This is a genomic window from Mobilibacterium timonense (assembly GCF_900155555.1).
GTDB lineage: Bacteria > Bacillota > Clostridia > Peptostreptococcales > Anaerovoracaceae > Allobaileyella > Allobaileyella timonense.
The window spans coordinates 181,362-296,704 of the sequence record NZ_FUHN01000007.1; the positions used below are offsets into that span (position 1 = coordinate 181,362).

103 protein-coding genes, 1 pseudogene and 1 riboswitch (1 of these 105 only partly in view) are annotated in these 115,343 nt (G+C 51.0%); of the genes and pseudogenes, 35 read left to right on the forward strand and 69 right to left on the reverse strand.

The annotated features are described in order from the left end of the window. Positions 1-136 precede the first annotated feature (136 nt). The 15 genes from tnpA to BQ7382_RS03880 all read left to right on the forward strand — a co-directional run bounded on the left by tnpA (position 137) and on the right by BQ7382_RS03880 (position 17,035). A complete protein-coding gene (tnpA, locus tag BQ7382_RS03810; protein WP_077390623.1) occupies positions 137-622 on the forward strand; it encodes an IS200/IS605 family transposase in 486 nt (161 codons plus the stop codon). Positions 623-892: 270 nt separating this feature from the next. Next, positions 893-2,125 carry a pyridoxal phosphate-dependent aminotransferase gene (locus tag BQ7382_RS03815; protein ID WP_077390816.1) on the forward strand — a complete coding sequence of 411 codons (1,233 nt, stop codon included), beginning with the start codon at positions 893-895 and terminating at the stop codon, positions 2,123-2,125. 55 nt (positions 2,126-2,180) lie between these two features. Then, complete coding sequence (gene mutS, locus BQ7382_RS03820) at positions 2,181-4,838, forward strand: DNA mismatch repair protein MutS (RefSeq protein ID WP_205408162.1); 2,658 nt, start codon at positions 2,181-2,183, stop codon at positions 4,836-4,838. Further along, positions 4,835-6,784, forward strand: coding sequence for a DNA mismatch repair endonuclease MutL (mutL, locus tag BQ7382_RS03825; RefSeq protein ID WP_077390817.1), 1,950 nt, complete (start codon positions 4,835-4,837; stop codon positions 6,782-6,784). Before mutS ends, mutL begins: the two co-directional genes overlap by 4 nt. Before the next feature lie 23 nt (positions 6,785-6,807). Next, positions 6,808-7,770, forward strand: coding sequence for a tRNA (adenosine(37)-N6)-dimethylallyltransferase MiaA (gene miaA / locus BQ7382_RS03830; RefSeq protein WP_077391215.1), 963 nt, complete (start codon positions 6,808-6,810; stop codon positions 7,768-7,770). Next, positions 7,771-8,949 carry a tyrosine-type recombinase/integrase gene (locus BQ7382_RS03835; RefSeq protein ID WP_077390818.1) on the forward strand — a complete coding sequence of 393 codons (1,179 nt, stop codon included), beginning with the start codon at positions 7,771-7,773 and terminating at the stop codon, positions 8,947-8,949. It abuts the gene before it with no gap. Then, a complete protein-coding gene (locus BQ7382_RS03840) occupies positions 8,927-10,324 on the forward strand; it encodes a methionine gamma-lyase family protein (RefSeq protein ID WP_077390819.1) in 1,398 nt (465 codons plus the stop codon). Before BQ7382_RS03835 ends, BQ7382_RS03840 begins: the two co-directional genes overlap by 23 nt. Beyond that, positions 10,287-11,177, forward strand: a complete 891-nt coding sequence (locus tag BQ7382_RS03845; protein WP_077390820.1) for a TVP38/TMEM64 family protein — start codon at positions 10,287-10,289, stop codon at positions 11,175-11,177. Before BQ7382_RS03840 ends, BQ7382_RS03845 begins: the two co-directional genes overlap by 38 nt. 13 nt (positions 11,178-11,190) lie before the next feature. Further along, positions 11,191-11,547, forward strand: coding sequence for a DUF1304 domain-containing protein (locus BQ7382_RS03850; protein WP_077390821.1), 357 nt, complete (start codon positions 11,191-11,193; stop codon positions 11,545-11,547). Positions 11,548-11,706: 159 nt separating this feature from the next. Next, positions 11,707-11,928, forward strand: a complete 222-nt coding sequence (locus BQ7382_RS03855; RefSeq protein ID WP_077390822.1) for a YdbC family protein — start codon at positions 11,707-11,709, stop codon at positions 11,926-11,928. Positions 11,929-11,979: 51 nt separating this feature from the next. Next, the gene (locus BQ7382_RS03860) at positions 11,980-12,531 is read left to right on the forward strand and encodes a transcription repressor NadR (RefSeq protein ID WP_077390823.1); all 552 of its coding nucleotides are present in this window, start codon (positions 11,980-11,982) and stop codon (positions 12,529-12,531) included. 16 nt (positions 12,532-12,547) lie between these two features. After that, positions 12,548-12,829, forward strand: a complete 282-nt coding sequence (locus BQ7382_RS03865; protein WP_077390824.1) for a glutaredoxin — start codon at positions 12,548-12,550, stop codon at positions 12,827-12,829. Positions 12,830-12,831: 2 nt separating this feature from the next. Next, positions 12,832-13,320, forward strand: a complete 489-nt coding sequence (gene ybaK / locus BQ7382_RS03870; protein ID WP_077390825.1) for a Cys-tRNA(Pro) deacylase — start codon at positions 12,832-12,834, stop codon at positions 13,318-13,320. 338 nt (positions 13,321-13,658) lie between these two features. After that, a complete protein-coding gene (locus BQ7382_RS03875; RefSeq protein ID WP_159437215.1) occupies positions 13,659-14,918 on the forward strand; it encodes a diguanylate cyclase domain-containing protein in 1,260 nt (419 codons plus the stop codon). Continuing rightward, a complete protein-coding gene (locus tag BQ7382_RS03880) occupies positions 14,915-17,035 on the forward strand; it encodes a CocE/NonD family hydrolase (RefSeq protein ID WP_077390827.1) in 2,121 nt (706 codons plus the stop codon). The genes BQ7382_RS03875 and BQ7382_RS03880 overlap by 4 nt, the downstream gene beginning before the upstream one ends. A 135-nt stretch (positions 17,036-17,170) precedes the next feature. Here BQ7382_RS03880 and BQ7382_RS03885 read toward each other — a convergent pair whose 3' ends face one another. Both BQ7382_RS03885 and BQ7382_RS03890 read right to left on the reverse strand, forming a co-directional pair. Then, positions 17,171-18,745, reverse strand: a complete 1,575-nt coding sequence (locus BQ7382_RS03885; protein ID WP_077390828.1) for a sodium/proline symporter — start codon at positions 18,743-18,745, stop codon at positions 17,171-17,173. Between the two features lie 136 nt (positions 18,746-18,881). Beyond that, positions 18,882-20,060, reverse strand: coding sequence for a PucR family transcriptional regulator (locus BQ7382_RS03890; RefSeq protein WP_077390829.1), 1,179 nt, complete (start codon positions 20,058-20,060; stop codon positions 18,882-18,884). 401 nt (positions 20,061-20,461) lie between these two features. Here BQ7382_RS03890 and BQ7382_RS03895 point away from each other — a divergent pair, with 401 nt between their 5' ends. The 3 genes from BQ7382_RS03895 (at position 20,462) to BQ7382_RS03905 (ending at position 24,311) form a co-directional block, all read left to right on the forward strand. Beyond that, entirely contained in the window at positions 20,462-21,706 is a 1,245-nt protein-coding gene (locus BQ7382_RS03895) for an aspartate aminotransferase family protein (protein WP_077391216.1), read from the forward strand. A gap of 262 nt (positions 21,707-21,968) precedes the next feature. Beyond that, positions 21,969-22,286 carry a cell division suppressor protein YneA gene (gene yneA / locus BQ7382_RS03900; protein ID WP_077390830.1) on the forward strand — a complete coding sequence of 106 codons (318 nt, stop codon included), beginning with the start codon at positions 21,969-21,971 and terminating at the stop codon, positions 22,284-22,286. Between the two features lie 330 nt (positions 22,287-22,616). After that, positions 22,617-24,311: a phosphoenolpyruvate carboxykinase (ATP) gene (locus tag BQ7382_RS03905; RefSeq protein ID WP_077390831.1), complete on the forward strand. Its 1,695-nt coding sequence runs from the start codon at positions 22,617-22,619 to the stop codon at positions 24,309-24,311. Between the two features lie 254 nt (positions 24,312-24,565). Here BQ7382_RS03905 and BQ7382_RS03910 read toward each other — a convergent pair whose 3' ends face one another. The 18 genes from BQ7382_RS03910 to nifJ all read right to left on the reverse strand — a co-directional run bounded on the left by BQ7382_RS03910 (position 24,566) and on the right by nifJ (position 42,854). Then, positions 24,566-25,483 (reverse strand): YitT family protein, encoded by a 918-nt coding sequence (locus BQ7382_RS03910; protein ID WP_235847937.1) that lies wholly within the window; start codon positions 25,481-25,483, stop codon positions 24,566-24,568. Positions 25,484-25,561: 78 nt separating this feature from the next. Next, on the reverse strand, positions 25,562-26,404 hold the full coding sequence (locus tag BQ7382_RS03915; RefSeq protein WP_077390832.1) for an aldo/keto reductase: 843 nt from the start codon (positions 26,402-26,404) through the stop codon (positions 25,562-25,564). Between the two features lie 90 nt (positions 26,405-26,494). Further along, positions 26,495-26,719 (reverse strand): hypothetical protein, encoded by a 225-nt coding sequence (locus BQ7382_RS03920; RefSeq protein WP_077390833.1) that lies wholly within the window; start codon positions 26,717-26,719, stop codon positions 26,495-26,497. Between the two features lie 63 nt (positions 26,720-26,782). Beyond that, positions 26,783-27,136, reverse strand: a complete 354-nt coding sequence (locus BQ7382_RS03925; protein ID WP_077390834.1) for an arsenate reductase family protein — start codon at positions 27,134-27,136, stop codon at positions 26,783-26,785. Between the two features lie 32 nt (positions 27,137-27,168). After that, the gene (locus tag BQ7382_RS03930; protein WP_077390835.1) at positions 27,169-27,723 is read right to left on the reverse strand and encodes a DNA-3-methyladenine glycosylase I; all 555 of its coding nucleotides are present in this window, start codon (positions 27,721-27,723) and stop codon (positions 27,169-27,171) included. Between the two features lie 274 nt (positions 27,724-27,997). Further along, positions 27,998-28,507: a DUF1097 domain-containing protein gene (locus BQ7382_RS03935; protein WP_077390836.1), complete on the reverse strand. Its 510-nt coding sequence runs from the start codon at positions 28,505-28,507 to the stop codon at positions 27,998-28,000. A 7-nt stretch (positions 28,508-28,514) separates the two neighbouring features. Then, positions 28,515-29,387, reverse strand: coding sequence for an acetyl-CoA hydrolase (locus BQ7382_RS03940; RefSeq protein WP_077390837.1), 873 nt, complete (start codon positions 29,385-29,387; stop codon positions 28,515-28,517). Positions 29,388-29,491: 104 nt separating this feature from the next. Then, complete coding sequence (locus tag BQ7382_RS03945; RefSeq protein WP_077390838.1) at positions 29,492-30,469, reverse strand: flavodoxin family protein; 978 nt, start codon at positions 30,467-30,469, stop codon at positions 29,492-29,494. A 56-nt stretch (positions 30,470-30,525) separates the two neighbouring features. Further along, positions 30,526-30,999 (reverse strand): hypothetical protein, encoded by a 474-nt coding sequence (locus BQ7382_RS03950; protein WP_077390839.1) that lies wholly within the window; start codon positions 30,997-30,999, stop codon positions 30,526-30,528. Between the two features lie 120 nt (positions 31,000-31,119). Beyond that, positions 31,120-32,043 (reverse strand): LysR family transcriptional regulator, encoded by a 924-nt coding sequence (locus BQ7382_RS03955; protein ID WP_077390840.1) that lies wholly within the window; start codon positions 32,041-32,043, stop codon positions 31,120-31,122. Positions 32,044-32,114: 71 nt separating this feature from the next. Beyond that, complete coding sequence (locus tag BQ7382_RS03960; protein WP_077390841.1) at positions 32,115-33,302, reverse strand: phosphoribosylaminoimidazolecarboxamide formyltransferase; 1,188 nt, start codon at positions 33,300-33,302, stop codon at positions 32,115-32,117. A 57-nt stretch (positions 33,303-33,359) separates the two neighbouring features. Then, the gene (gene purB, locus BQ7382_RS03965) at positions 33,360-34,832 is read right to left on the reverse strand and encodes an adenylosuccinate lyase (RefSeq protein ID WP_077390842.1); all 1,473 of its coding nucleotides are present in this window, start codon (positions 34,830-34,832) and stop codon (positions 33,360-33,362) included. After that, positions 34,833-35,549 (reverse strand): IMP cyclohydrolase, encoded by a 717-nt coding sequence (locus BQ7382_RS03970; protein ID WP_077390843.1) that lies wholly within the window; start codon positions 35,547-35,549, stop codon positions 34,833-34,835. It lies immediately after the preceding gene. 1 nt (position 35,550) lies between these two features. Then, positions 35,551-35,997, reverse strand: a complete 447-nt coding sequence (gene ruvX, locus BQ7382_RS03975; RefSeq protein ID WP_235847938.1) for a Holliday junction resolvase RuvX — start codon at positions 35,995-35,997, stop codon at positions 35,551-35,553. A gap of 25 nt (positions 35,998-36,022) precedes the next feature. Continuing rightward, positions 36,023-36,286: an IreB family regulatory phosphoprotein gene (locus BQ7382_RS03980; protein WP_205408163.1), complete on the reverse strand. Its 264-nt coding sequence runs from the start codon at positions 36,284-36,286 to the stop codon at positions 36,023-36,025. Between the two features lie 2 nt (positions 36,287-36,288). Further along, positions 36,289-38,907, reverse strand: coding sequence for an alanine--tRNA ligase (gene alaS / locus BQ7382_RS03985; RefSeq protein WP_077390846.1), 2,619 nt, complete (start codon positions 38,905-38,907; stop codon positions 36,289-36,291). A gap of 58 nt (positions 38,908-38,965) precedes the next feature. Further along, positions 38,966-39,229 carry a DUF896 domain-containing protein gene (locus BQ7382_RS03990; protein WP_077390847.1) on the reverse strand — a complete coding sequence of 88 codons (264 nt, stop codon included), beginning with the start codon at positions 39,227-39,229 and terminating at the stop codon, positions 38,966-38,968. 88 nt (positions 39,230-39,317) lie between these two features. Further along, the gene (nifJ, locus tag BQ7382_RS03995) at positions 39,318-42,854 is read right to left on the reverse strand and encodes a pyruvate:ferredoxin (flavodoxin) oxidoreductase (protein ID WP_235847939.1); all 3,537 of its coding nucleotides are present in this window, start codon (positions 42,852-42,854) and stop codon (positions 39,318-39,320) included. Positions 42,855-43,348: 494 nt separating this feature from the next. On the opposite strand from nifJ, the gene BQ7382_RS04000 reads away from it, so the two are divergent. Continuing rightward, the gene (locus BQ7382_RS04000; protein WP_077390848.1) at positions 43,349-43,975 is read left to right on the forward strand and encodes a helix-hairpin-helix domain-containing protein; all 627 of its coding nucleotides are present in this window, start codon (positions 43,349-43,351) and stop codon (positions 43,973-43,975) included. Positions 43,976-44,034: 59 nt separating this feature from the next. Next, entirely contained in the window at positions 44,035-44,535 is a 501-nt protein-coding gene (locus BQ7382_RS04005; RefSeq protein WP_159437216.1) for a sporulation initiation factor Spo0A C-terminal domain-containing protein, read from the forward strand. A gap of 65 nt (positions 44,536-44,600) precedes the next feature. Here BQ7382_RS04005 and obgE read toward each other — a convergent pair whose 3' ends face one another. The 17 genes and pseudogenes from obgE to rpmB all read right to left on the reverse strand — a co-directional run bounded on the left by obgE (position 44,601) and on the right by rpmB (position 61,585). Continuing rightward, positions 44,601-45,887 (reverse strand): GTPase ObgE, encoded by a 1,287-nt coding sequence (gene obgE / locus BQ7382_RS04010; RefSeq protein ID WP_077390850.1) that lies wholly within the window; start codon positions 45,885-45,887, stop codon positions 44,601-44,603. Between the two features lie 72 nt (positions 45,888-45,959). Next, on the reverse strand, positions 45,960-46,220 hold the full coding sequence (gene rpmA / locus BQ7382_RS04015) for a 50S ribosomal protein L27 (RefSeq protein ID WP_077390851.1): 261 nt from the start codon (positions 46,218-46,220) through the stop codon (positions 45,960-45,962). 219 nt (positions 46,221-46,439) lie between these two features. Next, positions 46,440-46,742: pseudogene (gene rplU / locus BQ7382_RS09815) on the reverse strand (50S ribosomal protein L21); the annotation flags it as partial. Between the two features lie 191 nt (positions 46,743-46,933). Further along, entirely contained in the window at positions 46,934-48,016 is a 1,083-nt protein-coding gene (gene recA / locus BQ7382_RS04025) for a recombinase RecA (protein ID WP_077390853.1), read from the reverse strand. A gap of 153 nt (positions 48,017-48,169) precedes the next feature. Further along, positions 48,170-49,447, reverse strand: coding sequence for a competence/damage-inducible protein A (locus tag BQ7382_RS04030; protein ID WP_077390854.1), 1,278 nt, complete (start codon positions 49,445-49,447; stop codon positions 48,170-48,172). Positions 49,448-49,476: 29 nt separating this feature from the next. After that, on the reverse strand, positions 49,477-50,001 hold the full coding sequence (gene pgsA, locus BQ7382_RS04035) for a CDP-diacylglycerol--glycerol-3-phosphate 3-phosphatidyltransferase (protein WP_077390855.1): 525 nt from the start codon (positions 49,999-50,001) through the stop codon (positions 49,477-49,479). Positions 50,002-50,046: 45 nt separating this feature from the next. Beyond that, positions 50,047-51,423 (reverse strand): 30S ribosomal protein S12 methylthiotransferase RimO, encoded by a 1,377-nt coding sequence (gene rimO / locus BQ7382_RS04040; protein ID WP_077390856.1) that lies wholly within the window; start codon positions 51,421-51,423, stop codon positions 50,047-50,049. Beyond that, positions 51,413-54,355, reverse strand: a complete 2,943-nt coding sequence (locus BQ7382_RS04045) for an FtsK/SpoIIIE family DNA translocase (protein WP_235847940.1) — start codon at positions 54,353-54,355, stop codon at positions 51,413-51,415. The genes rimO and BQ7382_RS04045 overlap by 11 nt, the downstream gene beginning before the upstream one ends. A gap of 50 nt (positions 54,356-54,405) precedes the next feature. After that, positions 54,406-55,239: an undecaprenyl-diphosphate phosphatase gene (locus tag BQ7382_RS04050; protein ID WP_077390857.1), complete on the reverse strand. Its 834-nt coding sequence runs from the start codon at positions 55,237-55,239 to the stop codon at positions 54,406-54,408. A gap of 201 nt (positions 55,240-55,440) precedes the next feature. Continuing rightward, positions 55,441-55,620, reverse strand: a complete 180-nt coding sequence (gene rpmF / locus BQ7382_RS04055) for a 50S ribosomal protein L32 (RefSeq protein ID WP_077390858.1) — start codon at positions 55,618-55,620, stop codon at positions 55,441-55,443. 107 nt (positions 55,621-55,727) lie between these two features. Then, positions 55,728-56,948, reverse strand: coding sequence for a tRNA(Met) cytidine acetate ligase (locus BQ7382_RS04060; protein WP_077390859.1), 1,221 nt, complete (start codon positions 56,946-56,948; stop codon positions 55,728-55,730). Between the two features lie 5 nt (positions 56,949-56,953). Then, positions 56,954-57,607, reverse strand: a complete 654-nt coding sequence (locus BQ7382_RS04065) for an SPFH domain-containing protein (protein WP_077390860.1) — start codon at positions 57,605-57,607, stop codon at positions 56,954-56,956. A gap of 72 nt (positions 57,608-57,679) precedes the next feature. Then, positions 57,680-58,180, reverse strand: coding sequence for a pantetheine-phosphate adenylyltransferase (coaD, locus tag BQ7382_RS04070; RefSeq protein ID WP_077390861.1), 501 nt, complete (start codon positions 58,178-58,180; stop codon positions 57,680-57,682). Positions 58,181-58,235: 55 nt separating this feature from the next. Further along, positions 58,236-58,772 (reverse strand): 16S rRNA (guanine(966)-N(2))-methyltransferase RsmD, encoded by a 537-nt coding sequence (gene rsmD / locus BQ7382_RS04075; protein ID WP_077390862.1) that lies wholly within the window; start codon positions 58,770-58,772, stop codon positions 58,236-58,238. A 49-nt stretch (positions 58,773-58,821) separates the two neighbouring features. After that, positions 58,822-60,864, reverse strand: coding sequence for an ATP-dependent DNA helicase RecG (gene recG, locus BQ7382_RS04080; RefSeq protein WP_077390863.1), 2,043 nt, complete (start codon positions 60,862-60,864; stop codon positions 58,822-58,824). Continuing rightward, positions 60,857-61,300: a hypothetical protein gene (locus BQ7382_RS04085; RefSeq protein ID WP_077390864.1), complete on the reverse strand. Its 444-nt coding sequence runs from the start codon at positions 61,298-61,300 to the stop codon at positions 60,857-60,859. Before BQ7382_RS04085 ends, recG begins: the two co-directional genes overlap by 8 nt. A gap of 93 nt (positions 61,301-61,393) precedes the next feature. Beyond that, entirely contained in the window at positions 61,394-61,585 is a 192-nt protein-coding gene (gene rpmB / locus BQ7382_RS04090) for a 50S ribosomal protein L28 (protein WP_077390865.1), read from the reverse strand. Positions 61,586-61,771: 186 nt separating this feature from the next. Between rpmB and BQ7382_RS04095 the strand changes: the two genes are divergently transcribed. The 3 genes from BQ7382_RS04095 to BQ7382_RS04105 all read left to right on the forward strand — a co-directional run bounded on the left by BQ7382_RS04095 (position 61,772) and on the right by BQ7382_RS04105 (position 68,371). Then, positions 61,772-63,223 (forward strand): zinc-binding metallopeptidase family protein, encoded by a 1,452-nt coding sequence (locus tag BQ7382_RS04095; protein WP_077390866.1) that lies wholly within the window; start codon positions 61,772-61,774, stop codon positions 63,221-63,223. A 145-nt stretch (positions 63,224-63,368) separates the two neighbouring features. After that, entirely contained in the window at positions 63,369-66,599 is a 3,231-nt protein-coding gene (locus BQ7382_RS04100; RefSeq protein WP_077390867.1) for a transglycosylase domain-containing protein, read from the forward strand. Between the two features lie 365 nt (positions 66,600-66,964). After that, complete coding sequence (locus tag BQ7382_RS04105) at positions 66,965-68,371, forward strand: sodium-dependent transporter (RefSeq protein ID WP_077390868.1); 1,407 nt, start codon at positions 66,965-66,967, stop codon at positions 68,369-68,371. Between the two features lie 275 nt (positions 68,372-68,646). Here BQ7382_RS04105 and BQ7382_RS04115 read toward each other — a convergent pair whose 3' ends face one another. The 3 genes from BQ7382_RS04115 to BQ7382_RS04125 form a co-directional block, all read right to left on the reverse strand. After that, positions 68,647-69,921, reverse strand: coding sequence for an O-acetylhomoserine aminocarboxypropyltransferase/cysteine synthase family protein (locus BQ7382_RS04115; protein WP_077390870.1), 1,275 nt, complete (start codon positions 69,919-69,921; stop codon positions 68,647-68,649). 187 nt (positions 69,922-70,108) lie between these two features. After that, positions 70,109-70,417 (reverse strand): 4Fe-4S dicluster domain-containing protein, encoded by a 309-nt coding sequence (locus tag BQ7382_RS04120; RefSeq protein ID WP_077390871.1) that lies wholly within the window; start codon positions 70,415-70,417, stop codon positions 70,109-70,111. Further along, a complete protein-coding gene (locus tag BQ7382_RS04125; protein WP_077390872.1) occupies positions 70,417-72,354 on the reverse strand; it encodes an FAD-dependent oxidoreductase in 1,938 nt (645 codons plus the stop codon). The genes BQ7382_RS04120 and BQ7382_RS04125 overlap by 1 nt, the downstream gene beginning before the upstream one ends. Positions 72,355-72,583: 229 nt before the next feature. Between BQ7382_RS04125 and sstT the strand changes: the two genes are divergently transcribed. Beyond that, positions 72,584-73,852 carry a serine/threonine transporter SstT gene (sstT, locus tag BQ7382_RS04130; protein ID WP_077390873.1) on the forward strand — a complete coding sequence of 423 codons (1,269 nt, stop codon included), beginning with the start codon at positions 72,584-72,586 and terminating at the stop codon, positions 73,850-73,852. A gap of 29 nt (positions 73,853-73,881) precedes the next feature. Here sstT and cls read toward each other — a convergent pair whose 3' ends face one another. Beyond that, positions 73,882-75,462, reverse strand: coding sequence for a cardiolipin synthase (gene cls, locus BQ7382_RS04135; protein WP_077390874.1), 1,581 nt, complete (start codon positions 75,460-75,462; stop codon positions 73,882-73,884). A 23-nt stretch (positions 75,463-75,485) separates the two neighbouring features. Further along, positions 75,486-76,310: a PhzF family phenazine biosynthesis protein gene (locus tag BQ7382_RS04140; RefSeq protein WP_159437217.1), complete on the reverse strand. Its 825-nt coding sequence runs from the start codon at positions 76,308-76,310 to the stop codon at positions 75,486-75,488. 283 nt (positions 76,311-76,593) lie between these two features. On the opposite strand from BQ7382_RS04140, the gene BQ7382_RS04145 reads away from it, so the two are divergent. The 3 genes from BQ7382_RS04145 to argF all read left to right on the forward strand — a co-directional run bounded on the left by BQ7382_RS04145 (position 76,594) and on the right by argF (position 80,296). Further along, complete coding sequence (locus BQ7382_RS04145; protein ID WP_077390876.1) at positions 76,594-77,835, forward strand: argininosuccinate synthase; 1,242 nt, start codon at positions 76,594-76,596, stop codon at positions 77,833-77,835. 64 nt (positions 77,836-77,899) lie between these two features. Then, positions 77,900-79,273, forward strand: coding sequence for an argininosuccinate lyase (gene argH / locus BQ7382_RS04150; protein WP_077390877.1), 1,374 nt, complete (start codon positions 77,900-77,902; stop codon positions 79,271-79,273). Between the two features lie 12 nt (positions 79,274-79,285). Then, positions 79,286-80,296: an ornithine carbamoyltransferase gene (gene argF / locus BQ7382_RS04155; RefSeq protein ID WP_330618676.1), complete on the forward strand. Its 1,011-nt coding sequence runs from the start codon at positions 79,286-79,288 to the stop codon at positions 80,294-80,296. 132 nt (positions 80,297-80,428) lie between these two features. Here the strand turns inward: argF and BQ7382_RS04160 are convergent, their stop codons facing one another. Further along, entirely contained in the window at positions 80,429-81,886 is a 1,458-nt protein-coding gene (locus tag BQ7382_RS04160; RefSeq protein ID WP_077390878.1) for a FadR/GntR family transcriptional regulator, read from the reverse strand. Positions 81,887-82,013: 127 nt separating this feature from the next. Here BQ7382_RS04160 and thiT point away from each other — a divergent pair, with 127 nt between their 5' ends. Beyond that, positions 82,014-82,712 carry an energy-coupled thiamine transporter ThiT gene (thiT, locus tag BQ7382_RS04165; RefSeq protein WP_235847941.1) on the forward strand — a complete coding sequence of 233 codons (699 nt, stop codon included), beginning with the start codon at positions 82,014-82,016 and terminating at the stop codon, positions 82,710-82,712. A gap of 84 nt (positions 82,713-82,796) precedes the next feature. Here the strand turns inward: thiT and BQ7382_RS04170 are convergent, their stop codons facing one another. From BQ7382_RS04170 to BQ7382_RS04205, 8 genes are all read right to left on the reverse strand, one after another. Next, positions 82,797-83,258 (reverse strand): threonine/serine exporter family protein, encoded by a 462-nt coding sequence (locus BQ7382_RS04170; RefSeq protein WP_077390880.1) that lies wholly within the window; start codon positions 83,256-83,258, stop codon positions 82,797-82,799. A 10-nt stretch (positions 83,259-83,268) separates the two neighbouring features. Beyond that, entirely contained in the window at positions 83,269-84,054 is a 786-nt protein-coding gene (locus tag BQ7382_RS04175) for a threonine/serine exporter family protein (RefSeq protein WP_077390881.1), read from the reverse strand. Next, positions 84,044-84,799, reverse strand: coding sequence for a 5'-methylthioadenosine/adenosylhomocysteine nucleosidase (locus BQ7382_RS04180; RefSeq protein WP_077390882.1), 756 nt, complete (start codon positions 84,797-84,799; stop codon positions 84,044-84,046). Before BQ7382_RS04180 ends, BQ7382_RS04175 begins: the two co-directional genes overlap by 11 nt. A 13-nt stretch (positions 84,800-84,812) precedes the next feature. Next, positions 84,813-86,492, reverse strand: a complete 1,680-nt coding sequence (locus BQ7382_RS04185) for an AMP-binding protein (RefSeq protein WP_077390883.1) — start codon at positions 86,490-86,492, stop codon at positions 84,813-84,815. A gap of 206 nt (positions 86,493-86,698) precedes the next feature. Then, on the reverse strand, positions 86,699-88,372 hold the full coding sequence (locus tag BQ7382_RS04190) for a sensor histidine kinase (protein ID WP_077390884.1): 1,674 nt from the start codon (positions 88,370-88,372) through the stop codon (positions 86,699-86,701). Between the two features lie 3 nt (positions 88,373-88,375). After that, entirely contained in the window at positions 88,376-89,044 is a 669-nt protein-coding gene (locus BQ7382_RS04195; RefSeq protein WP_077390885.1) for a response regulator, read from the reverse strand. A 25-nt stretch (positions 89,045-89,069) separates the two neighbouring features. Beyond that, on the reverse strand, positions 89,070-90,845 hold the full coding sequence (locus BQ7382_RS04200; RefSeq protein WP_077390886.1) for a Na/Pi cotransporter family protein: 1,776 nt from the start codon (positions 90,843-90,845) through the stop codon (positions 89,070-89,072). Positions 90,846-91,048: 203 nt separating this feature from the next. After that, positions 91,049-91,510, reverse strand: coding sequence for a YbaK/EbsC family protein (locus BQ7382_RS04205; RefSeq protein WP_077390887.1), 462 nt, complete (start codon positions 91,508-91,510; stop codon positions 91,049-91,051). Between the two features lie 163 nt (positions 91,511-91,673). Here BQ7382_RS04205 and BQ7382_RS04210 point away from each other — a divergent pair, with 163 nt between their 5' ends. Continuing rightward, a complete protein-coding gene (locus tag BQ7382_RS04210; protein ID WP_077390888.1) occupies positions 91,674-94,091 on the forward strand; it encodes a bifunctional diguanylate cyclase/phosphodiesterase in 2,418 nt (805 codons plus the stop codon). Between the two features lie 153 nt (positions 94,092-94,244). Here BQ7382_RS04210 and BQ7382_RS04215 read toward each other — a convergent pair whose 3' ends face one another. The 3 genes from BQ7382_RS04215 to BQ7382_RS04225 form a co-directional block, all read right to left on the reverse strand. Continuing rightward, a complete protein-coding gene (locus BQ7382_RS04215; RefSeq protein ID WP_077390889.1) occupies positions 94,245-95,027 on the reverse strand; it encodes a ZIP family metal transporter in 783 nt (260 codons plus the stop codon). Between the two features lie 76 nt (positions 95,028-95,103). Further along, positions 95,104-96,381: a bifunctional folylpolyglutamate synthase/dihydrofolate synthase gene (locus BQ7382_RS04220; protein ID WP_077390890.1), complete on the reverse strand. Its 1,278-nt coding sequence runs from the start codon at positions 96,379-96,381 to the stop codon at positions 95,104-95,106. Between the two features lie 37 nt (positions 96,382-96,418). Beyond that, complete coding sequence (locus BQ7382_RS04225; RefSeq protein WP_159437218.1) at positions 96,419-96,967, reverse strand: folate family ECF transporter S component; 549 nt, start codon at positions 96,965-96,967, stop codon at positions 96,419-96,421. A gap of 102 nt (positions 96,968-97,069) precedes the next feature. Beyond that, positions 97,070-97,165, reverse strand: a riboswitch (THF riboswitch). 64 nt (positions 97,166-97,229) lie between these two features. On the opposite strand from BQ7382_RS04225, the gene BQ7382_RS04230 reads away from it, so the two are divergent. Beyond that, a complete protein-coding gene (locus BQ7382_RS04230) occupies positions 97,230-97,532 on the forward strand; it encodes a GGDEF domain-containing protein (protein WP_077390892.1) in 303 nt (100 codons plus the stop codon). 38 nt (positions 97,533-97,570) lie between these two features. On the opposite strand, the gene BQ7382_RS04235 is transcribed toward BQ7382_RS04230, so the two are convergent. Continuing rightward, positions 97,571-98,254, reverse strand: coding sequence for a TMEM175 family protein (locus BQ7382_RS04235; protein ID WP_077390893.1), 684 nt, complete (start codon positions 98,252-98,254; stop codon positions 97,571-97,573). A gap of 9 nt (positions 98,255-98,263) precedes the next feature. After that, the gene (locus BQ7382_RS04240) at positions 98,264-98,803 is read right to left on the reverse strand and encodes a prolyl-tRNA synthetase associated domain-containing protein (protein ID WP_077390894.1); all 540 of its coding nucleotides are present in this window, start codon (positions 98,801-98,803) and stop codon (positions 98,264-98,266) included. 205 nt (positions 98,804-99,008) lie between these two features. On the opposite strand from BQ7382_RS04240, the gene BQ7382_RS04245 reads away from it, so the two are divergent. The 4 genes from BQ7382_RS04245 (at position 99,009) to BQ7382_RS04260 (ending at position 102,787) form a co-directional block, all read left to right on the forward strand. Then, positions 99,009-99,461 (forward strand): MarR family winged helix-turn-helix transcriptional regulator, encoded by a 453-nt coding sequence (locus BQ7382_RS04245; protein ID WP_159437219.1) that lies wholly within the window; start codon positions 99,009-99,011, stop codon positions 99,459-99,461. Between the two features lies 1 nt (position 99,462). Beyond that, positions 99,463-100,827, forward strand: a complete 1,365-nt coding sequence (locus tag BQ7382_RS04250; protein ID WP_077390896.1) for an MATE family efflux transporter — start codon at positions 99,463-99,465, stop codon at positions 100,825-100,827. A gap of 98 nt (positions 100,828-100,925) precedes the next feature. Further along, the gene (locus BQ7382_RS04255; protein WP_077390897.1) at positions 100,926-101,381 is read left to right on the forward strand and encodes a MarR family winged helix-turn-helix transcriptional regulator; all 456 of its coding nucleotides are present in this window, start codon (positions 100,926-100,928) and stop codon (positions 101,379-101,381) included. 50 nt (positions 101,382-101,431) lie between these two features. Next, complete coding sequence (locus BQ7382_RS04260) at positions 101,432-102,787, forward strand: MATE family efflux transporter (RefSeq protein WP_077390898.1); 1,356 nt, start codon at positions 101,432-101,434, stop codon at positions 102,785-102,787. Positions 102,788-102,989: 202 nt separating this feature from the next. On the opposite strand, the gene BQ7382_RS04270 is transcribed toward BQ7382_RS04260, so the two are convergent. The 3 genes from BQ7382_RS04270 to BQ7382_RS04280 all read right to left on the reverse strand — a co-directional run bounded on the left by BQ7382_RS04270 (position 102,990) and on the right by BQ7382_RS04280 (position 107,837). Next, complete coding sequence (locus tag BQ7382_RS04270) at positions 102,990-104,432, reverse strand: APC family permease (RefSeq protein WP_077390900.1); 1,443 nt, start codon at positions 104,430-104,432, stop codon at positions 102,990-102,992. 68 nt (positions 104,433-104,500) lie between these two features. Continuing rightward, a complete protein-coding gene (locus BQ7382_RS04275; RefSeq protein WP_205408164.1) occupies positions 104,501-106,549 on the reverse strand; it encodes a CocE/NonD family hydrolase in 2,049 nt (682 codons plus the stop codon). After that, a complete protein-coding gene (locus BQ7382_RS04280) occupies positions 106,524-107,837 on the reverse strand; it encodes an MFS transporter (RefSeq protein WP_077390901.1) in 1,314 nt (437 codons plus the stop codon). Before BQ7382_RS04280 ends, BQ7382_RS04275 begins: the two co-directional genes overlap by 26 nt. Before the next feature lie 281 nt (positions 107,838-108,118). Between BQ7382_RS04280 and BQ7382_RS04285 the strand changes: the two genes are divergently transcribed. Beyond that, positions 108,119-108,811 carry a helix-turn-helix domain-containing protein gene (locus BQ7382_RS04285; protein ID WP_077390902.1) on the forward strand — a complete coding sequence of 231 codons (693 nt, stop codon included), beginning with the start codon at positions 108,119-108,121 and terminating at the stop codon, positions 108,809-108,811. A 76-nt stretch (positions 108,812-108,887) separates the two neighbouring features. Here BQ7382_RS04285 and BQ7382_RS04290 read toward each other — a convergent pair whose 3' ends face one another. The 10 genes from BQ7382_RS04290 to BQ7382_RS04335 all read right to left on the reverse strand — a co-directional run. After that, positions 108,888-109,580: an MgtC/SapB family protein gene (locus tag BQ7382_RS04290; RefSeq protein WP_077390903.1), complete on the reverse strand. Its 693-nt coding sequence runs from the start codon at positions 109,578-109,580 to the stop codon at positions 108,888-108,890. A 38-nt stretch (positions 109,581-109,618) separates the two neighbouring features. Beyond that, positions 109,619-110,401 (reverse strand): TVP38/TMEM64 family protein, encoded by a 783-nt coding sequence (locus BQ7382_RS04295; RefSeq protein WP_077390904.1) that lies wholly within the window; start codon positions 110,399-110,401, stop codon positions 109,619-109,621. Between the two features lie 304 nt (positions 110,402-110,705). Further along, positions 110,706-112,466, reverse strand: coding sequence for a sensor domain-containing diguanylate cyclase (locus tag BQ7382_RS04305; RefSeq protein WP_159437220.1), 1,761 nt, complete (start codon positions 112,464-112,466; stop codon positions 110,706-110,708). Between the two features lie 323 nt (positions 112,467-112,789). After that, entirely contained in the window at positions 112,790-112,948 is a 159-nt protein-coding gene (locus tag BQ7382_RS04310) for a YbjQ family protein (RefSeq protein ID WP_077390907.1), read from the reverse strand. A gap of 29 nt (positions 112,949-112,977) precedes the next feature. Continuing rightward, positions 112,978-113,832 (reverse strand): pirin family protein, encoded by an 855-nt coding sequence (locus tag BQ7382_RS04315; protein WP_077390908.1) that lies wholly within the window; start codon positions 113,830-113,832, stop codon positions 112,978-112,980. A 1-nt stretch (position 113,833) separates the two neighbouring features. Then, positions 113,834-114,280 carry a MarR family winged helix-turn-helix transcriptional regulator gene (locus BQ7382_RS04320; RefSeq protein ID WP_077390909.1) on the reverse strand — a complete coding sequence of 149 codons (447 nt, stop codon included), beginning with the start codon at positions 114,278-114,280 and terminating at the stop codon, positions 113,834-113,836. Positions 114,281-114,386: 106 nt separating this feature from the next. Beyond that, the gene (locus BQ7382_RS04325; RefSeq protein WP_077390910.1) at positions 114,387-114,698 is read right to left on the reverse strand and encodes a hypothetical protein; all 312 of its coding nucleotides are present in this window, start codon (positions 114,696-114,698) and stop codon (positions 114,387-114,389) included. 38 nt (positions 114,699-114,736) lie between these two features. After that, positions 114,737-114,985 (reverse strand): MGMT family protein, encoded by a 249-nt coding sequence (locus BQ7382_RS09785; RefSeq protein ID WP_331465913.1) that lies wholly within the window; start codon positions 114,983-114,985, stop codon positions 114,737-114,739. Beyond that, positions 114,982-115,269 (reverse strand): hypothetical protein, encoded by a 288-nt coding sequence (locus BQ7382_RS09790; RefSeq protein WP_235847968.1) that lies wholly within the window; start codon positions 115,267-115,269, stop codon positions 114,982-114,984. Before BQ7382_RS09790 ends, BQ7382_RS09785 begins: the two co-directional genes overlap by 4 nt. A gap of 67 nt (positions 115,270-115,336) precedes the next feature. After that, positions 115,337-115,343 carry the 3' end of an EAL domain-containing protein gene (locus tag BQ7382_RS04335; RefSeq protein ID WP_077390911.1) on the reverse strand. The gene runs 3,416 nt beyond the window's last position, so only the last 7 of its 3,423 coding nucleotides appear in the window; the start codon falls outside the window, past its right edge; the stop codon is at positions 115,337-115,339.

A 115,343-nucleotide genomic window follows, 5' to 3' on the forward strand; every position in this document is an offset into this window, starting at 1 on the left:
TTATTGTGATCTTTAGTGTAAAAAAACCACCGGCTAAGCCGGTGGAGTAAGAAGCTTTAGCTTCAAGAAAAAACCTCCTGTGATATCATGAATGAGGCTTCCAACCGCACTCATGTAACAAAGGAGGAATAAATCGATGGGTAATATTACCAAAACCGACATCAATAGTTTAACACATTCGAAGTGGCGGTGTCAGTATCACGTAGTGTTTGCGCCGAAGTACAGGAGACAAATTATCTACGGAAAAATAAAAGAGGATATTGGCAAGATACTTAGGCAGTTGTGTGATCAGAAAGGCATAGAAATAATAGAAGCGGAGTTGTGCCCTGATCATGTACACATGCTGATATCAATTCCGCCAAAATACAGCGTATCGCAAGTGATGGGATATCTGAAGGGAAAAAGCTCACTGATGATATTCGACAGACATGCGAATATGAAATATCGGTATGGGAACAGGCATTTCTGGTGCCGTGGCTATTATGTCGATACAGTTGGCAGAAACAAAAAGGCAATCGCAGAATACATACGAAACCAACTGCAAGAAGATATCGCAAATGATCAATTAACATTGAAGGAGTACATAGACCCGTTCACGGGTAGCAAGAATACGAAGGCATAATAAAAAGCGCCCTTAGGCGCAGCCGGAAAATAGAGATGCGGTTGGCAGTCTATTTCGGTGCGTCTTAAGACGCCTGCAAGTAACAGGCCCTTTTAGGGCAAGGACAAACCACCAGTTCAACTGGTGGTTATGATTATCCTTTTCACCAATTGCTTTCCTGGTTTTATGTTCTCTACGGCTATAAATTCCGCAAAAGGTTATGTTATAATACTGAACGGTATGGTTTTTTATCACAAGTGATAATATGTATATGGGAGAGTTATAACCGAGATGAAATTAAGTGACGCAATTAATTCCATGCAGTTTTCCCCGATCCGCCGCTTCAATCCCATTGCGGCCGAGGTAGAGGCGCAGGGGACAAAGATTTATAAGCTCAACATCGGGCAGCCGGATATAGAAACACCAGAGTGTTTCATGGATGCTATCAGAGAATATACGAACGGAACGATCGCATATCAGCAGTCCCAGGGTGACAGTCTCCTGGTGGATGCCATCATCGACTACTTCAAGAGAGACTACAACGTAGAATACACGGAAGATCAGATAATCACCACGAACGGTGGATCCGAGGCTCTGACCATGACATTCAGGACCATCCTGAACGAGAATGACGAGGTGATAATTCCGGAGCCTTATTACACAAATTACAACAGCTTTGTGAAGACAGCCGGAGGTCATGTCAACCCGGTGAAGACGAGCTCCGAGGACGGATATCAGTATGCGAGGTCCGGGATGCTCGAGACCGCTCTCACCGCAAAGACAAAGGCGGTAGTCGTGATCAATCCGAACAACCCTACCGGCCAGGTGCTGGCGGACGAGGAGATGGAGTACATCGCCGACTTCGCAGAGGAGCACGACCTGTGGATCATCTGTGATGAGGTCTACAGAGAGTATGTTTTTGACGGACTGGCACCTCAGACCTTCGCCTCTCTCGACAGAGTGGCCGACAGGCTGATCGTTATAGATTCAGTGTCCAAGAGATTTTCTGCTTGTGGAGCCAGGATCGGTTTCGTCGCCTGCAAGAACGAGGAGTTCATGCAGGGGATCATGAAGCTGGCACAGATGAGGCTTTGCGTGTCTACGGTGGACCAGGTGGGAGCCGCGGCGCTGTTCAGACTGCCCAAGACATATTTCGACGAAGTCAGACAGATCTACCAGAGCAGGAGAGACGCCGCATACGAGGAGATCTCAAAGATCCCTGGAGTTACATGTGTGAAGCCAAAGGGCGCTTTTTACATGACTATCGATCTCCCAGTGGATGATGCAGAGGAGTTCCTCATGTTCATGCTAACGGAGTTCAGTGACAACGGCGAGACCACCATGTTCGCACCTGCTGCGGGCTTCTACGCCACTGAGGGACTTGGTAAAAAAGAAATAAGAATAGCGTACGTTCTGAAGGAAGAAGATATGAGAAGGGCCTGCCAGCTCATCCGCCTGGGCGTATCCGCATACAAGAAGAAGTTGGAGCTTCTCAATGCAAGGATCTGGAGGAATCAGCTATAGGGAACGTTATATTTTTTCAGGAAGCGAAGGCTTCCGGCAGCAGAGGAGATAGACTATGGCGCTGTCACCTATGATGCAGCAATACAAGGAAATAAAAGGGACCTATCAGGACTGTCTGCTTATGTTCCGCCTGGGGGACTTCTACGAACTCTTCTTCGAAGATGCCGAGATCGCCTCCAGAGAGCTGGAACTCACTCTGACGGGCAGGGCCTGCGGGTTGAAGGAAAGGGCTCCCATGTGCGGAGTTCCTTTTCATGCTGCGGACAATTACATATCGAGACTTGTAAAAAAGGGCTACAAGGTAGCCATATGCGAGCAGATGGAGGATCCGGCCACGGCGAAGGGGATCGTGAAGAGAGACGTCATCCGGGTGGTGACTCCGGGCACCCTGGACTTCGACCAGGGATCGTCCAGAAATCTTTTCATCGCATCTCTCGAGATATCCGGGGGAAAGGCATATATAGCTTATTCGGATGTGTCAACGGGGGAGCTTTACGCGCTCGAGACCGACTGTGGATCTAAGGACGATTCTCTGGGTTCGGAACTGGCCAAGATCGCCCCGGGAGAGATAATTCTGACCGGGAAGACAAAGGAAAAGCTGAACGAGATCCTGGACAGGGACGGGAGGTCTTATTACTTCAACGTTGTGGACGACTCGTATTACAGGAAGTCGACAGGAGAAAGGGTGATCAAAGAGCATTTTTCCGTGGGCTCTCTCCTGCCGCTCGGCATCGAGGGGAGGAACGGCCTGATATCGGCTATTGGAGCCCTTCTGATGTATCTCACGGACACACAGAAGCAGGATCCGTCGCAGATCACTGAGCTGGTGCTCAACGACCCGAAGGGGCACATGATACTGGACCGTGCTACGGTCCGCAACCTCGAGCTCCTCGAGACGCTGTACGACAAGAACGTCAACGGGTCGCTATTAGGCGTCCTGGACAGGACGAAGACCGCCATGGGAGGAAGGCTGCTCAGGAGATACGTTCTGGAGCCGCTGACAGACCCGGATGAGATCGATCGCAGGCTGGACGGAGTCCAGGACCTCGTTGATGACGAGGACGTCCTCGATGTGGTCATCAGCAGCCTGAGAAAGATCTATGATTTTGAGAGACTCAGCGCGAGGGTCAGCAGCGGCCGTGCCAATGCAAAGGATCTCATCGCCCTTAAGGTGACCCTGCAGGCCCTTCCAGACCTCCACCAGTCCCTTGCCACATGCAGATCAGAAGTACTGAAGGACATAGACCAGAAGCTTGGCGATTTTTCGGGCCTGGCAGATGCGATCGAGCGGGCCGTGGTGGATGATCCGCCATTCGTGATCACGGACGGCGGCATAATAAAGGACGGCTATGACGAAGAGCTGGACGGCCTAAAGGAGTCCATCGCAGACGCCAAAGCATGGATCGCCGGCCTCGAGACGACAGAGAAGGAAAGAACGGGGATCAAGACCCTCAAGGTGGGCTACAACAAGGTCTTCGGATACTACATAGACGTCAGCAAGGCCGCATCGGCTAATGTTCCGGATGACTACATCAGGAAACAGACACTGGTCAACAACGAGCGGTACATAACACCAGAACTCAAAGAAAAAGAGGGACTGGTCCTCTCCGCCGAGGCGAAGATCAACGCACTGGAGTACTCTATTTTTTCCAGGCTGAGAGACGAGATAAAGCCGTATATCCCAGGCCTCCAGAGGGCATCCTCTGCAGTGGGGGCTCTCGATGTACTTGCTTCATTCGCACAGGTGTCCATTTCCGGAGGCTTCGTGAGGCCGGAGGTGAACGCCGGAAAGGCCATAAGGATCACGGAGGGCAGACATCCGGCGGTGGAAAAGATGATCGGCAGGGAGATGTTCGTGGCGAACGACACGGAGATGGATCAGGAGGGTCAGAGCATGCTCATGATCACCGGCCCTAACATGTCTGGTAAGTCCACCTACATGAGACAGACTGCCGTCATCGTGCTCATGGCACAGATGGGCTGCTTCGTCCCGGCAAAAGAAGCGGAGATCGGGGTCGTGGACAGGGTGTTCACGAGGATCGGAGCATCGGACAATCTGGCATACGGGCAGTCCACTTTCTTTGTAGAGATGAGCGAGCTGGCGAACATTCTGAGGAATGCCACCGACAGAAGCCTCATCATACTGGACGAGATAGGAAGGGGCACCAGCACATTCGACGGCCTTTCTATTGCCTGGGCCACCGTGGAGTACCTGTGCCGGGACGACCTGAGGATCAGGACCATGTTCGCCACTCACTACCACGAGCTCACCGTCCTCGACAGGAAGTACCCTTGCATCAGGAACCTTTCGGTGGATGTGAGTGAGAACGGCAGCGACATAGTGTTCCTCCACCGGATAAGGGAAGGGGCGGCCAGTAAGAGCTACGGGATACATGTGGCCAAGATCGCAGGGATACCTTATCAGGTGAGGCGTGGCGCTCAGGCAAAGCTCAGGGAGCTGGAGGCCGGGGAAGCCGCTGGAAAGGGCACTGGCATTTCCAGCGAGCAGATATCGATATTCGATGCCGTCGGGGATCAGGAGCCGGAGATCCGGTATGCTCCAAATCCATATGAGCAGGTGATCGACAGCCTGAGGGCCGTGAACGTGAACGACATCACTCCGATGAAGGCCCTGAATATCATAGACAGCCTGCAGAACCAGGTTAGGGATATCGATACGGAATATGATGAAGACCGGGGAGGAGAACTTTGATCCAGAAGTTAGATCCGTTTGTGGCGGATAAGATCGCGGCAGGAGAGGTCATCGAGCGGCCTCTCTCAGTCGTCAAAGAGCTGGTGGAAAATTCCATCGACGGCCAGGCCACCAGGATCACGGTGGAGATACGCCACGGAGGGAAAGAGTACATCAGAGTGACTGACAACGGCACGGGCATCCCCGCTGACCAGTGCCAGCTCGCCTTCGAGCGGCACGCCACCGGAAAGATCAGCACCCTTCAGGACCTGGAGGCCATCGGCACTCTGGGCTTCAGAGGAGAAGCTCTGGCCAGCATCTGCGCGGTATCCAGGATAACCATGTTCTCAATGACGAGAGATGAGGACGCGGGCGTGAAGCTGGAGATCCACGGAGGGCGTGTGGTTGCTCAGGAGCCTTTCGCCATGAGTCCAGGGACCACTATGGTCGTCGAAGACCTTTTTTACAACACTCCGGCCCGCCGCAAGTTCATGAAGAGCGATTCCGCAGAGGCCAGGCCCATTATCACCCTCATCCAGGAGCTGGCAATAAACTACGGGGAGATAAGCTTCACCCTCATAAACAACGGGACCGAAGTGATGTCCACGGACGGGCGCGGGAACCGCTTTTCCGCGATCAACAGGATATACAAGTCGCAGGATTACAAGAATCTGCTCGAGGTCCACGGAAGATATGTGAACGGATACATCTCCGGCCCCGGAGTTACCAGGAGCACGAGGCGAGGGCAGATCTTCTTCGTGAACGGCAGGATAATAGAGAGCTCAGTGATCGAAAAGGCGGTCATGGACGGTTACGGGGACAGGGTGTTCTCCGGTTATCCCATCGCCATCCTGTTCTTCGACATACCACCGGAGGATCTGGACGTGAACATCCATCCGAGCAAGCGGGAGATCAAGCTCTACGACCAGAAGGCCGTGACGGACGACATCAAGGAGGCCATCAGGAAGGTCATGGACCTTTCGGGCACCATCCCTCAGGCCTCTCAGCCATCGGTGCCTTCCCGGGAAAAAGAGCCAGTGGTCAGGGCGGACGCTGCGGGGGATAGCTCAAATGTCTCTTTTGAGGAGATCCCGGCGGATACGGTGAAGGACCATGCCGTGAAGTACCATTCTGCTGATGATGAAAAGGCCGCTCCCGAGAAAGAGTCTGCTCCCGGTGATAATGCAGCAGTCCTGGATAAGTCATCTGGAAAGATCAAGACGGACCCCATAGATCTCAAGGAATTCCTGGCCATGCAGCCGGAGCCTGAAGAACGGCGGAGAATACACGACCAGAGGGATACTACCACTGTCCAATCACAAAACCGTGATATACTTTTCCAGAAGTCCGAAGAGGGGGAATTTGATATAACGCCTCCCGTGGTGAGACCTTTTCAGTTCGATGATCTCCAGATAAAGGGATATATTTTTGACAGCTACATCATGACTCAGGCGGGAGAGACTATCTACCTGCTGGATCAGCATGCAGCGCACGAGAGGATAAACTACGAGCGACTTGTGAAGGCGTACAGAGGAGCCGAACACCTTCCTCAGGCGATACTGGTGCCTTTTACCATACAGACGTCGGCAGACATCTACACATCGGATAGAGTGTGGATGGAGGACCTTCGACGCATGGGCTTCGACATAGAGGACTTCGGAGCGGATACGTTCGTCGTGCGGGGAATACCGCCGTACATGAGCCAGAGCGAGGCAAGGGTCTTTGCAGAGACTTATATGGAGGAGCTTGGACAGCTCAAGCCGGGAAACAGGGTCGTGATAGACAAGCTGATCATGCGCTCGTGCAAGATGTCGGTAAAGGCTAACGACAGGCTTTCGCCTCAGGAGATGGAAAAGCTCCTGGAGCAGCTGGCAAGGTGCATCAACCCATTCAGCTGCCCTCATGGAAGGCCGACGTTCGTGAGCTTTACGAAATACGACATAGAGCGGTGGTTCAAAAGAAAGTAATTCTGAAAGTGGACATAAATGATATGAACGGAAACAATACAGTGGGAAGAAAAAACAACACAGTTTACATTATCGCCGGCCAGACGTGCACGGGAAAGAGCACAGTGGCCTATTATCTTGCGAAGAGGATAAACGGAGAGATCGTCAACTGCGATTCTGTCCAGATCTACAAGTACATGGACATCGGGAGCGCGAAGCCCGATAAAAAGCAGATGGAGCAGGTGCCGCACCACCTGTACGACTTCGTGGATCCGAGGGACAACTTCACGGTAGCTCAGTACCAGAAGCTGGCGCTGGACACGATCGATGACATTCTGGACAGGGGAAAGACTCCTATTCTGGTAGGAGGTACGGGCCTCTACCTCAACTCTGTATTGTACAAGATGGATTTTGCGGCAAAGCCTGTGGACATGGAACGGAGGAAAGAGCTGGAGGCCATCGGAGAACAGCAGGGCTCACAGTACCTGCACCAGCTCCTTTCGGCGGTGGACCCTGATGCGGCTGCCAGGATACATCCCAACAACATGCGGAAGATCGTGAGGGCGATCGAGGCCTACGAGCTCGGAGACTCCATCGATCCGATGAACAAGCTGCAGCCTAACGATAAGTATGAATTCAGGTTCTTTGCCCTCACCATGGACAGAGAGTGGCTCTATACCAGGATAAACAGAAGAGCCATAAAGCTCATGCGTTCGGGTCTGATAGACGAGGTGAAGAGGCTCAAGGCCATGGGGCTCACGGCGGATGACCAGTCCATGAAGTCCATCGGATACAAGGAGACGCTGAAGTATCTTGACGGTGAGATCGATCTCAAGGAGGCGGTTTACGAGATAATGAGGAACACCAGGCGGTTCGCCAAGAGGCAGATGACCTGGCTGAAGAGATATGACGACGTGAACTGGGTGGAGATCAGGAAAGGAGAGGCCGTCAGTCAGGTGCTTGACCAGATCCTGGCAGGGGTACCGGAAGCGGCGGCGCAGAAATAGATGAGAGATGATCCTGAAAAATTCAGATCTCATAACAAGAGCGACAAGCCGGACAACATCGTAGAGAGAGAGAATGAGATATTTCTCCAGTGCGAGAAGATACAGAAGGAGCTGCCGGGGTTCCTCAGGGATTATTTTGTCTATCTCAAGGGAAACGTCCTGCCGATGACCAGGCTGGCATATCTCAACGACGTGAAGTTCTTTTTCACATATCTCGTAAACGACACGGATCTCACGGATGCGGCGACTCCAAAGGATGTCACCGTTGAAGACATCCGCAGGATCACGGCGAGAGATATCAATTTTTTTCTGGACTATTGCAGGCGTTACGTAGTGGATGACGGCGGCTCTTCCACTGTGTACGAGAACAGCAACAGGACGCTGGCCAGGAAAAAGTCATCTGTCTCGGTGCTATTCAAGGAACTCTACAGGGACGGTCTTGTGGAAAAGAATATCACCGACGGGTTCGACCCGATCCGCGTGCCCAAGGCGGGCGAAAGGCAGATAAAGGCTCTCCAGGACGACGAGGTGATGATCATGCTGGATGCGGTCACCACCGGAGCGTATTTTGGCCCCCACGAGAGGAGTTACTGGGAGAGGACGAAACTGAGGGACAAGGCCATACTCGTTCTTTTCGTGACATATGGCCTGAGGCTTTCCGAGCTCCAGCAGCTCAACGTTTCAAGCTTCAACTTCTCGAGAGGTGAGTTTACCATCTACCGCAAGAGGGACAAGGAGTCCGTGATGCCTCTGAACAGGTCCGTTATCATGACGGTCAGGGATTACCTGAACAATGAGCGCGTCAACATACCTCCGTACAGTCCGGAACACGAGGATGCCCTTTTTCTTTCGCTGCAGGGAAAGCGCATGACGAGCAGGGCTATCAGAGATCTGGTAAAGAAATATACGGCGATCGCTCTCAACACCACCAGGGACAATGGATACAGCCCACACAAGCTCCGCGCCACCGCGGCTACCAGCCTCATCGGAAGGGGAAACTCCATTTATGATGTTCAGGCGCTCCTGGACCATGAGCAGGTGACCACTACGCAGCTATACGCCTCCCATAAGAAAAATGTCAGAAGAGATCTCGTGAACGACATGGAGTGGGAACTCGAGCGCCGTGAAGGCCAGGAAGACTCTCCATCTGGAGAAAATGGAAACAACAGACAGAAATAGAAGGGAAAACGATAAGTTGACAAATAATATTTATAAGAACTATCTTGCTGATAACTTTGATATCGGGAAAAAAGTGCTGGACTTTGTTGAAGGTTGCGAGGAGGAGCTCGGAGAATGGTTCCGCGAGGCGGACGAGATCTGCGGTATCGCTCAGATGAGGGTGCTGAAAGCCTTTCAGGACAATCATGTAAACGATACTCACTTCGGTTGGAACACCGGGTACGGATACGACGACGCCGGCAGAGAGGCCGTGGAGAAGGTCTATGCCAGCGTTTTCCACACAGAGGCGGCTCTCGTAAGGCCCAACATCGTAAACGGCACACACGCCATATCGACGGCCCTTTTCGGACTTCTCAAGCCGGGAGAGCAGCTCCTCTATGTGACCGGGGCTCCTTACGACACACTTGAAACTGTGATCGGTAAGACCTCAGGAAAGAACGGAAGAGAAGATGAGGATCCGGAAGGGTTCAAGGGTACTCTCCTGGATTACGGCATACTCTACGATGAGGTCCCTCTTAACGACAGATTCGATGTGGACATCGAGGCGATCGTTAAGGCTCTTAAGCCCGAGACTAAAGTGGTGGCTCTTCAGAGGTCAACGGGTTATGACTGGCGTCCGGCAATTTCTCTGGCCAGCATCGAAAGAGTATGCAGTGCAGTGAAGGAGGCCCGTCCGGACATCATCATATTTGCGGACAATTGCTACGGCGAGTTCGTGGACGTCAAGGAGCCGACCGAGCTCGGGGTAGACGTGATGGCAGGCTCTCTTATCAAGAATCCGGGCGGTGGCCTCGCCCTCTCCGGCGGATACATCGTGGGACCGGAAAAGCTTATCGAGCGCATTTCCTACAGGCTCACGTGCCCGGGTATCGGCGCCGAGTGCGGACTTACCTTTGGGCAGAACAGGGGGATCCTTCAGGGACTTTTCCTGGCGCCTCAGGTGGTGAACAGCGCCGTCAAGGGGGCGATGCTCTGCGCACTGGTATACAGCAATCTGGGATTTCGGACGTGTCCGAAGCCGTTCACGAAACGCAGTGACATAGTCGAAGCGGTGGAGTTCAGAGACGCGGATAAAATGGTGGCGTTTTGCCAGTCCATACAGTCGGCTTCTCCGATAGACTCCTACGTAACACCTATCCCTTGGGACATGCCGGGTTACGATGACCAGGTGGTCATGGCTGCGGGCAACTTCGTCCAGGGCTCTTCCATCGAGCTGAGCGCTGACGGTCCCATGAGGGAGCCATATATCGGTTATTTCCAGGGAGGCCTTACATATCAGCACTCCAGATTCGGTGTCATCAAGAGTCTGGACACATTAGTAAAGAGAGGTCTTGTAGATGTCACTGAAGGAAGATCTGAAGGAAAAACTGAATAGCGCAAATCTTCCGAAGAGGAAAAAGCGTAAAAAGCGATACGCCGTTTATCAGGCGCCTCCGAAGGACGAGAGACCTTTTTTCGGGAGAGAGAGGAAAAGCGAGCGCAGGGAAGCCTGGAAGCGCTTCCGCCAGGACGTGGGGTACAACCTTGCCAATTCCAGCTTCAAGGAAAAGGTGAAGGCGTTCTCCAAGCTGATCGTACTCCTGCTCATAATGGTTGGCATACCTATCTTCCTGGTCATTGTGGCCAAGGACACGCTGATGAACAAGGAATACCTTTCCGCTCTTCCTCAGCGGCTGGCAGAGCACAGGAACATCGCATTCATCGTCCTGGTGCTGCTCCAGACGGCTCAGATAGTCTGCAGCTTCCTTCCGGGGCAGCCGATCCAGTTCGCCTCCAGCTACCTTTATGGACTGCTCGGGGGATACATCATAACCATACTGGGCGCTATCATAGGGTGCGTTATCACATATCTGCTCGCCGATTTCCTGGGAAGGGATGCGCTACATCTCCTTTTCGGGCAGGAGCGGGTGAACGACTATGTGGAGAAGCTGAACAGCGGCAGAGCTTATACCATAATTCTGCTCATTTATCTCATACCCGGCATACCGAAGGATATGGTGAGCTATGTGGCGGGCATCTCGGACATTAAACTCGGGCCGTTCCTCGTCGTGTCGACCATAGGCCGCACTCCGGGCGTGATAGAGAGCCTTCTCGTAGGCATTTTCCTCGCTGAAAAGAATTATGTGGGTGTCGGCATCGTTGGACTAGTCGCACTGGGGCTCCTGGTAGTATGTGTGAAATACAGAGAAAATATAATGAACTTTATCGATTCAGTTCAGAAAAAATAGAGAGGTTTAACTTATGACGATACTGACGAAGATACTTGGGACGCTGACGGCCCTGGAATTCCTTTACATAATGTACCTGGAAACATTTGCGACCGCATCGGAGAAGACTTCAAAGGTATTCGGCATGGACCGGGAAGAGCTCTCCAGGAAGTCGGTCAACACGCTCTTCAAGAACCAGGGGATCTACAATGGTCTGATCAGCGTGCTCATTCTGCTTGCCCTGTTCGTGTTCACCAGCAAGACCGCAGTCATGGTGCTCATGGGTTATATAATACTGGTGGCACTCTACGGTGGCATCACCAGCAATCCGAAGATAATCCTGATGCAGGGAGGCCTGGCAATACTGACGCTGGTATCGGCGCTGTTCTGAGGTCAACACATGAGAGGTGTATATAAAAGCGGGGACCTTTGAGGTCCCTTTTTTGCTGCCGGTGACTTGCGGGATGCTTCGCGTGTCCGTGTGGCGCAGGCCTGATATTTGTTGTAAAATACTACAGGAAAAGAAGTCAGCAGAAAAATGAGGTAACAGATGGCCAGAGAATTCAGATATGAGATAACGGAGCACATCGGCGTGATAAGCGAAAGCGCGGGGGGCTGGACGAAGGAACTCAACATGGTTTCCTACAACGGGGCGGCGCCAAAGTACGACATCAGGGACTGGGCACCTGAGCACGAGAAGATGAGCAAGGGCATAACCCTGACAGACGAGGAGGCCGAGAACCTGATGAAGCTCCTGGAGGAGAGGTTCTGACGTTTAGCTTTTTCGGAAGGAACTATTCACAGAGAGGAAAGATTTCGTCAAATGGAAGGGATAGACAGGAGAAAAAGAATATGCAAGATACTCGGGCAGCAGAATGAGCCGCTGTCTGCCACCCGCCTCGCCCAGGCATTCGGAGTGAGCAGGCAGGTCATCGTCCAGGATGTTGCTCTCCTCAGGGCAGGCGGTACCCAGATCGTCGGTACCAGCCGGGGGTATGTAATGCCTGAAAAGGATTCAGTTACCCGGGTATTCAAGGTGCGTCACACTGACGAAGAGACGAGGGATGAGCTGAACACCATCGTTGATCAGGGAGGCATCTGCGAGGATGTTTTCATATATCACAGAGTCTACGGAGTGATGGAAGGTAAGCTGAATATCCGTTCCCGCCGTGATGTGGACAATTATATACACGAGATAGAGACAGGAAAATCAGGTCTCCTCAAGAACGCCACATCCGGATATCACTACCACACTGTAAGGGCGGAGAGCGAATCGGATCTTGACCTGATACAGCAGGAGCTCTCTGATAAAGGATACCTGGCTCCTCTCCAGGATTATGAACCCGTCGATTTCTGGGGAGAGAAAGAAAAATAGCAATGGAGGAACAGACATGAAAAAAGTCACAGCATTCGTCATGGACCTGTGCCCTTACTGCGCAGGCAGCAAGCGGGCGGTGAAAGAGCTCATCGCGGAGGACGACCGGTACGCCGCGGTGGATATAGACTGGATCAACGAAAAAGAACATCCCGAAATGACGGAAGAATACGATTATTATTACTGCCCGGCGTTTTTCGTAGACGGAGAGAAGGTCTATGAGGCTCACCCGGGCGAGGAGTACGACAGCATCAGGGAAAACGTGAACCGGGTGCTGGACGCGGCACTGGAGGCGTAAGCATGAGCAAGCACAAGCAGGAGAAGACCAACGCCATGAGGATGCTGGACCAGGCCGGAATTTCCTACGAGACTGGTGAATACGAATACGATGAGTCCGACCTCTCCGGTGACCATGTGGCAGAGTACCTCGGCATATCGAAGGAAGAGATCTTCAAGACGCTGGTGACCAGGGGGAGCGACAAGGAGATATACGTGTTCGTGGTGCCCGTGAGCGGTGAGCTGGACCTCAAGAAGGCCGCCTCGGCGGCAGGAGTCAAGAAGGTGGAGATGATCCACGTGAAGGAGATCATGGGGATCACCGGATACATCAGAGGCGGTTGCTCTCCGGTGGGTATGAAGAAGGCCTATCCGACATTTATCGATGAGACCGCGATCCTGTTCGACAGGATCTACATCTCGGGGGGAAAAAGGGGACTTCAGATCATCATCGATCCGCAGACGCTTGCGGACTTCACGGACGCGCAGCTCGTGGATATAGCAAAAGAGTAACATGACGTCGCTGGCGAAGGCGTGGAGGACCCCTTTGCACAGCGGCTTTTTATTTTTTTACGTAGCTTGAATGATCTACGAACATACAGCCAGGCTATATGAAATCAATATCATCCATTTGATGTCTTTTGCAGTCTAACGGATAAACGTGGTAGACTATCACATATATGATCCAGACAGGAGACAGTTATCGGTGATGCTGTAAAGCATGTGTCCGAAAACAGAGGGTGGCGATAAAAGTGACTATACCGAACTCAGCACGACCAGATCTTTTCAAAGATATACCGGTACCTTACGCGGTTTTTAAGCCGATCTATGACTCTTCTCATATTCGAGTCGTGAATGCACGCTACATTTTTGTAAATGAGGCCTACTGCCAGATGGCCGGGTACAGCAGAGAAGAGCTGACAGGGCATTACTTTCTGGATATCTACCCGGGTGGTGATGTGTGGTTTCCGTATTGTCATGAGTCGCTGGAGCGGAAAGCCACGGTGCATTCGTGCTTTTATTCAGAAGAAACGAAGCACTGGCTCGATTTTACCGTGGGACCCGTTGCAGGAAGTGATGCCGTCGCCTTCGTCTTTACCAATGTGGACGATTCCATCAGGAAGAGGCGGCGCGAGAAGACGACCGACGATATCATAATGCGGATAACGAAGATCCTGAACAATGACGAAGACTTTGAGGACAGCATGGATCACGCGCTTGAGGAATTAAGTCGGTTCATTTACCCGGACCGCCTATACGTCCTGGAGACAGACGGTCACACCGCCAGCAATACATTCGAGTGGTGCGCGCAGGGCGTCACACCTGAGATCCAGACCTTGCAGAACCTGGATTATGACGACTATCTTCGAGGATGGGAAAAGTACCTGAACGAAAATTCCTGCGTCGTCATTGAGGACGTGGAGAAGCTGAGGGATGATGATCCGGTGGATCACGAGAACCTGAAGCGGCAGGGAATCATGTGCCTCGTCGCCGCGCCGTTTTACGACGATGGAAAGCTCATCGGCTACCTTGGCGCTGACAATTACAAGGTGAATGACCTCGTCAACACACAAGCCGTTCTGAATGCGATCTCCTATTTCATAGGGACTAAGATCGTCAACCACAGGCTGATGGAGGACCTGGACCGGCTGAGCCACATGGACATCCTGACGAATGTGCAAAACCGCAATGCGATGATAGAAAAGCTAGATGTCCTAAAAAGAAATAGTGTCACGGCAGGTCTCGTCTACGCTGATGTCAACAATCTGAAGTGCATCAACGACACGAAGGGACACGAAGCCGGAGACAAGGTGCTGTGCCGTTCGGCAGACAGGCTTGCTTTTCACTTCGGAAGGGAAAATATTTACCGTGCCGGTGGCGACGAGTTCGTGGCGATCGTTCCATCGATAGAAGAAGAGGTATTCAAAGCGCAGCTCGAAAAACTTACTGCCGAGCTCATGGTAGATCATCCATATCGATTTTCTTTTGGCGCCTGCTGGTGTCCTGACAGCAGCAGAATAGAAGAGTTCCTGCACACAGCAGACCGGAACATGTACGAGGCGAAGAGCCGTTTTTACAGACAGGAAGGAATAGACAGGAGAAAAAAATGAACGATTTCGACCAGGTACCGGTATTCGAGAACGGTGCGGCACAGCCGGTATTTCCTTTTACCGACGGCAAGACGGGAGAGGCCTATGATCCGGCCAGTTCCGCCATCGTCCGCTGCTGCGTCTATGTGGAGACCGACTATGACATGGATGGGGACGGAAGAAGAGACCTTGTAAAGGCCTTCGTTCAGGTCCCTCGCAGTGCAGCACTGGGAAATTACAAAGCTGCCACTGTCTACGAGGCGCGCCCTTATTGTGCGGGGATCAACGCTGATGGCTACGATCACATGAAGGAAGTCGACTCCACGGAATACCCGCCCTTCGATCTGGTCAATGACCTCGACAACGAAGCACCTGCCAGAGTGCCTGAAGACAGGATCACCACCCTCGAGGCCTCGATGGATGCCGACCCTTCGGACTGGTTTTTCCCGGACAAGGGGAACAGTGGCTCAATGTGCTACGAGAACATAGACAACTTCGATTACTATCTCGTGAGGGGCTTCGCTGTGGTCACCAGCGCCGGCTTCGGCACCCTCGGCTCTGACGGTATGGAATTTGTCGGCTCTCATTACGAGAGGGACGGATTCAAGGCAGTGGTCGAGTGGCTCCATGGAGACAGGACGGCGTACACCGACAGGGAAGGGACCATCGCGGTGGAAGCAGACTGGTCAAATGGAAAAGTTGCCATGACCGGCAGGTCCTACGCGGGCACCATGCCTTTTGCCGTTGCGACGACAGGCGTGCCGGGCCTGGAGACTATCGTTCCGGTCGCCGGTATAGCGGACTGGTATAGCCAGCAGAACCAGCAGGGTGCACAGCGCTACTGGCCTGAGGAAGTCCTGAACAGTTTCCTTTCATATTACTGCACCAGCCGTTACAACGATCCGGAGCTGACCGACGAGATGCGCGGCCGGTTGGACGCATTCCACCACGAGCTCAGCCTGGAACAGCTCAAGACGGGGACAGATTACAGCCCGTTCTGGGAGGACGGTAACTACACACTGGCTGCGGACGGCATTAAGTGCCCGGCGCTCATCGTTCACGGGCTCCACGACGAGAACGTTTCCACTAAGCAGTTTGAGATGATGTTCGACTCATTCAAAAAGGCCGGACAGAACGTCAAGCTCCTGCTCCATCAGGGGCCGCACATAACCCCTGCGATGCAGAACAAGGGATACAGCCTGCGCGTCAACGGAGAGTTTTACGAGGAGATCACTAACCGCTGGTATTCTCACTACCTGTACGGCGCAGAGAATGGAGCTGAAAAAATGCCTGAGGTCCTCGTTCAGAACAACAGGGATCAGCACATCTGGGATACCGCAGATGCATGGCATACGGGAAAAAGCATCTTGCTACGGTCGGATGATAGCGGCGTTGCGACGGTAGACACCGACTGGGAGTCTGCCGGAATAGACCAGGAGAACTTCGACGAGAAGATGAGCACGAGTTCCTCCAACATGAACCGTAGATTCCTCACGGAGCCCCTTCAGGAAGACCTTACTATCCAGGGCACAGTGCGTGTAGATCTGAAGGCGGCTCTTTCCGCAGGCGACCCGGCCGACGGATACCATGCGGTGAATGCCCATGACGCCGATAAACTCACTTTTTCCATAGGGACTTCTTCCGGAAAGCAGGACGACCTCAAGCTTACCTTGTTGCTCTGTGATATAAGCGACAAGGAATTCGAGAGCATCTCGGCAACAGATGCTACCAGGAACGTAATACCCGTCGAAGTGGTCAAGGAAAAAGGGTTCCCTAACGGCGGGGAACTCCCGGCTCTGGATGAGGCGGAATTTGCCGTATTTTCGAAGAAGTACAACGTCATCACCAGGGCGTACATGGACCTCTGCAACCCTGGAGCAGGCTATGATCCATTGACGGCTTCTGAGGGCATCGAGCTGGTGAAAGGGGAGTACCACGACTACCACGTGTTTCTCAACGCCACCAGATACACGCTTGCAAAAGGGCACCGTCTGGCGGTAGTCATCGGAACAGAGGATCCGGTGTTCTGCCTGATACACAAGACGTATTCTGCAGACATCCAGACGGGATCAGTAAACGCAGAGATACCGTATCATGGAGACTTCGGCAGTGAGCTGGGGCTTAAGGCTGACCTCTGATACGTCTGATACTTCAGCGAAAGCCCTGAGAAGCCTGAATATCTGCCATAAATGGCCATAAGAAAAACACCTGCCCGGCACGTGACCAGACAGGTGTTTTTATATCAACATTACTGTGACTTGCGATGACTATCTCTACTTGCTTTCTACGTTTGCAATGTCCTCAGCGATGCTGATGCCGCTCTTTCTTACCTGCTTTACTTCGTCGAACTTCTTTGCAACCTCTTCATCAGGTCCACCTGTAGCCAGGCTGACGATGATGATAACCAGCAGTCCGATGATGAAGGAAGGCAGAAGCTCGTAGATACCGAAGACGCCGCCCATCGGAGCGATCAGGAACTTCCACACGAAGATCATGATGCCTCCGGCCAGAACGCCTGCGATGGCTCCCTTGAGGTTAGTCTTTCTCCAGAAGAGGGAGCAGAGCATCAGAGGTCCGAAGGATGCGCCAAAGCCCGCCCATGCGAAGGAGACGATACGGAAGATGGAGCTGTCCGGATTCCATGCAAAGATGCATCCCAGGATGGTGATGCCGAGAACGGTGATCCTTGCGATGAGGATACCCTTGTCCTGAGGCATGTCCTTATAGAAGAATCTGTGCACCAGGTTCTCGGAAACGCTGGAGGATGCGGCGAGCATCTGACCACTTGCTGTGGACATGGTGGACGCCAGGATACCGGAAAGGATCAGACCTCCGATGATCGCTGCGAGAGGGTTGATCTTGCTGATGGTATCAGCAACGTAAACGATGATCCTCTCAGGGTCGAAGTTAGGCATATCCAGATAGCCTTCGTTCTTAGCTACAGCGTAGCCCAGAACACCGATAAGTACGGCGATGCCCATGGAGATGACTACCCATGTGCTGGCGATACGACGGGACACCTTGATCTTCTTGTCGTCGGCTATAGCCATGAACCTCAGAAGGATGTGTGGCATTCCACAGTATCCAAGTCCCCAGGCGAAGTTGGACACGATGGTCAGCGGTGTGTAGGATCCGTCTGGAGCGTTCAGGTGATAATAACCAGGAACTACCGTGTTCGGAGCGCTGATTGCATTGTGCCAGCCGCCGCCCGTGCTGATGCAGAACCACAGTACCACTGCGAGAGCGATGGTCATGATGATCGACTGAACAAAGTCAGTGAAGGAAGATGCCAGGAATCCGCCAAGTATAGTGTAGATGGCGATCACCAGGGCTCCGATGATCATAACTACGTGGTAGTCGACTCCGAAAAGCGTGTTGAAAAGCTTTCCAACTGATGCGAAACCCGACGCAGTGTACGGAACGAAGAATATAACGATGATGATGGCACTGATGGCCAGCAGTACGCCTTTCTTCTCGCCGAAACGGTTGGAGAAAAAGTCAGGAATGGTATTTGCATCGATATGCTCGGAATAGATACGCAGAGGCTTTGCCACGATGAGCCAGTTCAGGTAAGTACCCACGGCAAGTCCGGCCGCAGTCCAGAAGGCCTCGGCGAAAGTCCCGCCGCTGCCGAGAACACCATAGAGAGCAACTCCAGGGAGTCCCATGAGCAGCCAGCTGCTCATATCAGATGCCTCGGCACTCATAGCTGTTACAAAAGGTCCCAGCTGTCTTCCTCCGAGATAGAACACATCGGTTGATTTGTTCTTCTTCGACACGTTCACTCCGATGGCGATCATTGCCAGCATGTAAGCTACGATGGTGGCAACTACTAAAACGATATTCATAATACTCCTTTCAGTCACCTTGCTTGAGATGGAAACTTAAAGTGACAACGCAAAGTGACAATTCACTTGTTGATTAGTATAGTCACTTTTTATGAAATCGTCAAGGAGTTATCAATGAATTGTGTCGTTTTTGTGTTCACAGCATGTCGCGGACAAGGTAGGCGAGAAGAAGCTCCATACGGTTTTCCAGGCTTCCGAGATCCATTTTCAGGATCTTTGATGCTTGATTGATCTTATAGTTCACGGTATTCCTGTGTACGTAGAGCTTCTCCGCAGTGCGTGATATGCTGCCGTCGTTTTCCAGGTACAGCCGCAGTACATCGACAAGGTCTCCATCCTTTTCCTTGTCATGCATTTCGAGAGGTCCCAGCACCTCTCTGCAGTAATCCTCTTTGATCTCCTCATCGTCGATGCCAAGGAGTAGACGATACGCGCCCATATCCGTAAAAAAGATCTTGTCCTGCGGTACCGAGCCCTTCATCTGCAGCCCCACGATGGCTCTGGCCTGCCGGTAGCTCTTGCTGATGCAGTTGATGCTCTTTGTCAGTTTCCCGATGCCGATGTAGATCTTCTCCTGGTTGAGAGGAAGGAAAAAGCATACGTGGTCCAGCAGGTCTTCGGCGAGTATGCGGACCTGAGCGGTGTGCTCGGTGGATATGACGGCGATGATATCCCTGTCGTTTGTGAAGACTGCGCACTTCGGATAGATCTCCCTGAGATGGTTCCAGAGCCTGGTCCTTATGGATTCCGCCAGAGCATAGGGGTCAGATGACACGTTGTCTATGCGGAACATGCAGATCGCGTACCTGTCATCTGCGTTGAAGTGGTGCCTGGAAAGGGGAACTATATACCTGTCCTCCTGATCGGGAAAGAAAATGGCGTTTTTGAATCCGGTGCTCACTTCCTCCTCAAGGGTGTTGTCCTGTACGATGCATTCGCAGAGCGGCTGTATCACGCTGGTGGACAGCCGGACCTCCCATGGCAGCGTAAAAAGAGGGAAGTCCTCTCTATTGCAGTATTCTGTGACGGCTTCTGGTATATCGTTGATATAGCGGCCAGTGTTCACCACTACGCCTGAAGCATCGTGCTCACAGAGCCCCCGGACGAGTTCGAAAAACGACTGGCAGATATTTCCTTTTTCCAGGCCTATCCCAGTGGTCAGGATGAGTTCCTGTCCGCTGAGATGATCCGCCATGTCCGGAGTTTCCATCATGGTCACCCAGGTAACACGGCGGTGCATTCCGCAAGAGCCGGCGACCAGTTTCAATTCGTTCCCCTGATAATGGTCGATGAGGACCTTCAGATCCATTGACATATCGATACCCCTTTTACTTTCTCTAACCTTTACTGTTTGCTTTTCTCATTTATCATCTAGTCAGATTATACATTTTATATATGTAGATGATAAAAATATGAGTGCACGTTTGTTAAAACGAACAATATGATTCGAGGCATATCTCTGGATCCCAGTCACATTGAGGAAAAATAACACTGCTATCGTTCGGATTTTTCACGAGCACAATAGTCGGGAAGATCGATATTTGTAAATATAGTAGAATTATTAAGTAATATGAGCACATAAAATTGTAATGATGCACAATGAATATTGTATCGCAACACAATTCTCTGCAGATATTCCACCGCTATAATGGCACTATCAAATAGATAGTTCGTAAACAGGGAAACGGACCAGGGATATCAGAAGGGGGCATGGAAATGAGACTGAGAGACACCGGCTATTCGGCCGAAGAGATCAAGGAAATGGTCAGCAAGTACATGATCGAGACTTACGAGAGATTCGGTTTCATAGCCGAGAGAGGCGACGGAATGTATCTCTACGATGAAAAGGATATTCCATATCTCGATTTTTACGCAGGCGTCGCTGTGAACTCTTCAGGGAACTGCAACAAGGCCGTTGTAAAAGCCGTTCAGGAGCAGGCTGCTCAGCTGATGCAGACTTTCAACTATCCATATACGATCCCGCAGGCGCTTCTGGCCAGGAAGATCTGCACCACCATAGGAATGGATAAGATCTTCTACCAGAACACGGGAACAGAGGCAAATGAGGCCATGATCAAGATGGCCAGAAAATACGGCATAGAAAAATACGGCCCGTCCAGGTACCACATCGTCACCGCGGCTCACAGCTTTCACGGCCGGACCTTCGGCTCCATGTCCGCTACGGGACAGCCGGACAACGCCTGTCAGCAGGGCTTCGGACCTATGGAAAAGGGCTTTTCATACGCGAAGTTCAACGATCTCCAGTCATTCAGGGACGCTTGTACCGAGGACACCATAGCCATCATGATCGAACCGGTGCAGGGTGAGGGAGGCGTGTATCCGGCGACAAAGGAATTCATGACCGGGCTCCGCAGATTCTGCGATGAAAAAGGTATACTTCTTATCCTGGATGAAGTTCAGTCGGGGTGGGGCAGGACAGGGGCGGTCATGTCCTACATGAACTACGGGATAAAGCCGGATATAGTTTCGATGGCAAAAGCCCTCGGCGGCGGTATGCCAATAGGAGCTATCTGCGCCACAGAAGAGGTGGCAAAAGCCTTCACCGCCGGTTCACACGGATCCACCTTCGGCGGACATCCGGTATGCTGCGCAGCTGCGCTTGCTGAGATAGACGAGCTTATGAGAAGAGATCTTCCGAGGAACGCCAGAAAGGTAGGGGAATACTTCATGGAAAAGCTCAGGGCCGAGGTGCCGTACGTCAAGGAGGTGCGTGGACAGGGACTGTTCGTAGGAGTTGAGTTCCAGGGTTCTGTCGACGCTCATGAGGTGAAGCACCAGTGCTTCGAAAAGCGCCTGCTGATAACCTCTATAGGCAGCAGTGTGATCAGGATGGTGCCTCCGCTGATCGTGACAAAGGCTCAGTGCGATCAGGCGGTCAAGATAATTAAAGAGGCGGTCGAAGCATGCCATGTAAAGAAGGCAGAAACGGAAGCCGCGTAAACATTCCGACAACAAATGCTTAAATATTTGTTCAAGCATTTCTGTTTCCTCCATATAATTCCGCCGGAACAGTTCCGGCGGTTTTTCGTGTCTCTGCATTCCATTGATAATAGTGGCAATGTCGTATTGAAAATATCAGCCGTTTTTTCGAACAAATGTTTGAAAAAACGTTGACATGGATAACGCCCTCGAATATAATATCACCATAAAAGAACAAACGTTCTGAACATACATTCTGAAAACACGCTGTGAGGTGATACTGATGAAGAGGTCAAACAGGGTAAATTCAACACATACAGCATCTGTAAAATTCAAGGGTGCAGCTATCGTGATGGCTATTGCTTTCATTATGATCATGATCGTTTACGGTGTGTTCTTCGGCATGGAATCTGACGCTTCATCCATGGATACATATAGAGAGGTGCAGGTCTCTCAGAACGATACACTCTGGTCCATAGCCTCTGAATACTGCGATGACAGCCAGGACGTACGGACGACTGTAAAGGAGATCTGTGAGATCAACGATATACAGCCTGAAGATATCCAGGCCGGAGATACGATTTTCGTACCGGTAAACTGATCAGCTTTACCGATCCACATGATCGCAGAGAAAGATAATAACGCAAACACGATGTGGTTCTGAAAATTCCCATCTGTAGTTACTTTATAAAGAATCGCATCTTCACACATTCCGGCCGATACACAGAACATCGGCAGTTGCTCCTGAGCCTTGCATGCTGCATCCATGCAGGGCTTTCATTGTTTTACATCCGGATCGCTGGTGGACATAGAACAAAGCGCATCAAATCACAAACAATCAGAGAATAGTCGACGAATATATGGTAGAATCAACGTGAGATTTTATGAAAAAGAAGCAACTATTGCACTATTTTTATAGTGGGAGAACAAGATGAAAGAAAAAATGTATCTGACCGATAACGAAGTCATTCTGAATTTTGATCTGGCTTATCCTGAGACGAAGTCTGATATGCTTAAGTCCAAGGAATTTCGCAGATTCCTCGAACAGTATCTGGCACATCTGAAGGCTACGAACAGGAAGCTGTACGACTGGGCCAGAGGCGACCTGCCTGAGAAAAAAGCTATCGATGCCATCTGCCGCTTCGCACGTGCACTGATGGTATTTGATCATAAAGAGATCGATTCACCGCTTATGGACGATCCTGAAACAGCACTGGAATTCGTAGAGCGCTGTTACGATTTCTGGAAGTCCCATGAGCGCTATTCGATAACCACGGACCGTCGCAGGGATGCTGAGTCCACTTTTTTCGTAACTGCGGATGAGCATTACAACAATATCGTTCTGTCTTCGTTCCGCCGGATCGAGCAGACTCTTATGGGAAGGACGAACAAGATCTACCGCCAGCAGCCTGCGGGCACCAACGCAGGACTGGCTCTATACAGGAACGATTCTTTTACCCTGGGAGATAATTACGATGCTCTCCGCAAGGTGATGTTCATCGATGCAGTCATGCTCCGTACGCCTATGATACTTCATCCGAAGTCGAACAAGCGGGAATGGGCCTTTGAGCAGGTGGACACAAATCCTATAGACTCATTCAACGGCAACCCGGAGGACTATTTCTGTTTCCCTGCAAAAGTCGGCGACCTGATGATCTTCATCTATTTTCACCGCGACTTCATGTCCAGCGGCGTATCCTGTGCTAACCTGTTCGAGCTTGCCACAAAAAAAGAAACAGTTGGAAAGCCTGACTGCATCCTTATTTTCGGAAACGATGACGGCCTGAACAAGTGTACATTCTATCACGATGACGAGATGGATCTCTGGGTCGGCAGCGTCACTTACAACGAAAAGATCGATTATTTCGGATACATGAAAAAAACCGTGCTGACTCTCCACAATGTCGCTATGATGCAAAAAGGCTGGCTGCCGATCCACGGGGCTTTCGTGAACATAACCATGCAGGATGACCGCAGCAAGGGCATCTGCCTCATGGGAGATTCCGGCGCCGGCAAATCGGAGACCATCGAAACGCTGAAGAACCTGGGTACTGACAAGATCAAGAATATTGAGGTCGTATTTGACGACATGGGCACGTTCCATATCGAGGATGGCCAGATCTATGCCAAAGGAACAGAGATCGGCGCATTCGTCCGTCTGGACGACCTTGATCCGGGAACACCTTACAGGGACATGAACAGGTCCATCTTCTTCAATCCGGACAGGACGAACGCACGTGTTATAACGCCGGCGGCGCCTTACTCGGTGGTTACCACTAACCACAAGGTGGATCTCTTTGCATATGCAAACAACTACGGAGAAGGATATGGTCTGCGCAGGATCGATGACATGGAGGAGGCAAAGAGCATCTTCATCGAAGGAAAGCGGATGGCCAAAGGCACCACACAGGAAAAGGGTCTTTCAAAGACGTTTTTCGCAAATCCGTTCGGGCCGATGCAGCAGCAGGAACTCTGTGGCGGTATCATAGATGAAGTGTTCAGGTGCCTGAAGAAAAACGATGTCTTCGTTGGAGAAGTGTTCACACATCTCGGAGTGGATCCGGAAAACAGCGAAGGACTGGACAGAGCCGCAGCAGACCTGCTGAACTTTATAGAAGAGAAATAATAAATCGGAAAATATTCTAAAATAATAAACAGGTCAATACAGAACGGATAAGTGCCCGGATCAAACGATAAAACCCGGGCACTGTTTTTTTACGGTATCAACTATTCCCAAAATTATGATTTTAGGAATAGTTGGACGAACTAATAAAACGAGGATCATTACTTCCCCGCTTTATTTTTACTCACGTCATTTATTCCTGATGAACACTATCACAAAAATATTTTAGTTGAACCACCTTGGATCCACCGGCCGAACTAGCTTAGACGCTTCTGGAAATTACCGTAGATCTGGTTTCCTTCCGTGGCGATCATGAAAACGTCAGGATCGATCTCGTTCACGATCTCCCTGAGTCTGGTCATCTCGTACTTAGAAACGACCGTCACTAGTATGTAAGTCTTTTCGTTGGTATATGCGCCTTCGCCTACCCAGTCGGTGACTCCTCTAGGCAGCTCTGACATTATAGCCTTTGCTATGCCTTCTTTTTTGGTGAAGATCATCACCGTAGTTCTGATATTCTGTGTATGTATCCTGTCGACGGTCAGGCTGTATATGGTCACGAAAATAAAGGAATAAACGACCATCTGTGCATTGAAAATCAGGAAACAGGCGCTGAAGACGCCGATATTGATAAATATGCTGATCTTTCCTACCGTGAAATTCGGATGTGTACGGCTCATCACAACACCGATGATGTCCTGTCCACCGCAGCTGCACCTTGCCCTTAGAACAAGGCCGTTTCCGAAGCCGCCGAGGATGCCTCCCACTATACATGTTGTCAGCGGATCGGTGAAAGGCGGTGTGGCCGGTACGGGTACCATCGCCAGGAATACCGACTGTAGCCCTACTGATATCAACGTCTTGACAGTGAAAGGAACCCCCATCACCCTGAGCGCCCAGATGAACAGCGGCGCATTCAATATGAAGTAAAGAATACCTACGAGATTCACGGATGCCGGGATAGGAACGGGGATCACGTTCCTGAAAAACAGGTTCAGCAGCATCGATATTCCTGCGAAACCGCCCATGTAGAACCCGTGGCTGTAAACGATGTAGTTTATTGCAGCAGCGGAAATGAAATTACCAACGATAATATAGAAAACCTCCCTCATCGTGGTACTTGAATTAGGATCAAGGTCATTGAACCACTTTATCATATCTGTGTCCTTTCTCATTTGCCATGTAGTGGTTATCATGTGTTGAATCGATTATTATGCGTTTATTTACCAATAATAATTATAAGAAGATAACTCCTAGTCCCAACCAAAAAGAGATGGCTCCCTGTCTAATCGGCCGATACTTCCCATTTCTCCTTCGCTCAGAGAGAATTCCAGGCTCTCCAGATCTTCTTTCATGTGCTTTGCGCTACATGACTTTACGATCACGGGAATGCCGAGCTGGGTCAGACTTCTCAGCGCTATCTGAGAGACTGTCTTTTTACGCCGATCCGCTATCTCCCGCAGCACTTGCTCACCGTGGATAGCTTTTTTCCCCTGAGTGAGCGGCGCATATCCCTGCATGAGGGTACCTTTGAGGTCGAAGGTCTCCTTCCACTTCAGATTGCGGTGATATATGTGGCACTCCACCTGGTCCACCGCCGGTATGACCGAACAGTTATGAAGTAGTTCAAGGTATTCTTCATCGCTGAAGTTCGACACGCCGATCGATCGGACCAGACCGCTGTCCTGACAATCTTCGAGGCCCTTGTACATTTCGGTGAAGTGCTCGTAAGGTTCGTGAAGCAGCACGAGGTCGAAGTATTCAAGTCCCATGATCCTGGCAGATCTCTTCACTGACATGATAGTCTCTCTTCCGCCCATGTCCTCCGATACCTTTGTAATGACGAACATCTGGTTGCGGGAGATCCCTGCCGTACAACATCCACGGGCGATGCCCTGCCCCACTTCTTCCTCATTTTCATACATCGGAGCCGTGTCAATAAGCCTGAAGCCTGTTTTTACAGCCATAGAGACGGTATCGACACATCTGTCACCGGTGAGGCCATAGGTGCCGAACCCTATAAGCGGAATGGAATAACCGTTGTTGAGGCGTATCTGTCGCTCAATATCGTACATATAGTTGTTCAGTTCCTTCATTAAAATGATATTTCTTTGTCATTTTACCATAGTTTGTACCGTGGTCCATAATGAAAAATGCCCCGAAGTCCGGGGCAAGATCAACATGGTTCAAAGTATCTCTATCTGAGAAGGAGTACGTTTCACTAAATGATGTACAACGTTATCAGGCGGATCAATTTTATGGTAGTCCAGGCCCGATAATTCCGCCTCCAGTTTGTCGATTTTGTAATACCAGCGGTACATCCGTTCTATGTTGTCCATGTCACTTACATATGGGATATCGTACTCGATGCACCAGCTTTCGACGATCTCTGCCGCTTCCTCATCAGTCATGCCCGGACATTCAGGCATGAGGACGTAGTCACTTGAGGCGTTGTATTCATAGCAGTGAGAGGCTTACAGCAGCTTATCCTCCCACTCGGACTCCTTGAATCCGGTCAGGATGACATCACCGTCCACCAGGAGGGGCCGCTTCACGAGCATGCCGTTGGTCGCAAGCAGCGAGAGCTGCTCGTCCTCGCTCATCTCCGGAAGTTTTTTCGACAGGCCCATCTCACGGTACGGGATCCCGCTCGTGTTCCAGAACTTCTTCAGAGGGAGGCCGCTGGCGCGGTAGTATCTCTCCAGCGTTTCCTTGTCCGGATTGTCGCCCTTAATATCTATGAGCTCGTACTCTATCCCCTTCTCATCAAGCCACTTCAGAGCCTTCTTGCACGTGCTGCAGCGGTCATAGCAATAGATCTTCATCATGGTACCCTCCTTGATATTCAAATGATATTCGACTATCTGTATGGACAGTCGATCAGATGATCGTTGACCATTCCTATGGCCTGCATGAAGGAATAGGTGATGACCGGTCCGACATAGCTCATCCCCCTCTTCTTCATGTCGCCGCTCATCTCCTTCGAGATCTCAGACTCAGCCGGGATCTGTGACGTTTCGGTCCAGTTACCGTCTATGACTCTACCCTCTGTGAAGCCCCACAGGTATGCATCGAATGATCCGAACTCCTCCTGGATCGACCTCACCGCCCGGGCATTTCTCCGTACGCTGAATATCTTGGATCTGTTGCGGATGAGAGATGCATCGCTCAGCAGTTTCTCGAGCTCCTCATCTGTCATCGCCGCACACGCTTCTATGGAAAAGTCGTTGAACGCCGCCTTGTAGGCGTCGCGCTTGTGCATGATGGTCTTCCAGGAGAGGCCTGTGCTGGCGCCCTCGAGGCAAAGCATCTCGAACTGGAACCGGTCGTCATGGCTGACCTTGCACCATTCGTTTTCATGGTAATTCTCCAAAACAGGATCGCCTTCATACCAGGCGCCGCAAGAGTTGCTCATAGCTGTACCCCTTCACTTAAACGACTGTAAGTCTGACCTGAAGCACTTCCCCCGTCTCTCAGTCTGACTCTTCTTTTCTCCGTTGCCAATAGTGTAGCACATCGCATATGCTTTACGTGATACGATATTTCGTGATATTTCGTGGCTCGATGAATATCGAAGGAAAGTACGGACTAAAATGAATGGACCACAAAAAAAGGGACCTCCGGATGGAGATCCCTTTCTATAAGGATTTCTGGAAGGTTCTATTAAATAGACAATAATATGTTATCGTCTATTTATCTTTACTTCTGTTAAGCAGCTTGTGTATCCTGTCCATCAGAGCACCTACGTAGTACACTCCCACGAGCATAGCCACGGCGATCTGGATGAACAGCGATAGTCTTGGAGTTTCGGCATCCAGATTCATGGTCAGCATGCCGATGGCCCATCCTGCGAGCCACGAAGGCATATAAGTGTACTTCGGGGCCATGTTGGAAATCATGACCACCAGGAAGCCCATCACGAACAGTGTCAGGAAAAGCTGCAGATCGCCGTTGATGACAGGCCTCGCCATAACTTCAGCGGAGATCAGCGCCCAGAGATCTCCAAGGATGTACCCGATGGAGATCTTGAGGGCATCCTTGAACTGGTTGCTATTTGCCCCGTATATGCCGGCAGATATCAGTGCTATCGGTCCCACGGTATTCCCAACGTACGGAGCGCATACCGCCCATGCCGGAGGAAGTATCGCCACGAGGAGCGCAAGAGTAACGATATCCCTGTTAAATATCTTTTTCCCCATGACCGTACTATCTCATGGTGATGTAACCGTGATACTGGGTCATGTTGTCGGATCTGGCGATATCCGACAGGAAAATGCCTGTGAAGCCATAAGATTTCTTCAGATACGGGAAGTCAGGCGTCTCGGCCCACTCAGGCTTGCGACACTTCTGGGAGGCCTTTTCCACTGCGTGTACCCATGCGCTCTGGCAAGGGAACCACATCTCAACGAGCCTGTCGAAGTCGCAGTTGTTCACTTCCTTCATGATCCTGCTGGAAAGGCATCTCGTGACCTCATGGCAGTCCGTGAAGGCAGGAATGAATTCTTCTGTGAGCCACTTGTCTCCCTCGTCACGTGTTACACCCTCAGGATATCTCACCATGAACTGCCATCTGTAGTTAGGTCCGTCTTCTACGGTCCTTCCCTCGCCCTTGAAGTCGTCTTCCCACCAGACAGGAACGAAGGCGAACACGAAAGGAACCGTGCCCAGCTTCTCGTTGCCCTTTGTGGATCTTGCGTCATCACCTTCGAAATTCTGCTCTTCACTCTTGTCGATAAATCTGGAGTGTCCTTCATCCGGAAGGTTGTTCTGCCATACGAGGACATCCTTAGGGAAGTATTCGGTAAGAGCCTTGTGATGTACGAATTCCCTGATGTCGTTAGGATTTGCCAGCCAGTAGTGCTCCGTCATCTGCATCCTGACCGTGCCGAACCTCTCCCCTCCCGGAGGAACAGGAAGAGCCTGGTAGAATGCGTACTTGGATACATAAGGTCCAAACTGGGAGATGCTGTCCGGAACGTGATATCTGTACAGCCAGTTCTCAAGTTTGATCCTGTAGTCCTCATGAGCCAGATCTACAAAGATAAGGCTTCTGACAGGGTAAAAGTCAGGTCTTTTCATGTTGTTCCCTTCTTTCTTCTCATTTTGAAATGCCGTGATATAGAGTTAAAAGAGCCTGACGGCTCTTTTAACTGCAATGGCATGGATAAACTTTATCTGCTATATTACTTTGATGGGGATGGAGTAGGCTCGATGACAGAAGTGTAATGAGCCTTGCGGCGCTTGAACTCCTCGTCCTTGTAAAGTCCCATGAGCCTTCCTTCATTCTCAAAGATGTCGTCTCCGTGGAGCTTCTTTCCGGAGAGGAGGTCATGGGCGTGGAACTCTTCAGCAGGATCGAACTTAAGAGTCATTGCTCCGTCCTCTACTACCAGCTTGCCCTTGAGTCCGCACAGCTCGCATTCAGCGATATCCGTGCCAGGGTGGATGTAGAAGTTGTTACCGTGGCAGTGAGGACATGCGCTCTTCTTGCCCTTCCAGTAGTCGAGCTTGTCGTTGTCAGGATCGAATATCATTAGATGTCTGTCGATCATGTCCTGGGCTGCGTCTACCAGGTTGTTGGCGATCTCTCTCATGCGCTCCACCTTGTCATCCTGCATGATGACATCCTTGGACCAGGAGAAATAATCGTTGTCAACTACCTTCCAGCCAGGGCTCATAGCCAGCATGGCGTGGTCAGTCTCCACCCTTACGGCCCAGTCGGATCCGCCTATGCCGACGAAGGAGATGGCCTTCTGCTTGAAGTACTTCATGTCCAGAGGCTGTTTGCCCTGAGCCTTCATCTTCTCGGAACATCCCAGAAGAAGACCGGTGTCGTGTCCAGGTCCCATCCTGTCCATGAGGTTATGGAAAAGTCCCGTGCATCCTGATTCGAAGATAGGATCTACGAAGAGAACGCCGTCAGCATCAATCATTTTCTCGTAGAACGCCTTGAAGTCGTCTTGCTGGGAACATACCATTCCCTTACCCATAACCAGTCCCCTCGAGCAGGCAACACAACCTGTGCAAGGTTTGATGTCCCAGTCGAAGAGGTGGATGAACTCGATCTCAGCACCCCTTTCCTTTGCTGCCTCAAGAGCCACACGGCACATAGTGTCGTTGTTTCCGTTTTTTGTTCCCAGTGAAACTCCCAGAATTTTCATTTGCTTCCTCCTGTCAAATGCTTGAAATATATTCAGTCGAATATGGATCGATAAACTTATCTGTGCTGATAGTCAGCCGGCTCGTGGCAGATCTTTCTGCTGAGTGTATCGGCCGGGCCGTTGCAGATGAGGGCGATAACATATGCTGTCACGTAGCAAGGAATGAATGTACCAAGTGCTGCCAGAATGAAAACATTAAAAGGCTGATGTGCGATCAGGAGAACTCCTACGGCAGCAAGAACCAGGTCAAGAATAACAGTGAAAACAAAAGCTACCAGCACGTTGAACAGGAGTCCGAACTTTCTTGTAGCTGGCTGTGCGAACTTCGATGCGAAAGCGAATCCCCACTTAGGGAACGGGATAAACATATTGATCAGGAAAGTGATAATGTACGCCAGAATCACATTCATTACGAATGCCTGTGGTGTCAGATTGTGTCCTACCAGCAGTGCCACCAGTGTTACAACGATACTCATCGGCAGATCCATTATCAAAGCATTTACTGCCATAAGCTTTTTGCTTTTTTGCATTGTTCTGTCTCCTCCTGCAAAGCAGCTGAACATCTCGTGAAAAGAATAACATCTTGCAAGACGATAATATAGAACATGCACGATCATGTAAAATCGTTATAACGTCATTAAGTTCATAACCTATTGGTTATCATAAGTGCAGAACCACGGTGCAGTTGAAAAGGCTTCTGCGGTCACGGCCTCCAGGAGATCCGCAGCGGTGGCGATTGTAGGCCGCTCATCCCTTGAAACTGTTACGATAGACATGTCATCGGATATGTCGAGATCCATGTGATTTATGTCGGAAGAATTGATAGCCCAGTTCCAGCTGTCCGCGAAGGCGACTCCCATATCGTTGCGCACATAGGTGATCATGGCCTCAAAATTGTGCACGAATTTTATCTCCGGCGTGAATCCGAAAGGCTTGCAGTAGGACTGCACTATCCTCTCCACTACTTTGTCGTCGATGCATGTCGGAGCCACGAAGAGAGCGTCCCTGAAATCGCCCATCGCAGGCTTCTCTATCTCCGCGTACCTGCTCCTGGAGGAATACATCAGCACCTTCTTCGCCTTTCCAATGTCGTTGCAGGAAAAATCCTCCAGGTCGTAGAGGCTGTTGTGAAGGGACATTGCCAGGTCCAGCCGCCCACTGAGCACCGAGGCGGCCAGCTCTTTTACACCTGCACAGTCTATCTCTATTTCTATGTCCGGAAAAACCTCTCTGAGCCTTCGGTTGAACTGCGGTAGTATCATTGTGAGATCCCACCCTTCAAGAAAGCCTACCTTGAGAGATCGCCTCTCTCTGTCCTGAAGGAGGATCGCCTTCTGAGTCACGTTTTTCCTCTCTGCTTTATAGTTGCCGAAGAATTCGTAAAAAAGCTTTCCCGCTTCAGTGAGCTCTGTGCGCTTGTTGTTGCGGTAGAAGAGCTTTACCCCCAGTTCCTCTTCCATCAGTTTGATCTGCTTTGATATCGCCGGCTGGGAAACGTAAAGCTCCTGGGATGTCTTCGTGAAGCTGAGGTTGGTGCCAACAGCCATGAAATAATCTATCTGCAAGTCGTTCATTTTGCTGCCTCATAAAAAGAATCTCGATACAACAAAAGCTGCCTGGATATCAGGCAGCCTGAGATTCCGTTCTAGTGGTGGAAAAGCCTTATACCGTTGCACACCATTACCAGATCGTGCTGGTTGCAGTAGTCGAGCACAACATCGTCTCTTGTCGAGCCTCCCGGCTGTACGATGTACTTTACGCCGCTCTGGATGGCTCTCTCGATGTTGTCGCTGAACGGGAAGAAAGCATCAGATGCCAGAACGACATTTTCTTCCTTTGCCAGAAGGGCTCTCTTCTCGGCGATGGTAAAAGGCTCCGGCTTTTCAGTGAACTTCTCTTCCCAGTCGATCTCAATTGCCGCCTCGGGAGTTTCCTCGAGAGCGATGTACCTGTCAAGGAAGTTGTCCTTGTCAGGCCTTTTCACACCTTCCTTCCAAGGAAGGCTTAGCACCTTGTCGGACTGCCTGAGGAACCAGTTGTCTGCCTTGCCTCCGGCAAGCCTGGTGCAGTGCACTCTGGACTGCTGCCCGGCGCCGATGCCAATGCACTGGCCGTCATAGGCGAATGCCACTGAGTTGGACTGGGTATACTTCAAGGCTATAAGGGCGATGATCATGTTCTCCTTAGCCTCATCAGGCAGTTCCTTATTCTCCGTGACGATGTTAGTGAGACACGAGCGATCCAGTTTCACGTCGTTGTGTTTCTGTGAAAAGGTAACTCCGTAGACCTGCTTCTTCTCCACAGCAGCCGGCTCGTAGGAAGGATCCATCTTGAGCACCAGGTAGCGGCCGCTCTTCTTCTTTTCCAGAATATCCAGTGCCTCCTGAGTGTACCCCGGAGCTATGATCCCGTCTGACACCTCTCTCTTGATCAGTCTGGCGCAGGTCTCGTCACATACATCGCTGAGTGCGATGAAATCACCGAACGAAGACATTCTGTCTGTACCCCTGGCCCTCGCGTAGGCAGTGGCTATCAGTGAATCATCGAGGCCTTGTATATCGTCGACGAAGCAAGCCTTCTTGAGCCTGTCGCTCATCTTTCTGCCTATGGCGGCAGATGTCGGGCTGACGTGCTTGAACGAAGCCGCGGCAGGCATGTCAAGGGCCTGTTTGAGCTCCTTCACGAGCTGCCAGCTGTTCAGTGCGTCCAGCAGGTTTATGTATCCGGGTTTGCCGTTCAGCACCTCAAACGGCAGGTCAGACCCGTCCTCCATGGAAACAGAGGCAGGCTTCTGATTCGGATTGCGTCCGTATTTTAATTCCATTGAATTCATTCTTCTAGCTCCCGTCTCAAAGTGTTCTGTCAGTCGATAGTAGAAACACACGATGAACTACACGTTGATCTCCGCGTCGATCTTCTCGTCCGGATATCTGTCCAGTATAGGCTGGATGACATCGCGGAGGAAGTCGGTGACCTGGCTGGCCGAACGTCCTGTGTACAGCTTCGGATCCAGGTGACTCATGATCTCCTCCTTCGTGAGGTTGAAGGCAGGATCTCCGGCGATCCTGTCCACAAGATCCAGCTTTCCTCCCTCGAGCTTCACCTTTCTGGTAGCAGCATGAGAGTGCTCTCTTATGATCTCGTGGAGCTCCTGGCGGTTGCCTCCCTTTTTCACGGCCTCCATCATGATGTTCTCGGTAGCGATATAAGGGAGCTTTTCCATCACCCTGGAGTAGATCACCTTAGGGTAAACAACCATGTCGCTGGTGATGTTTATATAGAGATCCAGGATGCCGTCCATGGCCAGGAATGCTTCAGGAACTGACAGCCTCTTGTTGGCGGAGTCGTCCAGAGTCCTTTCGAACCACTGTGTAGCGGCAGTTATCGCCGGATTCAGGGAATCTATCATCACGTATCTGGAGAGAGATGTAATGCGCTCTGATCTCATCGGGTTCCTCTTGTAAGGCATGGCGGAAGATCCAATCTGCTTTTTCTCAAAAGGCTCTTCCATCTCGCCGAAGGACTGCAGGATCCTCATGTCATTAGAAAATTTAGATGCAGACTGAGCCAGACCAGAAAGTGACGATAATACATTATAGTCAACTTTTCTCGTGTATGTCTGTCCGGAGACCGGGACGCATCCCTTGAAGCCGAAATCCTCCGCGATGAGCTGGTCCAGTCTCTTGACCTTTTCCTCGTCTCCGTCGAAGAGATCCATGAAGCTGGCCTGGGTCCCGGTGGTACCCTTTGATCCAAGCATCCTGAGGTCGTCGATCCTGCGCTCCAGCTCCGTGATATCAAGAGAAAGCTCGTACATCCACAGTGTTGCCCTCTTGCCCACGGTCGTGAGCTGAGCCGGCTGGAGATGAGTATATCCCAGGCATGGCAGATCCTTGTATTCGTCGGCGAATTTCGCCAGATTGCGCTCGACCTGCACTGCCTTTTCCAGAATGAGCTCGAGAGCCTCCCTCATCAGGATGACGTCGGTGTTGTCGCCCACGTAGCAAGACGTAGCTCCCAGGTGGATGATCGGCTCTGCCTTAGGGCATCTTTTGCCGTAGGCGTAAACATGGCTCATCACATCGTGTCGCACTTCCTTTTCACGCTTCTCGGCCACCTCGAAGTCCACGATGTCCTTCGCGGCCTCCATCTCGTCGATCTGCTCCTGAGTGATATTGAGGCCAAGCTCCTTCTCAGCCTTTGCCAGTGCGATCCAGAGGCGGTGCCAGGTTGTGAACTTCTTTTCCTCGGAAAAGATGTACTTCATCTCCTTGCTGGCATATCGCACGGAGAGCGGTGACATGTATACCAGCTTGTCCTCAGGTACGTTCTGCTGTTCTGCAGGAATCTTGAACTCTGCCATTTAGTCCCCCATTCTCTTGTTTTTTATCACAGTATGTCTCTTACCCGAGGCCTTGTCCACGAACATGGTGACCAGGGATATCTTGTTCTCGCTGTTGAGGCTGTTCCATATCTTCTCAGTAAAAAGATCCTGATCCGATACGACGGAGAGATCGACGCTCCACGGCTCTCCCTGGAATGAAGGGAGAGGCTCGTCGTTTCTCTCATATGTGTGTATGAAACGGCCGTTTCCTTCCTGGCAGCTGTACTCGTAGAAATACCTGGCGCAGAGCTCTCCCCGGCCGTCCTGGTTCTTGAGTATGCTGAGGACGAAGTCTCCCGTGTCCTGGTCGATCACGGCGCTGATCCTCGGGGTATAGTTTGGAGCGTCCGGCTCGAAGCACCTCTTTCTGAGGGCATCCTGAAAAGGAACGCCCTTGCTTATGGCCTCTTCGATGGTGTCGGTCTGATCGCCGTTCGTGACGATAAGAGTATCGTTCACTTTTTTTACCGGGTAATAGATGATGAGGCTCGGATCCTCAAGCTTCTCCATATCGTATGGAGCTATGGCGATCCGGTCATCTTCCTGATAAAAATACCTGTTTCTGCTGTTCTGGCTCCTGCCCATGATGAAATAGGCGACGCAGATCGTGCCCGGGAGATTTCCGGTCAGTATACCTCTGCCCCAATATTCATTAGAAGCCAGGAAGCTAAGATCCTGGTCCAGATTCTTGTCCATGTTATCCTTCCTGTGAATTGTGCTGCCTGTCCATATAGCTCTGAAGAATGACGATGGCAGCCTGCTTGTCCACGTATTTCTTTCTCTCCTGCCTGGTCATCCCGGTCTGGATGAGCACGCTCTCGGCGATCTTAGTGGTGAACCGCTCGTCCATCCACTCTACTTTGATGTCTGCCATAGCGGAACTTCTGAGCTTGTTCTCGAGACGTCTGCGAAACTCCCTTACCTTTTCCGTCTGAACGCTGTCTGTGCCGTCAAGGCTCAGCGGAAGTCCGATCACTACTGTGTCGCAGTCGTATTCCTTTATGTATTCCAGTACGCTTGTGGTGTCCTTTTTGATGCCCACACGCTGTATCGTCGTAACTCCCTGGGCAGTGATGTCCAGGGGGTCGCTCACGGCTACGCCGATGGTCTTTTCGCCTACGTCCAGGCCCATTTTTCTCTTCAAATCGATGATCTCCTGTACCAGGATATTATTCCTGGTCCTCCTTTTCCTTGCCCAGATAAGATCTGAGTATCTCCTCCAGAAGGTCATCCCTGTCCACCTTCATTATCATGTTTCTGGCGTTGTTGTGGCTCGTGATATATGAAGGGTCACCAGAGGTGAGATAGCCTACCATCTGGTCGATGGCGTTGTATCCTCTGTCTTCCAGAGCGCTGTAGACCTGCTCCAGGAGCTCTCTCTTTGTGAGCTGTGAAGCCTTGACACCCTCGAATAAAATAGTATCCTTGCTCATTGTCATACCTCCTTTGAAAGAATCTCTCTGACTCTGTCAAACGCGTTTCCGATCCTCGATGGATCCTTGATGCCAGCCTGGGCCATTCCGGATTTTCCGCCGCCTCCTCCGCCAGCTGCCGTTGCGGCTTCCTTGATAAGCTTTCCGGCGTGATATCCCTCGCCGACGAGCTTCTCGCTCACTCCGCATATGAGAGCGGCCTTGCCTTCTCCGACCGAAGCGAAGAGAATGACGGCGTTGTCCACCTTTTCCTTGACGGCATCAGCCATCTCTCTCAGCTGTTCAACATCGATGCCATCGAAGCTTCCGGTGATGAGTCTGGCCTTGCCGAGTTCCTCACCCGATGCGATGATATCGTCGAGGGAATCAGCCAGCCTGCCGGACTCCAGGGACTTTATCTCCTTCTGGAGGTCCTTATTGTCCTTCACCACCTGGGCTGCTCTTCTTGCCAGTTCAGATCTGTTGGTCTTCAGTGCGTCTGCCGTCTGGTCGACTATGTCCTCGGTATCATCCAGGAGTCTTGTGACCGCAGTTCCGGTAATGGCCTCGATACGCCGTACTCCGGAAGCTACGCCGCTCTCTCCTGTGATCTTGAATGCTCCGATCTTTCCGGTGTTGTCCAGGTGGGTACCTCCGCAGAACTCAACGCTGTAGTCACCCATGCTCACAACACGCACGATGGAACCGTACTTTTCACCGAAGATAGCCATCGCTCCCAGCTTCTTGGCGTCCTCTATCGGCATTTCCTCCATTTTGATGGTGAGGAATTCATCTATCTTCTCGTTTACAATATCCTCCACTCTGCGGAGCTCTTCCTGAGTCATAGGCTGGAAGTGGCTGAAATCGAAGCGGAGGTAGTTGTCGTCAACATATGATCCCGCCTGCTGCACATGGCTGCCAAGGACGTCCCTGAGAGCCTGCTGAAGGAGATGCGTTGCGCTGTGGCCTCTGGATGTCCTGTGTCTCATCACACCATTAATGGACATCGTAACTTCCGTTGTGGCCTCAAGTGACATGGCCTTGTCGCTGTCCTCATGGCTGATGATATGAAGGAAAATGCCGTTTTCCTTGACCACATCCTCAACTGAGAGGACGATATCTCCTGCAGTGATGGTACCGATGTCGTGGAGCTGTCCGCCGCTCGTGGCGTAGAAAGGCGTTCTGTCGGTGATCACCAGAGCGTGGTCCTGATCCTTCCTTCCAACGTAGAGAATGCTGGCGTTGCACTGCTCGGAATCGTAGCCGACAAATTCGGTCGCAGGAAGCTCATCGTATTCTGCAGCGTCCTTCCATGCATCGTCAGAAGTGTCTCGCTGTCCGGCGCGGGCCATCTCCTTCTGCTGGGCCATATGCTCCCTGAAGCCGTCCATGTCCACTTTCTTTCCCTTTTCTTCCAGTATCTCTTCTGTAAGTTCCACTGGGAAGCCGTATGTGTCGTAGAGCTTGAATGCGCTTTCACCGTCCAGGGTGTCGCGGCCCTCTTCCTCCATGTCGGCAACATAGTTGAACAGCAGGTGGAGACCGTTATCCAGGGCCTTTCCGAACCTCTCTTCCTCGAGGGAGATCATCTTCTTGATGTAGTCCCTCTTCTCCACCAGCTCAGGATATGCCTCACCGGACACCTCGATTACCTTGTCAGCCAGCTGTGAAAGGAATTCCGGCTCCTGGATCCCCAGAAGCCTGCCGTGTCTGGAGGCTCTTCTGATGAGTCTTCTCAGGACATACCCTCTGCCCTCATTGCTCGGAAGTATGCCGTCGGCGATCATGAATACCATGGATCTCAGGTGGTCGGTGACGATGCGGATGCTCATATCGGCCTTTTCGTCGCCGTCCTCGTATTTCACTCCTGCCATCTCGGTGACGGCATTGAGTATGTGTCTTACGGTGTCTACATCGAAAATGGAGTCCACGCCCTGCATTATGCAGGCGATCCTTTCGAGGCCCATTCCCGTGTCTATGTTAGGATGCGCCAGGTTTGAGTAGCTGCCGTCTTCTTCCTTTGAAAACTGGGTGAAAACGTGGTTCCAGAACTCTACATAGCGGTCGCACTCACATCCGGGTTTACAGTCAGGCTTTCCGCAGCCGTATTTCTCTCCCCTGTCAAAGTATATCTCAGAACATGGACCACATGGACCAAGGCCGATCTCCCAGAAATTGTCTTCCTTTCCGAGCCTCACGATGTGGTCTTCTGGCATTCCGAGGGAGATCCAGATGTCGTGAGCCTCCTCATCGTCTTTGTATATTGTGGCCCAGAGCTTGTCCTTCGGCATCTTGAGATCCTCGGTGATGAACTCCCAGCCCCAGGTCAGAGACTCCTTCTTGAAGTAATCCCCGAAGCTGAAGTTCCCGAGCATCTCGAAAAAAGTGCCGTGCCGGGCGGTCTTTCCCACGTTCTCGATGTCGCCGGTCCTGATGCACTTCTGACAGGTCGTCATCCTCTTAGACGGCGGTGTTTCCACACCTGCAAAATACGGCTTGAGAGGGGCCATTCCAGAGTTGATTATCAGCAGGCTCTTATCGTTCTTAGGTATGAGGGAAGCACTTCCTGCTGCGTAATGCCCTTTGCTGACGTAAAAATCTCTGAAACGGCTTCTGATTTCGTTAAGTCCAAGTTTCTCCATGTAAAAAAATCTCCTATTCCGCAAACTTACCCCATTATACTATATTGTGGGAATAATGTCATTCAGCGTTGTATTCCTTGATGCTTATAGTCTCCCCGGTTATGTGGTCCACAAGGTCGGATTCTGGCACCTTCTTTTCCTGCGCAGGCGCCGCATCGTCTACTATCTCGATGTTGTCCAGAGTCTGCTTGAGATCGGCCCTTATCTCCCTGAGAAACTCCTTGCGCAGGGCCTGCTGTTCTTCCTTTTCCTCCGGCGAAAGCTCCCTTTCTTTCTTGAGCCTTGCCAGCTCATTGATCCTGTCTATCTTTTTCTTCTCCAATTTTCTGTCTCCTCTCCAGGTCTTATGTAATTCTATAAAACGGGAAAAGGGACGGCAGAAGCCGTCTCTGGAACTTCCCGGTCATTCCTTATTTTTCGTAGGATGCCTTTCTCCTCACCAGATCCTCGTATCTTCTGGCCGCCTCGTCGGAGGCCTTCTTGAAGAGCCTGTCTGCAGCCTCTGGATCCGCCTGGTCGAGTGAGCTGTACCTCACCTCTCCCATCAGGAAATCCCTGTAGTCCGTAGAAGGCTGCTGGCTGTCGATGGTCAGAGGGTTCTTTCCTGCAGCCTCTGCAGAAGGATCATATCTGTAAAGGTTCCAGTATCCTGCCTTTACTGCCTTCTTCATCTCCGCCATGGAAGTCTTCATGCCGGTCTTGATGCCGTGGTTTATGCATGGCGAGTAAGCGATTATCAGGGAAGGTCCGTCGTATGCTTCGGCCTCCTTGATTGCCTTGACCGCCTGGTTAGGATTTGCTCCCATGGCGATCTGAGCCACATACACATAACCATAGGACATGGCCATGGTGCCAAGGTTCTTCTTCGCTGTAGGCTTGCCGCCCGCAGCGAACTGGGCTATAGAGCCTGTAGGTGTAGCCTTCGAAGCCTGTCCGCCTGTATTTGAATACACTTCGGTGTCGAACACCAGGATGTTGATGTTCTCACCAGAGGCGATGGCGTGATCCAGTCCGCCGTAACCGATGTCGTAAGCCCACCCGTCTCCTCCGAACATCCATACGGACGGCTTGATGAGCATGTCTTTGTTTGCGTCAACGTACCTGGCATCAGGATCTGAAGATCCCTTAACAGCTTCGGCCAGGATCTGACCTGTCTTCTCGGCACCCTCGCTGTCGTTCATGCTATCGAGCCATGCCTGAGCGGCTTCCTTGAACTCGTTCTTTTCAGAGAGCTTCCTCACTGCGGACTCCATCTCCTTGCGCCTTGCGTTCACAGATGTTGCCATTCCAAGACCGAATTCGGCGTTGTCCTCGAAGAGGGAGTTCGACCATGCAGGGCCTCTGCCCCTCTTGTCAACTGTGTAAGGCGTAGAAGGTGCGGAGCAGCCCCAGATAGATGAGCAGCCCGTTGCATTGGCGATTATCATCCTGTCGCCGAACAACTGTGTCACCAGTTTTGCATAAGGAGTCTCGCCGCAGCCAGGGCATGCACCTGAGAACTCGAGGTATGGTTTTCTGAAGCCGATATTCACCACGCTTCTGGTGTTGCCAAGGCCCTTGTTATCAACATTTTCTGTGCAGTAGTCGAATACCGCCTGCTGCTTCTGCGCTTCATCGCTGCCAAATGGCACCATCTTGAGAGCCTTGTCTCTTGCGATGCAGGAGTCCACGCAGGATCCGCATCCAACACAATCGTACGAAGAGACTGTGATGGTGAATTCGTAGTCCGGTGCGATCTTCAGAGGATCGGTATCAGCACCGCTAGCCTCAGCTTCCTCTCTGGTCACAGCAAACGGTCTGATGGCTCCGTGAGGACATACAAGAGAACAGATATTGCACTCTACACAGTTTTCCTTGATCCATACAGGAACGGAGACAGCCACGCCTCTCTTCTCGTATGCTGAAGTTCCTGAAGGAAGGATACCGTCTCTCGTCGGAAGGAACTTGGAAACAGGGATGTCGTCTCCCTTCTGAGCGATGCTTGGTTCCAGGATATCGGTGAGATACTGGGCCAGGAAAGGATCGTCAGCCTTTGGAGCTGCTGCTTCGGCCTTGTCCTCAGCATTCTTCCATGACTCTGGAACGTCCACTTTGTGGGCACCTGTCAGGCCCCTGTCCACAGCGGCACAGTTCATGTCCACGATCTTCTGGCCCTTCCTGCCGTACGTTTTCCTGATGGCTTCCTTCATGGCATCGACAGCCTTGTCGATAGGGATGATCTCGGTGATCTTGAAGAAGGCGGCCTGAAGAACTGTATTTGTCCTTGTGGCACCAAGCCCGACCTCCACTGCGATCTTACTGGCATCACAGGTGTAAAACTGGATATCGTTCTCAGCTATATATCTCTTTGCAGCGGCAGGAAGTTTCTCATCCAGCTCATCGTCCGACCAAGGACAATTCAGGAGGAAGCTTCCACCCGGGTTGACATCCGATACGATGTCGTACTTGCTCATGTAAGAAGGGTTATGACATGCGATAAAGGATGCGTTGTTCACATAATATGTGGAATGTATCGGAGCATCGCCGAATCTCAGGTGAGAGATTGTGAGTCCTCCGGACTTCTTTGAATCATACTGGAAGTACGCCTGGACATACTTGTCTGTGTTGTCTCCGATGATCTTGATACTGTTCTTGTTTGCGCCAACGGTACCGTCCGCACCGAGTCCCCAGAATTTGCATGCTACCGTTCCCGGTGCCGATGTATCAGGGTTGGAGATCCTCGGCAGAGACAGGTTCGTTACATCGTCGGTGATGGACAATGTAAACTCCTGCTTAGGAGAATCGCTGGCCATGTTGTCATAGCATGCGATGATATCTCCTGGCTGAGTGTCCTTCGATCCCAGACCGTAACGGCCCCTGAACACCTGCACATCCTGGAATCTGGAGCCCTGGAGAGCGGATACCACGTCCAGATACAAAGGTTCTCCTGCTGAACCAGGTTCCTTTGTTCTGTCGAGAACAGAGATGGTCTTTACGGTCTCAGGGATGACACTGAGCAGATACTTAGGTGAGAAAGGTCTGAAAAGCCTTACCTTTATAAGGCCTGTCTTTCTTCCCTGCTTGTTCAGATAGTCAACTACTTCTTCAGCCGTCTCGCAGACAGACCCCATGGCAACGATCACGTGTTCAGCGTCTGGAGCACCGTAGTAATTGAATGGAGCGTAGTCTGTGCCGATTTTTTCGTTGACCTGATCCATTACCTCTTTGAAAATCTCCACAGCGTCTATGTAGTCCTTGTTCCTGGACTCTGTGTGCTGGAAGAATGTCTCAGGCTGCTCTGCAGATCCTACCATATGAGGATGAAGAGGGTTGCTCGCCTTTGCCTTGAATGCCTTGACCGCGTCCCAGTCGAGTAGATCGGATAGTGTGTTGTAATCCCAGATGCCTATCTTCTGCTGCTCGTGGCTGGTGCGGAATCCGTCGAAGAAATGAAGGACTGGCATGCTCGCTTTGATGGCAGCGAGATGTGCCACGGCAGCCAGATCCATTACCTCCTGCGGACTGTTTGAGCTGAGCATGGCAAAACCTGTCGACCTTGTGGACATGACATCAGAATGGTCTCCGAAAATAGAGAGGGACTGTGTCGTCAGGGCGCGCGCGGCCACGTGGAAAACTCCCGGCAGCTTCTCACCTGCGATCTTGTACATGTTAGGTATCATCAGCAGGAGACCCTGGCTGGCAGTGAATGTAGATGTGAGCGCTCCTGTGTTGAGAGATCCGTGTACGGCGCCGGCTGCACCACCCTCGGACTGCATTTCCAATACTTTCACCTGCTGTCCGAAAAGGTTCTCTCTCCCCTGGGTGGCCCAGGCATCAACGTTCTCTGCCATTACGGATGACGGCGTGATAGGATAGATGGCAGCTACCTCAGAAAACGCATACGCTACGTGTGCGGCTGCGGTGTTGCCGTCCATGGTCTTCCTTTGTCTCTTCAAAAAGTTTCCCATAGGTTTCACCTCATACTTATTCAGGAAGGCGGCGACCTGCAGGTCGCCCCGAAAATCTATAAGCTATTTTCAAGTTATATTACCATTTACAATTTCCCAATACAACAGAGAGATTGTTATGAATTAATATTATTACGCGTAAATTTTGTTAAAAAGAACAAACGATGAAGTAAAAATTCGTTCTTTTAATGAAGGTGGATATTCTGTGCGACCCGTGAAAAACAGATGGTTTCAGGGCCCGGATTGTACTAAAAAAATGCAATAGAAAATTTACGGACCTCACGGCGTGAGAAAAATGTTTTTCCTTGAAAACATTTTTACCCCTGTTAAACCATGGTATTTGAATATCTTTTTGCGCAGTGATATTTCACTTTTCTTTACAATAATATTCTATATGTGCGCAACTCAGTAGTGCTCAATCGGAAATGATGCCTATTGTCATTATGTGAATTTAATATTAATCTGTATTCGTAGCGTCCAATAAGGAGACCAGTATGAGAGCAGAACGTGACTCTGGCGGCTTTGCTGCCATTATCGCCAGCACCATCGCAGATAACAGAAAAACCTTTTACAAGGGCCTTCTCATCGTGATCATCCTGTGTGTCGCTGTCGGCATGAGGATACATCAGAACAGAGCCAGCGCAGTTACCGTGAAAGAGTCCTCTCCATCACAGGTACAGAAGGATGCACAGGCATTCTACGTGGATGTGAGCGGTGCCGTAAAAAGTCCCGGGGTATACAAGGCGAGCAGAAAAACACGGATATTCCAGATCATAGAAAAGGCCGGCGGCCTAACGGAAAATGCGGACCTTGACGCCGTGAATCAGGCGGCCTATGTGAAGGATGGCGAGAAGATCGTCATTCCATCCAAAGCAACGGAGGGTGAAAACATCGGCGGAGATGCCTCCTCAACCGCCGGTATCTCTTCGGATGGAAAGGTAAACATAAACCTGGCTTCAAAAGACGAACTCATGACACTTCACGGGATCGGAGAGGTCATGGCAGACCGGATAATAGAACAACGAACTAACAGCAGGTTTCAGTCCATAGAAGACCTAAAGTCTGTAAAGGGCATCGGTGAAGTTACTTACAGTAACCTGAAGGACGACATCACTGTATAGAAAGTGCCCACCAGATACATCAGTCAATGTTATCAAGTTATCAGAAAGGAGAGACAACAATGAAGACTGATCGTTACCCGGAAAAGGACCTTTTTACACGTTTTCTCTATGATGTAGAGAGCATGGACGAATTTGTCGTCGATGGGGCGGGTCTTCGTGAGGCGCTGAACTACGCCAGCTTCAAGATAACATCTGACAGCTGCGTGTCCATGCGTCACAAGGGACACAACTACATTACCGATGCGATGGTGATGATTTTTCTGTGTGGACCATATCAGACCGGACTTACAAAAGTGATCTATCCGGCCATTGCAGCAAGGTACAATGTCTCCAGCAAGGCCGTTGAGGCAGGTATCAGGGCAGCAATAAACGCTGCATGGCAGGCACACCTGGAACGCCTGCAGGCGAGACCAGACGAGACACAACCGCGAATAAGCATACTCAGTGTGATGCGAAAATTCGATCACAGGCCGACAAACAGCGAATATCTGAATTATTCGGCGATGATGCTCAGACAGACGGTACAGATGGGACCTGAGGACTTCGTTTTCAGAGACTGATGTATTACAGCAACGTGGCCGCCGCAGGAGATCTCATCCTGCGACGGCCATTACTATCTGCGAGCTTATTCTTCTGTGTATTCGAATTCGTAGTCTTCTATGCGGACCGTATCCCCTTCCTTCAGGCCCAGCTTTATAAGCTGTTTTATCCCACCTCTGTCGGAGATATAGCGATACAGATACCTCATGGAACCCATGTCGTTGAAGTTCGTCGAGTTGAAGATCTTTCTCAGCTGCTTCCCCTCGAGGACATAGACTCCGTCTTCATCCTTGTAGCCATGGATCGCTCTGTATTCAGGTCCCTGCTCCTCGTCTTTGTCGAAGTCGAACATCTCCATCTCAGGTTCCTCAGGCGGCTCATACGTGCTGATGAGATACAGAGCCTCCTTCATGAGGTCGTCTATTCCCGTTCTCGTCGCGGCAGAGATCTCATAGAAGCTTTTCCCTTCGGCCAGAACGTGAGATCTGAGTCTCTCAAGATCTGTTCTGTCGGTCACAAGGTCCACCTTGCTAGCGGCGACTATCTGAGGCTTTTTCAGAAGGGACGGGTCATACTGCTCCAGTTCCCTGTTTATCTTCTCGTAGTCCTCAACAGGATCCCTTCCCTCTGTGCCGGAAACATCTACAAGATGGATGAGTACTTTCGTCCTCTCTATGTGTTTCAGGAACTTGAACCCTAAGCCAAGACCCTGGTGAGCACCCTCTATTATCCCGGCAATATCGGCCATGACGAAGCTCTGATCGCCCATGTCCACCACCCCCAGGTTCGGGTCTATGGTAGTGAAATGATAATTTGCGATCTTAGGGCGTGCGCTCGTGCATACAGACAGGAGCGTAGACTTTCCGACGTTAGGGAAACCAAGGAGCCCGACGTCTGCGATCAGCTTCAGCTCCAGTATGACGCTGCGTTCAACGCCCTCTGTCCCGGCCTCCGCAAAGTTAGGCGCTCTGCGTATGGAGTTCTTGAAGTGAACGTTGCCCTTTCCCCCTTTACCGCCTTTCGCTGCTATGAGTTTCTCTCCGGGAGTGTTAAGGTCCTTCATAAGGAGACCTGTCTCTTTGTCTATGATCATGGTCCCGACTGGCACCTTGATCACAAGATCCTGTCCCTTCTTACCGTATTTCTTGCGCTTCATGCCGTTCTGGCCCTTTTCTGCCTGGTATTTGCGCTGATATTTAAAATCCATCAGGGTGCGAAGGTTGGAGTCAGCCAGGAAGATTATGCTTCCGCCGTCACCGCCGTCTCCCCCGTCAGGACCGCCCTCAGGGACAAAAGGATCGTGACGGAATGTGACCGCCCCATTTCCTCCATCACCAGAGGCTATGATTATTTCTGCTCTGTCTACAAACATGGGATCTCCTCGTGATTCAATGTTGCCCTATAAGAAAAAACGGTTCCTTTTAAAGGAACCGCCTGGATCAGGTTAAGCCTCTACGTTGTAAACGCTTACCTTCTTTCTCTTCTTGTCATATCTCTCGAACTTAACAGTTCCGTCGATCTTGGCAAACAGAGTATCGTCTCCGCCGATACCAACGTTGTTGCCAGGGTGGAACTTAGTTCCTCTCTGTCTGACGAGAATGCTTCCAGCAGTTACATACTGACCTGCGCCAGCCTTGAGTCCAAGACGTTTCGCCTCCGAGTCACGACCGTTCTTGGAACTTCCTACTCCTTTTTTACTTGACATCGTTATACCTCCATTGAGTCCCTGTATAAAATGAAATTAGTTTTCCTCGATTGCAGCCAGGATATCAGCCTTGGTAGCCTTGTTGCTCACCTCGATACCCTTGCTCTGTGCGATCTCCAGAAGCTCAGCCTTCTTCATGTTGATGTTGGCTTTTACGTCCTCTGCAGGAGCCTCGGACTTAGTTGCCTCTGCCTTAACGGTCTCCGACTTCGGAGCCTCTGCTCCCAGAGAAGTGATCTTCACCTCTGTGAATGGCTGTCTGTGACCGTTCTTTCTTCTGTAGTCCTTCTTGGCCTTGTATTTGTAGATGATGACCTTGTCACCCTTGCCCTGGCCGATGACCTCTGCCTCTACAGCGCAGTTCTCGACATATGGCTTTCCGGTAACAAGCTCTCCGTTGTTGATGGCCAGAACGTTGAAGTAAACCTTAGCGCCTTCCTCAGCATTGATCTTCTCAACCTTCAGCACATCGCCCTCCTGGACTCTGTACTGCTTGCCACCTGTTTCGATAATTGCGTACATAATAAAATTCCTCCTCATACCAGACTCGCCTATCACAGGTGATGCGCCCTTTTGCGCACACTTAAACAGACCCGTCTCGTGCGGCTAACTACTGAAGTATACTATCATGAATAATCAATGTCAACAGTCTGTTTCAGTAAAATCAGCAATCAGGAGGAATTAAATTTACTTATTCAGTTGACCTTTCTTAATTAATCCTCGATGACCACTCCGTCTTCATCGACCTTGATGTCGTCATCAGAGCCTGCGTTATCGTTGTCATGGAGCATTTCCAGCACCTGATTCTTGACTGTTTCGAGCAGATCAGGGTTCTTCTCCAGGTATTCCTTAACGTTCTCCCTGCCCTGTCCGATCCTCTCTCCGTTGTAGCTGTACCAGGATCCGGATTTCTCGATGATATCTGCATCTACCGCGGTATCCAGAACATCTCCGGACAGGGATATACCAGTGCCGTACATGATGTCGAACTCGGCCTTCTTGAAAGGAGGTGCTACCTTGTTCTTTACGATCTTGACCCTGGTGCGGTTTCCGATGATCTCATCGCCCTTCTTGATGCTGTCCACTCTTCTGACGTCGAACCTCATGCTGGCGTAGAACTTCAATGCCCTTCCTCCAGTGGTGGTCTCAGGGTTTCCGAACATGATGCCGATCTTCTCTCTAAGCTGGTTGATGAAGATAACACAGGTGTTCGACTTGTTCACAGCTCCGGCGATCTTTCTAAGTGCCTGAGACATGAGCCTTGCCTGCAGACCTACATGGGAATCTCCCATGTTTCCCTGTATCTCGTCCTTAGGAACGAGTGCTGCCACTGAGTCGATGACAATTACGTCGATGGCTCCGCTCCGTGCCAGGAGCTCACATATATCCAAAGCCTGTTCTCCTGTATCAGGTTGTGAAACAAGGAGCTCGTCTACATCCACTCCAAGGTTCTTGGCGTAGACGGGATCAAGGGCGTGCTCCGCATCGATGAATGCGGCTTTTCCACCCTTCTTCTGCGCCTCGGCGATGATGTGGAGAGTAAGCGTGGTCTTTCCGGAGGATTCAGGTCCGTAGATCTCCACGATCCTGCCCCTGGGCACTCCACCAATGCCCGTGGCCACATCCAGGCTGAGAGAGCCTGTAGAGATACTCTCTATGCCATCCCTGACCGCACCGTCTCCCAGTTTCATTATGGATCCGGCTCCATATGATTTCTGTATCTGATTAAGGGCCTGCTCCAGAGCCTTCTCCTTGTCGGAAGGTATGCTCAGGTCCACGTTGTTCTTCTTAGCCATCTGTCCTCCTTGAAAACGAACATTTGTTCTTACTGCCTGATATTAATCCATCTGGACATTTCTGTCAAGACTTCCAGGCAATCAAAGTATATCGAAACTGTACAGGTGTCTCAAACAATAATGTCCCATTATCCGGCATCCATATACTAAATCCTATTCGTTTTCTCCTCTGTCTGGGATCTCCTCCGATTCTTCCACAGCGTTATCCAGGATCTCGTTTACGATCTTGAACATCCTCAGGGTGAAATAGTGCCTGTTCCAACGCCTGCTTCCTCTTCCTGTGGAGACCTTCATGCAGCCTTCCCTGTTTCCGTATGAGTATCCGATGTATGCGGTGCCTGCCGGATACCCGTCAGAAGGATCAGGACCGGCCACTCCGGTGATGGACACAGAGATGTCGCTCCCGGAACTCATCCTGATACCACGAGCCATCTCTATCGCCGTTTCCCTGCTGACCACCGTGTACCGTTCCAGTGTGTCCTTTTTCACCCCGAGAACGTCCATCTTCGCCTGAGGACTGTAAGTCACTGCACCATGACTGAACACACCGGAAGCACCCGGGATGTCCGTGATGCTTGCGGCGAACTTACCACCGGTACAGGACTCCGCGCAGGAGATGGTGATGCCGCGCTCGATGAGCTTTTCCACCACGACCTGGTTGAGAGGCTTGTCCTCATAACTGTATATGTATTTTCCGATGAGCTTCGTTACGAGTCCTGTCATCTCGTCCACAGCCCTCAGTGCCTCTGCAGGATCATCTCTCTGAGAAGCGATCCTTAGTGTGCACTCGCCTTCTTTTGCATATGTGGCAATGGTAGGATCCTGCTGCTCGTCTATCAAAGGGAGAAGTACTGTTTCCAGTTCAGACTCGCCGATCCCAATAGTCCTGATGACCCTGTAGCACATGGCCCTGTGAGAGTAGTCCTCCAGAAACGGCCGGGCGCAGTGCTCGAACATCCAGGTCATCTCCCTTGGCGGTCCGGGGAGGCATATGGCTATCTTACCGTTTACGTCGAGGCCAAAGCCGGGCGCAGTGCCCACCTTGTTGTGAAATACGGTGCATCCTTCCGGCAGATCCGCCTGCTTGTAGTTGTTCTCGGTCATGTCGTGGCCGCGGCTTTTGAAAAAGTCCTCTATCTCTTTCAGGCACTCCTGATCCCTGACCAGTGGAACGCCCATGGCGGAGGCAACGGTCTCCTTTGTGAGATCATCCTGAGTAGGTCCGAGGCCCCCTGTGAATACCATTATGTCAGAATCCGTCATGGCACGGTTTATCACCGCCTGCAGCCTGCCCTGATTATCACCTACTACGAAGTGATACATCACGTTGAACCCCATGAGATTAAGCTTGTTGGAAAGATATGAAGCATTGGTGTTCACGGTCTGCCCGAAGAGCAGTTCCGTGCCCACCGCTATGATAGAAACATCCATTTATCGATAGATACCCCTGTGTATCAATATTACATAGAAAATACGTTTTTGTTCTTGATGATATATTCGCATCCGGAGTAAACGGTCATCACCAGAGATGCGTAAAATATGATCAGACCTGGGGTCCTGAGTACCGGGATCGGGATCATGGAGATGATCAGCACTGGCACCGCGATCATCTGCAGCACCGTCTTGATCTTTCCACTCATTCCTGCGGCGATAACGGTCCCCTCAGATGCCGCAACGGTCCTCATGCCAGCTATGGCGAATTCCCTTGCGAGTATCACTATGAGCATCCATCCTGCGATCACCCCGTCCTCGAGAAGAAGACAGAGCGCCGAGTATACGAGGATCTTGTCCGCCAGCGGATCCATGATCTTGCCGAAGTTGGTCACGAGACCTCTGGCCCTTGCGATCTTGCCGTCCAGCAAGTCGGTAAACGAGGCAGCTATGAAAATGACAAAGGCCACCAGATAATATCCCATAAGAAAAGCGGCGATAAAGAAAGGAACTGCGATTATTCTTCCAATCGTCAATTTGTTAGGTAAATTCATGTTGCACCTTCCTGTTACTAATGATCAGCGAAATGAAATAACCTGCTATATCTCTCTGCCAAGGAGATCGTATTCCCCGGCTTCATCGATTACGACTCTGACGAATTCACCCGGCTGGTGTTCTCTGCTGCTGCAGAATTCCACCTCATCGTCTATCTCCGGTCCGTCGTACTGAGTGCGCCCGATGTACAGAAGATCTCCGTCATCGGTCTGTCCTGCGGCATCATCGATCAGCACCTCATACGTCATGCCCACTTTTTTCTGGTTGAGCTCCAGGCTCACCTCCTGCTGGGCCTCCATGATCTCGTCCCGGCGGGCGTCCTTTTCCTCCTGCTCCAGCTTTCCCGGCATGCTATGTGCAAGCGTTCCCTCTTCATCGGAAAAAGAGAATACTCCCAGCCTGTCGATCTTCGCTTCTTTTACGAATTCCAGGAGTTCCTGGTGGTCCTCAGGTGTTTCTCCCGGGAAGCCCACTAGCAGGGTCGTCCGGATGTGTATCCCCGGCACCTTTTCTCTCAGTTTGTTTACGGTCCTGATTATGCTAGCCTTGTCGGATCGTCTCCTCATCATGGTAAGAACGTGATCCGAAATGTGCTGGATCGGTATGTCTATGTACTTGCATATCTTCGGCTCCGACGCGATCACGTCCATAAGCTCGTCGGTGATACCCTCGTCGTACACGTACATGAGGCGTATCCACCTGATCCCGTCTATTTTGCATAATTCCCTGAGAAGTTGCGGGAGCCTGACCTCTCCGTACAGGTCGATGCCATACTGAGAAGTATCCTGAGCTATGATCACCAGCTCCTCAACTCCGTCTGCGGCCATCTGCTCCGCCTCGCGAATACATTCCTCCATTGGCTTAGACCTGAACGGTCCTCTGATGGCTGGAATGGCGCAAAAAGAGCATGTGTTGTTACAGCCTTCAGCTATCTTGAGTACGGACGAATACGTCCCCTTAGGGATGATCCTGTCCTTGTAGTGGAGCACCTTCTCGGCACTGCCTCTGACCTTGTCTCTGTTTTCTGTCGCACCGTCTGCCGCCGTTTCTTCAACTTTTCCTGAAGCTGGTCCGTCTTCCAACAGTTCTGCAGCGATATCATCATAGTCGTTGACTCCGAAGAACAGGTCCACCTCCGGCATCTCGTCGCTCAGCTCTTTGTGGAATCTCTGGCTAAGACATCCGGTCACAACGAGTTTCTTATTTTCTCCCTTGATCCTGGCCATGTCGAAGATGTGCTCTATGGACTCCATCTTCGCCGCGTCGATGAACCCGCAGGTGTTTACGATAAGTATGTCGGCCTCTTCAGGATTCATTACAGCCCTGCATCCGGCCTTCATAAGGTCCGCCCCGAGGATCTGTGAATCATATTCGTTCTTCTGGCATCCCAGGGTGTCTATGTAAAAAGTCTTACTGCTCATTTGTCTCCTCAGCGATCTCCTGGCGCCCGTCGCCGGCCTCAGGAGACTCGTCAAAATCCTTTTCCTCGTCCACGACGTCCGTCAGAGAACTCTGCTCGCCGCCGGACATTCTAATATTGTATTCATCCTCTGTCATGAGCACCTGGCGAGGCCTGCTGCCGTCAGACGGCCCGATTATACCACGCGCCTCTATCTCGTCAACGATCCTGGCCGCCCTGTTGTATCCGATCCTGAACCGACGCTGAAGCATAGAGACCGAAGCCTGCTTCTGGTGGAGGATGAACTGGATGGCTTCTTCAGTGAGCTCGTCGGAGGCCTCCGCCGTGCTGGCGGACTCAGGCGATTCGATGGTATCGATGACCTCGTGGTTGTATTCCACGGAGCCGCCCTGTTCCTTGACGTATTCCACCAGGTGTGAGATCTCTTTGTCGGAGATGTACGGCCCTTGTATCCTCACCGGCTTGTTCAGGTTTACAGGGGAAAAAAGCATGTCGCCCTTGCCCAGAAGTTTTTCGGCACCTCCGGTGTCAAGGATGGTACGGGAGTCGAAGGATGAGCTAACGCTCAGCGCGATCCTCGAAGGAATGTTAGCCTTGATGACGCCGGTCACGACATCAACAGACGGCCTCTGGGTGGCCACCACAAGGTGCATTCCTGCAGCCCTGGCTTTCTGTGCCAGTCTCATTATGGCTTCTTCTACCTGGCTTGAGGCGGTCATCATCAGGTCAGCCAGCTCGTCGATGATGATCACCACCTGAGGCAGGACTTTGTCCTCCTGGCCTTCCTCTGCCATCTTCTCGTTATACGACTCGAGATCCCTTACCCCGCTCTCCGCGAAGCTATGGTACCTGTTGTTCATCTCGTTCACGGCCCAGTTGAGGGCTGCTGCGGCCTTTTTAGGGTCGGTCACCACAGGGATCAGCATGTGAGGGATGTCGTTATACACGCCCAGCTCGACCACCTTCGGGTCTATCAGGACGAGCTTCACCTCGTCAGGTGTGGCCTTGTAGAGAATGGAAGCGATCATGGTATTGATGCACACCGACTTTCCGGATCCGGTGGCTCCGGCGATGAGAAGGTGTGGCATCTCCTTCAGGTCCGCCACGATATTATTGCCAGAGATGTCCTTTCCGACTGCAAAGGAGATCTTGGACTTAGCCTTCCTGAATTCATCAGAATCGATGAGCTCTCTGACAAGAACAGTTGCAGGCCTGGCGTTCTCGACCTCGATGCCAACAGCGGCCTTTCCAGGTATCGGTGCCTCTATTCTTATGCTCTTTGCCCTCAGGTTAAGGGCTATATCGTCGGAGAGCCTGACTATGCTGCTTACTTTGACGCCTACAGCCGGCTGCACTTCATATCTCGTGACCGATGCGCCCTGAGTCACTCTTATCACGTGGGCGTCCACGTTGAAGTTCTGCAGAGTCTCCTCAAGGAGCCTGGCCTTGTCCGCCAGTTCCTTGTCGGAAAGCGAGTGAGAAGGCCCCTTAGGTCTCGTGAGCAGATCGACAGGAGGAAGAACGTAGTTTGAGTATTTGCCCTTTGAAGCCTCTATCTCCCTCTCTATCTGTTCCTTATCAGCCTCGGTCGCCGCCTCAGCTTTGGTCTTGAGCTTCGGCGAATCACCCTTTGCAATGGCGCCTGCGGCCATACCTGCTGCAGCAGCGGCTGGAGCAGGCGACCCGTCGAGACCAAGACCTTTCCCTGAAGTCCTGGAAGAACTGGAAACACCGTCCAGTCCTGTGCCTCCTCCAATTATCTCCAGTCCCCTTCCAGAAGAACTGCGGGAAGAGCCGTCCGATACAGATTTCTTCCCGTCATCATTTGATTTCTCTGCGGCTTCAGGTCTCAGGAAGGATGGAATATCATTCTGGTCGACCTCAGATACGGCTTCAGATCTGTCCAGCCCCGCCGTGTGTTCATCAGGAAGACCTGTCTTCTTGCCCCTGAGATTATCTGCAAAGGCGGTGAGCCTGGCTCCCAGGCCTTTTCCAGGTTCCGGATCATCGACCTGCTCGAGACCCATCGCTCCTGGGGCAGCTGTTCTTCCCGCACCGTCTCTAAGGGTAGAATCATCGTTCATGTACTGGAGTATCTGCTTCTTGTTTCTGATATCGCGGTGCGACCTCGCTACGGTATCTACGGCCTTCTGATCTCCGGCGGTGCCACTGAGATACTCAGGGGAGATTACCTCTTTTTCCGGTGAGGCGCTGACCGCGGTAGACGCAGCGAGTGTCAGCTCTCTTTCCTGTTCGCGGAGGAGTCGGTTCTCCTCGCGTTTATCACGCACTGCGGCAAACTGCTTCGATACGGGCGTATCCACAACGAAGAGCAGGGATATGATAATTACCGTAATGGCCAGTATGTAAAGACCAGGCATTCCGATGAACTTCACAAGAATGTTTCCTATCTCCATGCCGATGGCACCTGCACCCTGGCCCTTCAGGCTTTCAGAGTAATAATCCCCAAGATCAGACAAAGCAAAAGCCGGGAGCCCCGGATCGATAAAACGTGCAGAATTCAGTACGCAGAGCATGATGAAAATGAGCACAGAAAAGCTGACGGTCTTCGTGTTGATGTGCTGCATCCTCTGGATGAACAGACACACCGCAAAGACCATCATGATATATGGCAGAACATATGTCATTACACCGAAAAGGCCCCGGAGGATGTCGTGGACGGCATCTCCGAAGGCTCCAGTGGTGTTGAACTGAGTCGTGATCACCAGGAAAACGCCTGTTGCGAAGATCGTCACGGCCCATATTTCATCCATGAGCTTCTTGTGTGCTCTTCGCTGCTCCTGCATCTCCAGGATCTCCTGGCGCTGTTCCTCGCTGCTCCTGCGCTTCTTCGCGCTCTCAGTCTTGTTGCCGCTATTCTTGTTCTTACTGCCCTTTGGTCTCCCGGGCCCTCTCTTCTTCTCCTCTGCCATTAACTCCCCGTCAGATCATCTGCAGAAATGGCAGGCAGAACCTGCCGGACTTAAAAGAATATTTCGTGTACCAGAAGTACTATCGAAACGATCCACACGTACAGTGAAAAATACTTCAGGCTGTACTGCTTCACTACCTTTATCATGAACTTTATCGCAAAGATACCGGATATCGCCGCGATCACCGTTCCGAGAAGAACGGGTCCGAGATTGCTGGCAAGGGACGCCCCGATGCTTCCCGAGCCTGTCTCGAATACGAGCGAGCCGATTATCGAAGGTATGGATATCAGGAATGCAAACTCAACAGCAAAACCTCTGTCCAGCTTAGCGAACAGACCTCCCACCAGAGTAGAACCCGATCTCGAGATACCAGGAGTGATAGCCACTCCCTGAAGCGTTCCTATCAGAAGAGCATCCCTGAACTTCATGTCTTCGATCTTAGTGTGTCCTCCCTTGATGCTCTCGGCGGTCCACAGAAGAATGCCCGTGATGATCAGACCGATAGCGGTAGGAAGGAGAGTCTTGTAAAAGCTCTCGAAGACGTCGTTGAAAAGCATTCCGATGATGCCTGTAGGGATCGTTGCCACGATTATCATTACGCCCAGCTTCCTTATCGGCCTCTCGTCAAGCTTCAGCCCGCGGCCCGTGCACAGATCCCTGATCGTAAGGAAAAGCTCCTTGATCAGCGCCCAGATGTCGTTCCAGTACATGTAGAACACTGAGAAGAGAGTTCCCACGTGAAGCATTACAGTGAACGCCACGACGGAATCTCCGTTGATGCCGAAGAAGTGCTGAAGTATGGTAAGGTGGCCTGAGCTGCTGACAGGAAGAAATTCCGTCAGTCCCTGCACCAGGCCCAGAATTATCGCATTTAAATAAGACATTGAACCTCCTCTTAGTTCCTGGTTATTGTAACATACCCTGCAGACAGCTTGTACATTATAAGTTCAAACTATTTGAGAAACAACCGCAGGGCTGTGTGAAATCACATCTTAAGAATGGGCGCAGCAGAACGAGCGCTGCGATCTCCACAAAGAAAAAATGACCCGATTTCTCGGATCATCTGGTGTCACATCGCATTCCGGCTATTCAGCGTTTACAACATCCTTGCCATCGTAATATCCGCAGTTAGGACAAACTCTGTGAGGAAGTTTAGGCTCATGACACTGAGGACAAATTGAAAGTCCAGGAGTGTGCATCTTCATATTAGCTGCCTTACGGCTGGAAGTCTTAGCTTTCGAAGTTTTCCTCTTAGGTACTGCCATCGTCGACACCTCCTTTATGTGAATTGAAATTATATCTAGTCGTCACAAAACAGTATTATAGATTAATGCATTGTTCATGTCAATGGTAAATTAATACTCTGCTCAATCTATATGATGACCGGTCCGCTGACCCTGTCGGAACATCTGTAGAGGTCGGCGCCGGTGATCAGATTGTATATATCTCCAGCACGAATCTCCGCAGAAAGCTGTTCGAAGATCTTCTGGTCTTTCGTGTCATCGGCATTAAGACGGCCAAGCGTCTTGTTCACGTTAGTCACCAGCGGCATCTTGAAAAGTTCTTTTCGCGATGCCTCATGAAGCATCTCCCGCCCTCTTTCGTTCATAGCGAGGACTCTGATGCACGCAGGATCGGTCATTCCGCGATCCATACCAGTGACGAGCTGTGCCAGGAGCCTGGATATATGAGTATAGGTATATCGCCTGGTCTTGGCCTTCATTATGAGATCCTGAATGTCAGATGCGGATATCACAGCTTTCCTGAGCCTGTTTCCTATTCCCTCTCCTCCGTCCGGAAGCCTTGCCATCTCATCTTCATCAGAAGTGAGGATCCTGTAGCGCACAAGTTGAAAGTAACGCTCTGCCCTGATCTCAAGGGCATCTGAAGTCAGACCAGAAAGTTCTCTAAAGCATTCTTCAGGCACCATGGATGAAATATCCCTGCCATCGCAAAGAGCCTGACGTATCCCGGATGCGCTATGGAAAACGGCTCCCGGATCTTTATCCACAGAATCGTTGTACCCCGCTCCCTTCCTCTTTATCGTGAGAGGTGTCAGCCCGTGCAGAGCCCTGAGATATTCGATCCCAAGTATGTCGTTGGAGCTGGAAGAGATATTCGATCCATCCGGAAAAAAATCCCTGTACGCTCTGTCTCTCGCGGCAGGCCATGACAATCCCTGCCGTGACAGAACGCTTATCCTTCTGCTTATCTCTTCATCATAACGGTCCAGCCGGTCTGCGATCTCCTCGAGCTCTGCGATATCACCTGACTCTGAACCGAAGGACAGGTGGGTGACGAACCCAAGAGACTCAAGAAGCTTTACAGCCCCCCTTCCGTATATCCCGGCGTTTGCCAGACAACAGAAGACCGGGATCTCCACTACCAGATCCGCTCCGCAGCGGACGGCGATCCCGGCTCTTTTCCATTTATTCAGGATGGCGGCCTCACCCCTCTGGACGAAATCTCCGCTCATGGCGCAGACCACTCCGGTTGCAGAAGTCCTTTTTACAGACTCCTCGAGATGATACGCATGGCCATTGTGAAAGGGGTTGTATTCCCCGACTATGCCCAGGATGTTTCCGTCCGACATCACCGCTAAGCCTGTTCCTCGTCTCTGTCAAAAGAAGGCTGCTTGTAGGAGCCATCGTCGTAATCGGCATCGTCGCTGTAGTCAGGAGCCGGAACGGCGTCTCTCTCGGCCGCGGAGTGCTCAACGTTGTCCTGGAGACGACCTGCCATGTCCTTGATCTCCTGCCTGTTCCCGTTGACCTTGCCGTTCACATCATTGATGATGTCGGTGAACTTCTCGGTCATAGGCTGGATGAACTGCTCGGCAAGTCCGGACATCTCGTTCTGCATATCGTACAGCATCTTGTCGATGTACTCGTAGGACCTGAGCTTGATGTATCTGCTGTGGTTCTCTGCCTCGTTGATGAGAGCGGTGGCTCTCTTCTCGGCTTCCTTCTTGACGATGTCGTTCTCGACCAGGTATTCGGCCTGTCTCTTTGCAGCGACGATGACCTTGTCGTACTCGCTCTTGGCCTCGTTGAGTATTCTCTCCTGTTCGTCCTTTACCCATCTGGCCTGCTGGATATCCTTTGGCAGGCTGAGCCTTATGTCGTCGATAATGCTCTTGAGCTCGTCCCCATCGACAATGGTCTTGTCAGAGAACGGTACCTTGGAAGCATTAGCGACCAGATCATCCAGCTCGTCCAGCAGCGACATCACTCTGATCGATTCATCACTCATAATAAGTTCCTCCTATACACTCATGATCAAGTCATGGTTTGAAACGGCGTTGCTCCTATACAGGCCTTTCTGCTACTTTCCTGTCCCTCTCAGTTCGATCTTGTCCTGAAGACGCTCCCTCACATACTCCGGCACCAGGCCGCGGATGTCTCCGCCGTAGGAAGCTACTTCTTTTATAAGCGAAGAGCTTATGAAGGAAAAAGATGGATCTGCCATGAGGAACACAGTCTCCGTACCGTGCCGGTACAACCGGGCGTTCATCTGCGCCATCTGGATCTCGTACTCGAAATCCGTGGTGGCCCTCAGCCCTCTCACAACTGCATCGAATCTGTGCTCGTTCACGTAATCCGCAAGAAGTCCGGAAAATGAATCCACCTTCACATTGGGCAGGTCGCCGGTGACATGCCTGACTATGTCCATCCGCTCGTCTATGGAAAAAAGCGAGTGCTTTTTGTCGTTCACCAGCACTCCCACCGTGATGGAGTCATACATTCCCGCTGCCCGGGAGATGATATTCAGATGTCCGTTCGTTATAGGATCAAAAGACCCCGCGATCAATGCGTTTCTGAGCATAGAAAATCCCCTGCCTTTTGCGTATTTTACCAAAACCACTGTATATATGCAACAATTAACGGGCTGTAAACAAGTCTACGCCTATGGTTCCGTACTTTTTCTCCTTCGTTTTATACAATTTCCCATATGTGTCAGATAATTTATTATTGTATAAATGCTCTGCGACGACGATCGTGCTCTCTTTTACGAGACCATTCTCGTTGAAAAGTTCAAATGCCTCGTCGTAGAATCCCGACTGATACGGCGGATCCAGAAAGATGATGTCCATCTCCTGATGGATCAGACTAAGGCACTTCCTGAAATCGTGGTTGTACAGGACAGCTCTGTCCTCCGCCCTGCAATTGGCCACATTGCCTTGAAGGACTCTGAAATTTCTTCTCTCGACCTCGTTGAACCAGCACCTCTCTGCCCCTCTCGAAAGGGCCTCCAGCCCAAGGCTCCCTGATCCCGCGAACAGGTCCAGAACTTTCGCTCCTGGAATGTAAAAGCTTATCATGCTGAAAACGGCCTCCCTCACCTTTTCGGTGGTCGGCCTTATCCACTCCGGGATCTCCAGCTTCCTGTACTTGTAGTCTCCTGCAACTATCTTCATTATATATATGCTCCTTAGATGTTTTTGCTCTGACCTGTACTTCACACGGCTACAGAACGTCGCTGTTGTCCGACACGTACATGCACCGGATCAACTCTTCCATCCTTGACCAGTCCGTTTTTACATATCTGCCGTCAAGTATCCCCCCGGCATCCTCCTCTGCCGCCGTCAGGATCTCCGGATACCTGATGAGATCCGACACAAAAGCCACAGACCCGTGCTGCATCGTACCCATGATGTCTCCCGGGCCCCTGAGCCTGTAGTCCTCCTGTGCTATTGTAAAACCGTCAGAGGTCTCTGTCATTATCTTTATACGCTCCGCAGACTGCGGCGACCTTCCGTAATTCACGAGATAACAGTACGACTGTATGCTGCTCCTGCCTACACGGCCCCTGAGCTGATGAAGCTGTGCCATTCCGAAGCGCTCACTGTTCTCGATGACGATGATAGACGCCCCTGGAACATTTATGCCTACCTCGATCACCACCGTTGATACCAGAATATCCCCTTTTCCTTGAGAAAATTCCTCCATTATCCGTTCTTTTTCGTCCTTGCTCATGCGTCCGTGGAGGAGGAGGACCTTAAATCCCGGAAAAAGTCTTTTCATCTCGTCGTAAAGCGCCGTGGCAGAGTTCAGTTCTCCCTCGTCGTCGATGCTCGGGGCCACGACATATGCCTGATGCCCCCTGGAGAGCTGTTCCCGGACAGCTGCATATGCCATCTTTCTCGTGTTCCCGTTCACTCCTCTTGTGATCACAGGCAGCCTTGAGGCCGGCATGGTCCTTATCGTGGAAAAGTCCATGTCTCCGAATACCGTAGATGCAAGCGTTCTCGGTATGGGCGTTGCGGACATGACCAGTACGTTGACTCCGGATGCCTTTTCCGTGAGGATCCTGCGCTGCCGAACTCCGAAACGGTGCTGTTCATCTGTGACGACGAGACCCAGATCCCGGAACACCACATCATCCTGGAGGAGAGCCTGTGTACCGATTATGAGGTCGATGTTGCCACCTGCAAGGTCTTCGAGTACCTCACGACGCTCGGAAGCCTTGATGCTGCTCACGAGGAGAGCGCACCGCACACCGAATGGATCCAGCACTTCCTTCATATCTCTGTAGTGCTGGCGGGCGAGGATCTCCGTCGGCGCCATCACCGCTGACTGCTTTCCGCTCTTCCAGGCCATGAATATGCTTGCTTCGGCAACTGCAGTCTTTCCGCAGCCCACGTCACCCTGGATCAGCCTGTTCATAGGCTTTTTTTCCCTTAGATCCCTGGAGATACTGGCGACAGCATCTGCCTGACCTTCCGTGAGTTGAAACGGCAAGCTGTCCAGGAATTCTGAAGGGTCAGTGGCCTCCATGGCTCCGTTACCGGAATTACTCATGAGGCGTGTGTCTCTTTTCAGCGCTACCTGATTCGCCAGGAGCTTTTCATAAACAAGTCTGTATCTGGCTGCCCCGTATTTGTGTTCGCCCTCTGGAAAATGAATATTCGTATAGGCGTATCTCTGGTCGCATAGCTTTCTTCTGGCCACGAGTCCGGGATCCAGCCATTCCTCATCAAGTTCACTGCATCTTTCAAGAGTATCTCCGATCCACTTGATGAAATCGTTGCTTGTTATCCCGCTGGTGCACCTGTATACGGGGATTATACCGCGGACGTCCCTCTGACTGCCGGTCTCGGTTATCTCTGGATTGATAAAGGCGACTGCACCATTTTTTCTGGAGAGCCTTCCGAACACGGAATACTCCTTTCCGTTGTCCAGGTTTTTCATCATGAACGAGGCATTGAAAAAAACGGCCACGAAGCCGCAGTCGTCTCCTCTGAAAGTGAACGTGGCCATGGTGCGACCGCCGCTGATATGGCGGATGCCCTTCCTCATGAGGGTGCCGCAGACCAGGACCTCTTTTCCCTCTGGTGCATAAAGCGGAGAGACTGGCGACCGCCGGTCTCTGAAGCGGAACGGAAAATGCGTCAGCAGGTCCTCTACCGTGCGGATCCCGAGGTTATTAAGCCTTTCCTGTTTTTTTGCCCCGATGCCCCTGACCTCGGAAACGGAGCTCTGAAATGTCAGTTCTTTTCTCTCAGTCATTGGTCTTCGTCAGCACGCGTTCGCCAGGTATGAGGCTCTTCTTCCTGTCGAATGGAGAACTCTTGCCACGGCCGTCCTTCTGGTCGGAGACTGTTCCCATTATGTGGGCGGATATCCCTCTTGGCTTATCCAGGCAGAGTATCTCGAAGTCCTCCTCCACCTTCCTGAAAAGAACATCTGCCGCCTCCTGGTAGGAGATGCCACTCAGTACGGCGAAGTTCACGTCCACGTAAATATCTCTACCTCGTATTTCCACGTTCACTGCCTTGAGCATGTCCCCCAGCCCGTTCCAGATGCGGTGATGGAGGAGAGCTCCCTTTCTGCTGCATGGAATAAGATATGAAGACAATGACAACATATCATCAACAATGAGCTTCTCCAGGACGGCGTTGTTTATCGCGACTATCCCATATTCATTTCTGGTAATAACTGCCATAGGTTCCTCCCGAAAACATGAACGATCCATCAGATCAGGATAAACAAAAAATCCTGAGCGGTATGCTCAGGACAATAAGCCGGAATATATTCACTAGTTGGCACGGTTTACTTTGCCCGCTCTTAAGCAGCTCGTGCAAACGTTAGCCTTTCTAACTGTTCCATGATCATTCACTCTGACAGTCTGAATATTAGCATTCCACTTTCTTCTGCTGTGTCTGTTGGAATGAGAAACAGCGTTTCCGGATGTCTGGCCCTTACCGCAAACTTCGCATTTTCTAGACATTTGCCGCACCTCCTTACAATTTCAGTATAATGCGTCAATCAACGCAAGGTGTATTTTACCACAACAAATATACACATTGCAAGGAAAAATCATGGAAAAAATGTGATGAACTCTCCCCGGTAAAAACTTTTCCGTTTATTTATAATAATGTATAATAACTCAGTATTTCAATAGAAAGGCAGCATTATGACTGAGAAAAAGCATAACAACAAAACCACCGCAATAGTAGTCCTGGTAGCTGCGGTCGCGGTCGGCCTCATAGGATACTATAAAACGGGACGCCTCAGGCTTGTGGATAAAAGTGACTACAAGACGATCTACAATAACATCGTTGCAGCCGCGGCGACCACTAAGTCCGACAACGCGGAGCTTAAGAGCCTGCAGAAGTGGGCGGACAAAAAAAAGCTGGACTATGTCACCGACAGCAGCGGAAACATGATAGTCACCGTTGCTGCTGCCAGCGGCAAAGAGGATCAGCCGACAACGGTCATAGCAGTTGAGTATAACAGCAAGACTATGGAGACTGACGCTTCCTCGCTGGCCACCGCGAAATACATCGCAGCCAACGGATCCGGGACTCCATTGAAAGTCGTTTTCCTGAACGATTCCGAGAACCTTCACTCAGGGGCGGAGAACCTGATACCGTCAGCGATCCCCGACAACTCGAACGTGTTTTTCCTTGACTCTGGAAGCTCTTCCTATATCTCCACGAGTTCCTTCGCAGGACAGCTGACGACGTTCTCCGTGGACAAGACCACTCAGTCGAGGACCTGCGATTCGGCGGTGAAGATCACCATCAAGGGATGTACAACAGGAGATCCGAGGACTTCCATGGGCTCACAGCCTAACCCTGTCGATTCTTTAAGTACCCTCCTCACCTATCTCAAGGGAAAATCGGTCCCTTACGAGATATCAGAACTGAAGGTGGGAAGCAACGGCAACATGTATCCTGATTCGATGACCGTGACAGTACTGGTGAACTCTTACACCCTCACAGACCTGACCACTTATCTGGACAAGAGATCCGAGAGCTTCAAGAAGACATACTCCGACGATTATCCGGATTCATCTTATACGTATGAGATACTGGATGACGCCAGTCTCCCGTCCACGGTGTACAGCAGCAGCACTACGGACTCAATGACGAACCTGCTCTTCACTATCGCCAGCGGAGTGTACAGGTTCGACAAAAGCGAGGCCACCGATGAGCACAAGGAAGGCGATCCTTACGCATACAACTGCTTTACAGACCTTAAAGACAGCGGCGACACGATGAAGCTCACGGTCTCCACCAGCGCGCTCAGCAGCGTGTATATGGATCAGGTGGCAGGAGAAAACGAAGCGGCTGCAAAGCTGAACAACGCCGACATAAATGTGGAAAAGCAGTATGCTGCATTTTCGGGCAATGATACCAGCATTCCGCTCGAACTTGCCAACATCTACACAAAGACGAATGCGATCACCGGAAAGGACATGACTATCCAGGTAAAGGACGACACTTATGTCACACCTTGTTCCCTCCTTGGGGACGTAAACGGAACTGCGACGATCGTACACATTTGTATCGCAGAAGATAACAATACTTACATCGCAAACATGCTTATGAACTATATTGCGCAGAACATACAGACAAACTGATCTGGACCGTGGACCTCAGCTCCCCCGCCTCCCGGGGGAGCATTTATTTTTTTAAGAAAAGATAAAATATTATCCATTTCACTTAATCCAAGTTTACTTATGCTATAATATTTAAACCTATGTATTCAGTATCGGGAGGTAAGAGATGCGAAAGGAAGACGACATCAGAGATAAAGAAGGAAACGATATAGATGAGTTTCTTTCGAAATTCGATGACCCTGATTCCGGTAAAATAGATGCAGACGGCATAAAGTCTGTCGGTGAAAAGGACGGCTCCACCGACGATGATCTCATAATGGGGTCCGAACACGGAGTGGACTTTTCCTCTGTCACAGACAGCGACAGAAAGGCAAAGAGAAAAATGAACTCTTTCGACAGAGCGTCGAAGCGTTACGAGAAGGAAAAGATGAGAGGACAGAAACTGAAAGATAAACAAAAACAGCGACATGGTTCCGGCAAGTCGTCATTCATGAAACACGGAAAAGGCTTTTCCCGGAAAAATTTCAAGGAGTGGTTCACCCTTCTTTTCAAGAAAGAGAACCCCGACTATACACCTGGAGCCGGCGATCATATCACCGTGAACGGAAAATCGGTCAAGAACACGGCATACCTGTTCAGCCCGCTGAGGACTCTCCGTACCCTGGTCGTACTGATGCTCATTCTGATGCTCATATTCTTCATCTACTGCTTCGTGGTCATCAGCATGGCTCCTAAGATAGATCCGACCAAGATATATGACAATATCGCTGAGAGCTCTACGGTATACGACGATGAAGGCAATGCTGTCGACAACGTCTACTACACCGAGGACAGGAAATTCGTTTCATACGATGAGATCCCGAAAAACTGCATCAACGCATTCGTAGCCCTGGAGGACAAGACCTTCTGGAAACACAACGGTTTCAACTGGACGAGAATGATCGGTGCTGTTTTCCAGTCAATAACGGGACAGGGAGCCATCTCCGGCACCAGCACGATCACACAGCAGCTGGCAAGGAACGTTTACCTGCCGAATATCAAGAGCCAGAGGAGCATAAGGCGTAAGGTCATCGAGATGTATTACGCCAGCCAGATCGAGCACGCTCTGACTAAGAAGGAGATAATCACAGCTTATCTCAACACCATATATCTGGGCTTCGGCAACTACGGAATCGAAACGGCCGCCCACTCCTACTTTTCAAAGGATCCTGAGGACCTCACCCTTGAGGAGTGTGCCGCCCTTGCCGCTCTGCCTCAGGCCCCTGACAGCTATGCTCTGGTGAAGCTCGTAGACAGCAGCTCTGTTACCGAGGGCGACACCAACATCATCATGAGAGAGCCTAACACGTATATTGCCAACGACGCCTCCAAGGACAGGCGTGAGACATGCCTGAATCTCATGTACAAGCAGGGCTATATAACAAAGAAACAGCACGATGAAGCATACAGTAAGGCGCTTATCGACTTCATCAATCCTGACATAAAGACTGACTCCAGCGATGACTCCTACTTCACCGACTACATGATCGACGAGGTAAAGCAGGATCTCATGGATAAATACGATATTACGGAAGATGAAGCGAACCGGATGATCTACACCGGCGGGCTGAACATATACTCCACCATGGATTCCACTGCTCAGAGCACCATAGTGAAGGAGTTCAGCGATTCATCCAACTTCCCGTACCTGACGAACATCAGTTACGACCGAAACAACAACATCCTGGATTCTTCCGGCAATATTGTGCTTTATAAATACAGCAATTTCTTCGATGACAGCGGCAACTTCACGCTGAGCAGCAGCGAAGCTACCGTGAACAGCGACGGTTCTGTTACTATAAAGAGAGGCCATCGCCTGAATATATACAGGACCGAATCGAATGGAGTCGTAGATTACAGTCTCGAATTCAAGCAGACGTATGTCATGGACAACGGGACCCTGACCGTATATCCGGGCGGATATATCAATATCCCTGCTGAATACAAGAAGCTGGACAAGAATGATGACCTCGTCATTTCGGCGAAGTACTTCAAGGAGAATCCTAACAAGATCAAGATCGACGGTGACACCATCACTCTTACGCCGGACGTGTACTCGCTCCCTTCAAAGGTGATACAGCCTCAGGCCGCAATGGTCATCGTTGAGGTCGGCACAGGACAGGTGAAGGCCATGGTAGGAGGTCGTGAGGTCGAAGGACGTCAGCTCTACAACAGAGCTATCAACACAAGGCAGTCCGGTTCCTCTATCAAACCACTTACTGTTTACGGCGCTGCCCTTCAGAAGAGCTACGAGCTTCAGGCTGAAGGCCAGAAGTATACATATCACAATGTGGGCAACTCTAAACAGGGAACATCCGGTTACGGAGATTATCTTACCGCAGCATCCACCATCGTGGACGAGCCGTTGTACTTCAACGGCAAGCAGTGGCCTAAGAATGCGGAGAACAACTTTGTTGGATCCGTTACCATGAGACAGGCCCTCCAGCAGTCCATCAACACCTGCGCCGTCAAGATCGAGCAGCAGGTCGGAGATGATTATGCTGCGAAGATGGCCAAGAAATTCGGCCTGACGACCCTGGTCACAGACTCGTCTGCAGCGTCTAACGATATGAACGCGGCAGCCCTTGCTCTTGGAGGACTTACAAAGGGCGTGAAACCTCTGGAGATGGCACAGGCATATGCTTCCTTCCCTAACGGAGGTGTTAGGAAGGATTCCATCGCCTATACAAAGGTCACGGACAGGAACGGTAAGGTCATACTGAGGTCGAAATCCAAGTCCCATAAGGTTCTGGATGAGGGCGTTGCGTGGATCATGACCGATATGCTCAAGTCGGTAGTCACCAATGGACTCGGATCCCCTGCTGCCCTCTCGGGAGTGCAGGCAGGTGGTAAAACGGGTACCACCAGTGACAACTACGATATCTGGTTCGACGGATTCACCCCTCACTATGCTGCTGTTATCTGGATCGGATCCGATGTGAACATCAAGATGTCCAGCATGTCAAACATGGCTGCAGCCCTCTGGGGAAAGATCATGAATCAGATACCGAAGGCCAAGACGGGCTCATACAAGAAGCAGCCTTCGGACGTCATAAAATCCAACGGCGAATACTTCACAAAGGGTACAGAGACCGGTCAGCAGAAACTCGTAATGAGTGGTGAGACAAAAGAAGAAACCACGGAAGAAACTACAACTGAGGAACAGACCACTACTCAGGAATCCGGCAATACCGGTGAGACTACTGGCGGAAACACCGGAGGGGCCACCGGAGGAAACACTGGAGGCAGCACTGGCGGTAATACCGGAGGAAGTACTGGCGGAAACACCGGAGGCAATACAGGTGGTAATACCGGAGGCAGCACTGGCGGTAATACCGGAGGAGGCACTACTCCGTAAAGCGAATAGAACATCAGAATAACAGATACACCGGCAAACGCTCATAGCATTCGTTTGCCGGTGTATTTTTGTGTGGTGAAATATGAATTTATATTCACCATGTTAAGAAAATATCATTCGTGCGCTATGCGGGATATTTTTTGGATCATATTAGTAATCCGCAAACAGAATCCACCCCTCATTTTGTCCTATTCTCACAAAGCATTGAAATTGACCTGTTTTCTGAGAAATCATGCATAAAGTGATTGTTGTGTGATGCGGCTATTTCAGTTCTGTGACGCGTTCATTCATATTGACAACACAAACCCGCCGTCTTATAATTCATACATATAAAGGCTTTGGTTATTCATTATATGGAGGTAACTATGGAAGACAACAATAAAGGCCAATTTAATTCCAACTTTGGTTTTCTGATGGCCTCTCTTGGTTCAGCCGTAGGACTGGGCAACCTGTGGTCATTCCCGTACAAGATGGGTATCGGCGGCGGATTTGCATTCCTGCTGATCTACATCATCCTGGCAATTGTTGTTGGCTACCCTCTGATGCTCTCCGAGATCACACTCGGACGTAAGACTCAGAAGGCCGCCATCGAGGCTTACAAGGAAGCTGATCACAGATTCACCTTCAACGGTGTACTCCAGACAGCCGTTCCTTGGTTCCTGATCGCGTTCTACTGCACATTCGGCGGATACATCACCAAGTACCTGGTAGATTCTGTAATCGGACTTTTCTCCAATACCACAGATATCGAGTCCATGGATCCTGGCGCAATGTTTGGAGCAATGATCAGCCCTGAGCAGGTTGGAAAGGGTATTATGTGGATGGTCCTCTTCCTGGCGCTGACGACAGTCATCGTATTCGGAGGAGTATCCGGCGGAATCGAGCGTTTCTGCAAGGTCGCAATGCCTGCCCTGTTCTTCCTTCTGATCATCGTAGTTATCAGATCCTGCACACTGGATGGAGCTGGTCCTGGACTCAAGTTCCTGTTCAGCCCTGATCTGACGATGTGGAAGAAGAGCTTCTTCGATGTAGTATCACTGGCAGGAGGACAGATGTTCTTCTCACTGTCACTGTCATCTGGATGCATCATCGCCTATGGTTCTTACCTGGGTAAGAAGGAGAACCTGGAGAAGGACGCTGCCATCATCACCGCTGGTGACTCTCTGGTAGCTGTACTCGCAGGAATGGCTATCTTCCCTGCAGTATTCGCCTTCGGTCTCGAGCCTACAGCAGGTCCTGGACTCCTGTTCATTTCCATGACGACTGTATTCCAGAGCATGGGATTCGCAGGAAAGATCTTCCAGCTCATGTTCTGGCTGCTGGTATTCTTCGCAGCACTGTCCTCTTCCATCGGAATGATGGAGGCCGGAATCTCCGCTATCCTGGACTCCAGGATCAAGGCTGGAAAGTCTGCAAACAGAGTAGTGGTATCCTCGATCATGTGCGCAGTAGCGTTCATCGGCAACTTCCTGACAGTATTCGACTGCCTGGGCGGAAACCCAAAGATGAACTGGTTCCACCTCTTCGGACAGGGCAGCGTTCTGGACGTTTGGGACTGCCTGGCAGAGGGAATCCTGATGCCGCTCACCGGACTGATCATGGCTATCCTGCTTGGATGGGTAGTTCCTCACTATGTTGACGACGAAGTAGCCTCTTCTGCTCCTGGCGGAGTGTTCAAGACAAAGGGCTTCTACGACTTCTGCATCAAGTGGCTCGGACCTATCTTCATGGCAATGATCGTATACGGTCAGATCAAGTCCTTCTGGGGCTAAACCACAAAGGTATTATCAATAGCTAATCAATCAAATTTACTACTTTACATCCAAAAAAAATCAAAGCTAGGAGAAGCGCTTCGGATCCGTCCGAGGCGCTTTTTCTGTTCGGAAATTCCGTGCTCTGATCTAAAATGACAAATCTCCCGACGATTAAAAAGAGCATCATCAGAACACGAAAAAAGGACAAGGTCTGTTCCCCTGCCCTCTTGCCACGCACCGACGAGTTTCCGCAAGAGCGGGCGGTGCGACATTATCTTTTTTCAGGATACACTCTAGATCTCATAGAGAGCACTTGAGACATCCTCGATTATGTCATCGATGTTCTCGATGCCACAGCTGAACCTGATGAGGTCAGGCCCCACTCCGGCCGCTACCAGCTCATCGTCCGTCAGCTGCCTGTGTGTGGACGAAGCCGGGTGCAGAACGCAGCTGTGGGCGTCTGCAACGTGTGTGGCGATAATGGCTACCTTGAGGTGCTTCATGAACTCCTCAGCGGCCTTTCTACCCCCTTCTACCCCGAAAGAGATCACGCCGCATGTGCCGTCAGGCATGTACTTCTTAGCCATCTCGTGGTACTTGTTGGATGGCAGTCCGGGATAGTTGACCCAGGATACCTTAGGATGATTTTCGAGGAACTCAGCCAGCTTCTGAGCGTTCTCGCAGTGCCTCTTCACCCTTACGTGGAGTGACTCGAGGCCCAGGTTGAGGAGGTACGCGTTCATTGGAGACTGAATAGATCCGAAGTCCCTCATGAGCTGAGCGGTCGCCTTGGTGATGAAGGCGCCCTCCTGACCGAATTTCTCCGCATAGGTGATGCCGTGGTACGAGTCGTCAGGCGTGCAGAGGCCCGGGAATTTGTCGGCGTGGGCCATCCAGTCGAACTTACCGGAATCAACAATGCATCCGCCTACCGTGGCGTCATGGCCATCCATATACTTCGTCGTGGAATGAGTGACTATATCAACACCAAATTCAAAAGGCCTGCAGTTTATTGGTGTGGCAAAAGTGTTGTCCACGATGAGTGGGACACCGTGGTCGTGAGCGGCTTTTGAAAACTTTTCAAAGTCGAAGACCGCCAGCGACGGGTTGGAGATGGTCTCTCCGAAGACGCACTTCGTGTTCGGCCTGAAGGCAGCCTCCAGCTCTTCAGGAGAGCAGTCTGGCTCGACGAAAGTGAAGTCGATGCCCATTTTCCTCATGGTCACGTTGAAAAGGTTGTAGGTCCCGCCATAGATCGCGGTGGATGAGACCACGTGATCGCCGGCCTGGGCGATGTTGAATACAGCAAAGAAATTGGCGGCCTGACCGGAGGATGTGAGCATCCCCGCAGTGCCTCCTTCGAGCGCGGTGATCTTCGCTGCGACCATATCGTTCGTAGGATTCTGAAGTCTCGTGTAGAAATATCCCGAGGCCTCCAGGTCGAATAGCTTGCCCATGTCCTCGCTGGTGTCGTATTTAAAAGTGGTGCTCTGGATGATAGGGATCATTCTCGATTCACCGTTCTTCGGCTCATATCCGGCCTGAATGCATTTTGTCTCCTGCCTCATAATAAAACAACTCCCTTCTGAAGTGTGAAAGCCCGAATATCACACTTCCCCATATTTCAAATACCCATTTATATTACACTATGAGCGGCTATTTGAATAATATATTTTAACTTCGATATTGCTGCAAAAAAAGAATATCGGGGGTGTCGCACTCTGGCGGCATCCCCCGAAGGCATGAAAGGCATAGTCAATAAGACTTATATGGATCGTCTTCCGGCTCGGGAATGGCGTCCACGAATTTCGTTCTGTTCATAAGCGGATGCTCCAGCCGTATGGCTCCCGGCACCGGGCACTGAAGCACGCATGCACCGCAGTACCAGCATTCACCAGGCCACGCAACGATGGGATGCTCCCCCTTTTCCGTGCTCGGCAGCAGGACATCGCAGTGGCAGGTCCTGACACAGGTATTGCATCCTATGCACTTGTCCGGGTCGTAGCGGATCGGATCAGCACTGCATGGCACGATAGAAACCTGAAGCTCATTCATTTTCTTCATTATCTCTTACCTCCGTTGATGTAATCCTGGTTGCGCTTTTCATATTCCGTTTTGAGATCTCCAAAGTAGTCGAGATCCACATCTCCCCTGACTGCTTTGCCGTTCTCCTGATGGATCGTAATGAAATGATGATCCTCAGGTGGATCCATCTCAGGATAATCGCTTCGCGTGAAGCACAGTGTCTCGGAGCTGGACTTTCTCATGCGGCAGGCTTCCAGAATGATCTCTGCCACCTGAAGAATATCCAGTACTTCGTGTGTCCGGACCAGCTCGTGCGTGTTGTGACATGAAAGCTTTGGAACGATGTCTTTCTTATAGCTGTTCAGAAGATCAAGTCCCTGGAGCAGAAGAGCCTCGTTCTTGATGGCGCCGCAGTAGTTTTTCATGCACTTGGCGATGGCCCAGTTGAGCTCCTTCCAGGAATAGCCTTCCTCTACGTACATAGGTGCATACAGCCTCTCTATTTCCCTGTCCACCTGCTCTCTGTCGTAGTCGGCGAGTTCCACCCCGCAGGCATAGGCCGCGGCCTTTCTGCCGGCGTAATAACCTGTAGAAGCCGCAAATCCGGCACAGTCGGATCCGTACAGCTGATCTCCTGCTGCATAGATACCATCTATGTTGGTCTTCAGATCCCAGTCGGTAATGATCCCTCCCGGAGCTCCGAAAAGCTGTCTCTCGTCATCCGAGAAGGAAGCCGACGTCCAGCCTGTCCCATATACCTGCATGGCTTTTTTTGCAGGGTCAAACCCCCTGTCGTCGTAGTAATCCAGCACAGGCACCTTGGTCTTTCCCTCATTGCCTATCATCATTCCCCAGATGACCTTCCTTTCCATCTCAGGCATCCTTGACATGTCCGCATAAAATGGAAGCTTGTATCCTCTCTTCATGAGTTCGTCAAAAGGCATGGTCTCCGGGCCTCTGTATTCATACTTCGGATTATCGATAACTCCTCCTTTAAGGAAGAACTTCTGACCTTTAACAGGGTAATACCTTTCGGATACCGTCTTGAGGACTTTGCCGTCACGGTCGAGGTATGGTATCTCCACGCCTCTCGAATCCACCATGGTGCAGGCATACCAGGTGTTGTGATTGTTGCCTGCGCTGTATGGAGGGAAGCTGGCTCCTGCAGCAGAAAACTCTGCTCTCACGCTTTTCTCCATCATGGTGAATTCCATGCCGGCCCTGTAGCCCATTGCATGTCCGGATCCTATCGAATTGAATGGCCTGAATTCACAGAGCCCGGGCAGATCGGCGTTGAAAAGCCAGATCCTTGCCGGTCTGGACATAGTCATGATAGTAGACTTGGAATGGAAAATTTTGATTTTTCCTGTGTGTGTGTCCATGCCGATGGCTCCGGCTCCCCTCTTCTTCCCATCGACTTCAGAGGTCAGCAGCGCCGTGGCCTCCGTGTAGTCGTATATCTTTACGCCCAGCCTCTTCAGTTCCTTGTAAAGTGCAGGCTTGAAGGTGCGTCCCCACACTCTCAGCGTGAACCTGTTCTCGTAGTCATAGGCGAACATGAGCTTTGTTTCGTCGTCGCGGAACTCAGCGCCTTTGAACTCATCCTCGGTGTCCCTTATCTTGCCGCCCATCTCCTCGATATCCAGCAGTCTGTCCCATCCTTCTTCGCATGTTATGTAGTGGGCTATCCCGTTTGACAGGTGATCCTGTTCGTCAACATAGGCCTCGGCGATCTCTTTTGAAGTGACCTTGGAGCAAGGATTTGTACACGCAGACTCCCAGTGATCGAACCCCGTGCCGGCGGATCCGCTCCTCACGGTCGCCCCCTTCTCCACAAGGACCACCTTTTCACCACGTCTGACTGCAGCCAGAGCAGCAAAGCATCCTGCAATTCCACCGCCCAGTACCAGAACATCAGATTCTACATTTTCTTCCTGGCCGAATTCGTTCGAGTAAGGCCATTTGATTTCGCTCATGATCCTCTCCTCCATATCCGAGTTTATTTGATACCAAGATGATACGACTTTATTGTGCATTTTGCAATATGTTTTTTATCAATTCCAGTTATCGTAATTATGCTCAAAAATATATTATCTTTAGTAATTTCGTTGGGAATATCAAAAAATATATGATATTGTTAAAAAGTTAGAAAAGCATCAAAAATTGGTGTTGATTGCAACAGATAATTATGTGAAAGGATACTACATGTCTGTTTTAAAAGGAATCGCAAGGAAATACAACGATACCAGCCTGATACTCAGGATAGTCATCGGTCTGGTCATCGGCGCGGCGCTGGGTGCTCTCGCCCCGGGTCTCACAGGCTTCGGGATACTGGGGGACCTTTTTGTAGGTGCTCTTAAGGCAGCGGCGCCTATCCTGGTCTTCGTTCTCGTCACCGCTTCTCTATGCCAGAGCAGCAGCACCATGGACAGAAGATTCGGTATGGTCATCGGCCTGTATCTCCTTGGTACCACACTGGGCGGAGTCACAGCCGTGGTGGGCAGCAAGATATTCCCGCAAAAAATAATATTCGCCAAGTCGGCATCTTCCGACATCGCCCCGCCGAGCGGTTTCTCGGAAGTTCTCCACAACCTTCTCATGAATATCGTAGACAATCCTGTAAACGCCATGGTAAACGCAAACTACCTCGGAATACTGGCATGGGCGGTCATCCTCGGCATCGCACTTAAAAGATTCGCTTCAGATAATACTCGCCGCTTCATGACAGACATTTCAGACGCGGTCTCACAGGCGGTCCGCTGGATCATCAACCTGGCTCCTTTCGGGATCCTCGGCCTGATGTTCACAAACGTTTCCCAGAACGGACTTTCGATCTTCAAGGATTACGGTTCACTTCTCCTGCTCCTGGTAGGATGCATGCTGGTAGCCGCCCTGATAGTGAATCCTGTTGTATGCTTCCTCATATTAAAAAGGAACCCTTATCCGCTCCTCATGAGATGCATCAAGGAATCAGCTGTAATGGCCTTCTTCACCAGGTCTTCGGCAGCTAACATACCTGTAAATATGAAGCTCTGTGAAAAACTCGGACTGGACGAAGATATGTACAGCGTATCCATACCCCTCGGAGCGACCATCAATATGAACGGGGCAGCAATTACAATAGCCGTGATGACCATGGCGGCCTGCAACACCCTGGGAATAAAGGTGGACATGGCCTCTTCCATAGTGCTCTGCGTCCTCGCGGCACTTTCGGCTGCCGGGGCATCGGGCGTCGCCGGCGGTTCTTTAATGCTGATACCGATGGCATGTTCCCTTTTCGGGATAAGCAACGACATTGCCATGCAGGTCGTCGGAGTAGGATTCATCGTGGGAGTCATCCAGGATTCCATGGAGACTGCTCTCAATTCTTCCGGCGACGTGTTCTGGGCAGCCACTGCAGAGTACAGGATGTGGGAAAAGGAAGGAAAAGAACTGCCGACATTCCTGGGTGGAACCAGAAAAGTCGGCATCTAGATCGGCATATATCGATATCATTAATGTATTTACAAAAGCGGCGCCAGGAGCCTGAGCACACACTGGACTATCCTGATGGGCAGGCTCCTGCGTATGCTGTATCTCATTGTGACATCATCACAATGCTTGAAGGTCTCCAGAAAATCCTTCTTCACGTCCATGACCGCCTTGCTGTCATACATGAAGCAGCCATTTTCGAAGTGGAGATACAGGCTCCTGTAATCCAGGTTGATGGTACCTACTGTGGCGATCTCATCGTCTGATACGCACATCTTCGCATGACAGAATCCTGGGGTGTATTCAAGTATTCTTACTCCGTTCTGGCACAGTCTCGTATAGAACGAACGTGTCACGAGATAAACTATCTTCTTGTCCGGCACCCCAGGAGTTATTATTCTCACATCCACTCCACGCTTGGCGGCCATCTCCATCTCTCTCTGCATCTCGTCCGTGAGAACAAGGTATGGAGTGATGAAATAGCAGTACCTCTTTGCATCCTTCAGGATGCTCATATATACGTTCTCACCCGTCTGCTCGTGATCCAGCGGGCTGTCTCCATATGGTTGCACAAAGCCCTCATCCTCTCCCTGATATTCGATATCCGGGAGATATTTGTCGTAGGACGTGTCATTTGAACTGTTTCTCTTCCTGACGCTGTTCCACATTTCCAGGAAAGAAACCGTTAGGTTTTTTACGGCGTCCCCCTCCAGCTTCACGCCGGTGTCCTTCCAGTGGCCATATGGCTCTGTTATGTGGAAGTACTCGTTGGCCAGGTTATAGCCTCCGGTAAATCCCACCTTGCCGTCGATGACGGTTATCTTTCTGTGGTCACGGTTGTTCATAAAAATGTTGATAATAGGAGTAACCGGGTTGAAGGCCCTGCATTGGATCCCTAGTGCCTCCATCCTGTACTCGAAATTCGGATTGATAAATCCGATGCTGCCTACATCATCGTAGAACAGTCGTACCTCTACCCCTTCCCTTACCTTCTCTATCAGTATCTCCTTGATGTCCTGGAAACATTCCTTATCTTCGATGGCGTGATACTCCATGAAGATGAATCTCTTCGCCTTCTTCAGCTCTTCTTTCTGTGCCTCCAGTCCGTCTACAGCATCAGGATAATACGTCACATCAGTGTTCTTATACACCGGATACCTCGCATACCTGGCTACGTAGCCGCATATGTTGGACACAGAAACATCCTTTTCCCTGAGGTCGTCCATGACTTCCTGATCCTGGGGAACCAGAGGAAAAAGCGAATCGTCTACCTTCTGATATCTCCGCTTCATCCTGTACATCTTGGTCGGGGTCCCCGAGAGGAAATACAGGCAGAGGCCCGGGATAGGAAAAGCCATTATCAGCATGATCCACGGGGTCTTATACGCCGAGTTCAGGTCGGTACGGCCGAATATGGTCATCACGACTATGAGAGTGAGAAGAGTGACTCCCGTGTGCACCCATGTGGCATAATGGGTCAGCCTGTATGCAACCCTTATTATGAGGTAGATCTGGATGGTTAGGAGAATGACCGTTGTGATGAGTCGCCATACGCTGCTCTTGACTTCGTATTTGTTTTCAGTTGTAAGGTCAGAATAATTCTTTAAATCCATGATCAATATGAGTTGTTAATGATCTACACCAGTCTGTCAGTAAGTATATCACAAACCGCAAAGAGAGATGCCCTGCCCGAGATCTTCACGCTTCCGTCTGTCACCACAGCCGTCATCTTTCCGGTCCTGGACGAAAGCTGACTGACACGCAGCTCGTCTTTTCCGAGAACCTCTGACCAGTATGGTGCAAGCCTTGTAAGCGCCGCGGGACAAGTGCCAACCTCTTCTTCGTATTTTACAGGGCTGAACGACCGCAGGAAAAAATCTGTCCCCTCTTCATCGGAAGGTGCCGTGCAGTGGAGAAGCTCTCCCGGAAGCATTTCCACCGTAGCTCTGTCGATGGAAAGCGATCCAAGTTCCTCTTTGTTCTTCAAAACGCAGAAGAGATCGCCTCCCATGAAGCAATGCTGAGGTCTCACGCCTAGAGCTCCTGAAAGCTGCTGAGTTATATCGAACTCACGGAGCGGCGCTTCCGGCAGTGAGGTGCAAAGTATCTCGGGATCGTCTTTTCCTGCAGAGACAAGGATCTCACCTCCTGAATGTCTGAATGTGATGTCTCCATCATCTGGAGAATAGTATCTCCTGATCACATAAGCCGCGGCAAAGGCTGCTCCGCCGTTCAGCCTCATCTCACCAGACGGCGAATACCAGCGTATCTTCCATCTGGTGCAGTGCTCCGGCTCCCCGCTCTCACTGAGAGGACGGATGAATGCGGTCTCTGTGGACCCGTTCTCCCTGGCGATGTTTTCCATCAGATCATGACCGACGCTTTCGTCGTAGATGCAGACGGCAACGCTGCGCCCCTGGAAGGGTCTCTGGGAAAAGACATCAACTACGTACTGTTTCATATGTCCGCTTCCTTTCTTCAACATATAACTCCCGCCATTCTACATTAGCAGCTCCATAAAGTACACAATAAAAACGGTTATATTAATATCAGATATCAAATTGTATATGCATATATACAATATTTTGTGTATTTTCATAAAACTCCCTGTTGCATACATATTCATAAAGTTTTATAATCATACCACAAAGTTGCAGCAACACTTTACCACGTAACCAGCTCCGGACTGCAGAACACCTGCTCAGCCGGTATGAATAAGAAGGAATTTACCAGGAGGAACTAAAATGACAGCACAGAATTCCAAGAAGGATATCAAGAAGATCGTACTCGCATACTCCGGAGGACTTGACACCTCCGTTATAATCCCGTGGCTCAAGGAAAACTACAACGATCCCGAGATCATAGCCGTTTCCGGAAACGTGGGACAGACCGGCGAGCTGGATGGTCTGGAGGAGAAAGCCATCAAGTCCGGGGCTTCCAAGATCTACATCGAAGATCTTACCGATGAATTCGTGAACGACATGATCGTCCCTGCAGTCAAGGCGGGTGCCAAGTACGAGGAATATCTTCTTGGTACGGCACTGGCAAGGCCTGTCATCGCTAAGAAACTGGCAGAGATAGCCATCGCCGAAGGAGCCGACGCCATCTGCCACGGATGCACTGGAAAAGGAAACGATCAGGTCCGCTTTGAGCTCACCCTCAAGGCCTTCGCTCCGGGGATCAAGATCATCGCCCCATGGAGGGAGTGGGACATCAAATCCAGGGATGAGGAGATCGACTACGCAGAGGCTCATCACGTTCCACTCAAGATCAGCAGGGAGACCAATTACTCAAAGGACAAGAACCTCTGGCACCTGTCCCACGAGGGCATGGATCTCGAGGATCCGGGAAACGAACCTCAGCTCGAAAAAGAAGGCTTCCTGGAGATGAGCGTCTCCCCTCTTCAGGCTCCTGACAAGCCAGAGTACATCGAGATGGAATTCGAACAGGGAACTCCGGTCTCACTCAACGGCAAGAAAATGACTCCTAAGGAGATCATCCTTGAGCTCAACGAGATCGGCGGAAAGAACGGTATCGGCATCCTGGACATCGTGGAAAACCGTCTTGTCGGCATGAAGAGCCGCGGGGTATACGAAACACCGGGAGGAGAGATCCTGTATAAGGCCCACGAGTATCTGGAGACCATCTGCCTGGACAAGATGACCCAGCACAAGAAGGCCGAGCTGAGCATCACGTTCGGCGAGCTCCTCTATAACGGCCAGTGGTACTCTCCTCTCAGGGAGGCTCTGTCCGCATTCGTGGACAAGACACAGGAGCACGTCACAGGAAAGGTCAAGCTCAAGCTCTACAAGGGCAACATCATAAAGGCCGGAGTATGGAGCAGCTGGTCCCTCTACAGCGAGGAGATCGCCACCTTCAACGAGGATCACGTATACGACCAGAAGGACGCCGAGGGATTCATAAATCTCTGGGGACTCCCACTCTCCGTACAGGCGATGGTCAACAAAGCAAACGAGAACAAGTAGAACAAGCAGATCGAGAAACAGAAAGAAAAACGTTACAGTACAGGTTATCAGCAGAGGTAAGGATATGGACAAGCTGTGGGCAGGAGACCTTCATAAGGCTTTGGATAAAAATGCAGACGACTTCAATTCGTCGATACATGTGGATTCCAGAATGTACTCACAGGACATCAGAGGATCCATGGCCCACGCGACCATGCTGGGAGCCATGGGGATAATATCCCAGAAGGATGCCGATGCCATCATTGACGGCCTTGGTGACATTCTGGACGACCTGGATGCGGGAAAGCTGGAGATCGACCAGGAGGCTGAAGACATTCACACCTTCATAGAAAACGAACTCACCAGCAGGATCGGCGAGTCCGGAAAGAGGCTCCATACCGCAAGGAGCAGGAACGACCAGGTCGCAACAGACCTCAGGCTTTACCTCAGGGATGAGAGCGGCGAGATCATACAGCTCATCAGCAAGGTACTGGAAGCGATCATAGATCAGGCACAGGAACACAAGACCACTATCATGCCTGGTTACACTCACCTTCAGAGGGCACAACCGGTGAGCTTTGCCCACCACATCCTTGCCTATGCCATGATGCTCACAAGGGACATAACGAGGATCAAAGACTGCGTTAAGCGGATGAACCACAATCCCCTCGGATCCTGTGCACTGGCCGGCACCACCTACAATACAGACAGATACATGACTGCAAGGTCACTTGGATTCAACGGGATCACCATGAACAGCATGGACGGAGTCTCCGACAGGGATTTCTGCATAGAGCTGCTCAGCGCCATGGCTACCGTGATGATGCACCTGTCCAGGTTCTCGGAGGAGCTGATCCTCTGGTCAAGCTGGGAGTTCAAGTTCGTCGAGCTCGACGATTCGTTTACCACCGGCTCCAGCATCATGCCTCAGAAAAAGAACCCGGACATAGCTGAACTGGTGCGTGGCAAGACGGGCCGCGTCTACGGCGACCTCGTAACAATGCTGACGATGCTCAAGGGACTTCCCCTCGCCTACAACAAAGACATGCAGGAGGACAAGGAAGCTGTCTTCGACGCAATTGACACGGTCAAGATGTGCCTGACGGTCTTCGCTCCAATGATCAGGACCATGAAGGTCCTTCCTGAAAACATGCTGAAGGCCGCCGGACACGGATTCATCAACGCAACGGATCTCGCGGACTATCTGACCAAAAAGGGCATGCCTTTCAGGACAGCATACAAGATCACCGGAGACCTCGTCGCCTGGTGTACACATGAGGGCATCACCCTGAACCAGGTACCTATGGAGAAGTACAAAGAGCTTTCCGACCTTTTCCAGGAGGACATCTACGAAAAGATCGACCTGGCATACTGTACCTCCAGCCGCATATCTCAGGGCGGCCCTTCACCTGCCTCTATCGACAGGCAGATCGACTATGTAATGGACTTCATTCTGTGAAAGGAGCAAAAAGTGGCAACAGAGAAGATAGGCATCCAGGGTAAGGATTTCCTCACACTCCTGGATTTTAACGAAAAGCAGATACTGGGGCTCCTGGATCTGGCTGAGGAGCTGAAAGCTAAGAAAAAGGCCGGCATTCCCCACCGCATGTGCGAGGGGAAAAATATAGCCCTGATATTCGAAAAGCACAGCACTCGGACTTTTTCCAGTTTCAACGTGGCTGCAAACGATCTTGGCATGAGCGCGACGTTCTTCGACTCCCACGGTTCTCATATTGGAAAAAAGGAGTCTATCGCAGATACTGCGCGGGTGCTCACGAGAATGTTCGACGGCATCGAATACCGCGGATACGGTCAGAACGTGGTGAACGACCTGGCGAAGTACTCCACAGTTCCAGTGTGGAACGGACTTACTGATGAATTCCACCCTACCCAGATCCTCGCCGACATGCTTACAATAAAAGAGCACTTCGGCCATCTGAAGGGAATAAAATTCGTCTTCATGGGAGACAACAGCTTCAACATGGGGAATTCCCTGATGATCGGCTGTGCCAGGCTCGGCCTGGACTTTACCGCCTGCTGCCCTGAAAAATACCTTCAGAACAGCGAGATACTCAAGATCTGCAAGGAGCTCGCAGAAAAGAGCGGCGGCACCATCACACACGAGCCGGACCCTTACAAGGCTGTAAAGGATGCGGACGTCATCAGCACCGATGTGTGGGTGTCCATGGGAGAACCGGACGAGATCTGGAAGGAAAGGATCAGCGACCTCATGGCCTACCAGGTGACTTCGGACCTCATGAAGGCCACGGGAAAGGATTCCACGGTTTTCATGCACTGCCTGCCGGCTTACCACAACCTGGACACGATCAATGGCCGTGAGATCTACGAGAAGTTCGGCATAGACGCCATCGAGGTCACTGACGAGGTGTTCGAGAGCCCTCAGTCGATCGTGTGGGACGAGGCAGAAAACAGGATGCACACGATCAAGGCCATGATGGCGGCCACCCTGCTGGATATATAGAAGGATCTCACTGCTTTGAAGTGGTGGATACATGACCATATCGACGGATGGAACTATGAAAAAGGGACGTATCAGCGCGGCACATGGAGACGATTTGCCGTTATGATACGCCCCTTTTTACACATCCTCAGATCAAAACACTGCGTCCGCGATCCCCTTAAGGTGCTTTTCGCACAGAGTCCTGACCTCGACGCTGTCTCTAACTGATATGAAGTCTATCAGCTCCGAGTGCTCAATATAGATTTGCTTCATGAACTGTTGGGCGTAATGAGGCTCCAGATTTTTCAGTTTCGATCCCAGAAGCTGATGGGTGAATGAGCTGACGATCATCTCCACCAGGTAGAGCATGCGGTTTCCGTATATCTCGGCCACCTTGCAGTCGAATCTCGTACCGTAGCTCATATAGCGCTCTATATCATTCTTTGACTCGTCCATTGACTCGTCTACGATCCTGTTGAGTTCTCTGACGTGGGAATAATTTCTGGCCGCCGCTGCAAGTGAAAAGCAGACGGGCTCGCATATGGCCCTGAGGTCGAATATGTCTCTGAATGTGATCCCTCTTCGCCTGAACATGACGCTGATTACATTGTCAACGCCCTTGGAATTCACCGGTTCAACAATGGTACCTCTCCCCTGCTCTCTTCTGATGTGGCCCCTGAACTCCAGTATCGCCAGGGCCTCAACAAGGGACGGGCGGCTGATGCCCATTTTTTCCGCAAGATCCCTTTCCGCAGGGAGCATGTCTCCTGGCTTGTACTCCCCTCGTATGATCTTCCCCAGTATCTGACAGTAGGCTATTGCAGAAACGTTTGAATCCATTGTGAGACCGTATACATACGAAACTATCTCATCGTCGTCATAGGTTATCCTGCGCTCGTCCTCACCCTGGTTATCATAGAACATGTATTTGATCGCATCTGCGTATATATCGCAGGCGGCGTCGCCATCTCCCGCTTTGATCTCTTTGGTGAGGATACGATGCGCCTGGAGCATCTCTTCCTTATCGTAAATGCTTATGCGGCTTTTCTCGTCGCTGGTGATGCGATAAAGCAATATATTACAGACCGCGTGAAAAATGCTGCTGCACATCGGATTCTTCATGCAGTCCACTATGAACATATGTATCCTCACGATCTGTCTGTAGGCTTCACCGCTGTCATCCAATGCAAAAGCGTTCTCAAGCCGGGCAAGAGCCTTGTCAATGGCTGCTGATTCCTCTGGTCCGAAACGTCCGATATACCTGCGTATCAGTTCGGGCTCAACAAGCCTGACGAACTCATACATCTGGCCAATGGTCACCTTGCTGCGGATGAAGAGTTCCATGAATGTCTCGGTCAGGACATTGTGCCTCATGGTTACAACCGCTCCACCTCCCGGCACCGTACGGATGCATCCGGAGGCCTCAAGCATCTTCAGGGCATTTCTCACCGTGCCGTGGCTTTTCCCGAAGGACTTCATCAGCTCATGCTCACCCGGGATCCGTTCTCCTGTCTCGTAAGTGCCATCGACGATACGTTCAAGCAGCTCGTCGAAAAGCAGCTCTGAACTTCTCTCTCCTCTTATCTGGTAAAAGCCACCTATATCGTTCATCCCCCTCGCCGTTCTCTTACCTGAATTTTATTATCACGGTCATCTGCGGTCAACAACCAGGTTTATGGAAAAACCGGCGAACTTGTGGTAGTCTATTCAGCGGACAGACTGTCATCCAGCGGCAGCAATGAAGAAAGGAAAGAACAGAATGGGCAGTTTACAGAGTTTTTTTGAGTCCAGGACCGGACAGGTGGTCGTCGTTGCGATCATCGTTGTTTTTTTTCTCCTGGCTTTGATACCATCTAAAGAACAGAAAAAAGCGCATCAGAGGGGAGCGGATGTAAAAGCTCTCACCATATCTGCGCTCATGGTGGGTGCAGCCATCGTCTTAGGGCAGTTCAAGCTGTTTGAGATGCCTCAGGGCGGCGCGGTGACACCTCTTTCAAATCTCCCTATTGTGCTCTGCGCTTACTATCTTGGAACGCGCAGGGGCGTGACCGCTGGCATGTGCGTGGGGCTTCTCAATCTTATCTTCGGGCCATATGTGATCCACCCTCTGCAGATGCTGCTCGACTACCCCCTTGCCTTCGGGGCTCTCGGCCTCGGCGGAGTTATGAGGAATAAAAAGAACGGTATCGTAAAGGGCTACATACTCGGGCTCGCAGGGAGATATGCGGTCGCCGTGGTTTCGGGCATAGTCTTCTTTGGCGCCTATGCACCTGCCGGATTCAATGCGTTCACCTGGTCGGTATGGTATAACTTCACTTATCTGGCAGCCGAAGGAGTCATCACGGTCATCATCATAAGCATACCTACCGTGAAGAAGACACTGGAAAAGCTGAGATTCCAGATCGATCCCGGATTTATACCTATCCACAGAGGATAGTGCGGAATGCACGCGCACCGGCGTATACGACCGATCACAGCAGAACTCGACCAGATACAGGTACAAAAATTGGGAGCCGGCATTTCACGCCGAACGCTCCCATTTTTTTATTCTTCTGAAAAAGTCTACGAACACCCACACGACCGCGGCTCCGACCACGATCCCCAATGCATACTGCCCGAGGAGCCAGCCGTTCTCCTCCATTCTGGTCCAGTCGTTCTGCACGGCATAGCTCATGACGTAGTACAGATTTTTCCCCGGTATGAGCGGAATGAGCCCGGGAACGAGGAACACGGTCGAAGGTGCTTTCATCTTCCTGGCGAGTATCTCTGAATACAGGGAACACTCCAGGCTGGCGGCCACTGACGGCCAGAAAACACCGGCCCCTCCCAGTGCATGTGCGACCAGGAGATATACCGTCCATTCGAGCATGCCACCAATGGCTGCAGCCGGAAGGAGTCCTTTTCTCACCCTGAAGACCAGGGCAAATCCCATGGAACCGAGAAAGGCTCCTATGATCTGAATAATATCCGAAACGCTCAGCATATCTCACACCTCAAAACCATACCATGATCGCCAGGAAACCGATCGCGAGAGCGCCTGACCACAGGAACGTCTCTATCAGCCTCATGATGCCGGCGATGGTGTCTCCAAGAATTATGTCCCTGACTGCATTGGTCATGGCCAGGCCTGGGATCAGAAGCATGATGTCGGCGATCAGTACCGTATCTGCATTGGCATAAGGAATAAAAACAGCCGTCGGATATATGCAGAAGCCCGTGATGGCGGCTGTAATGAGATTATATACGATAGTGTTCATGCAGAATGGGGCCAGATATATGCTGCACAGGAATATTATCACAGCTCCAACCGTTGAAAGCAGCAAGTCCCAGAAATTCCCCCCGAAGAACAGACCGAATCCCATGCCCACAAGTATGTATCCTATCAGGTCTGACACCCTGTCAGGCCTGGCCTTCAATATCCCGTTGACCCTGTTCTCAAGCGCGATCAGCGGTATCGGATCCTTGCAGACCGCCCTGCTGAGGGTGTTGATTGCATCGAACTTGGTGAAGTCATTGCCCGCAACGCTCTGTATCCTCCTGGTCTGGGTGCACTCGTGACCGCCCTTGAAACGAACTGTGAGGAAAAGGCTCGCGGTGATGGCCATCACGTTCACCTCCCGGGCCCCGTAGGCCCTGGCAAGCCTTCCCATTGTATCTTCAACTCGGTTGACCTCGGCTCCGCTGCACATCAAAGCCTCCCCCACATCGAGGATGATGTGGAGAAGGCGGTTTTCGTCGTCACGCGTCTTTATAAGCGAAGAAACGTCGTTATTCGTCATTCTCTATTTTACCTATCATGGAAATAACTATCATTGCGGAGAGGCGAGCCGCATTGTCCTCAAACTCTTCATAGGACTGGACCGCACCGCTGCCGCCCTGAGCCAGATCGGAGATGACCCTCATTGAAACGAAAGGAACGTTATTGTATGAAGCAGCCTGGGCGATCGCGCCCCCTTCCATCTCGGCCGCCATAGCCCCGAAGGTCTCATGAAGCTCTTTTTTCTTATCAAGCTCAGACACGAACTGGTCACCGGTGACGATGACTCCCTCCTTCACCTGCTCCGCGGACATCAGCTCTGATGCGGATTCGGACATGAGATATGCCGCCTGCCTGTCCGGAAAGTACACCGTAGGCACGGTATCATCTTCGCCAGTGCTCATGTATCCCCTCACATGACCGAAGGCCGTAACGTCGAAGTCGTGCTGTATCAGTCCCTTTGCTATCACTGCGTCTCCCACGGAAAGGCACGGGTCTATGCCTCCGGCGATGCCGGTGTTGATGACAAGCTGCGGGCTGAAGGTGTCGATGAGGATCTGAGTGCAGAGAGCCGCGTTGACCTTGCCGATCCCGCTCTTCGCCACGAAGACCTGCGCGCTCCCCAAGGTGCCTTTCCACGTCTTAAGAGTCTTCCCCGGGCCGCACATCTCAGTCTCCACGTCTTCCATTGTCTCCTTGAGGTACTGGATCTCGTTGTCCATGGCCCCGATGATGGCAATTCTGGTTATGTTATTCAATTCGCTCATTATTTCCTCTGTTCTATTCAATGTTGCTGCCGTATCTCATGATCTTTGAGGTAGTGGTCTTCTCCAGTTCCTTGTCCAGCACCTGGACGATCTTGATGCGCTTATATGCCGGCATCTCGTCGTTGACGCTGTCCACCGCGTCCCTGACGGCCTTTTCTCTTTCCTCGCGATCAGGCTCGTGACCGAGCTCCTCGGCGATCAAATCTTCATTAGGGAGAATCTTGGCCTTGACTTCAGGCTTTCCGTCGGAGTCCCTGACGCCGATGACGATGCACTCCTTCACCTCCGGATGATCCATGAGCCTGTTTTCCAGCTCTTCCGGATATATGTTCTTTCCGTTGGTGGTGACGATCACATTCTTGATCCTGCCTTTTATGAAAAGCCATCCGTTCTCATCGATATATCCAAGATCACCGGTATGGAACCATCCGTCCACAAGGACCTTTTCAGTGCTCTCAGGATCGTTGAAATATCCCAGCATGACGTTATCGCCCCTGGTGATGATCTCTCCGACACCCTCATCGTTCATATTGATGAGTCTCATCTCATTGCCAGGCATCACCACACCTGTTGATTCGCTGTTCTGGTTGAAGTCGCTGTTCCCGGCCACCAGGGGAGCGCACTCGGTCAGTCCATATCCCTGGAGAGTCTCGATGCCCAGAGCTTCAAAATCCCGCACGAGAGTGGTGTCGAGCTCCGCCGCTCCAACGATGAAGAGCCTCATCTTTCCGCCAAGTGTGGCCTTTACCCGGTTCTTCACGACTGCTCTCATGAAAAAAGGAAGTTTCTGGAGCGCGTCAGCCAGCGGCAGTGTCTCGAAGTACTCAGAGTAGCGAGATGGTACAGACTTGGCCACCGCCTTTCTGATGCGCTTGTCCAATACCGAAAGCAATGCCGGAACTACCACCAGAATAGACGGATGATACTCTTCCAGATTCTTCTGGATCTTGGTCAGACCGCCGCAGTACGTGATCTTGGTCCCACGTGACAGAAGAAGCAGAAGATTCAATGTGCATTCGTAGGTATGGTGGAGCGGAAGGATGGACAGTGTCACATCGGTTGGATGTATCTTCACCACCTGTACGGTAGAATAAATATTTGAGCAGATATTGTACTGAGACAGGCATACCCCCTTTGCCTTTCCTGTGGTGCCAGACGTAAAGATCAGGATCTGCGTCTCGTCCCGTGGTATCTCGATGCTGTCCACGGCCTCGGTAAAGGTTTCCTCATCCGGAGTCGATGCATTATATACATCTGTAAAGGAAAGCTGTCTGACGTGAGCCGGCAGCTCTCCCAGGAGAGTCTTGGCAAAGTAGTCGCTGTAACAGATGGCCTGGCAGTCTGCTGCCTCTACAAAAGAAAGAATGTCAGACGTATGGATCTCCTTGTCAAGAGGAACAACGCATCCAACGGTAGCAGCGCACAGATAGCTCAGGCTCCACTCGAAGCTGTTCTTTCCTATGACGGCGATGCGCTTTCCTCTGAGTCCCATCTCCAGAAAGGTGTTGCAGAGCTTGTAGTATCGCTCCCACAACTGAGTATATGTGATATATACGTACTTCCCACCGGGAGCCTTCACCTGGAACGCAGCCCTCTGGGGAAACTTCTCATAGCTCGAATTTACTATCTCCCTGTAATTCTCGAACCGGGCAGTCTTGTATGTCCGGTCGTTTACCTTTACTGATTCGGTCATTACACGTCCTCACCTTTCTTGTTTCCGGAGATCCGGTACCGACCCATGCAATATTTGACATATCCTATATGATAACAGAAAATCAAGGTAATTCCATTTGTTTGTTTTATATTTCAGCTTGAACTCACAGAACGGGGCCGCCTCATTTTCTCAAATGCGACAGCCCCGTATTCATTCGATGCCGCGCAGCATGCGACAGCATCATGCTATTTCTCTTCTTTTCTCGTGATGATCGGAAGTCTGACCCTTATGGTCGTACCTTTTCCCGGAGCGCTTTCCAGCTCGATCTCGCCACCGAGATCCATCGTCGCGTGCTTTACGATGGAAAGACCCAGGCCGGTTCCTCCACGTTCCTTTGAACGGCTCTTATCCACCCTGTAAAACCTCTCAAACACCCTTTCCTGGTCCTCTGCAGGGATGCCGATGCCGGAATCCGCCACCTCTATCACTGCCTTTTCATTATCCCGGCTGGTGTTGATGGTGACGCTTCCACCCTCTACATTGTATTTGATGGCATTCTCTATGAGGTTATACGTGATCTCGTGCAGGAGCTCTCTGGTGGTCACGAGGAAAACCGTGTCTCCGGTGACATTCACCTTCACGTCCTTTTCCTTCGCCAAGGAGACGAAATTGGCTGCCTCCTCTTCAATATACGCTTTGAGCTCCAGAGGCTCGCGCTTCAGCGGCACACCCTCGTCCAGCCTTGACAAATGGATGATATCGTCGATGAGCCCCAGAAGCCTGTTTGCGTCCTTTCTTATTTTTCCGGCAAAGACCCTGACGTCATCGCCCTGGGCGATACCGCTCTCGATGAGTTCTGCACTTCCCATTATGGAATGCATCGGGGTCTTCAGCTCGTGAGACACGTTAGCCGTGAACTCCCTTCTGTTCCTCTCGGCATAGATCCTTTCTGTGTTGTCGAAGACAAGTATGATGATACCCGACCTGTTCTTTGAGGAATCGACCCTGCTGATGTTTATCTGGAACTCTCGCCCATCCCTCTCCATCTGGAGAATGCTGTGGCCGTTCTCCTTGGCCTTGAGAATAGCAAGGTCGATCCTGGAATCCTGCTCGATAACGGTGATATCCCTCCCAAGGCATTCCCTTGTGGTCCTGAAAAATCTCATCGCCGAAGGGTTTATGCTCAGGATACGCCCGTCGGACCCGGTGAGGATCAGTCCCTCCTCCATGTTGGAGATTATGGCGTTGAACTCCTTCTGTGACGACTCCAGCTCCCTCTTCTGACTGTTGATCAGAGCGTACTGCTGAGTCATTTTGTCCATGACCGGAGCCAGCTCCTCATAAGCGTAATTCTTCGCAGGCTGCTCCAGATCGATGTTCTGTAGCGGTGTTATTATGCTGTTGGAAAGTCTGTACGCCAGGAACATTGAAATGAGCAGGGCTATAGCAAGTACGATAGCGATCGGCTGCAGTGAGGATACCACCAGCCCGAAAAGGGTTATCCGCTTAGCCGCTACTCTCAGGACGTTGCCGTCATCAAGCTTCCTTGCAACGTAGTGGGTCTCTTCCATGCGTGTGGTGGAGTACCTCACGCTCTCGCCCTTTCCTGTCTTCAGCGCCTCCTGTACCTCCTGGCGATCCTTGTGGTTTCCCAGCTGCGAGACAGGCACCTGTGAATCGTAGATCACTTTCCCGCTGCTGAGGATCAGGGTATATCTGTTTCCTCCTGTGCTCACATCCGAAAAATAATCCGCCCCCCGCTGCTCAACGCCTGCAGCCGCAAGGTTGATGTCGTTTTCCAGCTCTGTCGTCTGCACCCTGGTTATCTCTGCGTAGACGATACCCATCACTATGGTAAGAATCACCACAATGACCAGCAACGACGTGCCGAAGATCGAGGCAAAGATCCTTTTCCTCACGTATTATGCCTCCAGTCTGTAACCCACGCCCCTCACGGTCTCGATCTTATCTCCGTAAGAGCCAAGCTTCTGCCGCAGTGTCCTGATGTGAACATCGATCGTCCTCGAGTCGCCAAGGAGCTTTTCTCCCCACACTGACATGAAAAGCTGCTCCCTCGTGAATATCATCCCCGGCCTGGAGAGGAAGAGCTTCAGTATCTCGTATTCTTTCAAGGTCAGAGAGATCCGCTCGTCTCCAATGGTGACCATGTGGGTGTCCTCGTTGAGCACCAGGTCATCCAGCTTGTACACCTGCTGAGGCTTTGATGATTCGTAACGCCTGAGCACGGCCTTGATCCTGGAGACCATCTCCATCATTCCGAATGGCTTTACAAGATAGTCGTCCGCACCGAGATCCAGGCTCTGCACCTTGTCGTATTCCATGCCCTTGGCAGTTGCCATGATCACCGGAATGTCTTCAGTCTGAACATTCGACTTTATCCCCTTAAGAATGCTGACGCCATCCACGTCCGGCAGCATGATATCAAGAAGCACAAGCTCTGGCTTCTCTTCCTTGAGGGCTTCCAGAATAGACTTGCCGTCCTCGAACCCCCTCGCCTCGAATCCTGTGGATCTAAGTGTATAGATCTCTATCTCACGGATGTCCTTGTCGTCCTCAACACACCAAATCATTCTGCTTCAAGCCTCCTGATTACTCCTATTCTGCATTCCCGCTAAGGGAAAACATCTCCTGATATTTTTTGTAATCGCTCTTGAACGCCGGGCTGTCTTTGATCTCCCTCTTGGTATCGTGGCGTCTCTCCACGTTCAGCTGCTCCTGGGCAAGTGTGACACCCATGTTTGAGCAGTGATCGGCGATACGCTCCAGATTTGTGGTCATGTCCTCTAGGACGAATCCCATCTCCACGGTGCAAATGCCGTTTCTGAGCCTGATTATGTGCCTGCTCTTGAGCTCAAAACTAAGGTCGTCCACCACTTCCTCCAGAGGCTCTATCTTCTCGGCAGCGTCCGGATCGAAATCTCTAAGTGAGGATGTGGTTATTTTCAGCAGCTCCGTGACAGCTCTCAGCATGACTTTCATATCCTCTGCGCCGTTGTTTGAGAAGTGCTGATTCTTCGTGTACATCTCGTTTGCGCTGTCCTTCAGGTTAACAGCGTGGTCTCCTATGCGCTCAAGATCTGTGATGGACCTGAGCAGGATCGTGGTCCTGCGGCTCTCCTTTTCCGACAACGCCTGAGGTGTGATGCCGAGTATATATGTCCCTATGCGGTCTTCATACCGGTCTGTCTTCTTCTCCAGCTTCTTGATCCTCGCAGCAACGTCCTCGTCATACTTGTCGAAGAGGCTCATTGCGAGATCAACGGCTTCCTCAGCGTACTCGGCCATCCTTAGAACGGCATCGGTGCTGACAGAAAGTGCTACGGAAGGCTGGGACAGAAATCTGTTGTCCAGTCTCTGGAGTATCTCGTCCTGCTCCTCGTCCGGAACAGGTGTCTTGTCGTCTCTGATGGTGGCGCAGGCCAGCTTCTCCAGTCCTCTTGAAAAAGGAAAGAGAATGGCCGTTGCAGTCACATTGAAAGTCGTGTGGATAACCGCGATCCCAGCCGGGTTGGCAACGTGATCCATGAAACTGAAGTCGATTATGCTGTTCAGTGTATAGAACACCGTCATAAAGATTATGGTTCCGATAATGTTGAAATACAGATGTATGAGGGCAGCCCTCTTAGCGTTCTTGGATGCCCCGATGGCGGACAGGATAGCGGTAACGCATGTACCGATGTTCTGCCCCATTATGATCGGAATGGCAGCTCCATAGGTAACTGCACCTGTGGAACAGAGAGCCTGCAGGATACCTACTGATGCAGACGAGCTCTGGATGATGGCCGTAAGTGTCAGCCCGACGAGAACTCCCAGAAGAGGATTGGTGAATTTGGTGAACAACTGTATGAATCCAGGCATTTTGCTGAGAGGTTCTACCGAGCTGCTCATGGTCTCCATACCGGTCATGAGGACCGCGAAACCGATCATGATGTTCCCGGCATTCTTAGTACGGTCCGTCTTTCCCGCGAAGCGCATTAGCACGCCGATCATCGCGAGCAGTGGAGCGAAAGAACTCGGCTTCAGCATGTTTATCAAAAAGCCTGTTCCACTGACCGACACCAGCGACAGCAGCCAGGAGGTCATCGTTGTTCCGATGTTGGCTCCCATTATCACTCCCACCGCCTGGTGAAGAGTCATGATCCCGGAGTTTACGAATCCGACCACCATTACCGTGGTCGCAGATGAAGACTGGATCACTGCCGTGACTCCGGCCCCCAGAAGAACTCCTTTAAACGTACTGGACGTCATCTTGCTGAGGCTCCTCTGAAGCGTCCCTCCTGACGTGTTCTTCAGCGCTTCTCCCATCACGTCCATTCCAAAGAGGAAGAGAGCGAGGCCCCCTATAAAAGTAAACACATTAAAAATGTCCATATATCCTCCAACGAAAACACATATTATCCATATTATCGAGTGTATTCGCAAATTGTTAAATTGCAAATACATCTTATGTTAAATCTATGTAAAGTTGTGGAAGACTGCAACTTTTCCAGTAATTTTATATAGCAGTGATAAAAAATGCCGCACCTCGTGGTGCAGCACAGTCCGTTCCATCGATTTCCTTAACCGTCGTGAGATCACTTGCAGACGTCGACCCACTCAATGTAACCGGAACACTTTTCCAGTTCAGGGATCGTGAGCCTTACGGCGCTGTTCCCGGTACCAGCAGCAGGATAGACGACATCGTGTCTTTTCAGGCTCTCGTCGAGATACACCTTTACCCCTTCCTTTACACCGAATGGGCACACCCCTCCCGGTGCGTGACCGATGATATCCTCCACCTGGTCGTAGCTGATCATCTTGGCCTTGGTGTGGAATGTTTCCTTGAATTTCCTGTTGTCCACCTTGGAGAGCCCGGACGCCAGGATGAGTATCGGCACATCCTTGACCATGAAAGACAGCGTCTTGGCGATCATATCCGGCTCCACTCCCACGGCTTCGGCAGCGAGTTCTACCGTTGCAGACGATTCTGACAGAAGTGTTATCCTGTCTTCGAGTTCATATTTCTTAAGCCAGTCCCTGGCCTGTTCAAGTCCCATCGAAACCTCCCTGAAATCAAATAATTCTCCTGTCCTCTTCAGCGGGAAGACCCGACTCCGGACATGGCACGCATCGATTATAAAACCTGTGAACTTGCCTGTCAAAAGATGGTATACTTGTAGGCAAAAGGGAAAAGGGTATTCTGTATGGACGCTGACTGAGATGAAAAACTTACTGAAATATCTTAAAAGCAAAAATAAATATCAGAAAAACGATGAGCTTCTCAGAGCCGCCGCCAGAAACAACTGCACTACGGGGATAGGTACGTTTGTTCTGGTGCTCATGATAGGTCTGCTGGGGACTCTGGGAGAGTTCCTTCCCTATGGCACACCGGAGGTGTTCCCTCAGATAAAGGGGATCTCTATATATGTGCTGGCCATCATGGTAAATTCGATCCTGATCATAATACTTCAGGATCTTAAACCCCGGCTCGATTTCGTAAGGCCTGAACTCGTTCTGAATACCTGTTACGTCGGATTTCTGATAAACGCCATCATTTCCGGCCTCACCATATTCAGCACCCAGAGGGGAAGCTCAATATTCTTTGAACTGGTCATAATCATGACTATTCTCTGTGCCCTTCCCTTCTACAGGACCATCCGCGGCTGGTTCGTCATATTGTTCAGCTTCGGTACGTTCCTGTTTCTTGACTCCGTGCTCGACCTGCATATCGACCTCGCCTGGCAGGATTTCTTTGATATAATCATTTTTTACATAATGTGTGAGATATACATTTATATCCACAGAAACAACTTCATAGAGTCGGTCAGGCTCCAGAACGCCATTGTCTACGCGAACAAAGAACTCAGAGAGAAGAGCAGGACCGACAGTCTGACAGGTCTCATGAACCGCGCCGCACTCGATGAGGATACCAGGTACTTCGTAGGTAACCACATCTGTGCCGCCATGCTCGACTTCGATTCCTTCAAACAGGCCAACGATACCAGGGGACATGCATACGGCGACTACCTGCTTCAGAGTTTTGCAGACGAGCTGCGTAATGACAGCTTCTTCTCTCGCTGCAAGTGCTACAGATACGGAGGAGACGAGTTCCTGATCATCGACTTAAGTGATGATATAACTTCCTTTACCATGGCACTAAGCAGGCTGCAGACACTTTTCAACGACCCTGTAAATGGATTCTCGCAACCCATCAGTGCCGGATATACATATGGGTCCGTAGGATCTTTGCGGCAGGTCAACACCTGCCTGCGGATCGCTGACGAGCAGCTGTACGAGGCCAAGGCACAGGGACACAATCACATATGCGGTGAACATTTCGTAGTCTCAGAGGTAAACGGTAAGATCGAAGAAGACATCAACGACGACGTCCAGGACATGCTTACAGGACTGCTGAACCAGAAGGGATTTCTCAAAAAAATAAAGGAAAAACCTCTTGATCGTATTCCGTGGACCGTGATCTCCTTCGATATAGATCGGTTCCAGGACATAAACAAGGAGTTCGGATATGCTGCCGGAAACACGCTGCTGGAGCGTGTCGGTCACCTGATCTCAAGGACCTTCCCGGATGGCGTCACTGCACGTTTTGAATCCGATCACTTTACTGTTTTCACCGGATCCGCCGATGTCGTAGAAATGCAGCGTATGATCGAAATGGTGCAGAAAAAGGCCACTGCATATCTTCCACACTGGCGCCTCGTGATAAGAGCAGGGATATGGACTAACAGAGGTTTCGATCATTCCACTTCCCTGCAGTCAGCCCTCGACATGGCAAAATACGCATGTGACTCCATGAGACATCAGTCCAATATCCTGATACGTGTGTATGACGAGAAACTGGACGAGACGAGAAAAAACGAGAGCTACATCGTCAACAACCTGGGAGACGCACTATACAAAGGCCGCATCGTCCCATACTTCCAGCGCATAGTCAGCACATCGGACGAAAAGACGGCAGGCTTCGAAGTCCTCACAAGATGGTTCACGGCCGACGGAAAAGTCATACCACCGAGCGTTTTCATACCCGTGCTCGAGAAGACAATGGATGTGTACAGGGTCGATTTCAGTGTTTTCAGGAGCGTCTGTGCGATGCTGTCACAGCTTCCACCTGAGGAACGCACCAAGCACTTTCTGTCATTCAACTTCTCCAGAACGGATTTTGACAGCTGCGACGTTCACCGTGAGCTGGACCGTATCATCGATGAATACGATCTTTCGAGATCACTGATAAGAGTCGAGATCACCGAGTCGGCAATGGCGGAGGCCAGGATAAGGAAGATCGTGACCGAGCTCAGACACTCAGGATACCGTGTTTGTATCGACGACTTCGGCTCCGGGAGCTCCAGCCTGAACGTGCTTAAGGACTACGACGTTGAGGTGGTGAAGCTGGACATGGACTTCATTAAAGACTTCCACTCGAATCCTAAGTCCAGGATAATAATCAAAGACCTCACAAAGCTATGTAAGTCGCTAGGTATGAGAGTCGTTATCGAGGGAGTGGAAACGCAGGAACAGGTAGATTTCGTAAGAGCGATCGGAGCCGACTTCATCCAGGGTTTCTTCTACAGCAGGCCGGAATCGCTGAATTCCCTCCTCGAAAGTCTGGATCTGGAGGATTGATTTCTGATACAATCTGGAAACACAAAGCTATGGTGATGAAAAGTCCGTACCGCATTTGAGATAATAGATACAAAAACAGCTCCTCTGGAATAAAACTCCTCAGGAGCTGTTTTTATACCCTGCTATTTTCTGATGTCTGTAGTATGAGCTTCCCTACCCCAGCGCCACGTCAAGGATCATCATCAGTACGAATCCCAGAGTAAAGAACACGGTAGCCTTGTTGGAGTGCTTTCCCCGCGACATCTCCGGGATCAGTTCCTCCACCACCACGTACATCATGGCCCCTGCAGCAAAGCTGAGCATGTAAGGCATGAACGGCACTATCAGCCCCGCCGCCATGACAGTGAGCACCGCACCGAGCGGCTCGACAGCACCGGAGAGCACTCCATATAGAAATGCGCGGCCCTTTGATGTACCTTCCGCTGCAAGCGGCATTGAAATTATTGCGCCCTCTGGAAAGTTCTGTATGGCAATACCCACAGCCAGAGCGAGGGCAGCACCGAATGAGATCGAGCCTGCCCTGTCCGCCCACGCAGCGAACACGACACCGACGGCCATTCCCTCCGGGATGTTGTGGAGCGTTACAGCAAGCACCATCATGGTGTTTTTCTTAAGCGTGCTCGGTATGCCTTCCGGCTCTTTGCTGTTCATATGTAGATGAGGGATCAGCGTATCCAGCAGCAGGAGAAATGCGGTGCCGAGCGAAAACCCGATGGCCGATGGCAGAAACGCCATCCTTCCCATCCCGCTGCTCTGTTCCATGGCGGGTATCAGCAGGCTCCACACGAATGCAGCCACCATTACCCCTGCCGCGAAACCGGTGAGTATCTTCTCCACCACGGCGTTGAGCTGTCCCTTCATCAGGAAAACGCAGGCCGCCCCGGTGGAAGTGCCGATGAACGGTATCAGCAGACCTTTTAAAATATCAAGACTCATGATCGTCTCCAGAAAGCTGTTGCTTACTAATAATGAATATCTGTCAATTACGGTGCTTTCCACGACGATGGCCGTGTCAGTTTCCCACGAGGATAGACCTCAGAGCTCCTATGTAATACAGCGATCCAAATGCGACGGTCTTCAGGTCTTCCGACCGCCACGCCTCAAATGTCGCCTCCTTCAGCGAGACGAAGCTGCATGCCTTCTGACCATCCTTTTCCAGGAGATCCCTGAGGTCTTCGGCGGGAAGAGCCCTCGGACTGTCCGGGGTAACAGTGAAATACTCCACTGCGATATCCTCGGTCAAGCTCATCATCGCCTGATAGTCCTTGTCCTTTAGGACGCCGGTGACGAAGCGGAATTTTTCTCCGGGAAAAAGATCCTTGAGGCTCTCCACAAGGGCCATCACTCCGTCAGTATTGTGAGCACCGTCGATGAGGAATGGCGGATCCTTTCTAAGGAGCTCCAGCCTCCCCATCCATGTAGCTTTTTCAAGCCCCTTCAGTATAGCATCCTCGGTCAGCAGTGGCCATCTGGTTTTCATCTGCTCGAGCACCGTGTATGCCAGAGCGGAATTTCTCACCTGGTATTTCCCCAGCTTCGATATGGATATTTTCTGTCCCTGGAAAACGTACGACTGGCCGTCCAGTCCCGACTCCAGCATGCGGATCCCGGTAAGGTCCGCCTCCACGAGAGTGCTGTTTTTTTCCTCGGCAGTCTTCCGGATAACGTTCATCGCCTCAGGAACTAGAGACGCAGTCACAGTGACTCCACCATCTCTGATGATTCCAGCCTTTTCAAAGGCGATATCAGCTATGGTGTCTCCCAGGAATTCCATGTGATCCATGGCTACTCCTGTTATAACAGACACCTCGGGTCTCGGAACAATATTGGTGGCGTCAAGCCTTCCGCCCATCCCCACCTCGAGCACGACGATGTCGCACTTCATGCGGTAAAAGTAGATGAATGCGACTGCCGTCACCATCTCGAATATCGTTGGTTCCTTCATGCCGTCAGCCAGCATGGACAGGGATGCGGCCTTAACCTTTTCTGTTATGTCGGCCAGCTCCTGTCTCGGGATCTCCTTCCCGGAGACCTGGATACGCTCCGTGAAGTTCTGGATATACGGAGAAGTGTATAGTCCCGTCTTATATCCGGCCTCTCTCAGGGCTCTTTCTACGAAAGCTGACGTGGATCCCTTTCCATTTGTCCCTGTGATGTGCACATACCTGAGTTCGTCCTGAGGATCTCCAAGCCTGTGCATGAGTTCTGTTACCGGTCCTAAGCCCGGTCTCGTCTCTGAATATTTAGGGGCGTTGAGAAAATCAAGCGCCTCATCATAAGTCATTGCCATTCTATCGCCTTGTAACTTGTTGAAAATGTCAGATACATTACTTGTTCTGCGGCATCACGCCTGCTCTGGTCAGTCCCTTCAGTACTGCCTCTCCGAGGAAGGCGTTGATGAATGCGAGGACTACCGCTGTGATCACCCTCGCCGGAACGCCTGCCAGCACGGATGCACCGTACATCTGATAGAGCCACAGGGTGTTCATGCAGATGGAGCACACTACGGCTACGATCAGCTCAGAGAAGATCAGTCTCCTGATGTTCAGCGGCTTGTGATAGGTCATGGCACCTCTGATGAAGCCCGCAACGATGGCCGTCAGGGTGAATCCCGGATAGAATCCGCCGTTCGGGTTGGCTATGTAATTGAGCACGTCCGTGACGATGCCTGCGCACGGCGCCATCACCGGCCCGAAAAGGTATCCGATCATCATGTTAGCAATGCCCGAGAAGCCGATCTGGAAGGATGGCGATATCCTGATGGTAAAGTAGCTCAGGGCCATGCCGATGGCGGCGAGCATCGCACACAGAGTAAGAGAGCGGATCTTCTTTAACTCTTCTCTGGACTCAAGAAATCTCTGTCTGAAATCGTTCATAAAAAAAACCTCCATTTGCCCATTACTACAAACAGAGATAGTCTGATCCACTGAGAAGGTCCAGGCAGAAAGCCCGAGCTTCCCGCATGGCGCCTATATATTTGCAGCGGGATGCGATCCACACACCGCAAGAAAACTTTTCGCCCGGCAGCAACTCCCCGTCTGTCCGGTACTTAACGCATATGGATCTACTCTTTTGTTGAAAAATGTCTTACCGTGTTAGTGTACTCTACTGAGACGGTACTTTTCAAGGAGATATTCCATGTGCATAGTACCTTTTATACGAAAAAGAACGTCAATTCTGTGTCAATCACACATAATCCCATGCCGGTTCGGTGGCGACGAGTTCATGCTCATCGTGGACAGCAAGAGCGAGGTCCTTCCGTCGGAGATAGTGGACATGATCGGCAAGGCCATCGATGAAAAAGCCATATCGACACTCGGCTTCCCGGTGCGTCTGACATTCGGTTATGCCTTCTCCGGCAGCGGAGAGAAATCGATCCACGAGATCATCTCCGAAGCGGACAAAATGCTATATATGAACAAAGAAAAAAGCCGGGCCTGAAACTTATGCAGACCCGGTCATTTTTTTGAAAGCAGGCCTCATCTTACCCTCTTCGTTCGTATCTTCTTCATGATAAAGCCGGAGATCTTCGGGCCCGGTGCGAAGAACGAGATGATCGGCAGCGCGAGGTACAGATAGAATGCCAGGCGCGGCCTGTACACCGCTATGATTATCAGCACGGCGTTGGTCACTATCACCACGATGAAGTTCACGAGCATAGCCTTTACAAAATAGGCCCGGTACGCCTGAAAATGGGCGCGGTGGCCGCAGAACATTATCACGTGCATCAGCACAGTGGAGATCATGTACACCACTCCATAGTTTATGACAGCGAGGCTGGAGCGGCTGCCGATGATCCATTTCGTGGTCACCGGAATCAGAGACAGGACCGCCAGGAAAAGGAAATCTGAGATTATCACCCAGTGGTCGGCCTTGTCGAAGGTCAGGAACTCACGATGGAGACCGTACCAGAAGTTGGCCACAACGAAGAAGCTGACCAGAAACACGAAAATGCTGCGGATGAACATCTGATAAGATACATCCGCAGATGGCACTGGGATCTCCAGCACCATTATCGTTATCAGTATGGCCAGTATCCCGTCGTTGAACGTCTCCAGATGGCTTTTCGTCTTCTGGGGCATTTCCCTCCGGGCCCTGTCCATTCTGTTTTCAACGTCTTCCTTTGTGTAGATCTCTCTGATATCGTCTCTTGTCGTCTTCATAACGCCCGCTCATATCTCCAGTATCTCTGGCCTGTGGTGGATCTCAGGCAGGAATCTCTCCAGCAGGTCGCTGGTCTTCATCTTCAGATGGGTGGTGTTGATGCCGGCGTTGCATCCGAAATACTCGGCGTCGGCGACCTCCCTGTCGATCACCAGCTCCACTTCGTTCCCCTCGTCGTTCACGAGCCCCATTGCGGACGCAGACCCGGGCAGAGCGCCTAAACACTTTTCCATGTACTCCGCCGGTGCGAACGACGGATTCGATACGCCTATCTTCCTGCCAAGTTCCTTAGTCTTGATAGACTTGTCATCCGGCAGGACCACCAGGAAAAATCTCGTCTTCTTCCTGTCGCACAGGAAGAGGCTCTTCCTTATCTGTACGCCCAGTTTCTCGTCCAGCTCCCGGCACTCCTCCATGGTCTCAACGACGTCGTTGGTGACACACTCGTACGGGATGCCGAGCTGATCCAGAATGTCGTATACCTTTCCGGCCGTGGCGTTTCCCAGGTCGGACGGCTTGCTGCTGCTTATTTCGCTGATATAAGGCATGGTCTCATCCTTCTTGTCTGGTTTGATCTATTTTATCACGAAGAGACCCCTGTGTCTGACGACACCACCACTTTTCTCTCCTTGACAAAAATCCGATTTCGGACTATCATTTTGCTGCAAAGTCCGATTTCGGACTTTGTATATATAACGATACAATTATATTCACAATTATCACCAGAATGATATGTATAAAGGTGCTGAAAATATGACACAGAACGATAATTCCGCACTTCAAAGATTCAACAGGATCTGGGACAGGGTAAATGCCGCATTTCACAAGGCAAGCGGCAGGATGGGACTCGCGGACAGCGAGCTCACCATTCTTTACATGCTCTGCGACTACCAGCGTCCCTTCAGCCAGTGCGAGATAATCCAGCTCACGGGACTGAGCAAGCAGACGGTGAACTCCTCTGTGCGGCGCATGGAAAAAGCAGGCTGGCTCGTCCTTGGAGAGCGATCCAACCGCCACCGTAAGATGACCCTAACTGAAAAAGGACATGAGATCGTCCGGGAGAAGGTCCTCCCTTTCATGGATCTTGAGGCAGGTATCTTCGACCAGTGGACCGAGGAGGAACGCGAAACCTTTCTCGGACTCATGGAGCGGTATGAAACAGCCCTTAACGAGATAGCAGAACAGATCGAGAACACCAGGAGATAATATGAGCAGCGTGCTGAATATCAGGAGAAAGAAACAGCCGATACAGCTTTCAGATCACTTTTCATACGGAAAGATGATCCGCTTCACCCTGCCATCTATATGCATGATGATCTTCACATCCATATATGGCATCGTAGACGGATTTTTCGTCTCTAACTATGTTGGAGCCGTTCCTTTCGCTGCACTGAATCTGGCAATGCCCTTCATCATGATACTTTCCGCATTCGGATTCATGTTCGGGAGCGGCGGCACGGCCCTTGTTTCCATGCGTCTGGGAATGGGAGAGAAACAACGGGCAAATGAGACCTTTTCTCTCCTCACCTACGTTCTGCTGGTGAGCGGTATCGTGCTGGGGATCGTCGGAACAGCCATCGCACCTTGGGTCTGCCGCCTTCTCGGCGCCACCGAAGAAATGATGCCATATGCCGTGCAGTACACCCGGATAAACATGCTGAGCCTACCGTTTTTCATGCTCCAGCGTATGTTTCAGAGCTTCATGATAACGGCAGAAAGGCCGCACATGGGCCTCGTCGTAACGGTCATCTCCGGATGCACCAACATGGTGCTGGACTGGCTCTTCGTTGGAGTCTTCAGCTGGGGCCTGGCCGGCGCGGCCTACGCCACGGTGATAAGTGAATACGTGGGAGGTCTCATTCCTCTGGTATTCTTCCTGATGCCAAACAACTCCCCTCTCCGCCTTGGAAAAACACATTTTCACTGGCACGACATCGTGAAGGCGAGCACCAACGGCTCATCGGAGTTTCTCTCGGTTAGTGCCTCTTCAATAATAGGAATGCTGTACAACCTGCAGCTGCTCAGGTATGCAGGCACGGACGGCGTTGCAGCGTACGGTGTCATCATGTACGTGAACTTCGTATTTACGGGGATCTACTTCGGATACACCATGGGGATCTCCCCTGTGATAGGATTTCACTACGGAGCGGAAAACGAGGATGAACTGAAAAACCTTTTCAAGCGTTCTGCGAAGATGCTCATCACCGCCTCTGTAGTCATCACGATCCTCTCCGAGCTGGCATCCAGGCTTCTTGTAGGCATTTTCGTCGGCTACGATCCAGAGCTCATGGCTCTCACAGTCAGAGGCTTCCGGATCTACTCGATTGCGTTTCTCTTTATGGGCATCAATATTTTCGGATCGGGATTCTTCACAGCTCTGAACAACGGCGGGATCTCTGCCATGCTATCGGTCACCCGTTCCCTCGGCCTTCAGCTGATCTCCATCTATCTGCTGCCGTATCTCCTTGGCACCGATGGGCTGTGGCTTGTGGTCGTGGTGTCCGACGGGCTCTGCCTCCTGCTGACGATCTACATGCTCGCCAGATACAGAAAGAAGTACCATTACATTTGATTACAGGTAAATAAACAAAAGTCCCCTTGAACGGGGGGCTTTTTTGCATATAATTATCAATGTAAATTAACTATGTTAACTATAAGGAGAAACATACCGTGAACGCAGATAATACCAAACTGCTCCTGGATTCATTCCGGGACGCAGAACTGGCACTGACCGCGATGCCTGAGCTTCCGAAAGGCGTGACACCGCTCTACATACACGTGCTTGACGCTATCGCTCAGCTCGAGGAACAGGGACGTAACGCTCGTGTATCTGACGTTGCAGAGTTGCTGGGCACTTCCCTTCCCGGAGCGACAAGAGCTCTCAACAGCATGGAAGCTCTTGGCCTGGTAAAAAAAGAAAAAGCGACCAAAGACAGGCGGCTCGTCATCCTGCGGCTATGCGACAGAGGACGCGAGATCCACGAGCAATATGTGGTCAGGTACATGGACGCACTGTCAAGTCTCCTCGGTGATATCTCGGATGAAGACGCCGAGTGCACCGCCGCCACCATCCGCAAGGTAGCAGAACTCATGCGCCGCGGCAGGGTGAACATCATGAAGGACTGAGAGACGACGATATTTAAAAGGGGTATAAATAATCAAGAGGAAAAGAGTTTATGAATGAAATTACAGAAAAGACATCGGCGGATTTCACAACGGGAAGCATTCCTAAAAAGCTGCTGGCCTTCATGCTCCCAGTGTTCGGCGCCCTGGTCCTCCAGGCGATGTACGGCGCGGTGGATCTGCTGGTGGTAGGCAGATTCGGCACCACGGCCGGCCTTTCCGGTGTCTCGACGGGGAGCAGCGTACTCAATCTGGTCACTTTTACAATAACAGGGTTTGCCATGTCCCTCACCATATCCATCGGCAGATACCTGGGAGAGAACAGGCCTGAAAAGATAGGTCCCCTGTTAGGGGCAGGGATCTTCCTTTTTCTGGTCATCTCCTGCGTTCTGTGCGTCCTAATGATCGCCTTCCCGCGGCAGATCGCTGTGCTGATGCAGTCACCCGCAGAGGCCGTTGGATACACTGCTCAGTACACACGGATCTGCGGCATAGGAATATTCTTCATAGTCGCCTACAACGTCATTGCAGCCATTTTCAGGGGCCTCGGAGACTCAAGGACGCCGCTCGTTTTCGTGGCCATCGCCTGCGCTGTCAATGTAGTCGGCGACCTTCTTTTTGTTGCTGTCTTCCACTGGAACGTAGCGGGTGCAGCTATTGCGACAGTGCTGGCTCAGGCGGTCAGCGTGGTCATGTCACTGGTTATCATGGTAAAAAGGGATCTTCCCTTTACGCTCAGGCTTCGGGATGTGAAGCCGAACCACGAGGTGGGACACATCGCGAAGATCGGAGCACCACTGGCGCTTCAGGAATTCCTGACACAACTGTCCTTCCTGGCTCTCTGTGCCTTCGTGAACACCCTGGGCCTCACAGCCTCGTCGGGCTACGGAGTGGCCAGCAAGATCATTTCATTTATCATGCTTGTGCCGTCCGCACTCTCCCAATCTCTGTCCTCATTCATATCCCAGAACGTGGGAGCCGGACGCGAGGACCGGGCGAGAAACGCCATGAAATTTTCCATGGGGTTCGCCTTCTGCATAGGGGTAGTTATTTTCCTGTTCATCTGGTTCAGGGGATATCTGGCATCAGGCATCTTCACCACGGACCAGGATGTGATCAAGGCCGGATGGGAATACCTGCGGGGCTTCGGCGCCGAGACCATGGTGACCCCGTTCCTGTTCAGCTTCATGGGATACTTCAACGGCCACGAAAAGTCCTTTTTCGTGATGTGCCAGGGCATGGCGCAGACTTTTATCGTCCGCCTTCCTGTAGCCTGGCTCATGAGCATACAGCCGCACGCTTCTCTGCAGCACATCGGATATGCGGCGCCTCTGGCGACCAGCTTCGGAATAGTTATCAATCTGGTGTACTACATGTACTTTACGAGGAAAAAGGCTCTCGTACGGTGAGGCCAAGCATTGCGGCAAAGCTCTCTGCAGCCCTGGAGAGGTTCTTCTTCTCAGCCTCGCTCACGGGCTTCCCCACCCGTGACGACAGCAGCCTTATCACCCCTCCCGCGAAAAATGATCATAAGAGCGGAGCGGGGTCTCAGTACGAGACCCCGCTCCGTTCTTATGTGAAGGATATTGCTATCATTTTGCTATTGATCCGTCAGTGAAGCTTCTTCTGTTCCACCGATCTGATGTCAACGGTAATGTTTTTCAGACCTGACCTCTTCCAGATCCACAGACCGGACAATATCACCAGGAGGCCGCCGCCGATCAGCTCTGTCTCGTAAATGATGTTTTCCTTTGTAGTGGTCATTACCGGGAGTGCGGAGCATACGATGGCAATGACGCAGATGACCAGCTCCATGTATCCGAGGAATATGCCCCACTTCTTGTTCCTGGTCATCTGATACAGTCCTTTCACGTCTTCCTTCTCCCTCTTGATCTTTATGTACGACATGAACAGGATCACATATGGGAAAAGCGACGTAAGCGCGGTCATTGTCACCAGAACGTTATATATGGTCTCTACCGCCGGGAAAAGTGCGACTCCGGCCAGCAGCACAGATACCAGTACCGCCTGCATGAGTATGGCCTTTTCCGGAATTCCGTGCTCATTATTCTCCGTGAGCTTCTCCGGAAATACGCCCTGCTCGGCCTGGCCGAAGAGCATCTTGGTCGGCTGCGATATATACAGCACAAGTGCACCCAGTATGGATAGTGTTATCCCCAGGGCTATCACCTGAACGAAGAACTGAGGCACGTTAAGCAGGTCACATGCGACTACCAATGCATCAAGAGTACCTGTATATGCAAAGATCTTAGACGTAGGAAGAAGCATGGTCATCGCAACGGATCCCACTACATAGAGAATGCACACGACCGCAGCTGCTATCATTATGGCTCTCGGATAATCCTTCTGCGGGTTCTTCATCTCAGAACAGAAATTCGCTGTGAGTTCAGCACCCGTATACGCAAAGGTTATTCCCGAAATGGCGACGAGAGAGTTAGCGTTCAGCTTCGGAGTAAGCGTCTGAACGGTATAAACCGATGCGCTCGGAGCTTTCTTAAGAACCACTATCGCCAGAAACGCCATGACGATCAGGCAGATCGTAGGTATGGTCGATCCAAGAGATCCAGCGCTGGTAAAATATTTCCCGAATTCCATCCCCTTCATACTTGCAAATGACAGGAGCCAGATGATGATCAGAGACATTCCAAGCACCAGGATCTTGTTATCCGCAAGTTCCGGCCTGCCGATCATATACGTGAAGTTGATGGCGAAAAAAGTCAGGAACGATGCGTACCAGAAAATGAGTGCCGTCCAGTGGAGCCATGAGACCATAAAGCCGTATTTTGTTCCGTAGGCGATCTTCACCCATTCTCCCATCCCGCCGTCGGACGGGTACGCGGAGGCCAGCTCCGCGCACATCAGAGCCTGAGAGACGAAGAAGATGAACATGAATATCACCCATGTCGGTATGGCGCCAAGGCCCAGGCCGAAGCTGTCCGAGGTGGATTTCGCTATCCACCTTATCCCGTACAATGCGGATATGTTCATGAAAACGAGTTCTCCGAACGTGATCCTCTTATCGGTCTTTTTCATATTCTCCTCCCTTCCCCTCAAAACTCATTTCCGCCAGCGGTCAGTGGCAGATGATGTACCCCAATTCATCAAATGCCGTTTCGTTTTACCTTGTAATCATAATCTCTATGGAAAACGTGTTCATCGTTGAGCGTCGCATCCATGTATCCGGTTATGTAGAAGTAGTCTTTATCAGCGGTCTGGGTGACCACGATATCCGTGTCGATAAGCCATCCTGGTCTGCCGTTTTTCATCTTCTGAGTGATGGTATATCTGGCAGAAAGCGGATCCTTATTGCACATGGTCAGTTCCCTCTTCAGGTTGTGTTCCACGACAGTGCCAATATCGTCGAAACGGTATACGCCCTCTCCGAACACGCCACCTACACCGTCTGTGATGGATGTCCAGGTATCCGTGATCAGGTCGTAGTGGATGCTCCTGTCCACGTGGCCCTCTGAAAGAGTGGTCATAGGCGTGAGCGGAGCGCATCTTGCATTCATGTCAGGGCCCTTGGCGTCTTTCCCGGTAAATACAGGCAGAGTGAATTTTGCCGTGGAAAGATCGAGCTTCAGTGTAGCAAGCTCAGGTGATGGCCATATCATAGGCCAGAATGAATTTGCGATCGCCAGTCTCACCCTGTGACCTGCCGGAAAGTGATGGCCGCAAACATCCAGCTGGACTTTTCCCTTGTATTTCTTCCCCGGCTCCAGGTAAACCACCTTGTCGTGGCCCTGCAGGTGAGTGAGATTCATCAGTCCGTAGGAAACTCTCGTCGCTGCTCCATCAGGATGGATGTCGCAGAGTTCAGCATACAGGAATGCGTTTGGCTTGTCACAGGTGAATTCAACTTCGAATTCAGGATATCCCAGGACCTCGAAGTCCTCGGAAAGAATATCCGAATCGAATACCATGGCCATGCCGTCATCGACTCTCATGTCTGCAGGAGACTCTCCCGGAACTCCTGCACCCATCCACTCATTGGCGAGCAGCCCGTGGTTAGGAAGCGTGCAGAGATCCACGATCTCTTCTTTATCATTGAGTTCCTTCTGGAGATGTCCGTATGTCATCGAAAGAGTTTCAGGCTTCACATCCGCTGAAGGCCATCCATCCAGTGCTACCCAGCGGCCGTCGCTCACAGGATGAACGGTCTCAGGCTTCATGCTGTCCTCCATCCAAACCTGTACCATAGGACAGTCGAGGGTATCGTTATCTATGCCCTTGAGCCACTTATCCCACCATTTCGTTGCCTCGCCCAGGAAGTCGATGGCAGGCTGAGGTGCACCGTCGTGGGCAAATACGTGAGCCCAAGGTCCGATCAAAGCCTTCCTCGGTACGCTGAGTCCGTTCATCAGGGTGAGGACGCTGTTTGTATATGAATCTGCCCAGCCGTCCAGTGCGAAAACCGGGACCTGTATGTCGTCGTAGTTCACACTCACCGAACCGTGCTTCCAATAGTCGTCCCTGGTCTGGTGCTCAAGCCAGTTTGCAGGCCACAGAGGCATCTCCTCCAGCCTCTTGATGGATTCCTCTTTCCAGGTGTCAGGCTTGATCTCAGGATCTATCGCTCTGCACATATAAGCCAGCATGATATTGCCCCACCAGAAGTTGTCGTTCAGGAGAAGCCCGCCCTTGTAGTGGATGTCCTGTGTGTATCTGTCATCCACGAATCCCACGCAGATGATCGCCTTCAGGGCCTCAGGCCTTCTGGCCGCCACCTGGAGAGAATTGAATCCGCTCCAGGACTTCCCCATCATGCCAACGTTTCCGTCGCACCAAGGCTGTTTGCTGATCCACTCGATGCTCTCCACGGCATCGTCCTGTTCCTGCTTCAGATACTCGTCGTAGAAGCACTGATCAGACTCACCGGCTCCTCTCATGTCCACACGAACTACATTGTATCCCATTCCGGCGAAGAAGCCATACATTGGCTCATCTCTGCCCCTCATGCCGTCTCTTTTTCTATATGGCTGAGTCTCGAATATCGCAGGAAGCGGCTTATCCGTCTTCGGGCGCCATATTCTTGCCGATAGCCTGCAGCCGTCGGACATGGTTATCCACTCATTTTCGATGACATCCCATTCATATGGGAAGTCCTCTCTCTTCATGACCTTCTTAGGCTTCCTTTCCATCTTTGCCATTTTGCACCTCCTCTGCTCTTGCAAGTTTGGCCTTTCTGCCGTAAGTTCTGGACCAGATCACCGCCACAACGAGACCAATGACTCCCATAGCCAGCATATACATGAAATTCAGATGATATCCCTGATATCCAGGGAATTTATCGAGCAACTTTCCTCCGATGAAATAGCTCAATACCTCAGGAAGATAACCGAGTGTGCATGCCACTCCGATTGCGACTCCGCTGAGCTCCAGAGGGATACCACCCTCGGAGATGAATGTGAAGTACAACCCGAAGTTGCAGAACATTCCTGCATATACCAGCAGGCAGGCTGCAACGACCATGGTCATCCTGACACTTGAGGACATCTTATACGTTCCGTCCATAAGGATGACGCCCGCGATCATGAGCACATATCCTATCATCATGGTCTCCGACCGTCCGATCTTATCTCCGAGGAATCCGCCGATCGTTGAGGCGAACGGCCTTACGTACTGGGCAAGCACAGTCAGAATGGCCGCCACTACTGCAGAGACGCCGATGATGTTGTTGGCATACGGGGTAAAGTAATATGAAGACAGGTTGAACGTGTAGCTGGTGTACATCATTATGATCACGAGCCAGATAACCGGCATCTTCAGGATCATCAGCATATCCTTGAAAGATACCTTTCTCTTTTCAGCAGTTGCTTCATCGTCGATCTTTTCAGGCTCCTTGAGAAGGAAAATGAAAATGATACCGACAATGATAGGAGCCGCCGAGTAAAAGACGATTATCGCTCTTATCCCCATGTAAGGCATGGCCTTCGCCTGAAAAAATCCGAAGATCGCAGTTGCGACCGCCAGGTGTGCCGCATTGAATACTCCCCTGCCTCCTTCAAATGTGCCGTAGGCCTTGCTCTGTTCTGCGTCTGTAGCCTGAGTCCTCACCACCTTCATCAGCGCCGGCCAGAAGGTCAGCAGTGATGTTACTCCCCAGAGTCCGTAGATGAACAGAAGTGCCTGATAGCTGTGGACCACCAGGTGCAGCAGTCCGCCAAGACCTGTGAGGATCATGGACAGGATCAGCAGACGTTTTGCCTTGAACTTGTCGGCCAGAACTCCTCCGATAACATAGGAGACGACTCCCAGAAGTCCGTAAGCACTTCCGAGCATCCCCATCTGCGTGTTGGTCAGATGGTACATGTCCACATAGGTCTGATAAAAGTATGACCTGAAATACGGAAGTCCGTAAATGATGGATCCCGCGAAGGCCAGCAGCAGGATAGTTCCGATATTTTTACGGTATCCCACTCTACTTGAGGTCGCCATATAAACTCCCCTCCTCTCTTTGTCTTATCCCAATACCCTTTTGTTATCCGAAATCTACACCATAGTTAAAGTTTTATCAAAGCGAGGCGGTTTTCTAGAGAGGAAAATTTTCATTGAAGAATTTTCGTAAAAAGAAAATTTCACTCGATATTATCGATAAAATGAATTAGAATACCTTATAAATGAATAAATTCATATCATATTTTCTTTTTTGGAAAACGTATTTTGTGGATAATATTAAAGAAAATTGATTTTTATCATTTGCAAAGGATAAGAAAGTTATGGATACTAATGAACTGTATTTATTCATCGGAAGGACCATACGCACGATCAGAAAAGCCAAACATATCACCCTATCTGATATGGCTCATGACCTGAACAAGAGCGTCTCCACCCTGTCAAAATACGAGAACGGACAGCTCTTCATGGGAATAAACGATCTCCTCGACATCTGCCGCCTTCTCTCGATAGACGTCAGAACACTTTTGCCTGGGACCGAGACCGAGGAAAATGCCTCTGATATCCAGCGATACAGCAAGTACTTTATTTCTCGGCTGTATCTCTACTATTACAGTGGTCAGAATAGTAAGGTACATTCTTCAGTTATACTGAACGACAACGCCAACTTTCATTCGCTTATGTACTTCAACGTGAAGAACATATCCGATTTTTACAACTGCAGTTACATATACGATGGGACAGTTGAATACAGCGACTCAAACATGGTCTACGTGATGAAAAACGTTGCACAGCCCTTTGACGCCGTGATGATACGGATCCCTACGCTCGCCCCCGTCGGCAAGGACCGGGTCGGACTGATGTCTACGATCTCGAGCTATTACCAGAGCCTTGCGCTCAAGGTGCTGGTTACTGAATCGCCCGTAAGGGATCTTAACAGTCTGATACCAAAACTCAAGATAACAAAAGATGAGCTCAGGGAAATATCCAGAGAGAATTTCTTTATAGTGCAATGATGCTATGCCTCATATCTGCTGTTACACAGCTCAAAAAAACGCCCCTTATACAGAGGCGCTCGTAATCTAAGAATGTTTATCTGGCTTCCTCAACGTAATGAACATATGGAAGCTCTCTTATCTCTTTGATGAATGCCGTGTGATCACGGCGTTTTTCCATATCCACCACCATCCGCAATGAGATGTCATCTTTCAGGATAGATGCGGACGTCATCTTCTCCATTGAATGGATCGTATAACCCCTCTCACGGATGAAGTTGAAAAAGTCCACGATGCCCTCGCCGTAGTCAAGCTCAATATACATGACCACCCTGCGGTTGGTCCGGTCGAGGTAGCGGCTCACCGGCGTAAGAATGAGGACAACGATCACTATCAGAATAAAGCATATCAGCGACACCCAGATGAGTCCCGCCCCGATGGCGATGCCAAGGGCAGCGGTGACCCAGAGGGTCGCTGCAGTGGTAAGGCCCTTCACATTTTTCCTTGCTGTGACCACGATGGTCCCAACACCCAGGAAACCTATGCCGCTGATGACCTGAGCTGCGATCCTGGACGGGTCCGTCTTCGGGTAGATCGTAAAAAGATATTCACCTGTGAGCATAGCCAGGCACGAACCCAGGCACACCAGGGAAAACGTTCTGACTCCGGCCGCCTGTCCCGAGGACTCTCTGTCGGCTCCCACAAGCGCGCCAAGCACTGCGGCAAGTATCAGCCGCACGGTCATGGAACCGAGAGAAACATCGGTTCCCGTAATAATGTACATATTCATACGCTCTCTCCTTTCCCGCTAAAAGAGGCGCGCCCGGACTACTTTTCTTCTCCGCCAGGCTCTTCCGACATTCGCCCATGCTCAGCGGACTCGTTCTCCTTTTTCGAGAGGTACTCCTTCATGCGCGGCTGTATGGCCTCGGTGATCCTCTTGCGGTATTTGAAAAAGAGTATCGCGCCCGCCACGATCAGCGACACGATGAATACGACGAAGCCGGGGCTGTTCATGGCGTGGAGGATCGCGTCTCCTGCCACTATGAATATAATGGTGCTCGGAAGGCACCCGATGGCGATGGCCCGGATGAAGTCCCGAGCCCGTATATTCGTCCTGGATGCAACAAAAGGAATGAGGCCGTTTGGTATCAGTGGAATGGCGCTGGCGATCAGGAAGACCCTGTCAGGGTGATGTGTGTGATCCAGCAGGTCCTGCAGCCAGGGATTACTGTGGGATCCGAGCACCTGGTCGGTGAGCTTCTTGGAGAACCCGGCAACCTTGAATATCACAAGGTTCATGGCCACATTCGTCACGTAACACATGATGATCCCAGTTATCTTACCGAAGATGATCCCGTCACAGATGTAGATGGGAAAAAGCGGCAGCACGATAGTAACGGTGCAGGCGCTCTGGAGCAGTATCATCACCATGGCACCAGAACTTCCCTGGGCACGGACATAGTCATCTATCTGGGATATTTTCCCATCCTTCACCAGCTGAAACAGCCTGGGCGAGTGTTCCTTAAAAATATACAAAAGTATCAATATCGTCACCAGCAGCGCCGCCCCACGCACCAGCGTCTGAAAATCAGGTTTCTTTTTCTTCATATACAAACAAATCGTCCTTCACAAAAGATAAGGTATGCTAATGTGCAATATGGTATCACTCACCGCATTTTTTTTTCAATGGTCTATCCCAGCTTGTACGCAGACTTTCGTGCCTTTGCAAATACCTCCGCTTCGACGATGGTGCACGTACGGATATCAAGTTTCATAAAATCTTCAAACGTTGCCATATATGCGTCCTCTCTGTTCCAATACATGCTTATTTTCAATAATAGTTTAAAAAGCAGGAAACATTCAAGCAAAAAGGCTGTCTGCAAAAGGACAGCCTCGATCACTTTCAATTGTCTCATTTAAAGATCATCGATCTCTTCACAGCTATCTCCTTGCGGAAGATGAAGACGAAGAACACCTCACCGTAGTGATCGTCGTAAACGAGACGCCCCAGGTCGATCACAGGGACCGTCTCCCCATCCCTGGTGATGATCCTGTATTCAACGTAATCGTCATAGTAGTCGTGCGGGTTTTCCGGATCCTCTCTCTGGAGCTCGATCTGCTGTCTGATCTCTTTCTCCACTCGCTCGAGGTCATCCGGATGGACGACATGTCGGAAGCTGGACTGCGTATAGTCCATGAAATCCTCCATATCCCTGCACCCGAAGAGGCGTATGAGGTCTTCATTCGCAAAGAAGATCTGCTCATCCTCATCTGCCTTGTATATCAAAAATGCTCCAGGTATCCCTGAGGCGATGGTCTTCGCGCTGAATCCCATCTGCTCCCTCTTGATGCCGCTCATCCTGCTTTCATAGTGCTTTGATTTATTCTTGCCCTCCGCCTTGGCAGCATACAACGCTTCATCTGCCATTATGAGGAGCTGCTGACGGTCATGTGCCTGAGCAGGATAATCAGCAAATCCTGCAGATACACTATATGACACCTCCTTGTCACCCGCTGTGACATGCCATTGTTCTTCCACCACTCTGTTTATGATATCTCGTGACTCCTCTGCAGTCTTGCCAGTTATCAGCACACAGAACTCGTCGCCTCCGGTCCTGCCTACGACAGAATCTTCAGCGAAGATCTTGCTGAGATGATCTGCCAGATCTATAAGGACCTTATCTCCCACCATATGCCCATATACGTCGTTGATGACCTTGAAGTCGTCTATGTCTATGAACACTGTAGTCATTGAAGAATCGCAGCTGTTCATGTACTGGTCCATCCTGTCCATGAAACCGCCTCGGTTGAAGATCCCCGTAAGAGCATCCACATAGGCCATCTTTCTCATGGTTTTTTCCTGCTGTCCTATCCGTATCACCGTGTAGATCGACATTATAAGAAAAACATTCAGGATCAGGCCTTCTATGAAGATAAACAGCGCCTGATTGGAATTCCAACCTTCTATAGGTTCAACATTCAGTGTCCATTTGCACTGTCCTATATCGATAGTATACCCGGTAGGCTCTGTCAGCGTTTCCTTGTTTCCCATTCCGGCTTCGACGCTCACCTGCTTTTTTACAGCCGGGCTGATGGTGGAATCCAGGCAGTAATCATATCTCAGGGATCTCAACTCCTTGAGCGTATGTTTATAGACATCAGGAACGCGCATGACCGCCACCGCATATCCCCAGAGGTACGCTTTTCCGGAACTGTTTTTAAGCAGCACGGGATCGATCACGATGACTCTTCTCCCTACACCGGGAAAAGAGAACGGGCCGTAGAGCACGGGCTTGCGGGTTTTCGCTGCATATTCCGCCGCTGAAGCGACCTGAGATAATTCCATCAGGCCATCCAGCTTTTCCTGATACACACCTTTCGTATAGCTGTCATAAATAGCGCCATCCCTCACCAGTGCAAGGTACTCCACATTCTTCTGCGTAATGAGCCTGGCGCTGTCGTCGAACCTGTCTACTTGTCCGCTGTCTGCGGCAACAAGTTCCTTAATGTATTGAGTGCAGTCAGTCCCGTACGAGAGGTCCCTTTTCACCTCCATGGCGTAAGCCTTTGACACATTGGCCGCACGTTCCAGCTTCAGATTTCTCTCTTTGTGATACACACTGACAGAGGTCACAATATTCAGGATCAGCAGAGAAGCGCTGATCAGTATCAACAATATTTTCTGTTTTTTATCGACTTTCATATGTAACCGTCTTGGATCCAATTCAAATATCCCTTGATAAATGCTCTAGGTACAGTATATTACATCTGGAGCTTTACTCGTACCGTTTTTTTGAAAATATTTGTTTTTTTGTATAAAAACATATCTGGAATTCAATGCTACAATACTAAATTTCAATCGAACAAATAATGAAAGTAAACGCTAAAACCAGCTCTTAGTGCTGTTTGCCATCTTCACTAGAGTGAACTAAACTCCTCGCAACAAAAAAGGGCGGCACGAGCCACCCTTAGCGTTGATTTGACTTACACCTGGTTTTACCTGAACTTCACCGCCGTCCCGTAGACCATTATCTCCGCTGCACTCTGCATGATCGCCGAAGTGGCAAAACGGACAGCAACGATGGCATCTGCCACCATTTCCTCAGCCTGCCGTATCATCCGGTCAGTTGCTATGTCTCTGGCAGCGTCCATCATCTTAGTGACTGCAAATACGTGATCGATAATTACTTATTTTCGTAAGCAGCCGCCTGCTTCACGAAGCCACCCTGCTCCAGCTCGTCGAGGGCTGTTATCAGCTCATCACTTGTATTCATCACGATCGGGCCGTACCAGGCCACGGGCTCGCCCAGGCGCTCGGAACACATGAAGATGATCTCTATAGGATCGTCGCCCGCCTCGATGGTAACGGTGTCTCCATCGCCAAGCTTAACAGCTGTCTTCTCTTTTACCGGCGTGCCGCTGACCTTCGCATCACCCTCAAGAGTGAACACCATAGCAGACTTGTTTTTTCCCGGAACACTAAGCTCTACCGAGCCGTGCGGATCCAGGAAGATGTCGTAGTAGTCCAGCGGCAGGTACTTCCCCTGTATCCCGGAATGACCCTGATAGTTTCCTGCCAGAAGCCTGAGCTTCCCGTGCTCCAACGGAAACTCCTGTATCTCGCTGGTCACAACGCCGTGGTAAAAAGGCTCTGCTGTCATCTTGTACTTCGCCGGGATGTTGAGCCACAGCTGCAGGCCCAACATGCGCTCCGAAGGCTGAGGCATTTCAGAGTGAAAAGCCCCGGAACCGGCAGTTAGCCACTGGGCTTCCCCGTCGTGGATGGCCGCTTTAGTGCCAAGATGATCTTCGTGGATCATGGTGCCTTTGGAGAGGAACGTAAAAGTCTCTATCCCCCTGTGCGGGTGCATAGGGAAGCCGGCAATGTAGTCTGACGGATCCGTAGAATCAAAGGCGTCCAGCATGAGGAATGGATCGTATTCATCCGTGGTCTGATTTCCCAGTACCCTCACCAGGCTCACGCCGGCCCCGTCCTGTGTGCGATATCCCTGTACCTGTTTTATAACTTTTCTTAACATTTTATTTCTCCCTTCCGGTATTTTCCGGTATTTTTGAATTTTTGCGATATTTGTTCAGCAGTTCCACCAGGATCTTCTTGTCTTCCCTGGACCAGACAGAAAACTTTTCACGGAACATCTCGTCGTTTTCCGGACAAATCTCCCGGATCACCTCTCTGCCCTCTGCGGTCAGCTTCACTATGGATCTCCTGTGATCTTCTGGATCTTTTTCCCTTCGGACCATACCCTGCTTCTCCAAGTTTGAAATTACCACGGGAATAGTGCCGTTGCTGCTCAGTACTTTCTCTTTGATCTCACCCACAGTCATAACGTCTCTATATAGCAGCGCCTCCAGGACCATGAACTGCGGGAGAGTCAGGCCATGTGCTCCGGCTATTCGCGCGGTCTCCCTGTCCAGTTCCTTCACGATCCGATGGATGCCTATCAAAATATATCTTTCTTCTAACATATTCTCACCTCTTCTTGATGGATATTATATCTAATTAGACCTAATTGTCAACAGGATTTTCACCGAGATGCTGTGAAAAAAGTCAACTGGGAATGCCCCCGATCTTTTACTTTATCTTATGTTTCTCCATACGCTCTTTGAAAATACCGGTGATGATACCCCGAAGCTCTTCACGTTCTTTCTCGGGAAGCTCTCCCTCTTGTTTAGCTGCAGCATAAAGCTCAGGATACTGGTTTGCGATCTTCTCTATTGTCTTCGTGGTTGCGTGATTCCTGACAAAGAAAGGGATCTTCTTTATCCACTCCTCCGGTACCAGTGCGAGGATCTTGTCCGCCGCCTCTTTATCGCTTATCTCGGCCGTGGATAGACCCGCCCTTATCTGCTTCTGTTCTTTTTCTGTAAAATCCTGCAGTTCCATTTTGTCTTTCCTCAGCTTTCGATTATTAAAACTCAGTCCTAAAGTGCGGTCCCTCTTTCGGGAATGAAAAATGCCGATGTGTCGACATTCTCCAGCTCAAGGAGCTTAACTTTCCTCTGGATGCCTCCGCCGTAACCGGTCAGGTTACCTCCCAAGCCCATGACTCTGTGGCACGGGATGATGATCGAGATGGGATTGTGACCCACCGCACCGCCGACCGCCTGTGCCGACATACGGGAGATCCCTTTTTTCCGGGCAATGATACCCGCGATCTCGCCGTAGGTCATGGTCTGGCCGTACGGGATCGTGAACAGGATGTCCCAGACCTCTCTGCGAAAATCAGTACGTCTGCAACCAGCGGAGGTGTGAAGTCCGGCTCTCTGCCATCGAAATATATGTCCAGCCACCTCGCTGTGTCCCTGAATACTGTCAGCGTCTCATCAGCACTTGCGATCTCATGACCGGATCCAGAATATTTCTGGCCTTCGAACCAGAGACCCGTGAGAGCGGTCCCATCGCTGGTCATGATCATGTTTCCCAGAGGGGATGAATAGTGGCTGGAATAATCCATAAATGATCCTTTCTATACAATGCAACACGTCCGGTCATGACCATCCACGTGACACACGTTATTTAAATCAGAGT

Excerpts from the sequence above, each read along its gene's own strand:
- tnpA (WP_077390623.1), top strand. The coding sequence starts at position 137 with ATGGGTAATATTACCAAAACCGACATCAATAGTTTAACACATTCGAAG.
- BQ7382_RS03815 (WP_077390816.1), top strand. The coding sequence starts at position 893 with ATGAAATTAAGTGACGCAATTAATTCCATGCAGTTTTCCCCGATCCGC.
- mutS (WP_205408162.1), top strand. The coding sequence starts at position 2,181 with ATGGCGCTGTCACCTATGATGCAGCAATACAAGGAAATAAAAGGGACC.
- miaA (WP_077391215.1), top strand. The coding sequence starts at position 6,808 with ATGAACGGAAACAATACAGTGGGAAGAAAAAACAACACAGTTTACATT.
- BQ7382_RS03835 (WP_077390818.1), top strand. The coding sequence starts at position 7,771 with ATGAGAGATGATCCTGAAAAATTCAGATCTCATAACAAGAGCGACAAG.
- BQ7382_RS03840 (WP_077390819.1), top strand. The coding sequence starts at position 8,927 with ATGGAAACAACAGACAGAAATAGAAGGGAAAACGATAAGTTGACAAAT.
- BQ7382_RS03845 (WP_077390820.1), top strand. The coding sequence starts at position 10,287 with ATGTCACTGAAGGAAGATCTGAAGGAAAAACTGAATAGCGCAAATCTT.
- BQ7382_RS03850 (WP_077390821.1), top strand. The coding sequence starts at position 11,191 with ATGACGATACTGACGAAGATACTTGGGACGCTGACGGCCCTGGAATTC.
- BQ7382_RS03855 (WP_077390822.1), top strand. The coding sequence starts at position 11,707 with ATGGCCAGAGAATTCAGATATGAGATAACGGAGCACATCGGCGTGATA.
- BQ7382_RS03860 (WP_077390823.1), top strand. The coding sequence starts at position 11,980 with ATGGAAGGGATAGACAGGAGAAAAAGAATATGCAAGATACTCGGGCAG.
- BQ7382_RS03865 (WP_077390824.1), top strand. The coding sequence starts at position 12,548 with ATGAAAAAAGTCACAGCATTCGTCATGGACCTGTGCCCTTACTGCGCA.
- ybaK (WP_077390825.1), top strand. The coding sequence starts at position 12,832 with ATGAGCAAGCACAAGCAGGAGAAGACCAACGCCATGAGGATGCTGGAC.
- BQ7382_RS03880 (WP_077390827.1), top strand. The coding sequence starts at position 14,915 with ATGAACGATTTCGACCAGGTACCGGTATTCGAGAACGGTGCGGCACAG.
- BQ7382_RS03885 (WP_077390828.1), bottom strand. The coding sequence starts at position 18,745 with ATGAATATCGTTTTAGTAGTTGCCACCATCGTAGCTTACATGCTGGCA.
- BQ7382_RS03890 (WP_077390829.1), bottom strand. The coding sequence starts at position 20,060 with ATGTCAATGGATCTGAAGGTCCTCATCGACCATTATCAGGGGAACGAA.
- BQ7382_RS03895 (WP_077391216.1), top strand. The coding sequence starts at position 20,462 with ATGAGACTGAGAGACACCGGCTATTCGGCCGAAGAGATCAAGGAAATG.
- yneA (WP_077390830.1), top strand. The coding sequence starts at position 21,969 with ATGAAGAGGTCAAACAGGGTAAATTCAACACATACAGCATCTGTAAAA.
- BQ7382_RS03905 (WP_077390831.1), top strand. The coding sequence starts at position 22,617 with ATGAAAGAAAAAATGTATCTGACCGATAACGAAGTCATTCTGAATTTT.
- BQ7382_RS03910 (WP_235847937.1), bottom strand. The coding sequence starts at position 25,483 with ATGAGAAAGGACACAGATATGATAAAGTGGTTCAATGACCTTGATCCT.
- BQ7382_RS03915 (WP_077390832.1), bottom strand. The coding sequence starts at position 26,404 with ATGAAGGAACTGAACAACTATATGTACGATATTGAGCGACAGATACGC.
- BQ7382_RS03920 (WP_077390833.1), bottom strand. The coding sequence starts at position 26,719 with ATGACTGATGAGGAAGCGGCAGAGATCGTCGAAAGCTGGTGCATCGAG.
- BQ7382_RS03925 (WP_077390834.1), bottom strand. The coding sequence starts at position 27,136 with ATGATGAAGATCTATTGCTATGACCGCTGCAGCACGTGCAAGAAGGCT.
- BQ7382_RS03930 (WP_077390835.1), bottom strand. The coding sequence starts at position 27,723 with ATGAGCAACTCTTGCGGCGCCTGGTATGAAGGCGATCCTGTTTTGGAG.
- BQ7382_RS03935 (WP_077390836.1), bottom strand. The coding sequence starts at position 28,507 with ATGGGGAAAAAGATATTTAACAGGGATATCGTTACTCTTGCGCTCCTC.
- BQ7382_RS03940 (WP_077390837.1), bottom strand. The coding sequence starts at position 29,387 with ATGAAAAGACCTGACTTTTACCCTGTCAGAAGCCTTATCTTTGTAGAT.
- BQ7382_RS03945 (WP_077390838.1), bottom strand. The coding sequence starts at position 30,469 with ATGAAAATTCTGGGAGTTTCACTGGGAACAAAAAACGGAAACAACGAC.
- BQ7382_RS03950 (WP_077390839.1), bottom strand. The coding sequence starts at position 30,999 with ATGCAAAAAAGCAAAAAGCTTATGGCAGTAAATGCTTTGATAATGGAT.
- BQ7382_RS03955 (WP_077390840.1), bottom strand. The coding sequence starts at position 32,043 with ATGAACGACTTGCAGATAGATTATTTCATGGCTGTTGGCACCAACCTC.
- BQ7382_RS03960 (WP_077390841.1), bottom strand. The coding sequence starts at position 33,302 with ATGAATTCAATGGAATTAAAATACGGACGCAATCCGAATCAGAAGCCT.
- purB (WP_077390842.1), bottom strand. The coding sequence starts at position 34,832 with ATGGCAGAGTTCAAGATTCCTGCAGAACAGCAGAACGTACCTGAGGAC.
- BQ7382_RS03970 (WP_077390843.1), bottom strand. The coding sequence starts at position 35,549 with ATGGACAAGAATCTGGACCAGGATCTTAGCTTCCTGGCTTCTAATGAA.
- BQ7382_RS03980 (WP_205408163.1), bottom strand. The coding sequence starts at position 36,286 with ATGAGCAAGGATACTATTTTATTCGAGGGTGTCAAGGCTTCACAGCTC.
- alaS (WP_077390846.1), bottom strand. The coding sequence starts at position 38,907 with ATGGAGAAACTTGGACTTAACGAAATCAGAAGCCGTTTCAGAGATTTT.
- nifJ (WP_235847939.1), bottom strand. The coding sequence starts at position 42,854 with ATGGGAAACTTTTTGAAGAGACAAAGGAAGACCATGGACGGCAACACC.
- BQ7382_RS04000 (WP_077390848.1), top strand. The coding sequence starts at position 43,349 with ATGAGAGCAGAACGTGACTCTGGCGGCTTTGCTGCCATTATCGCCAGC.
- BQ7382_RS04005 (WP_159437216.1), top strand. The coding sequence starts at position 44,035 with ATGAAGACTGATCGTTACCCGGAAAAGGACCTTTTTACACGTTTTCTC.
- obgE (WP_077390850.1), bottom strand. The coding sequence starts at position 45,887 with ATGTTTGTAGACAGAGCAGAAATAATCATAGCCTCTGGTGATGGAGGA.
- rpmA (WP_077390851.1), bottom strand. The coding sequence starts at position 46,220 with ATGTCAAGTAAAAAAGGAGTAGGAAGTTCCAAGAACGGTCGTGACTCG.
- recA (WP_077390853.1), bottom strand. The coding sequence starts at position 48,016 with ATGGCTAAGAAGAACAACGTGGACCTGAGCATACCTTCCGACAAGGAG.
- BQ7382_RS04030 (WP_077390854.1), bottom strand. The coding sequence starts at position 49,447 with ATGGATGTTTCTATCATAGCGGTGGGCACGGAACTGCTCTTCGGGCAG.
- pgsA (WP_077390855.1), bottom strand. The coding sequence starts at position 50,001 with ATGAATTTACCTAACAAATTGACGATTGGAAGAATAATCGCAGTTCCT.
- rimO (WP_077390856.1), bottom strand. The coding sequence starts at position 51,423 with ATGAGCAGTAAGACTTTTTACATAGACACCCTGGGATGCCAGAAGAAC.
- BQ7382_RS04045 (WP_235847940.1), bottom strand. The coding sequence starts at position 54,355 with ATGGCAGAGGAGAAGAAGAGAGGGCCCGGGAGACCAAAGGGCAGTAAG.
- BQ7382_RS04050 (WP_077390857.1), bottom strand. The coding sequence starts at position 55,239 with ATGTCTTATTTAAATGCGATAATTCTGGGCCTGGTGCAGGGACTGACG.
- rpmF (WP_077390858.1), bottom strand. The coding sequence starts at position 55,620 with ATGGCAGTACCTAAGAGGAAAACTTCGAAAGCTAAGACTTCCAGCCGT.
- BQ7382_RS04060 (WP_077390859.1), bottom strand. The coding sequence starts at position 56,948 with ATGTCGGACGGAAACATCCTGGGCATAGTCGGGGAATACAACCCCTTT.
- BQ7382_RS04065 (WP_077390860.1), bottom strand. The coding sequence starts at position 57,607 with ATGAGTGATGAATCGATCAGAGTGATGTCGCTGCTGGACGAGCTGGAT.
- coaD (WP_077390861.1), bottom strand. The coding sequence starts at position 58,180 with ATGCTCAGAAACGCATTGATCGCGGGGTCTTTTGATCCTATAACGAAC.
- rsmD (WP_077390862.1), bottom strand. The coding sequence starts at position 58,772 with ATGAAGATAGTTGCAGGAGACTACAAGTACAGGAAGCTGGAGATCCCG.
- recG (WP_077390863.1), bottom strand. The coding sequence starts at position 60,864 with ATGACTGAGAGAAAAGAACTGACATTTCAGAGCTCCGTTTCCGAGGTC.
- BQ7382_RS04085 (WP_077390864.1), bottom strand. The coding sequence starts at position 61,300 with ATGGCAGTTATTACCAGAAATGAATATGGGATAGTCGCGATAAACAAC.
- rpmB (WP_077390865.1), bottom strand. The coding sequence starts at position 61,585 with ATGTCTAGAAAATGCGAAGTTTGCGGTAAGGGCCAGACATCCGGAAAC.
- BQ7382_RS04095 (WP_077390866.1), top strand. The coding sequence starts at position 61,772 with ATGACTGAGAAAAAGCATAACAACAAAACCACCGCAATAGTAGTCCTG.
- BQ7382_RS04100 (WP_077390867.1), top strand. The coding sequence starts at position 63,369 with ATGCGAAAGGAAGACGACATCAGAGATAAAGAAGGAAACGATATAGAT.
- BQ7382_RS04105 (WP_077390868.1), top strand. The coding sequence starts at position 66,965 with ATGGAAGACAACAATAAAGGCCAATTTAATTCCAACTTTGGTTTTCTG.
- BQ7382_RS04115 (WP_077390870.1), bottom strand. The coding sequence starts at position 69,921 with ATGAGGCAGGAGACAAAATGCATTCAGGCCGGATATGAGCCGAAGAAC.
- BQ7382_RS04120 (WP_077390871.1), bottom strand. The coding sequence starts at position 70,417 with ATGAAGAAAATGAATGAGCTTCAGGTTTCTATCGTGCCATGCAGTGCT.
- BQ7382_RS04125 (WP_077390872.1), bottom strand. The coding sequence starts at position 72,354 with ATGAGCGAAATCAAATGGCCTTACTCGAACGAATTCGGCCAGGAAGAA.
- sstT (WP_077390873.1), top strand. The coding sequence starts at position 72,584 with ATGTCTGTTTTAAAAGGAATCGCAAGGAAATACAACGATACCAGCCTG.
- cls (WP_077390874.1), bottom strand. The coding sequence starts at position 75,462 with ATGGATTTAAAGAATTATTCTGACCTTACAACTGAAAACAAATACGAA.
- BQ7382_RS04140 (WP_159437217.1), bottom strand. The coding sequence starts at position 76,310 with ATGAAACAGTACGTAGTTGATGTCTTTTCCCAGAGACCCTTCCAGGGG.
- BQ7382_RS04145 (WP_077390876.1), top strand. The coding sequence starts at position 76,594 with ATGACAGCACAGAATTCCAAGAAGGATATCAAGAAGATCGTACTCGCA.
- argH (WP_077390877.1), top strand. The coding sequence starts at position 77,900 with ATGGACAAGCTGTGGGCAGGAGACCTTCATAAGGCTTTGGATAAAAAT.
- BQ7382_RS04160 (WP_077390878.1), bottom strand. The coding sequence starts at position 81,886 with ATGAACGATATAGGTGGCTTTTACCAGATAAGAGGAGAGAGAAGTTCA.
- thiT (WP_235847941.1), top strand. The coding sequence starts at position 82,014 with ATGAAGAAAGGAAAGAACAGAATGGGCAGTTTACAGAGTTTTTTTGAG.
- BQ7382_RS04170 (WP_077390880.1), bottom strand. The coding sequence starts at position 83,258 with ATGCTGAGCGTTTCGGATATTATTCAGATCATAGGAGCCTTTCTCGGT.
- BQ7382_RS04175 (WP_077390881.1), bottom strand. The coding sequence starts at position 84,054 with ATGACGAATAACGACGTTTCTTCGCTTATAAAGACGCGTGACGACGAA.
- BQ7382_RS04180 (WP_077390882.1), bottom strand. The coding sequence starts at position 84,799 with ATGAGCGAATTGAATAACATAACCAGAATTGCCATCATCGGGGCCATG.
- BQ7382_RS04185 (WP_077390883.1), bottom strand. The coding sequence starts at position 86,492 with ATGACCGAATCAGTAAAGGTAAACGACCGGACATACAAGACTGCCCGG.
- BQ7382_RS04195 (WP_077390885.1), bottom strand. The coding sequence starts at position 89,044 with ATGATTTGGTGTGTTGAGGACGACAAGGACATCCGTGAGATAGAGATC.
- BQ7382_RS04200 (WP_077390886.1), bottom strand. The coding sequence starts at position 90,845 with ATGGACATTTTTAATGTGTTTACTTTTATAGGGGGCCTCGCTCTCTTC.
- BQ7382_RS04205 (WP_077390887.1), bottom strand. The coding sequence starts at position 91,510 with ATGGGACTTGAACAGGCCAGGGACTGGCTTAAGAAATATGAACTCGAA.
- BQ7382_RS04210 (WP_077390888.1), top strand. The coding sequence starts at position 91,674 with ATGAAAAACTTACTGAAATATCTTAAAAGCAAAAATAAATATCAGAAA.
- BQ7382_RS04215 (WP_077390889.1), bottom strand. The coding sequence starts at position 95,027 with ATGAGTCTTGATATTTTAAAAGGTCTGCTGATACCGTTCATCGGCACT.
- BQ7382_RS04220 (WP_077390890.1), bottom strand. The coding sequence starts at position 96,381 with ATGGCAATGACTTATGATGAGGCGCTTGATTTTCTCAACGCCCCTAAA.
- BQ7382_RS04225 (WP_159437218.1), bottom strand. The coding sequence starts at position 96,967 with ATGAACGATTTCAGACAGAGATTTCTTGAGTCCAGAGAAGAGTTAAAG.
- BQ7382_RS04230 (WP_077390892.1), top strand. The coding sequence starts at position 97,230 with ATGTGCATAGTACCTTTTATACGAAAAAGAACGTCAATTCTGTGTCAA.
- BQ7382_RS04235 (WP_077390893.1), bottom strand. The coding sequence starts at position 98,254 with ATGAAGACGACAAGAGACGATATCAGAGAGATCTACACAAAGGAAGAC.
- BQ7382_RS04240 (WP_077390894.1), bottom strand. The coding sequence starts at position 98,803 with ATGCCTTATATCAGCGAAATAAGCAGCAGCAAGCCGTCCGACCTGGGA.
- BQ7382_RS04245 (WP_159437219.1), top strand. The coding sequence starts at position 99,009 with ATGACACAGAACGATAATTCCGCACTTCAAAGATTCAACAGGATCTGG.
- BQ7382_RS04250 (WP_077390896.1), top strand. The coding sequence starts at position 99,463 with ATGAGCAGCGTGCTGAATATCAGGAGAAAGAAACAGCCGATACAGCTT.
- BQ7382_RS04260 (WP_077390898.1), top strand. The coding sequence starts at position 101,432 with ATGAATGAAATTACAGAAAAGACATCGGCGGATTTCACAACGGGAAGC.
- BQ7382_RS04270 (WP_077390900.1), bottom strand. The coding sequence starts at position 104,432 with ATGAAAAAGACCGATAAGAGGATCACGTTCGGAGAACTCGTTTTCATG.
- BQ7382_RS04275 (WP_205408164.1), bottom strand. The coding sequence starts at position 106,549 with ATGGCAAAGATGGAAAGGAAGCCTAAGAAGGTCATGAAGAGAGAGGAC.
- BQ7382_RS04280 (WP_077390901.1), bottom strand. The coding sequence starts at position 107,837 with ATGGCGACCTCAAGTAGAGTGGGATACCGTAAAAATATCGGAACTATC.
- BQ7382_RS04285 (WP_077390902.1), top strand. The coding sequence starts at position 108,119 with ATGGATACTAATGAACTGTATTTATTCATCGGAAGGACCATACGCACG.
- BQ7382_RS04290 (WP_077390903.1), bottom strand. The coding sequence starts at position 109,580 with ATGAATATGTACATTATTACGGGAACCGATGTTTCTCTCGGTTCCATG.
- BQ7382_RS04295 (WP_077390904.1), bottom strand. The coding sequence starts at position 110,401 with ATGAAGAAAAAGAAACCTGATTTTCAGACGCTGGTGCGTGGGGCGGCG.
- BQ7382_RS04310 (WP_077390907.1), bottom strand. The coding sequence starts at position 112,948 with ATGATGGACGCTGCCAGAGACATAGCAACTGACCGGATGATACGGCAG.
- BQ7382_RS04315 (WP_077390908.1), bottom strand. The coding sequence starts at position 113,832 with ATGTTAAGAAAAGTTATAAAACAGGTACAGGGATATCGCACACAGGAC.
- BQ7382_RS04320 (WP_077390909.1), bottom strand. The coding sequence starts at position 114,280 with ATGTTAGAAGAAAGATATATTTTGATAGGCATCCATCGGATCGTGAAG.
- BQ7382_RS04325 (WP_077390910.1), bottom strand. The coding sequence starts at position 114,698 with ATGGAACTGCAGGATTTTACAGAAAAAGAACAGAAGCAGATAAGGGCG.
- BQ7382_RS09785 (WP_331465913.1), bottom strand. The coding sequence starts at position 114,985 with ATGACCTACGGCGAGATCGCGGGTATCATTGCCCGGAAAAAAGGGATC.
- BQ7382_RS09790 (WP_235847968.1), bottom strand. The coding sequence starts at position 115,269 with ATGGATTATTCCAGCCACTATTCATCCCCTCTGGGAAACATGATCATG.